The following is a 94,862-nucleotide window of genomic DNA, read 5'->3' as shown; positions in this document are numbered from 1 at the left end:
AAGTTTTTCGTTCCGACTGCGCCGGAAGTGGGGCGAATTATAGAGAGATTAAATCGTGCGTCAAGGGCTAATTTGAAACTTTATCAAATCAGCCCTCGCCACCCTCTATATAGATAGGAGAGGGCGCCTACAGCACGCCCGCGCCACGCAGGCGTTGCACCTCGTCACCCTTCAGCCCCAGTACCTGCATCAGCACCTGTTCGGTATGCTCCCCCAGCAGCGGCGGTGCATTGCGGTACTCCACCGGCGTCTCGGACAAACGAATAGGGCTGGCTACCTGCGGCACGCTGCCGGCCAACGGGTGAGGAATCTCTATGGCCAGGCCACGCGCCTGCACCTGAGGGTCCTGGAACATCTGCGCCAGGTCGTTGATCGGCCCGCACGGTACACCCGCCTGCTCCAGCTGGCTGACCCACTCGGCGGTAGTCTTGAACACCGTGGCCTGGCGAATCAGCGGGATCAGCTCGGCGCGGTTGGCAACACGCAGTTTATTAGTGGCAAACCGCGGGTCATCCGCCCACTGCGGCTGGCCGGCCACCTCGGCGAACTTGCGAAACTGCCCGTCGTTACCCACGGTCAGGATGAAGTCGCCATCGGCGGTAGGAAAATCCTGGTAAGGCACGATGTTCGGGTGCGCATTACCCAGGCGACGCGGCGCAACACCCGTGGTCAGGTAGTTCATCGCCTGGTTGGCCAGGCAAGCCACCTGCACATCCAGCAACGCCATGTCGATGTGTTGCCCGCCGCCATCGTGATCCCGGTGGGCGAGGGCGGCCAATATCGCCACCGTCGAATACAGCCCGGTGAGAATATCGGTCAACGCCACCCCGACCTTCACCGGCCCCGCACCGTCCTCACCCTCCGGGCGGCCGGTAAGGCTCATCAGGCCACCCAGGCCCTGGATCATGAAGTCATAACCAGCGCGCTTGGCGTAGGGTCCGGTCTGGCCGAAGCCGGTGATCGAACAATAGATAAGCCGCGGGTTGATCGCCCGCAGGCTTTCGTAGTCCAGCCCGTAGGCCGCCAGCCCGCCAACCTTGAAGTTCTCGATCAGGATGTCGGACTTGGCCGCCAGCTCGCGTACCAGTTGCTGGCCTTCGGGCTGGGTGAAGTCGATGGTGACCGACTGCTTGTTGCGGTTGGCCGAAAGGTAGTAGGCCGCCTCACTGGTGTTCTCGCCATAGGCGTCCTTGAGAAACGGCGGGCCCCAGGCGCGCGTGTCGTCGCCCGCCCCGGGACGCTCGACCTTGATCACCTCGGCCCCCAGGTCCGCGAGGATCTGTCCGGACCACGGTCCGGCCAGCACTCGCGACAGATCCAGCACCCGCAGATGAGATAGCGCGCCCATGGGCTGGCTCCTTATTAATAGAAAGCCTGCAGACCGGTTTGCGCACGCCCCAGAATCAGCGCATGCACGTCATGGGTACCTTCATAGGTGTTGACCACCTCGAGGTTGACCAGGTGGCGGGCCACGCCGAACTCGTCGGAGATACCATTGCCGCCCAGCATGTCGCGGGCCAGGCGGGCGATGTCCAGCGCCTTGCCGCAGGAGTTGCGCTTCATGATCGAGGTGATCTCGACCGCAGCAGTGCCTTCATCCTTCATGCGGCCCAGGCGCAGGCAACCTTGCAGGGCCAAGGTGATCTCGGTCTGCATGTCGGCCAGCTTCTTCTGGATCAGCTGGTTGGCGGCCAACGGGCGGCCGAACTGCTGACGGTCCAGGGTGTATTGGCGCGCGGTGTGCCAGCAGGCTTCCGCTGCACCCAGGGCGCCCCAGGAGATGCCGTAGCGCGCCGAGTTGAGGCAGGTGAACGGGCCCTTCAGGCCACGTACATCCGGGAAGATGTTTTCTTCAGGCACGAACACGTTGTCCATCACGATCTCGCCGGTGATCGAGGCACGCAGGCCGACCTTGCCGTGAATCGCCGGGGCACTCAGGCCTTCCCAGCCTTTCTCCAGCACGAAGCCGCGAATGTCGCCCGCATCGTCCTTGGCCCACACCACGAACACGTCAGCGATCGGGCTGTTGGTGATCCACATCTTGCTGCCGCTCAGGCGATAGCCACCGTCGACGCTCCTGGCGCGGGTGATCATCGAGCCCGGGTCGGAGCCATGGTTGGGCTCGGTGAGACCGAAGCAGCCGATCCACTCGCCGCTGGCCAGCTTGGGCAGGTACTTCTGCTTCTGCGCCTCGGTACCGAATTCGTTGATCGGCACCATCACCAGCGAAGACTGCACACTCATCATCGAGCGATAGCCGGAGTCGATACGCTCCACTTCACGGGCAATCAGGCCGTAGCACACATAGTTGAGGCCGCTGCCACCGTACTGCTCGGGGATGGTCGCACCCAGCAGGCCAACCTCGCCCATTTCACGGAAGATCGCCGGGTCGGTCTGCTCATGGCGGAAGGCTTCGAGCACACGCGGGGCGAGCTTGTCCTGGGCGAAGTGGAACGCGCTGTCACGCACCATGCGCTCTTCTTCGGTGAGCTGCTGATCGAGCAGCAGCGGGTCGATCCAGTTGAAGCTTGCCTTGCCAGCCATGTGCGAATCCTCGGAAACGTTTTGTCGTGGGTTGATCCTAGGCCGTAACGGGCGTGGCGACAAACGAGGATTGCGCATAGTCTTGTGATAATTTCTCACTTCGTAACGGCACCAACGGCCATTTTTACGACTGATTAGTGAGGTTGACGTATATGCGGCGCAAGATCCCCAGCACCACGGCCCTGGTGTGCTTCGAGGCTGCAGCCCGCCACGAAAGCTTTACCAAGGCGGCCCAGGAGCTCTCCCTGACCCAGGGCGCGGTGTGCCGACAGGTGGGCGGGCTGGAGGAGTTTCTGAATGTGGAGCTGTTTCGACGCTCGCGCCGTGGCGTGAAGCTCACCGAAGCCGGCCTGTCCTATAGCCGCCGCGTCGCCACCCAGCTGGACGCGGTGGAGCGCGATACCCTGTCGGTGATGGGCCAGCAGGGCGCCAACGTGATCGAACTGGCCCTGGTACCGACCTTCGGCACGCAATGGCTGCTGCCGCGACTGAAGGACTTTCAGCGCCTGCACCCCGAAGTCACCGTCAACCTGACCAACCGCACCCGTCCGTTCCTTTTCGCCGACACCCACTTCGACGCCGCCATCTATTTTGGCGACGCCGACTGGTCGGGTACCCAGTCCCACCGCCTGATGGGCGAGAACCCCGTGCCGGTGTGCAGCCCGGCCTTGCTGGCAGGGCAGGCTAGCCTTAGCGCCGAGGACCTCGCGCAACTGCCGCTGCTGCAGCAGACCACCCGACCCTATGCCTGGCGCCAGTGGTTCAACAGCCTGGAAATGAACGTGGCCCGCGACATGACCGGCCCGCGCTATGAGCTATTCTCGATGTTGGCCCAGGCCGCCATGCACGAGATGGGCGTGGCGTTGATCCCGCCCTTTCTCATCCAGCATGAACTGGGGGAGGGCAGGCTGGTGATTGCCAACCCGCATGCGCTGTCGAGCATCAAGGCGTATTACCTGATGATCCCGGAGCGCAAGGTGGAATCCGCCTCACTGCGTGCTTTTCGCGACTGGCTGGTAGCCGAGGCCCAGCGCTATACCGCGCAGCACAAGGATCAGAGCGGTTTGTTGACCCCGTAGTCAGCAAATATCGAGCCCTACAGATATACGAAAATGTCGCAAATGAGCAGACTGTTCCGGTGCACGCCAAAACACCCCTTAACCCTGCTGTTTACGGGGCCTTCGCGACATAAAGCCTGTGCACAAATGCGCTTTCGCGAAATTTGTCTGAAAAAATTTCAAATTTTGCGTAATGTCCCTGAAGCCCACGGTTCGCGGGCTTCAGGCCGTTTATTGCGACATTCGGTCACAGGGTGACTTGTAGTTTATCGTTCGTCACCCTTCAGAACCGGTTGAAGCGATTCAGGATCGCCTGCAAAATGCCGCGCCCCGCCCGGATTCAGGGCGGGATCGTGCTGATCGGCCGCCCCAGACGCACCATCCGCAGTGCGCTGGTTTACCAACAAAAGATCACGCAGGAGAAATTGACGTGCACATTGGTGTTCCTCTCGAAACGCAGACGGGCGAGACACGTGTCGCTGCCACCCCCGAAACCATCAAGAAACTGATCGGCCAGGGTCATCAGGTCACTGTGCAACGTGGCGCGGGCGTCAATGCCAGCGTGCCCGACAGTGCCTATGAAGCAGCAGGCGCGACCATCGGCAGCGCTGCCGATGCGTTTGGCGCACAGCTTGTACTCAAGGTTGTGGCGCCCAACGAAAGCGAACTGGGCCAGATCAACAGCGGCACCGTTCTGGTGGGCATGCTCAACCCGTTCAACAATGACGTGATTGCCAGGATGGCCGAACGCGGGATCACCGCCTTCGCTCTCGAAGCCGCGCCGCGCACCTCCCGCGCGCAGAGCCTCGACGTGCTGTCATCGCAGGCCAACATCGCCGGCTACAAGGCCGTGCTGCTGGCCGCGCATCACTACCCACGCTTCATGCCGATGCTGATGACTGCCGCAGGCACCGTGAAGGCTGCCCGCGTGCTCATCCTGGGCGCCGGTGTGGCCGGCCTGCAGGCCATCGCCACGGCCAAGCGCCTGGGTGCGGTGATCGAGGCCTCGGACGTGCGCCCGGCGGTAAAGGAGCAGATCGAATCGCTCGGCGCCAAGTTTATCGACGTGCCGTATGAAACCGATGAGGAACGCGAGTGCGCCGAAGGCGTCGGCGGCTACGCGCGGCCCATGCCCGCCAGCTGGATGCAGCGTCAGGCCCAGGCCGTGCACGAACGCGCCAGACAGGCCGACATCGTCATCACCACGGCGCTGATCCCCGGGCGCAAGGCACCGACCCTGCTCAGCGCCGAAACCGTCGCGCAGATGAAGCCGGGCTCGGTGGTCATCGACCTCGCCGCCGCGCAGGGCGGCAACTGCCCGCTGACCGTGGCCGACCAGGTGGTGATCGAGAACGGCGTGACCATCGTCGGCCCCACCAACCTGCCAGCCCAGGTCGGTGCGGACGCCTCGGCCCTGTATGCACGCAACCTGCTCGACTTCATGAAGCTGCTGTTCGACAAGGACGGCGCCCTCACGATCAACCTCGAAGACGACATCGTCGCCGCGTGCCTGATGTGCCGCGACGGCCAGGTCATCCGCAAGAACGGATAAGGAGCCAGACAATGGAAGACATGCTGATCTCTCACGGCGTCTACAACCTGATCATCTTCGTGCTGGCCATCTATGTGGGCTACCACGTGGTATGGAACGTGACCCCGGCGCTGCACACCCCGCTGATGGCGGTCACCAACGCCATCTCCGCCATCGTCATCGTCGGCGCCATGCTGGCCGCCGCGCTGACCGTGACCCCGCTCGGCAAGACCATGGGCACCCTCGCGGTGGCCCTGGCAGCGGTCAACGTGTTCGGCGGTTTCCTCGTCACCCGGCGCATGCTGGAGATGTTCAAGAAAAAGGCCGCGAAGGCTGAGGGGAAGAAGTAAACATGAGCATGAACCTGGTAACCCTGCTCTACCTTGTCGCCTCGGTGTGCTTCATCCAGGCGCTCAAGGGCCTGTCGCACCCGACCACCTCGCGGCGCGGCAACCTGTTCGGCATGCTCGGCATGGCCCTGGCGGTAATCACCACCGTCGGCCTGATCTACAAACTGGGCGCGCAGCTGGCCACCGACGGCATCGGCTACGTGATCGTCGGCCTGCTGGTGGGCGGCACTGCCGGCTCGATCATGGCCAAACGCGTCGAAATGACCAAGATGCCGGAACTGGTCGCCTTCATGCACAGCATGATCGGCCTGGCGGCCGTGTTCATCGCCATCGCTGCCGTGGTCGAACCACAGTCGCTGGGCATCGTGGCCAGCATCAGCGACCCGATTCCGGTCGGCAACCGCCTGGAGCTGTTCCTTGGCGCCGCCATTGGTGCGATCACCTTTTCGGGTTCGGTCATCGCCTTCGGCAAGCTGTCGGGCAAGTACAAGTTCCGCCTGTTCCAGGGCGCGCCGGTACAGTTCAGCGGCCAGCACAAGCTAAACCTGGTGCTGGGCCTGGCCACCATCGCCCTGGGCCTGATCTTCACCTTCACCGGCAACCTGACCGCCTTCGCCCTGATGCTGGCCCTGGCCTTCGTGATGGGTGTGCTGATCATCATCCCGATCGGCGGCGCCGATATGCCGGTGGTGGTCTCGATGCTCAACAGCTATTCGGGCTGGGCAGCGGCGGGCATCGGCTTCTCGCTGAACAACTCGATGCTGATCATTGCCGGTTCGCTGGTGGGTTCGAGCGGCGCGATCCTCTCGTACATCATGTGCAAGGCGATGAACCGTTCGTTCTTCAACGTGATCCTCGGCGGTTTCGGCGGCGCCGCAGAAGCGGCCGGCCCGGCCGGTGCCAAGGAGGCGCGCCCGGTGAAATCCGGTTCGGCCGACGACGCCACCTTCCTGCTGAGCAACGCCGACACCGTGATCATCGTGCCCGGCTACGGCCTGGCGGTGGCCCGTGCCCAGCATGCGCTCAAGGAACTGACCGAAAAGCTCACCCACAACGGCGTGACCGTGAAGTACGCGATCCACCCGGTGGCGGGGCGCATGCCCGGGCACATGAACGTGCTGCTGGCCGAGGCCGAAGTGCCCTACGACCAGGTGTTCGAGATGGACGACATCAACTCCGAGTTCGGCCAGGCCGACGTGGTACTGGTGCTCGGTGCCAACGACGTGGTCAACCCGGCGGCCAAGAACGATCCCAAGTCGCCGATTGCCGGCATGCCGATCCTCGAAGCCTTCAAGGCCAAGACCATCATCGTCAACAAGCGCTCCATGGCCAGCGGCTATGCCGGCCTGGACAACGAGCTGTTCTACCTGGACAAGACCATGATGGTGTTCGGCGATGCCAAGAAGGTCATCGAAGACATGGTCAAAGCCGTGGAATAAGCCCTTGAAAAGGCTGTGACAAATAGCCCCAGCGCGGTACCGGCTGGGGCTTTTTAATGCCCGCCCAGCCGACAGAAGGCTCTACTTCAGGCCTTCGCATTCGACCTTGGTCGCGGGACGCCGACAGGCGAAATCAATAGACTGCGCATCTAGCTTTAGTAGCCCGAGATAATAATCCATGTACCGTGATCGTATTCGCTTGTCCTCTTTGCACAGCAAGGTAATGAGTGCGGCCGATGCCGCAGGTTTGATCGAGGACGGCATGACCGTCGGCATGAGCGGTTTCACCCGTGCCGGCGAAGCCAAGGCCGTGCCCCACGCACTGGCCGAGCGAGCCAAGCTGTCGCCGCTGAAAATCAGCCTGATGACCGGCGCCAGCCTGGGCAACGACCTCGACAAGCAGCTGACCGAAGCCGGTGTGCTGGCCCGTCGCATGCCGTTCCAGGTCGACAGCACCCTGCGCAAGGCCATCAACGACGGCAAGGTGATGTTCATCGACCAGCACCTGTCGGAAACCGTCGAGCAACTGCGCAACCAGCAGCTCAAGCTGCCGGACATCGCGGTCATCGAAGCGGTCGCGATCACCGAAGACGGCCACATCGTGCCGACCACCTCCGTGGGCAACTCGGCCAGCTTCGCCATTTTCGCCAAGCAGGTCATCGTCGAGATCAACATGGCGCACAACGCCAACCTCGAAGGCCTGCATGACATCTATATCCCGACCTACCGGCCGACCCGCACGCCGATCCCGCTGGTGAAAGTCGATGACCGCATCGGCAGCACCGCGATCCCGATCGACCCGGCCAAGATCGTCGGCATCGTCATCACCGAGCAGGCGGACTCGCCGTCCACCGTATTGCCGCCGGACGACGAAACCCAGGGTATCGCCAACCACCTGATCAACTTCCTCAAGCAGGAAGTCGACGCCGGGCGCATGACCAACAAGCTCGGCCCACTGCAGGCCGGCATCGGCAGCATCGCCAACGCGGTGATGTGCGGTCTGATCGACTCGCCGTTCGAAGACCTGACCATGTACTCCGAAGTGCTGCAGGACTCGACCTTCGATCTGATCGACGCCGGCAAGCTGAGCTTTGCCTCGGGCAGTTCCATCACCCTGTCGACCCGTCGCAACGCCGACGTGTTCGGCAACCTGGAGCGCTACAAGGACAAGCTGGTGCTGCGTCCGCAGGAAATCTCCAACCACCCTGAAGTGGTACGGCGCCTGGGCATCATCGGCATCAACACCGCACTGGAGTTCGACCTGTACGGCAACGTCAACTCCACCCACGTGTGCGGCACGCGCATGATGAACGGCATCGGTGGCTCGGGCGACTTCGCGCGCAACGCGCACCTGGCCATCTTCGTCACCAAGTCCATCGCCAAGGGCGGCACGATCTCCAGCGTAGTACCGATGGTCAGCCATGTGGACCACACCGAGCACGACGTGGACATCCTCGTCACCGAGCAGGGCCTGGCCGACCTGCGTGGCCTGGCGCCGCGCGAGCGCGCCCGGGTGATCATCGACAACTGCGTGCACCCGGACTACCGCGACGCACTGAACGACTACTTTACCCGCGCCTGCGAAAAGGGTGGGCACACCCCGCACATCCTGCGCGAAGCCCTGCAGTGGCATGAAAACCTGGAAGAAACCGGGCGCATGCTGGCCAGCTGAAGCCGTCCCTGTACAGCCGGTGGCGCGCAATGCGCACCGGCTGTACAGTTGCCCCGTCCAACCGTTACACAAACTGTTCTACTGTACCGGTGTTTTGACGGTACCTTCCTACGCAAAATCCCCTCATTGACCCTAAATTGCACCATTTCAGTGCGGACCGGTACAGTTGCGTCCAATACGAGTGCAACAGTCTGCATAAACAGTTAACTGGCCCATCACAATGCAGGTGAACTGTATCTACTGTTATGGACGACACAGGAGGATCATTGGCATCAGTTAAATCACTACCTAATGCCGCCACAAGCGGAAGGATGACACCATGGAACGTACACTCAGTTCCGATCTGGCTTTTGAAAACAACGCTCAACAATCCCAGGGTTCGCTGCCACTGCGCCTGCTGGCCAACCTGATGCTGTGGCAACGCCGCATCGCCAGCCGCCACCAACTGGCTCGCCTGGACTCGCGTCTGCTGGCTGATGCCGGTATCAGCGAAGCACAACGTTACGAAGAGCTGAGCAAGCCTTTCTGGCGTTGATGCAGGGCCCGCCGGCCAACGCCGGCACCCCCGAATTCAAAAACCCGTCGCAGGTGACTGCTGACGGGTTTTTTGTTTGAAAGGCCCGCGCCAGAGCATTCGAACCCAATACCAGTACAGTTTTTATAAACCAAAATATCACCAGTACAATCGTACAGTTGCGCTGCACGAGCCGGCGAAGCAGACGCCGCTGCACCACCTGCTGCATAATAGCCAGGCCCATATTCAGGAGATCGACCATGTCCCGTACCCGCCTGCTTGGCGCCGCAATGCTGCTGGCCCTGGCCTCCACTGCCCACGCATCCAGCTTCGTGGTCACCACCGATACCGTGGTGCGTGGCGTTGCCGCCTCCACCAACGCGACCTCCGATGCCTCCTCATCGCTGCGCGATGACAAGATCGTGCGCGCCGCCCGTGACGACGCCGCCAGCTTCGTCGCCAGCCAGGGCGCCATCCGCGGTGTGAAACTGGAAAGCGCCTTCGCCCACATCCGCCAGCAGGCCCCGACCCTGCAGGCTTCCGACGCCCAACTGGCCCAGGCGATCCTGGCCATCTGAACCGCGCAAGGGCCCGGTACACGTAACAACGTGTAAAAGCCGGGTACCCTGCGCTGGTCCCCACCCGCGCATTGGGATAGCCTTGCCGCCTGATTTCACAGCCAACCAGACCTCATGCGTTATTTGCTACCGCTGCTGCTCGCACTCTGCGCGTCGACTGCCGCCCAGGCCTTCGACCTGACCACTCAAAGCCTTGTGATTGCGGGCTACGCCACCAGCAAGGTGACCACCGCCCCGTTCGATCGCAAGCTGATCCTGGCCGCCCACGACGATGCCGCCGCCTTCGTCGCCAGCGACGGCGCCCTGCGTGGCGCACAGCTGGAAGCCGCCCTGAACGCACTGCGCCAGCACACCCCCGAACTTCATGCCAGCGACCTTGAACTGGCGCAGGCAATTCTCGTCCAATGATCACAACCGATTTTCCGGAGATGCTCCATGCGTAAACCGCTGATTGCCGCCACCCTCGGCCTGATGCTGCTGGCCGACGTGGTCCAGGCACAAACCCTGGTGGCCACCAGCAATATCATCGTGCGTGCCTTTGGCCGCTCGATCGACTTCACCTCCGACACCACCACCTCGATCCGCGACTCCAAGGTCGTGCGCGAGGCCCGTGACGATGCCGCCAGCTTCGTCGCCAGCCGTGGCGATATCCGTGGCGCGCAACTGGAAGCTGCCTTCGATACCCTGCGCCAGCGCGTTCCCGAAGCACGCGACGCCAGCGACCAGGTGCTGGCCGAAGCCATCCTGTCGCTGTGAAACCCCTTGCCTGGCTGTTGGGCAGCGTACTGACGCTGCTCGGCGCCCCTGCGCTGGCCGACCTGCAACTGCACCTGCAGGCAGACGGCCTCGACCCGCAACAGCAGCGGGCCAGCCAGGCACTGCTCGACGAAGCCCTGCAGGCCCTGCCGCCACGCTTGAAGGCTGAGCTGGACCGCCGCGTCGACGTCTCCTGGACCACCCGCATGCCCGAAGACGCCTATGGCCAGGCGTCGCTGGTATCGAGCCTGGAGCTCAACCGGCGCCTGCTGCCGGGCCTCACCGATGGCAGCGCTGCCACCGCGCAGACCGGCCGGCCGCATGGCACGGTGCGCCAGGAGCTGCTGGCCACCGTTCTCCACGAGCTCACTCACCTGTATGACCGCGCCCGCCTGTGGCCAGCGCCCGAGCGCCGGCTGATCAGCCGCTGCGTGCGCCAGAACACCAGCCTGGGGAAGGTGGGGCTGCCCGATGAATGCCGCGGCCAGACCGAACGCCGCTTCACCCTCAGCGACGACCCGCGCCTGCTCGACCTCGCCGGCTGGCCGCAGTACGTGGGCCGGCGTGGCGAGCGCGAACAGCACAACCGCCAGATCGCGCGCACCCCGGACAGCTACGAGCTGAGCAGCCCCAAGGAATTCATCGCGGTCAACATGGAGTACTTCCTCCTCGACCCGAGCTACGCCTGTCGCCGCCCGGCCCTCTACAAGTACCTGCGCGAGCATTTCGACTGGGCGCCTGCCGCTGCCGAGTGCGCGCCGGGGCTGCCGTTCCTCAACGCCGGCAACGACTTCGACAAGCAGCCGCTGGGCCAGGTCGACCCCGAACGCGTGTACGCCGTGGACTTCCTGCTGGCCGAAGCCAACCAGAACTGGGTCAGCCGCTGGGGCCACAGCATGCTGCGCCTGGTGATCTGCGCGCCGGGGCGCCCACGCGGTCCGGACTGCCGCCTGGACCTGGACCAGCACCTGGTGCTCTCGTACCGCGCCTTCGTCAACGACGTGCAGCTATCGAGCTGGGACGGCCTGACCGGCGCCTACCCCTCGCGCCTGTTCGTGCTGCCACTGGCACAGGTGATCGACGAGTACACCAAGACCGAACTGCGCAGCCTGGCTTCGATCCCGCTCAAGCTCGACCGGGACGAAATCGAAGACCTGGTGCGCCAGGCCGCCGAGATGCACTGGAACTACGACGGCCACTATTACTTCCTGTCCAACAACTGCGCGGTCGAAACCCTCAAGCTGCTGCGCAGCGGCACCGGCAACCCGCGCCTGGCCGGGCTCGACAGCATCATGCCCAATGGCCTGCTCGAGGTGCTGCAGGGTCGTGGCCTGGCCGACATGAGCGTGCTCGACGACCCGCGCGAAGCCTTGCGCCTGGGCTACCGCTTCGACTCCTACCGCGACCGCTACCAGGCCATGTTCCAGGTGCTCAAGCAGCACCTGCCGGTGCCGCAGGCCAGCGTGGAGGCCTGGCTCGAACAGCCACCCGCCCAGCGCCAGCAATGGTTCGCCCAGGCCGACCTGCGCACCAGCGCGGCCTTGTTGCTGCTGGAACAGGCCGGCCTGCGCCGCCAGCTGCTACTGGCCCAGGACGAGGTCAAGCAGCGCTACCTCAGCGGTCGCGAGCTCAACGACACCAACGTGGCCCAGGCCAACAGCACCCTGCAGCAGATCCTCGCCAACAGCGGCTTTCTCAGCAAACCGGCCGAACTGCTGAGCGGCAGCGGCTACGGGCTGCCCCAGGCCAGCGAACGCCAGCAGCTGGAGCAGGCCAGCAGCCAGCGCCAACAGCAACTGCAGCGCCTGACCGGCGACCTGGACAAGGAAGTACGCGCCTTGCTCGGCCCCGAGCGCGCCGCCGAAATCGCCGCCGTCGAAGCCAACCTCAAGCAGCTCGGCGAACACCTGCGCGCATTGCACAAGGCCGCGGGCGGGCTGCAATTGCCCTGAGTCGGTAGTTGACTTTGTAACTGCCTGTGCCACTATTTCGCCGCTTGAAAAATGGCATTTGGCTGCCATTGCGCCCCGCCGAAAGGCGCCGGGACATTTCGCAGAACCTCTTTCTTTCGACGTGACGGCCTGACCTCAAGCAGGCACTGCCGCGCACGGACGACCGTTGGCATGGTGGGATTATATGGACGTAGTCGGAGACGACCGCGAGTACGAGTGGTCGCTGGATGGGCAACGCTGGTTGCAGGATGCCCATGGCAGGTTCTCCCTGACCCACGTCGCCGGCAAGGCGCTGGAAGACGCGCAGCCCGACCTGGACTTTCTCGTCGGTGCGCAGCAGGCGCCCGGTGCGCAGGGCTGGCTGCCGGCCAGCTTCCGCCATTGCCCGCAGACCGGTACAGCCCTCACGCCCGTGCGCTTCGACCGCCAACAACGCTGGTTGCCGCCCTATGGCAACGGTAGCGGACGCCGGGTGGTGGAGGGCAGTTGCCGGCTCGACGGTGCCGAACACACCCTCGCCGCGTTGTACCGCAAGCTGGACGGCGCCACCCCGCGCAGCCTGAACACCGCGCACAAGTACGACCAGCTGCCACGCAAGAACGGCTTGAATTTTCTCGTCGCCAACCTGGGCGGTCATCGCGAGGCGCTGTTTGCGCTGGCCCGCGACGGCAGCCTGTTCCGCTGGCAGCGCCAGGCCCAGGAGTGGGCGGCGCTGTTGCCGCACAGCACCCCGATCGGCCGTTGCAGCCTGCCCAGCTGGGCGTGGGGCGTGAGCCTGCGCGAGGTGGGCGAACAGCAACGCCTGCTGCTGGCCTGTGACGAGGGTGCCACCGAGGTGCGCGTCGACCCGCTCGATGGCCGCTACCATGTCGACCGCTGCCCGGGCCGTGCCATCGCCGCCCCCGGCGATCTCGACGACTTGGTACTGATCCCGCAGCAGATGCCCGACGGCAGCTTCAGCCTGGTGGCACGCCACAATGAACAATGGACCCTGCACCCCATCGCCCACGCCAACCCGGCGCACCTGCAGGGCCTGTCCGCGCCACTGCGCGACCCGGCCTCGCGGCGCCTGCTGTGGATCGGCGCCCACGGCTACCTCAGCGTCAAGCTCGGCGCACAGCTGGACGCCCAGTGGCTGAGCTGGCCCGCCGGTGCCCAGGCCCGCCCCGAATACGGCCCGCCGTTCGTCAACGGCTACGGCATCTGGCAGCAACTGTTCGAGGGCAGCGAGCAGTACTGCCTGCGCCTGGACTCGGACGAACGCAAGGAAGTCAAAGGCTCGCGCCTGAGCACCGGGCACCTGAACTACATGTTCAACGTGCGCCTGGATGCGCCCTGGGGCGAGCACGACGTCGACAACACCCCCACCCGGCGCGAAGTGGTCTACCCCTTCATCGAGTTCATCGACAGCCAGTACCTGCTGTCGGTGCGCGTCGAGTGGCCGTCGAGCCTGCAACAGTTCTTCGGCAACGACCAGGCCATCGACAGCCAGTTCTGCCTGGAACGCGTGGGCCAGCCGCCCTTGAGCATCACCCTCAAAGTGGCCCAACCCTGGAACGCCCAGTGGTTCTTCCACGACAACGCCCTGTGGCTGTACATCGATTCGACTGGAGCGCTCTACCGATGGAACGCATGAACCGCCTGCTGCGCCGTGGCCTGCTGCTGGCCCTGAGCCTGGTGTGCCTGAGCGCCCAGGCGCAACCGCTGCGCCAGGTGTTTCTGGTACAGAACTCCGGCTGGATGGAGCCGTTCTACCTCGACCCGGCTTCGGGCTTCAAACCGCTGATCACGCAACTGGCCGCCACCGCCGCCGGCAACGGCGAAGTGGTGATCGGCGCCTTCAACCAGGCCGACAGCAGCCACCCCTCGCCGCAATGGACCTACCGCGGCCCCGGCACCCACGCCAAGCTCGGTGACAGCGTCAATGCCCTGGCCCTGGCACGCAAGGCCAGTGGCGCCTATGCCGACACCGACTTCAAGGAAGCCCTGCTGGCCGCGATCAAGACCGGCCTGGAAGGGCGCGAAGGCATCATCTGGATCGTCACCAACAACAAGAACAGCCCCAATAACAGCAGCGAGACCCAGCTCAAGAACCGCGAGTTCTACGACCTGCTGCACAAGGAAGACGTGATCAGCCGCATCGCCGCCTTCCCGCAGAAGATGCCGGTCAAGAGCAGCAACTTCGAAGCCAACGGCCTGATGATCTACGCCCTGGCCTACGGCGCCAATGCCGGTGCCGCGCTGGAACAGGTGCTGGCCCAGCCGGCCCTGGCCAAACTGCTGAACGACGCGCGTGTACGCCTCAAGCCGCTGACCCAGGCCGCCGTGCGCTTCATCCCGACCGGCGTCAAGGACACCCCCGACGTCAGTGCAGAGCTGGCCCCCGACCAGCAGACCGTGGTGCTCAACATCAACGTCGACGGCTCGCCCAAGACCGCGGTGTTGCTGGGCCGCTTCGAGAACCAGTTCAACCCCTACCAGATCCACTCGGCCAAAGTCGCGATGAGCCTGGACATGCCCGGCGAAGCCCTGCAGTCGGCGATCTCGATGGACCGCATCGAGAACCTCGAACCCGGCGCCCGCTCCGACGAGCTGTCGATCAGCCTGCAACTGCCGCCGCTGCCGTCGCAGTGGTCCAGCGAAGTGCTGCTGTCCAGCGGCTACCAGCGTGCCGGGGCCATCGAAGTGCGCCTGAGCGAGCAGCAACTGCAGATTTCCCAGCAGTTCATCGAGCGCATGAACGAGCTGTTCCCCAACGATGCACTGCCCGATGTGTTCCTGCCGTCCAGCGAAGCCAGCGCTTCGGCCACCCGCCTGCCGATCGTGCTGCAGATCAGCTACCCGCTGGGCCCGGTGCTGTTGCTGCTGGCCCTGCTGGTGCTGGCGTTGATCGGCCTGTTGCTGGCCAAGGCCCTGATCGGCGGCAAGAAGCCGGTCACGGTGATGGTCGAAGGCATCGCCCAGCAATACCCGCTCAAGCCGTTCAGCAGCGCCAGCGTCTATGACGCCCGGCAGAACAAGGTCGCGACCGTAAAGCGCGGCCTGTTCGGCGCCACCCTCGAAAAACTCGCCGCCGACGTCGCCGTGCGCCTCAAATAACCCAGGACCCCGATCATGACCCAGACCAGCTCCCTGCCAGCCCCCGTAGAAAACGACGCCGCACCGGCCACCACCACCTCCACCCTGAGCGTTCCGGCGCCGCTGATGGACCTGGGCCCGAAAAAGGTCGACAGCCGTGACGCCCTGATCGGCGTGGCCGTGCTGGTAGTACTGGCGCTGATCTTCTTCGTGATCAAGAACGCCTACGCCAACTGGCGCGTGCGCGAGCGCGTGGCCCCCAGCCGCGCCAACGCCTCGGGCTGGTTCCTGTTCCTGGGCCTGCTGCTGGTGTCGGCCATGGCCGTGCTGGCGGTGATCAACTCCGGTCAGTTCCTCACCCCGCTGTACCTTGCGCCACTGGCTGGCGTGGCCGGCATTTCGCTGGTGGCCTGGCTGATGACCTTCTCGGCCAAGCGCTGAGCCCGGCCTGCACTGCCCGCGTCAGGCCTGGCCTGACGCTTCAATTTGATCCACGGATTTAGCCCGCCGACCCGACTCGGCCAGCCCAGCCAGGGCTCATGGAGTTTCAGATGAACGAGAATGCACAACCTTCCGGCCCGGCAGCGCTGAACATGGTCAGCGAGAAGATCCACCCGACGCTGTTCATCGCCCTGGGCGGTACCGGCATGAAGGTCAACATTCGCCTGCGCCGGCGCATTCTCAATGCCATCTGGGGCGGCAACAACCAGGTGCAGCAGATTGCCGACTTCCCCCTGGTGCAGTTCATCAACTTCGACCTGGATGCTGGCGAAGTCACCCAGGACGGCAAGTCGATCAAGACCGACGTGCTGGCCGAACAAGTGGCCTTTACCTCCGAAGAGAAGATCATCGAGCCGCTCAACCTGAGCAAGTACACCCACTCGATGGACGAGCTCAACCGCCACCGTGAAGTGGCCGAATGGTTCCCGCTGACCCCGGACAAGATCCGCGCCCTGGGCATCGACCCCTCCAAGGGCGCCGGGCAGATCCGTGCGCTGTCGCGCCTGTACTTCTACGACAAGTACCCGGTGATCCGCGACAAGCTGCGCGACAAGGTCGGGCGCCTGCTGGCCAACATCGGCGGCAACGCCGACAAGCTCAAGAAGCTCGGCCTGGAAATCGACCCCGGCAAGATCCGCATCGTCATCAGCGGCTCGGCGGCCGGCGGCACCGGGTCCGGTTCGTTCCTGGACATGGGCTACCTGGCCAAGGCGATCCTCAAGGAACACAACATCGCCGGCAAGGTCGACCTGTTCTTCGTGTTGCCCGGCGGCTTCCATGCCTACAACACCGAGCGCGTGCAGGCCAACGGCTACGCGGCGCTGATGGAGCTGGAAACCAGCATGCGCGGCAACCGCCTGGTCAAGCACTGGGACGCCACCGACAACCTGTTCATCGACAACCGCCCGTACGATGACGTCTACATCATCGACAACAGCAACGTCGCCCAGGCCAAGACCAGCGACCAGGAAGACGTCTACGAGATGCTCTCGGACGTGCTGTTCACCGACTTCACCTCGCAGGACTTCGCCAACAAGAAGCGTTCGATCGCGGTCAACCAGAACCAGCACAAGATCCGCTCCTACACTGTGCGCCTGCCCCAGGACTACGGCGACGACACCGAGCTGCGCTTCCCGTGCTCGTACTCATCGCTCGGCCAGGCCGTGCTCGACACCCAGATCGATGCGCGTCAGAACGTGCGCCTGAGCCGTCAGGTACAGCAGATGCTCAAGGCGTTCTTCGGCATCGCCAACGCCTCGGCCAACGACAACCGTCCTACCGACCGCGAGCGTGACGACTTCCTGCGCGAGCAGCTGAACGTCACCCCGCGTACCTTCACCGAACTGCCGGACTTCCTGTCCAAGGTCGAGCTGACCCTGGCCACCGGCGAGTTCACCCACTACCAGATCGCCGACGACCTGCTGCTGGTGGAAGGCGACAACAGCATCACCGCCCAGATCGAGCAGAAGGTCGAAGCGTTGTTCGAACGCCTGCACAGCGGCGGCGCCGACAAGGACCAATGGCTGACCCATGTGCGCGAGATCCAGCAGCAGCTGGAACGCGACACCAAGGGCAGCAACATCGACAGTGCCGAGCGCAACCACGAGGTACGCATCAAGGAAAACCGCCAGCGCCGCCTGGCCGAGCTGGTGCGCGAAGACGCCCTGCCGGAAAAACTCTTCCGTCGCCTGGACGACGATGAGCGCGGTGGCCTGGACTACACCCTGGCCCTGGTCGAGATGCTCAAGGACCGCCTGGAAAACGAAGGCAGCGGCATCATCCCGGCGCTGGAAAAGAACGCCGCACGCTTCAAGGAACTGGCCGAGAAGCTGGAGTCCTCGGAGCTGGCCCGCGAATTCGAGCGCCTCAAGGAAACCACCGGCGGCGGCCTGATGGCCCGCCTCAGCGGCAAGGACAAGCAGGCCGAGACCGTGCTCACCCAGGTCAAGGACACCCTGCGCGACAGCCTGTTGTTCTACGTGCGCCATGTAGCCGCGCGCGAGGCGGCCCAGTTGCTGCGCGAGCTGTCCGACTGGCTGGGCCGCAAGGAGTCGGTGGACCAGAGCGGTCGCGCGGTGTGGAACGGCTTCGTCGGTCGCCTGCAGGACGGGCGCAACGCAGTCGACCAGCTGCTGCGCCGGATCGAGACCGACATCAGCAAGATCGACGCCAGCATCAAGGAAAAACACGCCACGCTGATCCCCCTGGCGCTGGTGCAGAACAGCGAAGAGCAACCGGTGGACGGCGCCCAGGTGCGCGAGTGGGCCAAGGACGCATTCAAGGACTTCGGCGGCTCCAAGACCCTGTTCGGCAAGCTGCAGGACGAGGAGGGCCAGGAAGAGCTGCTGTCCAAGCTGCGCGCCAAGGCCGTACAGCAACTGCCGCGCCAGACCCAGGGCACCGACCCGCTGCTCAGTGCGCTGGCCGCGCTGACCCCGGACGAGCAGCGCGAGAAGTTCCGCCAGCTGCTGCAACGTGCCATGCCGTGGACCCCGCTCAACCTCACCGGCGGCTTCGGCATCGGCAAGGACCGCTACACCTGCCTGGTCGGCGTGCAGGACGCCAATGAGTTCAAGCGCACCTATGGCGCCATGCTCGGCCAGTGCCTGCCACAGGGCACCGGCATGACCGCCGGGCAGATCCAGTTCGTCGAGTCGGGCACCCCGGGCAAGCTGATCTGCTTTACCGAGCTCAGCGGCTTCCCTCTGCCGGCGCTGACCCCGCTGCCGACCTACCTGGCCAGCTACCGCAAGGAAAGCACCACCATCCCGCTGCACAGCCACAAGCGCATCAGCCAGTTCGTGCAGCCGATCCAGTTCACCCAGGAGCAGTACCGCCAGTTCGCCGAGGACTTCAAGCTGTACCTGCACGCGGTCGTGATGGGGGTACTGCGCCGCAACCCGTCGGAACGCTACGAACTGATGATCGACCAGGACTACTTCAGCGTCGGTGACGAGTTCGCGATCCGCCAGAACGGCCTGAACCAGCTACAGCGCAAGGACATCGAAGACCAGCTGCGCCAACGCTACGAGCAACTGCGCAGCCCGCAGCAACTGGCAGCCATGGTCGCGCTGTTCGAAGACCTGCGCCGCGGCGCCTACAAGCCGCAGATGCGCCAGGACGAAATCGGCGTGTCGTCGCTGTACCAGACCTTCCCGTACAAGATCGCCGAGCTGCTGAAAAACGAGTACGACAACCGCCTCAAGCGCCAGGCCCCGGACAACGCCGAGCGCCTTGTCGAGCAGGCGCGCGCGTTGCTGCAGCAGTTCACCGAGCCGGTCAGCGGCTCGCGCGCCGATGTGTACCGCGACGAAGTGCACGACGAGCACAGCGAGAAGCGCACCCTGCTCAAGGACTTCTTCACCAGCGGCTGGCTCGACAGCCTGTTCCAGCCGGCCGCCAGCACAGCGCCAGTTGCCGCCCCCATGCCGGGCATGGCTCCACCGCCGCCACCAGGTGCAGCCGGCATGGTGCCGCCGCCGGTGGCCGCACCGCAGTACAGCTACCACCTGAGCGTGGCCGGCACCAACTATGGCCCGTACACCACCAGCCAGTTGCAGCAGTACGTGCAGACCGGCCAGGTGACCCGCGACAGCCTGTTGTGGCGCGAAGGCATGGCCGCCTGGCTGGGCGCCGGGCAGATCGCCGAGCTGGCCCACCTGTTCGCCCCGACGCCCGCCGCAGCGCCGCCTGTCGGTACCCCACCGCCCGTTGCGCCGATGGCGCCACCGCCTGTGAACTGAGGAAGGCCCCATGTCCGCATCCGCGAAAAATCCGGCCTTCCCGCTCAACTGCGCCAGCAGCGCGTGCAACCAGCCCCTGAGCGGCCCGGTGGCGTTCTGTCCGTACTGCGGCGCCAGCAGCCAGGTTGTGGCCGCTGCACCCGCCGCGCCGGCGCCGGTGGTCGTGGTGAGCGCGGCCCCGCCCCCCATGCCCGCAGCGGCGCCCGCGCCGGTGATCGAATCGGTGCACACGCTGGCCCCGGCAGGCATCGTGAGCACACCGGTGGTGACGCCGCCGCCCGTACCGCCGGTAGTGCAGGGGGCGCCGGTGGCCAAGTCGCGCAACCTTAGGCGCAAGCTTGCCCTGGCCGCCGGTGTGGTTGTGGCGGTACTCGGCTACGGTGCCTACCAGGCCAGCCAACGCCAGTCGCTGCAGCAGTTCGAAGCCGAACTGGCCGCCGGCCAGGCGTGCCTGCGCAGCAGCCAGTTCGACTGTGCGCTGGAAAAAGCCGAAAGCGCGCTGCGCATCGAGAGCAAGGACCCGCGCGCCATCAGCCTGCTGCAACGTGCCCAGGCCGGGCTCGAGGGCCAGCAGCGCGACCAGCAGGCCAAGGCCCAGGCGGCAGCCGCCGCGGCCAGTGCGGCAACCGCTCGTCAGGCTGCGGCCGAACGGGCGCAACGCGAGCAGCAGGCCCGTGAACTGGCCACCAAGGAGCAGCAGCTACGCGACGAGCAAACCCAGCTCGCCAAGCGCCAGCAACAGCTGGAACAACAGGCTCGCGTCGTGCAGCCGGCGCAGCAGCGTCCGCTCACCACCCCGCGCCCGCCCGTACAACGCCCTGCCAGCGCAGCCAATGCCGGGCTGGTGGGCCAGCAACTGAGCCAGGCACGCAGCGCCCTGGCCCGTCGTGACGGTGCCACCGCCCGTTCGCTGGCCAACAGCGTGCTCAGCCAGGACCCTGGCAACCGCCAGGCGCAGATCATCCTGCGCCAGGCCGAGCAGCTGCGCGCTCAGTCGTTCAACACGCCAAAGGGCCTGGGCGGGGTGATCATCGAGTAGCCCGCGCTATAGCGTCTCGCCGGGTTCGCCCGGCAGCTGCTCGTCCAGGTGCACCCAGGGCAGCCGGCTGTCGGTCCAGATATGCCGGCGCGGCTGCACCTGCTCCGGTGCGTCCAGGGTGGTGATGGTGATATCGATGCTTTCGGGGCTCAGGTCGGTGGTCAGCGCCATGTGCGCGCCACAGCGGCTGCAGAAGTAGCGCACGCAGCTGGCCGACGAGTCGTAGCGCTGCGGCGTGCCCAGCAGCCACTGGAAGTCCTCGCAGCGCACCGTCGCCCAGGTCACCAGCAACCCGCCGGTCACGCGCCGGCACACCGAACAATGGCAGTGCGCGACATCCTCCAGCGCACCCGCCACCCGATACCGCACGGCGCCGCAATGGCAGCCGCCTTCATGCACTTCGCCCATCCTCGTCGCTCCTGCAGACCCGCACTGGTTGATGAAACCTTCTGTCGCCTTTGTGCCGCCGAAAGCTGGCTGAAAGCTTGGGCACTTAGCATCGCCTCACCTCCGGCAAAAGACCGGTCAGCCAGGGCTCTGACTTTACTGCAGTGCCCGGCCCAATCAACAACAACAATGGTGATACTGATGTCCTTCCACGCCCGCGTTCTGCCTGCCCTCCCGCCGTCACTCCCAGCACCGCGCACCTTGCGCTGATCCGTTCGTCCCTTTCTCGACGCGCCTCGCCTGGAGTAACTGCCCCATGCTGACCTTCCTCGGCTTCGCCATGGTCATCACCTTCATGTACCTGATCATGACCAAGCGCCTGTCGGCCTTGATCGCGCTGATTCTGGTACCGATCATTTTCGCCCTGTTCGGCGGCTTCTCGGGCGAGATCGGCCCGATGATGCTGCAGGGCATCAGCAAGCTGGCACCCACCGGCGTGATGCTGATGTTCGCCATTCTGTACTTCGCCCTGATGATCGACTCCGGCCTGTTCGACCCGGCCGTGCGCAAGATCCTCAAGCTGGTCAAGGGTGACCCGCTGAAAGTCTCGGTGGGCACCGCCGCGCTGGCCCTGGTGGTATCGCTGGACGGTGACGGCGCCACCACCTACATGATCTGCGTGGCCGCCATGCTGCCGCTGTACAGCCGCCTGGGCATGAGCCCGCGGATCATGGCCGGCCTGATCATCCTGGCCGGCGGGGTGATGAACATGACCCCTTGGGGCGGCCCCACCGCCCGCGCCGCCAGCGCGCTGCACGTCGATCCGTCGGACATCTTCGTGCCGATGATCCCGGCCATGGCCTTCGGCGTGTTCGCCATCCTGGCCATCGCCTATATGTACGGCAAGCGCGAACGTGCCCGCCTGGGCGAACTGCACCTGCCGGGCGATGAAATCGACCACAGTGAAATCAGCGTATCGCAATATCCCGACGCGCGCCGGCCCAAACTGCTGTGGTTCAACGGCGCATTGACCCTGGCCCTGATGGTCGCGCTGATCGCCGGCCTGCTGCCGCTGCCGGTGCTGTTCATGATCGCCTTCAGCATCGCCATGGTGGTCAACTACCCGTGCCTGCAACAGCAGAAGGACCGCGTCGCGGCCCACGCCGGCAGCGTGCTGGCGGTGGTGGGGCTGATCTTCGCGGCGGGCATCTTCACCGGCATCCTGTCCGGCACCGGCATGGTCGAGGCCATGTCCAAGAGCCTGCTGGCGGTGATCCCCGAAGCGATGGGCCCGTACCTGGCGGTAATCACCGCGATCGTGAGCATGCCGTTCACCTTCTTCATGTCCAACGACGCCTTCTACTACGGCGTGCTGCCGGTGCTGGCCGAAGCTGCCAGCCACTACGGCATCAGCCCGGTGGAGATGGCCCGTGCCTCGATCGTCGGGCAACCGGTCCACCTGCTCAGCCCGCTGGTACCCTCGACCTACTTGCTGGTAGCCCTGGCCGGTATAGAATTCGGCGATCACCAGCGCTTCACCCTCAAATGGGCGGTGCTGGTGTGCCTGTGCATCATGTTCGCGGCGCTGCTGATGGGAATTTTCCCGCTGTTCAGCAGCCTATAATTCATCCGTTTCATCCCAACGCTTGCGCGTCGACCCCTGCGGCGCGCAACGCCCCACACGCTCGAAGGAACACACATGGAATGGCTGACCAACCCGGAAATCTGGGTTGCCTTTTTTACCCTGACGGCTCTCGAGATCGTCCTGGGCATCGACAACATCATCATGATCTCGATCCTGGTCAGCCGCATGCCCAAGCACATGCAGCAGCGCACCCGGATCTTCGGCCTGGCGCTGGCGATGGTCACGCGCATCCTGCTGCTGCTGTCGATCGCCTGGGTCATGCGCCTGACCGCCGACCTGTTCCATGTGTTCGGCCAGGGCATTTCCGGGCGTGACCTGATCCTGTTCTTCGGCGGCCTGTTCCTGTTGTGGAAGAGCTCCCAGGAGATCTACCACGGCCTCGAAGGCGAGGACGAAACCCACGACGAGCCGTCTTCCGGCAAGGCCGGTGGCAAGTTCCTGTACACCATCATCCAGATCGCGATCATCGACATCGTGTTCTCGCTGGACTCGGTGATCACCGCAGTGGGCATGGTGTCCCACGTGCCGGTGATGGTGGCGGCGATCATCGTCGCGGTGCTGGTGATGATGCTGTGCGCCAGGACCATCAGCGAGTTCATCGACAAGCACCCGTCGCTGAAGATGCTCGCGCTGTCGTTCCTGATCGTGGTCGGCACCGTGCTGATTGCAGAAGCCTTCGACGTGCACGTACCCAAGGGCTACGTCTACTTCGCCATGGCCTTCTCGCTGGCGGTGGAGGCGATCAACATCAAGATGCGCACCGCGGCGGCGAAAAAGAAACAGCAGAGCGACCCGGTGAAACTTCGCAAGGACATTCCGGGTCAGTAACACTGGCTGCGTTGAACAACAGGCCCCGAATGGGGCCTTTTGTCTTTTGGGACGGCAACGCGCCAGCGAAGTTGCCCGAACCGGCGCGCGAGGTTTCAAAGCCTGTGCATGCATGCCATGCTGGCGCCACGGCCCTTGGCCGACTACAGCTTAAGTGAGCACTGGAAAAAACCGCCGGTCACCAGGCCAGGCTCACCGCGTCATCCACTTGCCCCACTGGGGCGCCTTAACAGGGGGCCGTAAGTATGCTGACCCTGCTCAACCTGCTCTCGGCCGTGGCCCTGCTGATCTGGGGCACACATATCGTACGTACCGGCATCCTGCGGGTGTACGGTTCCAACCTGCGCCGATTGCTGAGCCAGAACATGGCCAAGCGGCCCCTGGCGTTCATCGCCGGCATCCTGGTCACGGCCATGGTGCAGAGCAGCAACGCCACCGCGATGCTGGTGACCTCGTTCGTCGGCCAGGGCCTGATGACCCTCACCCCGGCCCTGGCCATCATGCTCGGCGCCGACGTGGGGACCGCGCTGATGGCGCGGGTGCTGACCCTGGACCTGTCGTGGCTGTCGCCGCTGCTGATCTTCCTCGGGGTGATCTTCTTCCTCTCGCGCAAGCAGACCCGCGCCGGGCAACTGGGGCGCGTAGGCATCGGCCTGGGCCTGATCATCCTGGCCCTGCAACTGATCGTGGAGGCCGCTGCACCGATTACCCAGGCCCAGGGCGTCAAGGTGCTGTTTGCCTCGCTGACCGGCGACATCCTGCTCGACGCCCTGGTGGGCGCGCTGTTCGCCCTGATCTCGTATTCCAGCCTGGCCGCGGTGCTGCTCACCGCCACCCTGGCCGGCGCCGAAATGATCAGCCTGCCGGTGGCCATCGGCCTGGTGATCGGCGCCAACATCGGCAGCGGCCTGCTGGCGTTCCTGAGCACCAGCATGCAGAACGCCGCCGGGCGCCAGGTGGCGCTGGGCAGCCTGCTGTACAAGCTGATCGGCCTGCTGGTGGTCATCCCGGTGCTCGACCCGCTGGTGCACTGGATGGACAGCCTGACCTTCAGCCCGCAAGAGCTGGTGATCGGCTTCCACCTCATCTACAACACCCTGCGCTGCCTGGCCCTGCTGCCCACCGCGACGCCAATGGGGCGCCTGTGCCGCTGGCTGCTGCCCGAGCGCGAGGAAACCAACGGCCACGCCAAGCCCCGCCACCTGGACCCTGCCGCGCTGGACACCCCGAGCCTGGCACTGGCCAACGCGGTGCGCGAGACCCTGCGCCTGGGCGACCTGGTCGACAGCATGCTCGATGCCATGCTCAACGTGCTGCGCGGCAGCCAGACCGCCCTGACCCAGCAGGTGCGCACCCTCAGCGACGACGTCGAGGGCCTGTACAACGCCATCAAGCTGTACCTGGCGCAGATGCCCCGCGAAGACCTCGGCGAGCACGACAGCCAGCGCTGGGCCGAGATCATCGAGCTGGCGATCAACCTCAAGCTGGCCAGCGACCTGATCGAGCGCATGCTGCGCAAGGTGCAGCAGCAGAAGACGTCGCAGCGCCGCGAGTTCTCCCAGGTGGGCCTGGAGGAGCTGACCGTGCTGCAGACCCAGCTGCTGTCCAACCTGCGCCTGGGCCTGTCGGTGTTCCTCAGTGGCGACCCGCACAGCGCACGCCAGCTGCTGCGCGAGAAGCGTCGCTTCCGCGCCCAGGAGCGGCGCCTGGCCCATGCCCACGTCAGCCGCCTGCAGCGCAAGGTGGTGCAGAGCATCGAGACCAGCTCGCTGCACCTGGAACTGATCGCCGACATGAAACGTCTCAACTCGCTGTTCTGCAGCAGTGCCTATGCGGTACTGGGCGGCAGCGATACCGGCGCCCTGATGATCGACAGCGTACCGGACGATGCCCATTCGCCTTGACCCGGCGCTGCCCCGAACCCGTGCAAGGAAGCCTGTGATGCGTTGCCTGATGTTCATCTGCCTGTTGCTGGGCGCCTCTTCAAGCTTTGCCCTCGACCGCACCCAGGTCGAGGGCTACCTGTTGCCCAACGGCCTGCAGGTGCTGCTCAAGCCCGGCTACGAGCGCGACCATGTGTCGATCCGACTGGTGGTGGGCATCGGCTTCGACGACTTCCCGTGCGCGCGCCAGGAACTGCCGCACCTGCTCGAACACCTGTTGTTCAGCGGTATCGACGACACGGGCGAAGGCGGGCTGGAAGAACGTATGCAGGCCCTGGGCGGTGAATGGAACGCCTACACCAGCAGCGCCGACACCACCTTCGTCATCGAGGCCCCGGCGCGCAACCAGCGCAAGGTGCTCGACTTGCTGCTGGCCGTGCTCCAGGACACACGTATCGATGCCGACGCCTTGCAGGTGTCGAAGAGCATCGTCGAGCGTGAAGACGGCGGGCACTACACCCACCTGCAGCGCTGGCTAGACCGCCAGGACCTCGGCCATCGCGCCAGCGACCAGCTGGCGGTGGAGCTGGGGCTCAAGTGTGCCGAGCGCTCCTCGGTGCAGGACATGACCCTGGAAGAAGTGAATGAACTGCGCCAGCACTGGTACGCCCCCAACAACATGAGCCTGATCGTGGTCGGCGGCCTGGACCGCGTGCTGCCCGCCTACCTGGAGCGCACCTGGGGCCAGCTGGAGCCGGTGGAACCGGGCGAGCGCCGGGTACTCGATGGCGTGACCCACAAGGCCCAGGCACGCCGCGAGCTGATCCGCGGCTGGCTGGGCGACAGTGCGCGGTTGCACTGGATGTTCCTGGAGCCGGTACTGGATGAAAACCACGACGCCACCTACGACCTGCTGCAGCGCTACCTGGACTGGGCGCTGTATCGCGAATTGCGCCTGCAGCACAGCCTGTCGTACGGGCCGTCGGCGCAGCGCGAGCGTTTTGGCGACACCGGCCTGTTGAGCCTGAATGCCGACCTGGACAGCGATCAGGTCGAGCCGGCCGAGCAGATCCTGGGGCAGATGATCGAGCGCCTGCGCAAGGACGGCCTGGACCGCGCCACGTTCGAGCGCATCAAGGCCGCGGCAATCGCCCGCGAAGCGTGGACCAGCCAGGGCAACAGCGCGCTGGCCGACTACTACTGGGGAGCGTTGAACGACTATGCCGACGGTCGGGTCGGCGAGGCGAAGACCCGGTTGCGCGAGGTCAGCCTGGAGGATGCGGATGCGGCGCTGCAGGCGCTGTTCGCCGAGCCTGGGTATGTGCGGGTAGAGAAGCCGTTGCTGGGGTATGACCAGCTGTATGGGTTGGGGGCACTGGGGCTAGGGCTGGTGTTCGCGGCCTTGCTGCTGTGGCGTCGACGCCGCGGCTGACGCAATCGCGGGTCAAGCCCGCTCCCACAATGATCACGTGCACCCTGTGGGAGCGGGCTTGACCCGCGACAGGGCCATTACTGACACCCGAAAGCAGCGTATCCTGTAACAGATTTTTACCTCACCCAGCGAACGCCCCACCATGCCCGCACTTCTCCTGCGCCTGATCGACCTGATAAAGCGCTACCCGGGGGTCATCGCCCTCGGCGGTTTCATTTCCGGTATCGGCAGTTTCATCCTGGTAGACCGTCAGGAAGGCCTGGCCAGCTGGGTCGCCATCCTGCTGCTGGTGAGCTGGCTGTGGCTGATGTTCGAGAACACCTTCACCCAGCTGTTCACCCGCCTGTTCAAGCGCGAGATCCCGCAGCCGCTGCTACGCTACGCCACGCAGATGATCCACCAGGAAAGCCTGTTCTTCGTGCTGCCGTTCTTCTTCGTCACCACCACCTGGAACAGCGGCCAGCTGGTGTTCACCGGCCTGCTGGCCGGCGCCGGGCTGGTGTCGATCGTCGACCCGCTGTACTACCGCTGGCTGGCGCCGCGCCGCTGGCTGTTCCTGGCCCTGCACACCCTGACCCTGTTCGCCGCGCTGCTCACGGCGCTGCCGATCATCCTGCACCTGACCACGTCGCAGAGCTTCAAGCTGGCGCTGGGCATCGCCATGCTGCTGTCGTTCCCGAGCCTGGCCAGCAGCTTCCCGATCAATCACTGGCGCCGTGCCGCCATGCTGGTGCTGGTCACCCTGGCCGTTGGCGGCAGCGGCTGGCTGCTGCGCTCGTGGGTGCCGCCGGCGACCCTGTGGATGACCGAAGTGGCCATCAGCACCCAGCTGCAGAACCGCACCCCCGGCGACAGCCTGGAGCAGGTCAGCGCCAGCCAGATCCGCAGCGCCGGGCTCTATGCCTATACCGCGATCAAGGCCCCGCGCGGCCTCAACGAACGCATCTACCACGTATGGAAACAGGACGGCAAAGAGGTCGATCGCATTGCCCTGAACATCAATGGCGGGCGCAAGGAAGGCTACCGCGCCTGGACCCACAAGCAGGTGTTCCCCAGCAACCCGGTCGGGCACTGGCAGGTGCGCGTGCTCACCGAAGACGGCCAGGTGATCGGCGTGCTGCGCTTCGAGGTGGTTGATGACGGTCAAGCATCCGTCGCCAAGTGACGCTATGCTCTGACCCGGCGCACTGGAGCGCCTGCCGGACTGTCTGGAGCCTATGACCACCACCGTCACCCCCGCCAGCGCCACCCTCGATACCACGCGCAGCCCGGCCTGCCTGCGCATCGCCGGCGACTGGACCCTGGCCAACTACACGCCGCTCAAGCGCAGCACCGAGGCCCTGCACGGCCAGTACGATGCCAGCGCCCAGGTCGACCTCGCCCAGCTGGGCAAGCTGGACACCGCCGGCGCCTCGCTGCTGGTCGAACTGCTGGGTGCCGAGCGCCTGGGGCAACTGGCCGATGACCACGCCAGCCCGCTGTCGGCCGCCGACCGCGCCTTGCTGCACACCGTGTACTGCTCGCTACAGGACTACTGCCTGCCAGAGCGCCAGCCGGAAACGTCCGTGCTGACCCAACTGCTGTGCCGCATCGGCCGGGCAGTCGACGTGCTGTGGCAAGACACCCGGCAACTGCTCGGCTTCATCGGCCTGATCATCGCCACCCTGGCCCGGCGCCTGCTGCAACCCAGGCGCTGGCGTATGACCGCCGTGGTCGCGCACATCGAACAGACCGGCCTGGACGCGGCGCCCATCGTCGCGCTGCTGACCTTTCTGGTGGGTGCGGTGGTGGCATTTCTCGGCGCCACGGTGCTGGCCAGTTTCGGCGCGAGCATCTTCACCGTCGACCTGGTGGCGTTCTCGTTCCTGCGTGAATTCGGCGTGCTGCTTACCGCCATCCTGATGGCAGGACGCACCGCCAGCGCCTTCACCGCGCAGATCGGCTCGATGAAGGCCAACGAGGAAATCGATGCGATCCGCACCCTGGGCCTGGACCCGGTCGAGCTGCTGGTGGTGCCGCGGGTGCTGTCGCTGCTGATCGCGCTGCCATTGCTGACCTTCGTCGCGATGCTGTGCGGCATCATCGGCGGCGCCGTGGTGTGCGCGGTGTCGCTGGACATCTCGCCGGCGATGTTCCTGTCGCTGCTGGAAAGCGACATCGGCGTGCAGCACTTCCTGGTGGGCCTGGCCAAGGCGCCGTTCTTCGCCTTCCTGATCGCGGCCATCGGTTGCCTGGAAGGTTTCAAGGTGACCGGCAGCGCCGAATCGGTCGGCGCCCACACCACCTCGGCGGTGGTCCAGTCGATCTTCGTGGTGATCGTGCTGGATGCGGTGTTCGCGCTGTTCTTCATGGAGATGAGCTGGTGAGTGAGGCAAGCCGCGAGAAGGTCATCGAGGTGCGGGGCCTGTGCAACCGCTTCGGCACCCAGAGCGTGCACGAACAGCTCGACCTGGACCTGTACCGCGGCGAGATCCTCGCCGTGGTCGGCGGCTCGGGCAGTGGCAAGTCGGTGCTGCTGCGCAGCATCGTCGGCCTGCGCCGGCCCAACGAGGGCACGGTGAGGATCTTCGGCCAGGACCTCAGCCAGGCCAGCGACCAGCAGCGCTCGCAGGTGGAGCGTCGCTTCGGCGTGCTGTACCAGAAGGGCGCGCTGTTCTCGTCGTTGACCGTCACCGAGAACGTCGCACTGCCGCTGATCGAACATGCCGGCCTGAGCCGCGCCGACGCCGAGCACCTGGCCGGGGTCAAGCTGGCCCTGGCCGGGCTGCCGCTGTCGGCGGCCGACAAATACCCCGCGTCGCTGTCGGGCGGCATGATCAAGCGCGCCGCCCTGGCCCGCGCCCTGGCGCTGGACCCGGACATCCTGTTTCTCGACGAGCCCACCGCCGGGCTCGACCCGATCGGCGCGGCCGCCTTCGACCAGTTGATCCTGACCCTGCGCGATGCGCTGGGCCTGAGCGTGTTCCTGATTACCCACGACCTGGACACCCTCTACACCATCACCGACCGCGTGGCCGTGCTGGCGCAGAAGAAGGTGCTGGTGGCCGGCCCCATCGACCAGGTCTCGGAAACCGACGACGCGTGGATTCACGACTATTTTCATGGCCCGCGCGGCCGTGCGGCCTACCAGGCCGCCACAGCGCTCAAGGAGAACTGAAATGGAAACCCGCGCGCACCATGTGTTGATCGGGCTGGTCACCGTGCTGGTAGTGGCCGGCGCCATGCTGTTCGGCCTGTGGCTGGCCAAGTCGAGCGTCGACAGCACCTTCAAGGACTACGAGGTGGTGTTCAACGAGGCCGTCACCGGGCTGTCCAAGGGCAGTGCGGTGCAGTACAGCGGGATCAAGGTGGGCGATGTGATCAGCCTGCGCCTGGACCCCAACGACCCCCGCCGGGTGCTGGCGCAGATCCGCCTGAGCGCCGAGACCCCGATCAAGCAGGACACGCAGGCCAAGCTGACCCTGACCGGCGTCACCGGCACCTCGCTGATCCAGCTCAGCGGCGGCACCCCGCAGAGCCCGCCGCTGGAAGGCAAGGGCGGCCGGCTGCCGGTGATCGTCGCCTCGCCATCGCCGATTGCGCGCCTGCTCAACAACAGCAGCGACCTGGTGACCAACATCAACCTGCTGCTGCACAACGCCAACCGGCTGTTCTCCGAAGAGAACGCCACCCGCCTGGGCGCCACCCTGGCCAACCTGGAGCAGACCACCGGCGCGATCGCCGGGCAGCGCGACGACATCCGCCTGGCCATCCAGCAGATGGCCCAGGTGGGCAAGCAGGCCGGCGCGGCGCTGGAGCAGACCAGCCAGCTGATGCGCAACGCCAACAGCCTGCTCGGCAGCGACGGCAAGCAGATCGTCAACAGTGCCGACCAGGCCATGCAGTCGCTGGCGCGCAGCACCGCCACCATCGACGCGTTGCTCACCGACAACCGCGAGGCGATCACCAACGGCGCCCAGGGCTTCAACGAACTGGCCCCGGCGATTCGCGAACTGCGCGATACCCTGACTGCCTTGAAGGGCATCTCCCAGCGCCTGGAGGCCAACCCCAGCGGGTACCTGCTGGGCCGCGACAAAAACAAGGAGTTCACCCCATGAGCCGCCCCTGCCGCACCCTCGCCCTGGCCGCGCTGCTGAGCCTGAGCAGCGCCTGCTCGATCCTGCCCAAGGCGGAGCCGGCCGACGTGTACCGCCTGCCGGCGGCGCAACCGGTGCGCAGCAACTCCGCACCCGTGGCCTGGACCCTGCGTATCAACAAGCCGCTGGCCAGCGAGATCCTCGGCACACCGCGCATTGCCGTGGTGCCGGCAGGCAACCTGATCAGCAGCTACAAGGGCGCACGCTGGGCCGACCCGGTGCCGGCACTGCTGCGCAACCGCATGCTCGACGCCTTCCAGCGCGACGGCCGGGTACAGCGGGTAAGTGCCGACGACGCCAACCTGCAGGCCGACTACGAGATCGTCGGCGAACTGCAGGCGTTCCAGAGCGAGTACAGCGATGCCGGGCTGGCAGTAGTGGTGCGCCTGGATGCGCGACTGGTGCAGGGGCGTACCCAGCGCGTGCTGGCCAGCCACAGCTTCGAGGTGCGCCAGCCGGTGGCGCAGACCCAGGTACCGGCGGTGGTCGGCGGCTTCGGCCAGGCCACCGACCGGCTGATGGCGCAACTGGTGGACTGGACCGTGGCTCAGGCGAAGAACCAGTAGCACACCGCGATGGCCGCCAGCACCCCGGCCAGCTCGGCCAGCAGCGCGCAGCCCACGGCGTGGCGTGCGCGCTGGATACCCACGGCGCCGAAATACACCGCCAGTACGTAGAAGGTGGTTTCGGTGCTGCCCTGGATGGTCGCGGCCACCAGTGCCGGGAAGCTGTCCACCCCGTGGGTCTGCATGGTCTCGATCAGCATGGCCCGCGCCGCGCTGCCGGAGAACGGCTTGACCAGCGCGGTGGGCAGGGCATCGACGAAACGCGTGTCCCAGCCCAGCCATTCGATGACATGACGAATGCCGTCCAGGCCGAACTCCAGCGCCCCCGAGGCGCGCAGCACGCCGACCGCGCACAGCATCGCCACCAGGTAGGGCAGCAGGCTCTTGGCCACGTCGAACCCTTCCTTGGCACCTTCGACGAAGGTTTCGTACACCGGCACCCGCTTGAATGCGCCGATCAGCAGAAACAGCATGATCAGGCCGAACAGCGTGAGGTTGCCCAGGATCGACGACAGGGTGGCCAGCGCGGTGGCCGACAGGCCCGCCAGCAGCGCCATGAAGCCGCCCAGCAGCAGCGCGCCGGGCACCATGTAGGCGAGCACCACCGGGTCCCACAGGCGCAGGCGCTGCATCACCGCCACCGACAGCAGGCCCACCAGGGTCGAGGCGCTGGTGGCCAGCAGGATCGGCAGGAACACCAGGGTCGGGTCCATAGCGCCTTGCTGGGCGCGGTACATGAAGATGGTCACCGGCAGCAGGGTCAGTGACGAGGCATTGAGCACCAGGAACAGGATCTGCGCGTTGCTTGCCGTGGTGGAGCTGGGGTTGAGCTCCTGCAGGGCGCGCATGGCCTTGAGGCCGATAGGCGTGGCGGCGTTGTCCAGGCCCAGGCCGTTGGCGGCGAAGTTCAGGGTGATCAGGCCCAGCGCCGGGTGGCCGGGCGGTACCTCGGGCATCAGGCGACGGAACAGCGGGCCGAGTACCTTGGCCAGCCAGTCGACGATACCGGCCTTTTCGGCGATCTTCAGAAAGCCCAGCCACAGGGTCAGGGTACCGAACAGCAGCACCATGACTTCGACCGAAAGCTTGGCCATGGCGAAGATACTCTCGACCATGGCGGCGAAGATGCCCGCGTTGCCACCCACCAGCCACTGCACCAGTGCGGAGAGGGCGGCCACCACGAAAAAGCCGAGCCAGAGGCCGTTGAGCATTGGTCGTTTCCCTTGCAAGTTGGAGCGCATGATAGCGGGGTGGGTAGGCAGACGCCATAAACGGCGGCGGCCCATTCGCCGGCAAGGCCGGCTCCTACAGGTTCGGCGTCGTCTGTAGCAGCCGGCCTTGCCGGCGAAGCTTCTGGCAGGCAACAAAAAGCCCCGACGGGTCGGGGCTCTTGTGTTTCAGGCCGTCAGCAGCTTAGTGCTGAGCGGTCTCGCCAGCCGGCGCCGGGGTCTTGCTGCGCCAGTGCGGCAGCGAGTTCCAGTACGCCTGGCCCTTGGCATCGTCATACATGCCTTCCCAACGCGAGATGACCAGCACCGCCAGGGCGTTGCCGATCACGTTCAGGGCGGTACGCGCCATGTCCATGATGCGGTCGACACCGGCGATGAACGCCAGGCCTTCGAGCGGGATGCCCACGCTGCCCAGGGTCGCCAGCAGCACCACGAACGATACGCCCGGCACACCGGCAATGCCTTTGGAGGTGACCATCAGGGTCAGCACCAGCAGCAGTTGCTGGCTGATCGACAGGTCGATGCCGTACAGCTGCGCGATGAAGATCGCCGCGATGCTCTGGTACAGGGTCGAACCGTCCAGGTTGAACGAGTAGCCGGTCGGCACCACGAAGCTGCAGATGGCCTTGGGCGAGCCGTAGGCTTCCATCTTCTGGATCACGCGCGGCAGTACGGTCTCGGAGCTGGCGGTGGAATAGGCCAGGATCAGCTCGTCCTTGAAGATGCGCATCAGCTTCAGGATCGAGAAACCGAACAGGCGGGCGATCAGGCCCAGCACCATGAAGGCGAAGAAGGCGATGGCGAAGTACACCAGCAGCACCAGCTTGGCCAGCGGCAGCAGCGAGGCGAAACCGAAGTTGGCCACGGTCACCGCAATCAGGGCGAACACGCCGATCGGGGCGTAGTTCATGATCATGTGGGTGACCTTGAACATGGCTTCCGACACACCCTGGAAGGTTTTCACCAGCGGGTCGCGGATGTCTGCCTGCAGGCTCGACAGGCCCAGGCCGAACAGCACCGAGAAGAAGATGATCGGCAGCATCTCGCCACGCATCAGCGCTGCAAAGATGTTCGACGGGATCAGGTTGAGGATGGTCTCGATGAACGCATGCTCATGCTGCACCTCGGCGGCGGTGGCCTGGTACTTGGAGATATCCACGGTGCCCAGGGTGCTCATGTCGATGCCGGCGCCCGGGTGGAACAGGTTGGCCAACACCAGGCCGACCACGATCGCGATGGTGGTCACCACCTCGAAATAGATGATGGTCTTGAGGCCGATACTGCCAAGTTTCTTCGCATCGCCAACCCCGGCGATACCCACGACCAGCGACGAAATCACGATCGGGATGACGATCATCTTGATCAGGCGAATGAAGATGTCACCTGCCGGTTGCAGGACGTTACTGATCCACCATGCCTTTTCTGCACTGAAATGGTTCAGCAGCGCCCCGATGGCGATCCCCAATACCAGACCGATGAGGATTTGCCAGGCGAGGCTTAGTTTTGCCTTCTTCATGTCGTTACCCTTTGTTCAAGTGGACACGGTCACTGCCTTGAAACCTGCATTCTAGAGCCGCTGAAAGCGATTCCCTGGAGTTTTCATGGTGCAGGCAATGCGCCGTAGAAGGTCACCGCAAGTGAGCGCAAGGGGCGCTCGGACCAGCGAAAAAGGCGCAACTATTCCGATGCAGGCGCACTGAGTCTAATGCCGTAAATGACTACCCTATGCCGAATCGGCATGATCTTTTTGGCATGAAACGGACGTCCCAGCGGCAGAAAACCTACCCGTTCGGAATCCCGAATAAGGCCAAAGCGCCATGATTAGGCCGATACAGCGGTATCCACAAACCGGCAAAACAGCGTTGTTCGACAATCCGAATGCGTGAAAAACGTCATTTGGCAGGTCAAAGAAGTCAGGAATTTTTTTGATGGGTGGTCAGCCGTCTGGCCGATCTGTCACTTTCAAGCGGGGAAATGCATCAGGCTTGCGCCGGGTGCACAAGTCTGACCGGGGGCTGCCTGGCGGCATGCGACCCCGGTCCACGACTGTGTTGCCGTTTACCACCCTGACCCGGCCCATGAAGGAGGTACTCCCTGTACCCCTAGGCCCCTCCGATCCTGTAGCAATCAGAGCAGCCCGGCCCCCTGGTCATGCGTCCGCTCTCCTCGAGCGGGCGCAGCATAGAAACTGGAACAGGCAAAAGGTTCAGCTTCCATGGTGATACTGATGCGTCCGGCGACACTCAGTAGTAGTTCGGGTCTTTCTTCAGCTGCTCTTCGAGCATCTGTTTCATGCCGTCATTCGGCTCGCCCAACCAACGCTTGTCGGTGTGACGGCTGGGTGACTTGTCGGCAGGCAGGCCGGCGGGTACCTGAACCCACAGCGCGTATGCCTCATCCTTGTCCCAGCTGAAGGCCACGATAAGACGGCTGCTGTCGCAGCTCTGCTCGGTCTCGCACAAGGGGCCGACCAGATACTTGTCGCCGTCTTCCTCGATCGCCGTCATCTGCTCGGTGGAAGCACCACTGAGGTTGATGACCCAATCGGGCAGCCGCTCCTGCTTTTTGACCACTTTCTGCCAGGTTTCCCGGTACTCGGGGTCCGAACCAAGCAGTTGGCTGGTCCGGACCTGGCCGTCATTGGCCGCCATCGCCGCTGTACAGGCCCCCACCATCAGGGCGCCTGCCAGGGCTCTGTAGAGCGTCCCTTTCATAGTCAACCTCTACCGCGACGACCGAAGAAGAAGGAAGCGACGAACAGTACCAGGAAGACAATGAAGAGAATCTTCGCGATACCGGTAGCGGCGCCGGCGATACCACCGAAGCCCAGTACGGCAGCGACAATGGCGATGATCAGGAAGGTGATGGCCCAACTTAACATGGTGTTTCTCCTTACCGTTTTTGAAAGCGGTTGTGTCAGATGTGGGGCATTGCTCGGTCAGAACACCCAGCGTTCCTGCGGCACGACGGTTTCCACGGTGGCCGCATCGACCGAGTGGGTACGTGGCGCGGTCCTGGCTTCCAGCATCGAAGCACGCGTGGCCTGCACATGGGCCACGTGATAAGCCTGTACGGACATCTGGTTGGCGATCTGCTTGGACTGCCAGATGCTGTACATCTGCCCTGCAACCAGGGTCAGAAGCGCCGCCAGGCAGAGAAACAGCAACTGGCGTACGTGAAGCGGGGAAATCTGCACTAGGGCGGCGGTTAACAGGTTCATGCCGGGCTCCTCTGCTGCATCGTTGTTATTGACTGATAGAGTCATTGCAGCCTGCATGCCAGCTTTTTAAATCAAATAAAACGCTTATAAATCAATATCTTAGGTATGTACCGAGGGCAGCTGCAGGACGCATCCTGCACGATGCCCCCCAGGGCCTCGTGCGATTTGCACGATCAGCCCTCCACCTTGATCGCCACCTTGAGCATGTCGGCGTCCACCCCGCGCACGCCGCGGATCTGGCGGGCAATCTCCTGGGCGATGGTCTTCTGCTCGTTGCTCATGACTTCCCCGGACAGGCGCACCACCCCCTCCTGTGTCGCCACCTTGATGTTGGGCCCGTCCAGGTTGCGGCTATATAAGAAGCTGGTCTGCACCTTGTCGTTGATCCACGCGTCGCTCTGCACCTCGGCCGCTGCCGCAGCGGCCTGCTCGCGGGCCTGGGCCGGGTCGCTCACGCCCAGGCTGATCAGGTTGTTGACCAGGTACACGCCATCGGTAGAGGCCGCCACGCTGCCGGCCATCTGCTTGGCCTCGGCGCTGGTCACCCGGCCACGCAGGGTGACCACCCCGGCCCGGCTGTCGACTTCGATGGGCAGGCCCTGGGTCTGGCTGCTCCACAGCAGGCGGGCGCGGATAACCGCCCCCAGGGTGGCGTCCTCCAGGCGCTGGGCATAGGCGCGCCGTTGCAGGGTTTCATCCACCAGCTCGGGGTTGACCTGCAACTGGTTGTCGACCTGCTCGATGCCGGCGGTGGCCAGTGCCACCTGCGCCGCCAGCTCGCGCTCCACCTCGTTCTCCACCTCGCCCTGCAGGCGGGCGGTCTGACCCTGGATGGCCACTTCGATCTTGAACGGGTTGAGCAGTCGGTTGAGCGCCAGGGCGGTCTGCAAGGCGCCTTCCTGACGGGCCTGCTGCAGGCCGGGTTCGGCCGCCGAGGCGCTGGTGACACCCAGCGGGGTGAGCAGAAGTGCGGCAGTCAGAACTGCCAACGGGCGTATTGCACGCATGATGAAGCCTCCTGTTGGTCAGAAGGAACATCATCGCAATCGTTGTGCCAGTGCTCAAAAAATAAACAAACTCATTATTTTCAATGAGTTAGTCATATTCGCAGCAGGGAGCTAGCATGCAGGGCGCGGAATCAATCAGAATCGACCATGCAACTTGCCCGATTTTTCCGAGACTAACCAAGAACATTCTTAAAGGAGCGTAGGAAAATGGAATCTGCCACGGAACATCAGGGCCGCATTCTGCTGGTAGACGACGAGTCCGCAATCCTGCGTACCTTCCGCTATTGCCTGGAAGATGAAGGCTACAGCGTGGCCACGGCCAACAGCGCCGCCCAGGCCGAAACCCTGTTGCAGCGCCAGGTGTTCGACCTGTGCTTTCTGGACCTGCGCCTGGGCGAGGACAACGGCCTGGACGTACTGGCGCAGATGCGTATCCAGGCGCCGTGGATGCGCGTGGTCATAGTGACCGCGCATTCGGCGGTCGACACCGCTGTCGATGCAATCCAGGCCGGCGCCGCCGATTACCTGGTCAAACCGTGCAGCCCTGACCAGCTGCGCCTGGCCACTGCCAAACAACTGGAGGTGCGCCAGCTCTCGGCGCGTCTGGAGGCCCTGGAAGGGGAAGTGCGCAAACCCAAGGACGGCCTGGATTCCCACAGCCCGGCCATGATGGTGGTACTCGAAACCGCGCGCCAGGTGGCCAACACCGACGCCAACATTCTGATCCTTGGCGAGTCCGGTACCGGTAAAGGCGAGCTGGCACGTGCCATTCATGGCTGGAGCAAACGCTCGCGCAAGGCCTGCGTGACCATCAACTGCCCTTCGCTGACGGCCGAACTGATGGAAAGCGAGCTGTTCGGCCATAGTCGCGGGGCATTTACCGGGGCCAGCGAAAGCACCCTGGGCCGGGTCAACCAGGCCGACGGCGGCACGCTGTTTCTCGACGAGATCGGCGACTTCCCGCTGACCCTGCAACCCAAGCTGCTGCGCTTCATCCAGGACAAGGAATACGAGCGGGTCGGCGACCCGGTCACGCGCCGCGCCGACGTGCGGATTCTGGCAGCCACCAACCTCAACCTGGAGGACATGGTGCGCGACGGGCGTTTTCGCGAAGACCTGCTGTACCGTCTGAACGTGATTACCCTGCACCTGCCGCCGCTGCGCGAACGCAGCGAAGACATCCTGACCCTGGCCGACCGCTTCCTGGCGCGCTTCGTCAAGGAATACGCGCGCCCCGCACGCGGTTTCAGCGACGAGGCCCGCGCCGCGCTGCTCAACTACCGCTGGCCGGGCAACATTCGCGAGCTGCGCAACGTGATCGAACGGGCGAGCATCATCTGCCCGCAGGAGCGGGTCGAGGTCAGCCACCTGGGCATGGCCGAACAACCCACCAGCAACGCGCCGCGGGTGGGGGCTGCATTGAGCCTCGACGAGCTGGAGCGCGCGCACATCGGTGCGGTGCTGGCCACCAGCGACACCCTTGACCAGGCCGCCAAGACACTGGGCATCGATGCCTCGACGCTGTACCGCAAGCGCAAGCAGTACAACCTGTGAAGCTGGCGATGAAGCTGCGCACGCGGCTTTTTCTCAGCATCTCGGCGCTGATCACCGTGGCCCTGCTGGGCCTGATTCTGGGCCTGGTCAGCGTGCAGCAGATGGCCAGCTCGCAGCAGAAGCTGATCAGCGACAACTCCTACATCCTCGACCTGGGCCTGAAGCTGCGTCAGAACCTGGGTGAACAGCTGTCCCTGCTGCTGGACCCGGACAGCGAGGTGCAGGCGCTGCAACCGCTGCAGGACAAGTTTCAGCAACTGCTCGACGAGGGCCTGAGCCATGAACGCCAGGCCGAGGGGTTTGCGGGTTTCAGTACCGCCAACCGTGATTACCAGGCCTTCCTCAAGGCCTTTCGCGACAGCCCCGAGCCCAGCCGCAACCTGGGCCCGGACCAACCCCTGGGCGAAGCCTTCAACCAGTTGCGCACCGACCTGATCGACTCGCACAAGCAGGCCCTGGCGCATATCAACCACAGTGAACAGAAGGCCCGCGAACGTGCCCTGCTGGTCTCCAGCATGCTGGGCCTGCTCGGGCTTGCCGTGCTGGTGCTGGGTTTCATCACTGCCCACGGCATCGCACGCCGCTTCGGCCAGCCGATCGAGGCGCTGGCCAAGGCCGCCGACCAGATCGGCCAGGGCAACTTCGAGGTCACCCTGCCGGTAACCCCGGCCGTGGAGATCAACCAGCTCACCCGCCGTTTCGGGCTGATGGCCGAGGCACTGCGCAAGCATCAGGCCACCAATGTCGACGAACTGCTGGCCGGCCAGCAGCGCCTGCAGGCGGTGCTCGACAGCATCGACGACGGCCTGCTGATCATCGACCGCGAAGGCCATCTGGAACACCTCAACCCGGTGGCCCAGCGCCAGCTGGGCTGGGACGCCAGCCGCCTGGGCCAGGGCCTGGGCAAGGCGCTGCAACGCCCGGAGCTGGACGATCAGCTGCGCCTGATATTGCGTGGCGGCAGCCTGGACCGCGTGCCGGACGACCTGAGCCTGGAAATAGATGAAGAAACCCGCTTGCTGGCCTACAGCCTGACCCCGGTGTGCCATCCGCAGGGGCAGATCCTGGGCGCGGTGATGGTGTTGCACGACGTCACCGAGCAGCGCGCCTTCGAACGGGTGCGCAGCGAGTTCGTGCTGCGCGCCTCCCACGAGTTGCGCACCCCGGTGACCGGCATGCACATGGCCTTCGGCCTGTTGCGCGAGCGCCTGACGTTTCCAGCCGAGAGCCGCGAGGCGGACCTGTTCGACACCATTGGCGAGGAGATGCAGCGGCTGACCCAGCTGATCAACGACCTGCTCAACTTTTCGCGCTACCAGAGCGGCTTGCAGAAGCTCGAACTGCAACCCTGCGCGATCGACGAGTTGCTGTCGCGGGCCCGCGAGCGCTTCGCAACGGCGCTGGCCGACAAGCAGATCGAGTTGCGCGTGGAGCTTGCCGCGCCACTGCCGCGCATCCAGGCCGACCCGGCGCAACTGGACCGGGTGCTGGACAACCTGCTGGACAATGCCATCCGTCATACGCCGGTGGCGGGCAGTATCCGCCTCAATGCCCGGCGGCATGCCGAACGGGTGATCATCAGTATCGAGGACAATGGCGAAGGCATTGCCTATGGCCAGCAGGGGCGGATTTTCGAGCCCTTCGTGCAGGTTGGACGCAAGAAAGGCGGTGCCGGGCTGGGCCTGGCACTGTGCAAGGAGATCGTGCAGTTGCATGGCGGGCGCATGGGCGTGTACTCACGGCCAGGGCAGGGCACGCAGTTCTACATGGCGCTGCCGGTGTAACCGCCTTCGCCTGCAGGCGCCAGCCTTGCTGGCGAAGGGGCGCTACGCCTCGTCATCGATCCGCCGCGGCCCCAGCCGCCGCCCCCGGGTCACCAGCTCGACGAACTGGCGCGCACTGAGCGGGTGCGCGAACAACCAGCCCTGGCCATAGTTGACCCCCTCGCTGTTGAGCAGCAACGCCTGGTCCTCGTACTCGATACCCTCGGCGATCACCCGCAACTGCAGGGCGTGGGCCATGCGGATGATGTGCGGGGCCACGCCGCTGCTGGCCGCGTCGTGCCCCAGGGCATCGATGAACGCCTTGTCGATCTTCAGGCAGTCCACCGGCAAGGTCTGCAGGTAGGCCAGGCTGCAATAGCCGGTACCGAAGTCGTCGATCAGCACCTGGTGCCCCACCGCCCGCAAGGCCTGCAGGTTGTCCCGCGCCACCACCACGTCGATCAGCCCGCGCTCGGTGACCTCGAAGGCGATCTGGCTGGCCGACACATGGTGCAAGGCCAGCAGGCGCGCCGCCACCCGGCCGATGCGCGGCACCATCACATCGCACGCCGCCAGGTTCACCGAGATATACAACTGGCGGTTGGCGCGCAGCAGCTGGCCCAGCTGTTCGAGCACACGCTGCAGCACGAAGTCGGTGATCTGGCGGATCTGCCCGGTGTTCTCCGCCAGCGGGATGAACAGGTCGGGGCTGGTCAGCGTGCCGTCGGGGCGACGCCAGCGCACCAGGGCCTCGGCGCCCACGCAGCGCCGGCTGGCCAGCTCGAAGATCGGCTGATACAGCACCTGCATTTCGCCACGGCGCAGCGCGCCCTGCAGCTCCGAGCTCATCGAACGGCTCTGGCGCACCAGCTGCAGCACCAGCCAGCCGATGCACCAGGCCAGCAGCAGGCTGCCGGGGAACAGCAGCCAGAGCACGCCGTTCATCTTCAGCGAAAGGCTTTCGCGCGGGGTGATCAGCACCAGCTGGTAGTCAGGCGATTTGGTGGGCATGCGGTATACCAGGCGATCGGGCAGTTCCATCAGGTCCACCCTGGGCGGTGGCGGCCACTGGTCGCCGGGCGGCCACGGCTGCTCCGGGCCCAGGACCGGCACGGCACGCGCGCCGTGGTCGAGCACCACCAGCAGGCTGCCACCGGGCGGCAGGTCGACCACGTCGGTCAGGTGCCCGCGCGACGTCGACACGCGAAAGTGCCCACGCCCCAGCACCAGTGCGGCGCGGTTGTCGTCGGGTTCGGTGGTGGTATTGAGCCAGTAGCTGTAGGTGGGGCCCTGGATGTCCGGTGCCCGCAGCGGGTCGAAGTTGCTGCTGCCCAGCCGGTTGGAGCACGACTGCGTGCCGTCGAGGTAAGTGGCCTCGAACACGAAGCGGTTGTCGAAGGTCACCTGCTGCAAGGCTGCCTGCATCGCACTGCTGCACCCGCGCAGGGGCTGTGCCTGAAGGGCGTCGACGCTTTCGCGCAGTTGGCCGAAGATCTGCTCCAGGCGTTCGAGAAAGCGCTCGCCCTTGGCGTTCATCTGCGCGCTTTCGCGCTGCTGCACCTGGTGCATGGCCACGCCGAGGCTGGCCAGCAGCAACAGGGTTGCACTCGCCGTGGCCGCAAGCGTGGCCAGCAGCCAGGGTCGATAGAGGAGGCGACGCAACGTGGCAAGGGCAGGCGACATCAAGAATCATCCCGTTGAATACCATGAGGTATAGCAACTGCCGGACGAATCAGCCTGCCCGTTGGGCGGTACCGCTCAGCGCTGGCTGTTCAGCACCTGCAGAATCGCGGCAGTCTGGGCATCCGGCTGGCCGTCGAACAGCTGTGGCCGAAAGCGCATCTGGAACGCTGCCAGTACATGCCGGGTGCTCACGTCCAGCTCGCCGGTCTGCTCGATGGCGTAGCCAAAGCGCGCCAGTTGCTGCTGGTACCAGGTGATGCTTGGCGGGTTGACGTCAAAGCGCGCGCGCTGCTGCGCCACCGCCTGAGCGTTGGGCCAGACGCCAAGGCCGGCGTCGGCCAGGCGTTTCCAGGGGAACATCGGGCCCGGGTCGAGCTTGCGCAGGGGCGCGATGTCGCTGTGGCCGATGATGTGTCGTGGCTGGATGCCGTTGCGCTGCACGATGTCCTTGAGCAGTACGATCAGCGCCTGGATCTGCGCCTCGCTGTAGGGGTGCCACACGCGCCCGGTGGGGGTGTCGGTGAAGCCCGGGTTGACGATCTCGATGCCGATGGAAGTGGAGTTGAGCCAGGTCCGGCCCTCCCACTGGCTGTCGCCGGCATGCCAGGCGCGACGACTTTCATCCACCAGCTGATAGATGGTTGCCGGGTTGTCGCCGATCAGGTAATGGCTGCTGACCTCACCGTGGGTCAGCAGGGCCAGCGAGCGCTCGAGGTTGGCATTGGTGTAATGCAGCACCACGAACTGGATGCGGTTGTCCTGGTTGACCGAGGGGTGGCTACGGTCGATCTTCAGGCCGGTGGCGCAACCGGCCAATGTCAGCATCACAAGCGCGGTAAGGAAGGCTTTCATGGAAATGGGGCAGGGCCTGGGCAGTCGGTAATGCAATAGCATAACGTATCCTGCGCAAACCCGTTCACCCCTGTTCGACGCGGTTGCGACCCAGGTGCTTGGCGCGGTACAGCGCCTCGTCGGCGCGCTTGAGCACTGCGTCGCTGCGCTCGCCGGAGCGGAACGCGGTGATGCCGATGGACAGGGTGATGGTCACCCGTTCGCCCTTGAAGTGGAACGGGCAGGCTTCGATGGCGCCGCGCAGCGTCTCGGCCAGCTCGATACCGCTACCCAGCGCGGTCTGCGGCACCAGCAGGACGAACTCCTCGCCGCCGAAGCGGGCGATGAAATCGCGGCTGCGCAGACGCTTGCGCAGCTCGTTGGCAACGATCTTGAGCACCTTGTCGCCGGCCTGGTGGCCGTAGCTGTCGTTGATGCGCTTGAAGTGGTCGAGGTCGAGCATGGCCATCAGCAGGTGGCCGCCGTTTTCCTGCCAGGCGAGCATTTCCTGCTCCAGGCGCTCGGCCCAGGCGGCGCGGTTGGGCAAGCCGGTGAGCGGGTCGATCAGGGCCTTCTGGCGCTGTTCTTCAAGGTGCTCGCGGTAGCCCAGGGCTTCCTGCTCCATGCTCGCGACCCGCTCGGCCAGGCCTTGCAGGCGGCTGGCCAGTTCCTGCTCGCGCAGGTCACGCTGATGCTGGTGCTCGTCCATGGTGCCGAGCAGGCCCTCGAGGCGGTTCTCGAGGATGTGCTTGAGACTGTCGAGGTCGGCAGCGCCCTGCACGCTGCTTTGCAGGCCATCGACCTGTTCGCGCAGCTGGGTATTGAGGTCGCGGGCGACGGAGCTGTTGTCGGCATGCCCTTCGCTGGCCTCCTGCAGGTGGCTCTGGAACGTCTCGAGGCGCTCGTTGAGCTGTTGCAGGTAGGCTTCGAATTCATGCTGGCCGCTGTCGGTGATGGCCAGCATCAGTACCGCCAGGTCATCCAGAACCGGCAGCAGCTCGTACCAGTTCAGCCCGTGCTCCAGGCGCTGACGCACCGCCAGGGCCTGGGGCTTGTGGCGTTCGGGCAGGGTCAGGTCGTCGAGCAAACCGAGCAGGGTCTGCTCGATATGGGTGGCGACGGAGCTATAGGAAGGCTCGGTGCCGTCCGGGAGGGCGTAGAGGAGTTCTTCGGGGGTGGGTTCGGGTGCCCCATCGACTTCGACAGCGTCCGCGTGCTCGGTCAGCACCGGGGCAGGCGTGGGTGGCGGTGTGAGCGCTGGGGCCTCTTCGCCAGCAAGGCTGGCGCCTACAGTGTAGGAGCCGGCATTGCCGGCGATGGGCTGCGCAGCAGCCTCGGCGTCCTCTGTGTCGACCAAGGCTTGGGGCTCGGGCAACGGCTGCAGTTCATCCACATCCGCCGCAGCCGGCACAGGCTGCTCATGCACGGGTTCGACCGCTGCTTGCGCCACCGGCTCCAGGGCCTGCGCCTCGGGTTGAGCGACCTGCGTCTCTTCTTCACGCCCGCCAAACAAGCGTTGCAGAAACCCCGGCTTGCTCGCCTCTTCTGGGTGCTCCAGCACCGCCAGCGCCTTGCCCTGCAAGCCACTGAGCTCGCTCAGCAGCAACGGCATCTCGCGTGACTGGCTGGCCCGCGCATCCAGCTGCTTGGCAAATTTCTTCAGCGGTCGGCTGACCTCGCTGGGCAACGGCAGCTTCTGCAACTGGGCCACCAGCGCGTTGAGCGCGGTGCCTACCTGGGCGATCCGGGTTTCACGGCGCTGCTCGGAATCGAGCACGGCCTTTTCCAGACGCGGGATCAACCCGGCCAGGGCGGCGTCCATGTTGTCGGTACGGATGACCTCGCGCATTTCCTTCATGCACTGGTCTACCGCGCGGTCGCTGCCTTCGGCCGCCAGGGTGCTGCGCACCAGGCCGCGGCGCAGCAGGTCGAGACGGGCGTCCCACCGGCGTTCGAGCTTTTCCTGCTGCTCGATGCTCTTGAGGTATTTTTCTTTCCAGCGTTGAGCTTCGTCGGTCATGCCAAGGTCCGCAGATAAGGGGACTAACGCAAGGCCGGAAGGGTATCGACAGTCAGGGCATCAGGCAAACGAATCTCGACCGCCACGGGGAGATGGTCGGAAATCGGCTGGGACAGCACCTCGACCCGTTCCAGGGTGAGGCTCGGGCTGAGCAGAATATGATCAAGGCAACGCTGTGGTCGCCAACTGGGGAAGGTCGCTTCGACCTGCGGCGCAATCAGGCCCAGGTCGCGCAGCGGGGAGTGCTGCAACAGGTCGGTGGCATGGGTGTTCATGTCGCCCATCAGCACCTGGTGACGATAGCCGCCGATCAGCTCGCGGATGTAGCCCAGTTGCAGGGCGCGGGTTCGCGCGCCAAGCGCCAGGTGCATCATCACCACCACCAGCGCATCCTCGCCTTCACCGAACCGCACCAGGATCGCACCGCGGCCGGCCGGGCCGGGCAGCGGGTGGTCTTCGAGCAGTTGCGGCTTGAGGCGGCTGAGCACGCCGTTGCTGTGCTGGCCCAGGCGCCCGAGGTTGCGGTTGAGCTGCTGGTACCAGTAGGGGAAAGCACCCAGTTGCGCCAGGTGTTCAACCTGGTTGACGTAGCCCGAGCGCAGGCTGCCGCCGTCGGCTTCCTGCAGGGCCACCAGGTCGAAGTCGCCCAGCAGGTTGCCGATCTTCTGCAGGTTGCCGGCACGCCCCATGTGCGGCAGCAGGTGCTGCCAGCTGCGGGTCAGGTAGTGCCGGTAACGCTCGGTGCTGATGCCTACCTGGATATTGAAGCTGAGCAGACGCAAGCGACCGTCGGACGGTAGACCACTTGCATCGATATGGTGCTCGTTGACCTGCGGTTCGTGCAGGCCGACGAGGCGCTCGGATTTCCAGCGGCGCATAGTTTCGCCTCTTATTTGGCGGCGCGTTCCTTGGCAATCAGTTGGTCAGCAACGTTCAGTACGCCGTTCGGGCCACCTGCGGTGCCCAGGTCGAAGGTGTACTTGCCGTTGACGACCATGCTCGGAACGCCCTTGATGTTGTACTGCTTGGCAAGTTCCTTGGCCTGGTTGACCTGTCCCTTGATGGCGAACGAGTTGAAGGTGGCCAGGAATTTGTCCTTGTCCACACCCTGGGTGGCCAGGAAGTCGGCCATCTCTTCAGGCTTGGTCAGGTGCTTGCGCTGGTTCTGGATGGCATCGAACACGGCCGCATGCACCTTGTGCTCCACGCCCATGGCTTCCAGGGTCAGGAACATCTGCCCGTGGGCGTCCCATGGGCCGCCGAACATGGCGGGAATACGCTTGAAGTTCACGTCGTCGGGCAGCTTTTCGACCCACGGGTTGATCGTCGGTTCAAAGCTGTAGCAATGCGGGCAGCCATACCAGAACAGCTCGACCACTTCGATCTTGCCAGGCTGGGACACCGGTACCGGGTTGCTCAGCTCGACATATTCCTTGCCGGCGATCACAGGGTCTGCGGCCTGGACCGTCATACCGAAGGCGCTGGCGGCGACCAGCGCGGCGCCGAGAATCAGATTACGCATGCGTTACTCCTGAGCAGTGATGTGTCGCCTCGTCGCGACCTGGGTTCAGACAGGCCGGGGCAGGCCCGAGTTCGTTAGTGTAACGGCAGCGGGCACAAAAAAGGGTGGCCCGGGCCACCCTTTTCATTTTTGCGCCGCTGTATTAACCCAGCGTTAAACCGGGGCTCAGTGCAGGCCCTGGATGTAGCTGGACAACGCGTCGATGTCCTTGTTGCTCAGCTTGCTGGCGATGGTGCGCATGGTGGTGGCATCGCCATCGTTGGTGCGGTTGCCTTCACGGAAGTCCGTCAGCTGCTTGGCCACGTAGCTTGCGTGCTGACCACCCAGGTGCGGGAAGCCGGCGGCGGCAATGCCTGCGCCGTTGGGCGAGTGGCAACCGGTGCAGGCCGGCAGGCCTTTTTCCAGATCACCGCCGTTGAACAGTGCGCGACCACGCTCGACCAGCGCCGGGTCGGCGGCGCCCACGCTGCCTTTCTGGCTGGCGAAATAGGCCGCGATATCGGCCAGGTCCTGATCGTTGAACGCGGCCAGCATGCCGGTCATTTCCAGCACGGTACGTTTGCCCGACTTGATGTCGTGCAGTTGCTTCTCCAGGTATTTCTCGCCCTGGCCGGCCAGTTTCGGGAAATTCGGCGCCATGCTGTTGCCGTCGGGGTTGTGACACGCGCCACATACAGCGGTTTTTGCCTGACCGGCAGCAGCATCCCCAACGATATTGCCGGCAGCGTTGGCAGCCCCGGTGATGCCTAAGGTCAACAGCAGACTCACGAATAGTTTGTTCATCAGCTAATCCAACTACGGCTAAGGGTGAAAGAGTTATGTATCGAGGCAACCTGTCTTGTTGACTCACCCGGTCAGGGTGGCCTGATCGTCCTCGTTACTGCAGTCCATGCACAAACCACGCGGCGGCATAGCCTTGAAACCCTGGGGAGCTGCTTCGACAGCCTCTGCGGTCCCTTATGTCAGGCGTGACTTCCACGCTGTAGGGATCCTGTGTAGCCTGAGCGCCGAATACGACCCTTTCAGGGTTGGGGCTGCACTGCGTCTACTGCGCAAGCTTGGTCAAGCAGCTCCCGTGCACATCCTCCTACGCTGGGATAATGCGCACACAAAAACTGGGGCATTATATACTCCCGTGCCTGAAACGGAAACGACACCGCTTGCCGAGACCCCCTCGAGCAACGCCCAATCGGAAATACCATGCAAGTCAAAAACCCCATCCTCGGACTCTGCCAGCAGGCCAAATTCGCCCTCAGTGCCGCCAAAGTCGACCAGTGCCCGGACGACGAAGGTTTCGAAGTGGCCTTTGCCGGCCGCTCCAACGCCGGCAAGTCCAGCGCCCTCAACACCCTGACCCACGCGAGCCTGGCGCGCACCTCGAAAACCCCGGGGCGTACCCAGCTGTTGAATTTCTTCAGTCTGGACGACGATCGGCGTCTGGTCGACCTGCCGGGCTACGGTTATGCAAAGGTGCCGATCCCGCTCAAGCAGCACTGGCAGCGCCACCTGGAGGCCTACCTGGGCAGCCGGGAGAGCCTCAAGGGCCTGATCCTGATGATGGACGTGCGCCATCCCATGACCGACTTCGACAAGATGATGCTCGACTGGGCCGTGGCCAGCGGCATGCCGATGCACATCCTGCTGACCAAGGCCGACAAGCTGACCTTCGGCGCGGCCAAGGGCACGCTGCTCAAGGTACAGGCCGAAATCCGCAAGGGTTGGGGCGACAGCGTGACCATCCAGCTGTTCTCGGCGCCCAAGCGCCAGGGGCTGGAAGAGGCCTACACGGTACTGGCTCGCTGGCTGCAACTGCCGGACAAGCCCGCAGAATAAGGGCTGCCCGGCAAATGCCGGGCAAAAAAAACCCCGGACTTCGTATGGGGAGGGGGAAGTTCGGGGTTCAAGTTCCGGACCGCTAGGGCGGGGTCCAGATATCTGCCAACACTTAACACAACATAGGAGCATCGAAGGGCTTCACCAGCCATTCAGTTACTCTGAGTCGTGGTTCACCGGTTTAGTTCCTCGGCGCGGGAAACTATTTTCCATAGGCCGAAAATGCAGAAATTGCCGCGACCTTATGCCGCAGCAAATTTCTGTTTTTGGTAGGCGCCAAGCACGCTTTTCAGTGCGCCTCGTCCCAGTTCGCCCCCACGCCCACATCCACCACCAGCGGTACATCCAGCTGCGCGGCACCGCTCATGTGCACGCGAATCTCCTGCGCCACCTGTTCCACCAGGTCCTCGCGCACTTCCAGCACCAGTTCGTCGTGCACCTGCAGGATCACCCGGGCATCCAGCGCAGTGCTCGCCAGCCAGTTGTCCACCGTGACCATGGCGCGCTTGATGATGTCAGCTGCGGTGCCCTGCATCGGCGCGTTGATCGCGGTACGCTCCGCGCCAGCGCGCTCCTGCGGACGGTTGGAGTGAATGGTCGGCAGGTACAGGCGCCGCCCGAACAGCGTTTCCACGTAGCCCTGGTCGGCCGCCTGCTTGCGGGTGCGCTCCATGTAGTCGCGCACGCCCGGGTAGCGGGCAAAGTACACGTCGATGTAGGCCTTGGCCGTCTTGCTGTCGACGCCGATGTCCTTGCCCAGCTTCTTTGCGCCCATGCCGTAGATCAGGCCGAAGTTGATCGCCTTGGCGCTGCGCCGCTGGTCGGAGGTCACGTCGCCAAGCTCCACCTTGAACACTTCGGCCGCGGTGGCAGTGTGCACGTCCAGGCCGTTGCGGAAGGCGCTGAGCAGGCCCTCGTCCTTGGCCAGGTGGGCCATGATGCGCAGCTCGATCTGCGAGTAGTCCGCCGCCAGCAATTTGTAGCCGGGCGCCGCGATGAAGGCCTGGCGAATGCGCCGGCCCTCGGCGGTACGCACCGGGATGTTCTGCAGGTTCGGGTCGCTGGACGACAGGCGGCCGGTGGCAGCCACCGCCTGCTGGTAGGAAGTGTGGATACGCCCGGTACGCGGGTTGATCTGCTCGGGCAGGCGGTCGGTGTAGGTGCTCTTGAGCTTGCTCATGGAGCGGTACTGCATCAGCACCTTGGGCAGCGGGAAACCTTCCTCGGCCAGCGCCTCGAGGGCTTCTTCAGCCGTCGACGGCTGGCCCTTGGGGGTCTTCTTCAGTACCGGCAGGCCGAACTTGTCATAAAGGATGGCGCCCAGCTGCCTGGGCGAACCCAGGTTGAACGGCTCGCCCGCCAGCTCGATGGCTTCGCGCTCCAGCGCGTCCATCTTGTCGCCCAGCTCGCCGCTCTGGATCCTGAGCAGGTCGGCATCCACCAGCGCGCCCTCGCGCTCGATACGCGCCAGCACCGGCACCAGCGGCATCTCGATATCGCTCAGCACGCTGGCCAGGCTTGGCAGCGCCGCCAGCTCGGCGTGCAGCTTGTGGTGCAGGCGCAGGGTGATGTCGGCATCTTCGGCGGCGTAGGGGCCGGCCTTGTCCAGGTGGATCTGGTTGAAGGTCAGCTGCTTGGCACCCTTGCCGGCAATGTCGGTGAAGCCGATGGTGGTGTGGTCCAGGTACTTCTTGGCCAGGCTGTCCATGTCGTGGCGGGTGGCCGTGGAATTCAGCACATAGGATTCGAGCATGGTGTCGAAGGCCACCCCACGCACGGTGATGCCCGCGCAGTTGGCCAGGATGTTGATGTCGTACTTGGCGTGCTGCCCGACCTTGGCCTTGTTCGGGTCTTCCAGCAGCGGCTTGAGCGCGTTCAGCACCAGCTCGCGGTCCAGCTGCTGCGGGGCGCCTTCGTAGTCGTGTGCCAGCGGGATGTAGGCGGCCTCATGGGGCTTGACCGCAAACGACAGGCCGACCAGCTGGGCCTGCTGTGCATCGACCCCGGTGGTTTCGGTATCGAATGCGAACAGCTCGGCGTCCTTGAGCTTTTGCAGCCACACGTCGAAACGTGCCTTGTCCAGAATGGTTTCATAGGCGGCCTCGACAGGGGCTACCGGCTCGGCAACGGCCACCGGGGGCGCCTCGGCGTCGGGTGTGGCGGCAGGGGGCGGGGCGAGCTCCAGGCGCTTGTTCTCGCGCTGAACTTCGTCGATCCAGCCCTTGAACTCGAGTTCGGTGTACAGCTGCAGCAGCGTTTCGCGGTCAGGTTCGCCCAGGTGCAGGTCGTCCAGCCCGACCTCCAGCGGCACGTCGACCTTGATCGTGGCCAGCTGGTACGACAGGAACGCCAGCTCCTTGTGCTCCAGCAGCTTGGCCGGCAGGGTCTTGGCCCCGCGGATCGGCAGGCTCGGCACCAGGTCGAGATTCTCGTACAGCTCCTTGATACCGCCATTGACGCCCACCAGCAGGCCGACGGCGGTCTTCTCGCCCACGCCCTTGACCCCGGGGATGTTGTCGGATGAGTCGCCCATCAGCGCCAGCAGGTCGATGATCTGCTCGGGTGCGACGCCGAACTTCTCCTTCACGCCCTCGATGTCCATCGACGAGCCCGACATGGTATTGACCAGGGTAATGTGCGCATCCACCAGCTGGGCCATGTCCTTGTCACCGGTGGAGATCACCACCGGGCGGGTCGCCGCGGCGCTGCTGCGGGCCAGGGTGCCGATCACGTCGTCGGCCTCGACCCCCTCCACGCACAGCAGCGGGAAGCCCAGCGCCTTGACGCTGGCGTGCAGCGGCTCGATCTGCACACGCATGTCGTCGGGCATGCTCGGCCGGTTGGCCTTGTACTCGGCGTACATCTCGTCGCGAAAGGTGCCGCCCTTGGCGTCGAACACCACCGCGAAGGGGCTGTCCGGGTACTGCTTGCGCAGGCTCCTGAGCATGTTCAGCACACCCTTCACCGCGCCGGTGGGCATGCCCTTGGAGTTGGTCAGCGGTGGCAGCGCGTGGAACGCGCGGTACAGGTAGGACGAACCGTCCACCAGGACGAGGGGAGCTTGGCTCATGAGCAGAATCAACCTTTTCAACGGGCCCGGCGCTAGAATGTCCGGAACATTGACGACAAAGGGACAAGGTTATCATGCGTAGACTAAATCGCCTGTTGCTGCTCGGTGTGTTGGCTGCCGCTCCACTGGTAGCCAATGCGGCGGATGAAGCGCCTTCGGCCGATCCGGATGTAACCATTCGCACGGAAGGCGACAAGACCATCCAGGAATACCGCCAGAACGGTTTCCTGTATGCCATCAAGGTCACCCCCAAAGGGGGCAAGCCTTACTTTCTGGTGCGCGCAGACGGCTCGGAAGGCAACTTCATCCGTTCCGACCAACCCGACATGCTGATTCCTTCCTGGAAAATCTTCGAGTGGTAATGCGGGCCCCTACCATCCACCTGGCACTTCCTGCGGGAAGTGCCCGAATGAGCAGTTTTTGACCATGTCTGTCTTCACCCCACTGACCCGGCCCGAGCTGGAAACCTTTCTGGCGCCCTATGGACTGGGTCGCCTGCGGGACTTCCAGGGAATTGCCGCCGGCACCGAGAACAGCAACTTCTTCGTCAGCCTCGAACAGGGTGAGTTCGTGCTGACACTGGTCGAACGCGGGCCGATCCAGGACCTGCCGTTCTTCATCGAACTGCTCGACGTGCTGCACGAGGCCGACCTGCCGGTGCCCTATGCGCTGCGCACCCGCGACGGCGTGGCCCTGCGCGAGCTGGCCGGCAAGCCGGCGCTGCTGCAGCCGCGCCTGCCGGGCAAGCACATCAAGGTGGCGAACAACCAGCATTGCGTACAGGTGGGCGAACTGCTGGGCCACCTGCACACCGCGACCCAGCACAAGGTGCTGGAGCGCAAGACCGACCGTGGCCTGGACTGGATGCTGGCCACCGGCGCCGAACTGATGCCGCGCCTGAACCCGACGCAACAGGCGCTGCTGCAGGGCTGCCTGGACGAGATCGTCGCGCACCAGGGCCAGATCATGGCGCTGCCGCGGGCCAACCTGCACGCCGACCTGTTCCGCGACAACGCCTTGTTCGAAGGCACCCACCTGACCGGGCTGATCGATTTCTACAATGCGTGCTCCGGGCCGATGCTGTATGACCTGGCGATTACCCTGAACGACTGGTGCTGCGACGATGCCGGGCAGATCGACCCGCCGCGGGCGCGGGCGTTGCTCGGTGCATATGCGGCGCTGCGCCCGTTCACCGCAGCCGAGGCACACCTGTGGCCGGTGATGTTGCGGGTGGCCTGCGTGCGGTTCTGGCTGTCGCGGCTGATTGCGGCCGAGTCGTTTGCCGGGATGGACGTGCTGATTCACGACCCGGCGGATTTCGAGGTGCGCCTGGCGGCGCGTCAGCAGGTGGACATCGCCCTGCCGTTCGCGTTGTAACTGAGCCACTCCAGGTAGGAGCCGGCCTTGCCGGCGGAGCCGTTGGGCTGCAGCGCAGCCCTTCGCCGGCCGGCTCCTACAGATCGGTGGGTCAGAGCTTTTCCAGGCACCCCGCCAATCCATTGCCCAGGTTCTCTAGCAACCGCTCATAGCCATTGGCATCCGCTGGCATCGTGCCGCCCAGCGCATCCAGCTCGGCCAGCGTCACCGGCAACCCCGCTGTCAGCGTCTCGGCCAGCCGCGGGCGTAGCGGCGGCTCGCTGAATACACAGGTCTTGCCCACTTCCTGCAGGCGCTTGCGCATCGCGGCCACGTGCTGCGCGCCCGGCTGCACCTCCGCCGCCACGCTGAACACGCCGGTGTGCTTGAGCCCGTAGGCCGCCTCGAAGTAATCGAAGGCTTCATGAAAGACAAAGTACGGCTTGCCCGCAACAGCGCTCACCCGCGCCTTGAGCCGCGCATCCAAGGCATCCAGGCGCTCGCCGAATGCCTTGGCGTTGGCGGTGTAGCGCGCCTGGTTCTGCGGATCGGCCGCGCCCAGGTCCGCCGCCATCTTCGCCGCAATCACCCGCGCGTTCACCGACGACAACCACAGGTGCGCATCCAGGCTGCCTGGGCGGTGGTCATGGTCGTGCTCGTCGGCGTCTTGCGCGTGGGAATGGCTGTCCTCGCCGAAATGGCGCAAGGTCAGGCCCGGCAGGCTCTGCACCGCCACCGTCGGCTTGCTGCGGCTACCCAGCACACGGGGCAGAAAACCCTCCATGTCCGGGCCGATCCAGTACAGCAAGTCCACCTGGCCCACCTTGCGCACATCGGAAGGGCGCAAGGCGTAATGGTGCGGCGAAGCGCCCGGTGGCAGCAGCACATCCGGCGTACCGACACCGTCCTGCACCGCGGCGGCGATCAGCTGCAGCGGCTTGATGCTGGTCAGCACCTGAACCTCGGCCTGCGCCGGGGTCATCAACAGGCTGCTTGTGACAAAAGCGACAAAAAGGGCAAAAAATCGGGACACGATAGGCACTCATCGGGGCAGGAACGGGTAACATAATAACGTCTCTCAACAGAACCGTCGCTGCCCATGCCCAATACCCCGCTGGCCAACCGTCCCCACGACCACTCCCACTGCGTGCACAGCGCGCTGGCCGAGGCCGATGCGCTGTGCGCGCGTCAGGGCCTGCGCCTGACCGCCCTGCGCCGCCGCGTGCTGGAGCTGGTATGGCAAAGCCACAAGCCGCTGGGCGCCTACGACATCCTTGCCGTGCTCAGCGAGCAGGACGGCCGCCGCGCCGCACCGCCCACCGTGTACCGCGCACTGGATTTCCTGCTGGAAAACAGCCTGGTGCACCGCATCGCGTCGCTCAATGCCTTCATGGGCTGCAGCCACCCCGAGCATGCCCACCAGGGCCAGTTCCTGATCTGCCGCCAATGCCACGTGGCAATCGAACTGGAGCAAGCCTCCATCAGCGACGCTATCGTGGCCAGCGCCAATGATGTGGGTTTCAGTGTCGAGACCCAGACCGTCGAAGTGGTCGGTCTGTGCGGCACCTGCCGGAGCGCCTGATGAGCAACGCGTTGATCCGCCTCGAGCAGGTGGGCGTCACCTTCGGCGGCCAGGCCGTGCTCGACAGCATCGACCTGTGCGTGGAGCCCGGGCAGATCGTGACCCTGATCGGCCCCAACGGCGCCGGCAAGACCACCCTGGTGCGCGCCGTACTCGGCCTGCTGGCGCCGCATACCGGCAGCGTATGGCGCAAGCCGCGACTGCGCATCGGCTACATGCCGCAGAAGATCCAGGTGGACGCCACCTTGCCGCTCTCGGTACTGCGCTTTCTGCGCCTGGTGCCGGGCGTGGACCGCAAGACAGCACTGGCGGCCCTCAACGAAGTGGGCGCCGAACACGTCATCGACAGCCCCATCCAGACCGTGTCCGGCGGCGAGATGCAGCGGGTGCTGCTGGCCCGCGCGCTGCTGCGCAAGCCAGAACTGCTGGTGCTCGACGAGCCGGTACAGGGCGTCGACGTGGCCGGTCAGGCCGAGCTCTACAGCCTGATCACGCGCCTGCGCGACCGCTACGGCTGCGGCGTGCTGATGGTTTCCCACGACCTGCACCTGGTGATGAGCACCACCGATCAGGTGGTGTGCCTCAACCGCCACGTGTGCTGCTCGGGCCACCCGGAGCAGGTCAGCGGCGACCCGGCCTTCGTCGAGCTGTTCGGCAACAACGCGCCAAGCCTGGCGATCTACCACCATCATCACGACCACGCCCACGACCTGCACGGGTCGGTGGTCACCCCGGCCCCTGGCGGGCATGTGCACGGAGACCACTGCAAGCATGGCTGATTTTCTGTTGTATGCCCTGCTTGCAGGCCTGGCCCTGGCGCTGGTGGCGGGCCCGCTGGGCTCGTTCGTGGTGTGGCGGCGCATGGCGTATTTCGGCGACACGCTGTCCCACGCGGCGCTGCTGGGCGTGGCCCTGGGCTTCGTGCTGGACGTCAGCCCGACGCTGGCGGTGACCGTCGGCTGCCTGTTGCTGGCGCTGTTGCTGGTGACCCTGCAGCAGCGCCAGCCGCTGGCCTCCGACACCCTGCTGGGGATTCTCGCGCCGAGCACGCTGTCGCTGGGCCTGGTGGTGCTGAGCTTCATGCACGATGTGCGCATCGACCTGATGGCCTACCTGTTCGGCGACCTGCTGGCGATCAGCCCGGGCGACCTGGCGTGGATCCTGGGCGGCAGTGCGCTGGTCCTGTTGCTGATCGTGGCGCTGTGGCGCCCGCTGCTGGCGGTGACCGTGCACGAGGAACTGGCCCGGGTCGAAGGCCTGCCGGTGGCTGCGCTGCGCCTGGCGCTGATGCTGCTGATCGCGGTGGTGATCGCGGTGGCGATGAAGATCGTCGGCGTGCTGCTGATCACCTCGCTGCTGATCATCCCCGCCGCAGCCGCACAGCGGCATGCGCGCTCGCCGGAACAGATGGCCCTGGGCGCCAGCCTGATCGGCGTAGTGGCGGTGTGTGGCGGGCTGGCCCTGTCGTGGTTCAAGGACACCCCGGCCGGCCCATCCATCGTGGTGTGTGCGGCAGTGCTATTCTTGGTGAGCCTGGCGCTGCCCCGGCGCTGAGCGCGCAGCCCCATGGGCAGGGTGCGGCCGACAGGGTCGCGCCCTGCGACATTTTAATCGCCGCTACATCCTGAAGAGTTATTTTCGCGCCAGCGCGCTGGGTGTAGACTTGCTCGCTTTTTGCGCAAATAGAGAGTCGCAGGAATGAAGCCGTTCGCCTCCCGTTATCTGCTCCTTGCCGCGTTTTCCGTGCTGCTGGCCGCCTGTTCCAGCGCGCCGGTCGACCCGCCGCCGCCCGCGCAGCCCGATGCCTGGCAGCTGCTGGAGCAGAACATCGCCAGCAGCGAGCTGGCCACCGCCGAAGACCAGCTGGCCACCTTGCAGGCCCAGTCGCCAGACGATGCACGCCTCGAACCCATGCAGCGCCAGCTGGCCGAAGCCTACCTGCAACGCAGCCAGATCGTGCTGCAGAAGGGCGATGTGAATGCCGCAGCCACCGCGCTGGCACGTGCCCGTGCGCTGATGCCCAAGGCCCCGGCGCTGACCGGCGGCGTGAATGGTGCCATCACCCAGGCGCGCAAGGCCGAGCTGGACAAGGCCGAGGCCGCGCTCAAGGCGGCGGAAGCCAAGCCGCCGGCAAAAGTCATCGACCCTACGGCGCCAAGCACCGTAGTGGCGTTGAAAATCACGAAAATAGAAGAACTGCGCCGACAACTGGATGACATCGCCACCGATGTGGTGAATTACCAGTGTGACGTGGTGTTCCAGGTGCCGCGCCGTGATGACGCGCCGTGGCTACAGACCTTGCTGGCCAAGCGGGTAAGCAAGCGCGATGCGAGCTTCGCCTTGCAGCAGGCCCACGAGATTCATCGCAACCAGCCAGCGCAGGTGGTGCTTACGCCGCGGCGCGCCGAGTGATGTCGGCGGTGCCTTCTTCGCCGGCAAGGCCGGCTCCTGCAGGAGCCGGCCTTTTTGACTACGCCGGAATGGCCTTGGCGGCCGCTTCCCGCGACCACACCCGGTGCTTGGCAATCGCCGCGATCAACGCCTTGTAGGCCTTCTGATCGCTGCCCACCACCATGCCTTCATCCGCCTTGAGGCCCAGCTTGTCGAGCACGGCCTTGGCATCGCTGTCGGTACCCAGCGGCTTGAGGTGCTTGTAGGCCTCCAGCACGAAGTGCAGCGCCACGCCATCGCCGCTCAGGGCCTGCAGGCTGGCCTTGCCACCGGCGATCCATACCGCATCGAACACCACCGACGGCATGCCTTCCATCGAGGCATCCACCGCCAGGGTCTTGCCGGCAGCGGTCTTCACCGGTGCCGAGGTCGGCCCCAGCAGCACGCCCTGGGCGCTCTCGGCCTGCAACGCCTTCACCAGCGGGTCCACAAGCGTGGCATCCACGCCATCGGCCACCAGAATCGCCACCTTGCGCCCCTTGATGCCTTCGCCCAGCAGGTTCATCTGGCTCAGCGCCGGCGAAGCCTTGAGCGACTGTGGCTTGACGTCCACGGTGCCGGTCTTGGGCGCCGGCAGGCCAAGGTTCTGCGCTACCCGCGCCGCCAGCTTGAGGTCGATGTTGGCGAGAATCTCGTTCACCTCGCGGGCACGGATATGCTCGCGCTCCACCTTGCCCAGCTCGAAGCTGTAGGCACTGATGATGTGCTCCTGCTCGGTCGGGCTCATGCTCTGGAAGAACAGCCGCGCCTGGGAGAAGTGATCGCCGAACGAGGGGCTGCGCTGGCGCACCTTGTGCGCCTCGATGCGCTCGGGGTAGGTCTCGAAGCCGCCATCCTGCGCCGCCGGCGGGGTTTCCTTCGGCCAGCCGCCATCGATGGAGTTGGGCTCGTAGGACGCCCGGCCCTTGTGCACGGTGGTACGGTGCTGGGCATCGCGCTGGCCGTTGTGGTTGGGTGCCACGGGCCGGTTGATCGGGATCTCGTGGAAGTTCGGGCCACCCAGGCGGCTGATCTGCGTGTCGGTGTAGGAGAACAGCCGGCCCTGCAGCAGCGGGTCGTTGGAAAAGTCGATGCCCGGCACGATATGACCGGGGCAGAACGCCACCTGCTCGATTTCGGCAAAGAAGTTGTCCGGGTTGCGGTTGAGCACCATCTTGCCAAGCGGCGTCACCGGTACCAGCTCTTCGGGGATGATCTTGGTCGGGTCGAGCAGGTCGAACTCGAACTTATGCTCGTCGGCCTCGGGCACGATCTGCACGCCCAGTTCCCATTCCGGGTAGTTGCCGGTCTCGATCGCTTCCCACAGGTCGCGGCGGTGATAGTCAGTGTCCTTGCCCGCCAGCTTCTGCGCCTCGTCCCACAGCAGCGAATGCACACCCTGCTTGGGCTTCCAGTGGAACTTGACGAAACTGGCCACGCCTTCGGCGTTGATCAGGCGGAAGGTGTGCACGCCAAAGCCCTGCATGGTGCGCAGGCTTTTCGGTATCGCGCGGTCGGACATCGCCCAGATCACCATGTGCGCCGACTCGGGCACCAGCGAGACGAAGTCCCAGAAGGTGTCGTGGGCCGAACCGCCGGTGGGGATCTCGTTGTGCGGTTCGGGTTTGACCGCATGCACGAAGTCGGGAAACTTGATTGCGTCCTGAATGAAGAACACCGGCATGTTGTTGCCAACCAGGTCGAAGTTGCCCTCATCGGTAAAGAACTTGACGGCAAAGCCGCGCACGTCGCGCACCGTGTCACCCGAGCCACGCGGCCCCTGCACGGTGGAGAAGCGCACGAACACCGGGGTGATCTTGTCCGGGTCCTGCAAGAAGCCGGCCTTGGTCAGTGCGGCATGCGACTCGTAAGCCTGGAAGTAGCCATGCGCGCCGGTGCCGCGGGCATGCACGATGCGCTCGGGAATGCGCTCATGGTCGAAATGCGTGATCTTCTCGCGCATGATGAAGTCTTCAAGCAGCGAGGGGCCGCGGTCACCGGCCTTGAGGGTGTTCTGGTTGTCGGCAACCTTGACCCCCTGGTTGGTGCGCAGCGCCTGGCCGGTGGCATCGCTGCGAAACGGCTCCAGGCTCTGCAGCTTGGCGTTGGTGTTGGCCTTGTCGGGCGTCTGGGCGCCGGCGAGTTGACTTTCCTGGGGCGCATTCTTCTTGCTGGGCATGGGTCTGCAACTCCTCATCATCGTACGCGGGGCCCCTGGATGGGGCTCTTCAGGTAGTGACTGACAGGAGTGCCGGGCGTTCCTTTCGAATGACCAGCGAGCAACCACTGATCGCGTTATTCCTCAAGCGTTGGTCAAACACGAAATAAATGCTAAGAACCTATATACGAACAGGCTAAAATGCGCCCCCCGGCTAACAGCTGACCCTATTTCATGCGCCCCACAAGGTTCGCTACGTGATCGAGTTTCAACAAGTCCATAAAACCTACCGCGTCGCCGGTAGGGACATCCCCGCACTGCACCCGACCAGCCTGCGCGTCGAAGACGGCCAGGTGTTCGGTCTGATCGGCCATTCCGGTGCCGGCAAAAGTACCCTGCTGCGCCTGATCAACCGTCTCGAGGCTCCCAGCGGCGGCAAGATCATCGTCGACGGCGAAGACGTCACGGCGTTCAACGCCAACGACCTGCGCCGCTTCCGCCAGCAGGTCGGGATGATCTTCCAGCACTTCAACCTGCTGGCCTCCAAGACCGTGGCCGACAACGTGGCGCTGCCGCTGACCCTGGCCGGGCGCATGTCGCGCGCCGAGATCGACCAGCGCGTCGGCGAGCTGCTGGCCCGGGTAGGGCTGAGCGAGCATGCCAGGAAATACCCGGCACAGCTGTCCGGCGGCCAGAAGCAGCGCGTCGGCATCGCCCGCGCCCTGGCCACCAAGCCCAAGATCCTGCTGTGCGACGAAGCCACCAGCGCCCTGGACCCGCAAACCACCGCCTCGGTGCTGCAATTGCTGGCCGAGATCAACCGCGAGCTGAAGCTGACCATCGTGCTCATCACCCACGAGATGGACGTGATCCGCCGCGTGTGCGACCAGGTGGCAGTGATGGACGCCGGGCAGATCGTCGAACAGGGCCCGGTGGCGCAGGTGTTCCTGCACCCCAAGCACCCGACCACCAAGCGTTTCGTGCAGGAAGACGAGCAGGTCGACGAAAGCGAACAGCGCGACGATTTTGCCCATGTACCGGGGCGCATCGTGCGCCTGACCTTCCAGGGCGACGCCACCTATGCGCCGCTGCTGGGCACCGTGGCCCGTGAAACCGGGGTGGACTACAGCATCCTCGCCGGGCGTATCGACCGCATCAAGGACACCCCCTACGGTCAACTGACCCTGGCCATCACCGGTGGCGACATCGAGGCGGCATTTGCCCGCTTCATTGCGGCAGATGTTCATATGGAGGTACTGCGCTGATGGACGCCCTGAGTTTCTTTGCCAACATCGACTGGGCCGAAATCTGGCTGGCCACGATCGATACCATGATCATGCTGTTCGGCTCGCTGCTGTTCACCGTACTGCTGGGCCTGCCACTGGGCGTGCTGCTGTTTCTGTGCGGCCCGCGCCAGCTGTTCGAAGAAAAGCGCGTGTATGCGCTGCTGTCGCTGGTGGTCAACGTGCTGCGTTCGCTGCCGTTCATCATCCTGCTGATCGTGATGATCCCGTTCACCGTGCTCATCACCGGCACCTCGCTGGGCGTGGCCGGGGCCATCCCGCCACTGGTGGTCGGTGCCACGCCGTTCTTCGCACGACTGGTGGAAACCGCCCTGCGCGAGGTCGACCGCGGCATCATCGAGGCCACCCAGTCGATGGGGGCCACCACGCGCCAGATCATCATGAACGCCCTGCTGCCCGAAGCGCGGCCGGGCATCTTCGCAGCCATCACCGTGACGGCCATCACCCTGGTGTCGTACACCGCGATGGCGGGTGTGGTGGGTGCCGGCGGGCTGGGTGACCTGGCCATCCGCTTCGGCTACCAGCGCTTTCAGACCGACGTGATGGTAGTCACCGTGGTACTGCTGCTGGTGCTGGTTCAAGTTCTGCAGAGTGTCGGCGACAAACTGGTTGTGCATTTTTCCCGTAAGTAACCAAGGGTCGGCCACGCCGACGCGCCGGGGGCCGGAACGGCCCTCACAAGGAGCGATTAGATGAAAAGACTGCTTGCTGCTGTTGCCGCCGTCGCGGCCTTCTCTGCCCACGCGGCCGAGACCCTGACTGTTGCCGCCACCCCGGTACCGCACGCCGAGATCCTCGAGTTCGTCAAACCGGCGCTGGCCAAGGAAGGCGTGGACCTGAAGGTGAAGGTGTTCACCGACTACGTCCAGCCCAACGTGCAGGTGGCCGAGAAGCGCCTGGATGCCAACTTCTTCCAGCACCAGCCGTACCTGGACGAGTTCAACAAGGCCAAGGGCACTCACCTGGTCAGCGTTGCCGGCGTGCACCTGGAGCCGCTGGGCGCCTATTCGAACAAGCTCAAGAAGCTCGACGAACTGCCATCGGGCGCCACCGTGGTCATCCCCAACGACGCCACCAACGGCGGCCGTGCCTTGCTGCTGCTGGACAAGGCTGGCGTGATCAAGCTCAAGGACAACACCAACATCCTGTCGACCGTGAAGGACATCACCGGCAACGACAAGGGCCTGAAATTCCGTGAGCTGGAAGCTGCCACCATTCCGCGCGTGCTGACCCAGGTCGACCTGGCGCTGATCAACACCAACTATGCGCTGGAAGCCAAGCTCAACCCTGAAAAGGACGCCCTGGTCATCGAAGGCAGCGATTCGCCTTATGTGAACATCCTGGTGACCCGCGAGGACAACAAGGATTCGGACGCGGTGAAGAAGCTGGTAGCAGTACTGCACACGCCTGAAGTGAAGAAGTTCATCGAAGAGAAGTACAAGGGCGCGGTCAAGCCAGCGTTCTGATTCAGAAATGCCAAGGGCTGCTACGCAGCCCATCGCGGGTCAAGCCCGCTCCCACAAGTTCTCCACCGCCCTTGAAACCAGGGTTGTACCTGTGGGAGCGGGCTTGACCCGCGAAGCTTTCAGTCGCGCTTGACCAGCCCCGGCAACTGCGCCACCAGCTTCTGGTTGTTGAACGGCGCCCGAATGAACCCGCGCTGGGTACCATCCGGCCCGAGCAGCGCCAGGTTGCCACTGTGATCGACCGTGTAGTTCGGCTTGCTGGTATCGGCCGGAATGAACGGGATGCTCACCGCATTGGCCAGCTTCTGCGTATCCTCCAGCGACCCCGTCACCCCGCGAAAATCCTTGTCGAAGTAGCCCAGGTACGTCTTCAACTGCGCCGGTGTATCCCGGTTCGGGTCGACGCTCACCAGCACCACCTGCAAACGGTCCACCGCCTCCTTGGGCAGCTCGCTCTTGACCTGCCGCAGTTGCGCCAGCGTGGTCGGGCAGATGTCCGGGCAGAAGGTGTAGCCGAAGAACAGCAGCGACCACTTGCCCTTGAGCTGGTCCAGCACCACCGGCTGGCCGTTCTCGTCGGTCATCTGCAGCGCCGGCACCTGGCGGCTCTGCGGCAGCAGGATGATCCCGGCATCGATCAGCGCCGTGGGGTCGCCCTGGCTGCGATTGCTCAGCACCTTGTTGATGGTAAGCCCGAGAATCAGTGCGACCAGGGCAACGAGGATGAAAACGGTTTTCTGGGTTCGAGTCATAGGTTCAACAGTAGGTAATGGTCAACAAGCAGCGCGATGAACAGCAGGAACAGGTACGCGATAGAGTACTTGAAGGTCCTGATCGCCGCGTGCGGCCGACTGCCACGGTACAACACCCAGGCCCAGTGCAGGAAGCGCCCGCCCAGCACCACGGCGCAGGCCAGGTACAGCGGCCCGCTCATGTGGATCACGTAAGGCAACAGGCTCACCGCCAGCAGGGCGGCGGTGTACAGCAGAATGTGCAGCTTGGTGTAGTGCTCGCCGTGGGTCACCGGCAGCATCGGGATATCGGCCTTGGCGTACTCCTCCTTGCGATGGATGGCCAGGGCCCAGAAGTGCGGCGGGGTCCAGGCGAAAATGATCAGCACCAGCAACAGGGGCTCGGCGCCCACATGCCCGGTCACCGCCACCCAGCCCAGCAGCGGCGGCGCCGCCCCGGCCAGCCCGCCGATCACGATGTTCTGCGGCGTGGCCCGCTTGAGAAAGCCGGTGTAGAGCACCGCATAGCCCAGCAGCGAGGCCAGGGTCAGCCAGGCGGTCAGTGCGTTGGTGAAGCTCAGCAGCAGCACCATGCCCAGCACCGCCAGCAGCAAGGCGAACGCCAGCGCCGCCAGCGGTGCGACGCGCCCCTCGGCCAGCGGCCGCTTGTGGGTGCGCGCCATCAGTGCGTCGATGCGCCGGTCCACCACATGGTTGACCGCCGCCGCGGCACCCGCACACAGGCCGATGCCCAGGTTGCCGAACACCAGCACCGTCCATGGCACGCCCGCGCGGGTGGCCAGGAACATCCCCACCAGCGAGGTGATGAGCATCAGCACCACCACCTTGGGCTTGGTCAGCTCCAGGTAGTCGCGCCACAGCGCCTGCTGGCGCGCGGGGTTCAGAAGCGTTGCCATGGGTTCTCTCCCAGATAATGCACCACGCCCACCGGGCGCAGCGGCGTCAGGCGCCAGCCCTGGCTGACCCTGCGCGCCTTGGGCTGCGTGGCCAGGCGCGTGCGGTAGTTGACCAGCACCAGCGTCAGCAGCAGCGCCGCGCCACCGGCGTTGTGCGCCACCGCCACCGCCAGCGGCAGCCCGAACGCCACATTGCTGATGCCCAGCCCCACCTGCACCGCCAGCGCCAGCAGCACCAGCCTGGCCAGGCGCCGCAGACCGATAGCGTGCAGCTGCCAGGCCAGGGTCAGCAACACCAGCGTGACCAGCAGCGCCCCCAGGCGGTGGGTGATATGGATGGCGGTACGCGCCTCGCTGTCGAGCTGTCCGCCCAGGTAGTTGGGGCCGATGTGCTGGGTGAGGTGAAAGCCGTTGGCAAAATCCGCCTCGGGCCACCACTGGCCGTGACAGGTCGGCAGGTCGACGCAGGCCACCGCGGCATAGTTGGCGCTCACCCAGCCGCCCAGGGCGACTTGCCCGATCACCAGCAGCAACGCCAGTGCCGCCAGGCGCCTTAGCCGCAGCGGCAGGCCGGGCAGGGGCATGAACGCGCGCGACAGGCGCAGGCTCAGCAGAAACAGCAGGCTCAGGGTGGCAAAGCCGCCCAGCAAGTGCGCCGTGACCACCTGCGGCCACAGCTTGAGGGTGACCGTCCACATGCCGAACGCGGCCTGGAAGAACACCACCGCCAACAGCAGCAGCGGCAGGCGGTACGGCTGGCCGTTGTGCCCATGCCGACGCAGCGCCTGCACCGCCAGCATGGCGATCACCAGCGCCAGGGTGCCGGCAAAATAACGGTGCACCATCTCGTTGCGGCCCTTGTGGGCCTCGACCGGCGTGTCCGGGTAGTGGCGTTCGGCATGTGCCAGTTGCGCCTCGGTCTTGGGCACGCTGATGAAGCCGTAGCAGCCCGGCCAGTCGGGGCAGCCCAGGCCGGCGTGGGTCAGGCGGGTATAGGCCCCCAGCAGCACCACCACCAGCGCGAGGAAGGTGGCGAACACGGCGAGGCGGTATCCGGGTCTGGCCATGGTGCGTGCCTCCTAGCCGATGTTGGACAGCTTGAGCAGATGGCGCAGGTCGTTGAGCAGGTCCTTGCCCTTGACCCGTGCGTCGTAGCGCAACACCAGGTTGCCGTGGGGGTCGACGATCCACAGCTGCGCGCCCTTCAGGCCCCCGGCGGCCCTGCTGTACTGCGCCAGCTCCAGCGCATAGCGCTGCAGTTGCGGGTACTCGCGCGCAAGCCTGGCCTGATACGCCTCGCTCAACGGTTGCCCGGCGGCCAGCGCGTGGCTGGCACGGGCGGCGTCGCGGCCAAGGCCGATCTGTACCTGGCGCGCCAGGTACACCAGTTGCTGGCAGTCTGCGTCACAGTCACCAGGGGTGCTGACCAGCAGCTGCCAGCGCGCCTCGTCGGTCGCGACCCCCAGCTCGGCGCGGCCCTGGCCGTTGCCGATCAGTTCGCCGTGGTAGCTGCGGCTTTCCGGCACCCAGAACTGCAGCTTGTACATGCCGGTGGCGAGCATCATCGGCCCCACCACCACCAGCAGGATCAGAATCAGCTGCAACCGCCCGCGCCAACGACGGCGCGGCACTTCAGACGTGCCGGATGGATGCATGACGGCGCCCATGGTGGTTCTCCTTGTCGTTGTGCCAGCCGAAATAGAGGTACAGCGCAACCAGCGCCGCGGCCAGGGCAAACCATTGCACGGCGTAGCCCAGGTGTTTCTCCGGGCCCATCGCTACCACTGGCCAGTCCAGCCGGTAGCTGGCCGGGCCCGGTTCCAGGCGCAGTTCATGGGCAAAGCCCTCGCGGCCCAGCTGCGGCCACAGCTGCGCGGCATCCACCGCCGTGAGCAGGTGCGGCCAGCGGCCCCCTTGCGGGTCGGCGTGCAACTGGAAGGTGCTGCCCGGCGCCACATATACCCAGGCCTGCAGGGCAAGCGGTGTCTCGGGGGTGCTGAACTGCACCGCCACACGCCGGTCGGGCCAGGGCAGCCAGCCGCGATTGACCAGCAGCCACAGGCCGCTGGCCTGGTCGTGAAAGGGTTGCAGCAGCTCGACCCCGGCCTGGCCGTCGCGCAGGCGGTTGTCGAGCAGCACACTGTGGGTGCGGTCGAAACGGCCATACAGGTGCACCCGGCGATAGGCCGGGTCGCTCGCCTGCGCCAGCTGCTCGCTGGCCAGGGGCGCTGCCACCCGGCGCTCTGCATAGGTGGCCAGCAACTCGCGCTTTTCGGCGGCGCGCCCCAACTGCCAGCAGCCCAGCGCAATCAGCCCCGGCAGCAGCAACATCACCACCAGGGTCGGCACCCGGCCGGGGCGGAACGGCCTCATCGGGGCCCCGCAACGGCTGTCGCTATACTTGTTGTAGTCATCGCATCCCCCGGAGTACCGCCATGCTCAAAGCCGCGATTGTCCTGATGCTGCTGGCGACCGTGATCAGCCTGTTCAGCGGCCTGTTCTTTCTGGTCAAGGACGATGACAACTCGACCCGCCTGCTCACCGCCCTGAAAATCCGTGTCAGCCTGGCCGCCATCACCCTGGCGCTGGTCGCCTGGGGTTTCTACAGCGGCCAACTGGTGTCCCACGCGCCGTTCTAGGCGCGGCTACAGCACATACACGAAGATGAACAACCCCACCCACACCACATCCACGAAGTGCCAGTACCAGCTGGCCGCCTCGAAGCCGAAGTGCTTGTCTGCGCTGAAATGCCCGCGCAGGATGCGCATCAGCATCACGAACAGGATGATCGTGCCCATAGTCACGTGGGCCCCGTGGAACCCGGTGAGCATGAAGAAGGTGGCGCCGTAGATCCCCGAATGCAGGGTCAGGCCCAGTTCGGTGTAGGCCTCGTGGTACTCGTAGGCCTGCAGGATGAGAAACGCCAAGCCCAGCACGATGGTCAGCGCCAGCCAGAATTTCAGCGCACCGCGGTGATCCTTGCGCAGGGCATGGTGGGCGATGGTGATGGTCACGCTGGAGCTGACCAGCAGAATGGTGTTGATCAGCGGCAGGTGCCACGGGTCGATCACATCGCTGGGCGGTGGGAACAGCTTGGGGTCGGGGGTATGCAGCAGCGGCCAGGCGAACTGGAAGTTCGGCCACAGCATGTGCGCCACGCCCTTGGCACCTTCCCCACCCAGCGCCGGGCCTGCCAGGTGGCGCACGTAGAACAGCGCACCGAAGAAGGCCACGAAGAACATCACCTCCGAAAAGATGAACCACGACATGCCCCAGCGGAACGAGCGGTCCAGCTGCGGGCTGTAGAGCCCGGCGCGGCTTTCCTTGATCACCGCGCCGAACCAGCCGAACAGCATGTAGGCCAGGCACAGTGCGCCGACGAAGAAGATCAGCGGGCCATGGGAGTCCTCGTGGCCGGCCTTCATGTCGTTGAACCAGGTGCCCAGGCCGAACACCGTGATCAGCATGCCGAGGGTGGCGATGATCGGCCACTTGCTCTGCGCCGGTACGTAGTAGTGCTGATGAGCAGCCATGGATCGTTCTCCTTATCGGGCGCTCTGTACGGTCTGGGTGGCCACGTGGGCCACCGGCGGCTGGCGAGCGGTGATATCGAACAGCGTGTAGGCAAGCGTCAGGTGTTTCACATCCTTGGGCAGGTCGCGGTCGACGATGAAGCGCACCGGCATCTCGATGCGCTCACCCGGCTGCAGCACCTGCTGGCTGAAGCAGAAGCATTCGGTCTTGTGAAAGTACGCGGCCGCCTCCGCCGGGCTGATGCTGGGGATGGCCTGGGCGGTCATCGGCTTGTCGGTGGGGTTGCGCGCCACGAAGATCATCTGGTTCACCGCGCCCGGGTTGACGTCGATCTGGTCGGCGGTGGAGTAGAAGTCCCAGACCATGTCGCTGGCATTGGTCGACAGGAACTGCACCTTCACCGAGCGCGTGGGGTCGCTGACCTGGCTGCCTGCGTACTGCCCGCCGGTCTTGCCGTTGATGCCGAAGGCCTTGCACATCACGTCGTAGATCGGCACCAGGGCAAAGCCGAAGGCGAACATCACCACGGTCAGCAGCATCAGCCGCGTCACCAGTCGCCGCAGCGACGTGCGCTCGTTCATGGCAGCACCCTCATTTCACTTCCGGCGGGGTCTGGAAGGTGTGGTAGGGCGCGGGCGAGGGCACCGACCATTCCAGCCCTTCGGCGCCATCCCATGGCTTGGCCGGGGCCGGCTTGCCGCCACGGATGCACTTGATCACGATGAACAGGAAGAAGATCTGCGTGACGCCGAAGGTGAACGCGCCGATCGACGACACCATGTTGAAGTCGGCGAACTGCAGGTTGTAGTCCGGCACCCGGCGCGGCATGCCCGCCAGGCCGACGAAGTGCATCGGGAAGAACGCCATGTTCATGCCGATGAACGACAGCCAGAAGTGCAGCTTGCCGAGGGTTTCGTCGTACATGTGCCCGGTCCACTTGGGCAGCCAGTAGTAGGCGGAGGCGAAGATGCCGAAGATCGCCCCCGGCACCAGCACGTAGTGGAAGTGCGCCACCACGAAGTAGGTGTCGTGGTACTGGAAGTCGGCCGGGGCGATGGCCAGCATCAACCCCGAAAAACCGCCGATGGTGAACAGGATGACGAAGGCGATGGCGAACAACATCGGCGTCTCGAAGGTCAGCGAACCTTCCCACATGGTGCTCACCCAGTTGAACACCTTCACCCCGGTGGGCACCGCGATGAGCATGGTGGCGTACATGAAGAACAGCTCGCCCACCACCGGGATGCCGACCACGAACATGTGGTGCGCCCACACGATGAACGACAGGAAGGCGATGGCCCCGGTGGCGTAGACCATCGAGGTGTAGCCGAACAGCGGCTTGCGCGAGAACGCCGGGATGATCGAGCTGACCGCGCCGAACGCCGGCAGGATCATGATGTACACCTCGGGGTGACCGAAGAACCAGAACACGTGCTGGAACAGTACCGGGTCGCCACCACCGGCGGCGCTGAAGAAGCTGGTGCCGAAATGGATGTCCATCAGCATCATGGTCACCACCCCGGCCAGCACCGGCATCACCGCGATCAGCAGGAACGCGGTGATCAGCCAGGTCCAGACGAACAGCGGCATCTTCATCAGGGTCATGCCGGGGGCGCGCAGGTTGAGGATGGTGGCGATCACGTTGATCGCGCCCATGATCGAGCTGATGCCCATCAGGTGGATGGCGAAGATGAAGAAGGTCACGCTGGCCGGTGCGTAGGTGGTCGACAGCGGGGCATAGAAGGTCCAGCCGAAATTCGGCCCGCCGCCGGGGCTGAACAGGGTCGATACCAGCAGCAGGAACGCTGCCGGCAGCAGCCAGAAGCTGAAGTTGTTCATGCGCGGCAGGGCCATGTCCGGCGCGCCGATCATCAGCGGGATCATCCAGTTGGCCAGGCCGACGAAGGCCGGCATCACCGCACCGAACACCATGATCAGGCCGTGCATGGTGGTCATCTGGTTGAAGAATGCCGGCTCCACGATCTGCAGGCCGGGCTGGAACAGCTCGGCGCGGATCACCATGGCGAACGAGCCGCCGAGCAGGAACATGGCGAAGGCGAACCACAGGTACATCGTGCCGATGTCCTTGTGGTTGGTGGTCAGCACCCAGCGCATCAGGCCCTTGGCCGGGCCGTGGGCGTGGTCATGGGCGGCATGACCGTGGTCGTCGATGACTGTACTCATGTCCTGTCTCCCCGGTTCATTGGCTGTCGGCCTGCTTGAGCGCCAGCACATCCTTCGGCGTGACCATGTCGCCCTTATTGTTGCCCCAGGCGTTGCGCTCGTAGGTGATCACGGCAGCGATATCCACTTCCGAGAGCTGCTTGCCGAACGCCGCCATGGCCGTGCCGGCCTTGCCGTGGAAGACGATGTTCAGGTGATCCTTGATCGGGCCGGTGGCGATCTTCGAACCCTTGAGCGCCGGGAACATCGGCGGCAGGCCCTGGCCTTCGGCCTGGTGACAGGCCACGCAGGTGGTGTGGTAGACCTTGTCGCCGCGCTCGCTGAGCTCCTGCAGGGTCCACTCCTTGCTGGTCAGCTCCTTGAGCTTGGCCGACTCGGCCTTGCGTTCGGCCAGCCAGGTGTCGTAGTCGGCCCTGGACTTGACCTCCACCACCACCGGCATGAAGCCGTGGTCCTTGCCGCACAGTTCGGTGCACTGGCCGCGGTAGATGCCCGGCTTCTCGACACGGGTCCAGGCCTCGTTGACGAAACCGGGGATGGCATCGCGCTTGACCGCGAACGCCGGCACCCACCAGGAATGGATGACGTCGGCGGCAGTCACCAGAAAGCGCACCTTGGCACCCACCGGGATCACCAGCGGCTGATCGACCTCCAGCAGGTAGTGCTCGTCCTTGGGTGCCTTGTTGTGGATCTGATCGGCGGGGGTGGCCAGGTTGCTGAAGAACTCCACGTCCTGGCCCAGGTACTTGTAGTGCCACTTCCACTGGTAGCCGGTGACCTGGATATCCACGTCCGACTCGCTGGCATCGTAGATGTCCACCAGGGTCTTGGTGGCGGGGATGGCCATGGCCACCAGGATCAGGAACGGCACCACCGTCCACATGATCTCGACCCAGGTGTGCTCATGAAAATGCGCCGGCTGCTGGCCGGTGGAGCGTCGGTGCACCATCATCGACCAGAACATCGCGCCGAACACCACGATGCCGATCACCACGCAGATCCAGAAGATGGTCATGTGCAGGTCGAACACGGCGTTGCTGACTTCAGTCGCCCCCGGCGCCATATTCACGGTCCAGGCGGCGTGTGCCGGCGTGAACAGTGACCACAACAGCAGGCCCATCCAGGCATGTGGATGTCGCATCATTGCGGGTTCCCCTTATGATTCTTGTTATCCCGGAGGCAGGGCCTACGGCTAAGGGTACGGCGTCAAGACGGCGAACTTCGACGGCGAGCCCCTGCTGGACAGCAGGCGGGCCTCATCAACCAATCACTTTCAAAGCGGAGTATAGACAGCCGCCCGGACCGCGCAAAAAATCGCCGAGAGGGGGTTGATGGCCATTTGATATGCCTTACAGCGACATAAACGCACATCGTTTATGACAAATCCGTCTTAACTCTTTTTCGAACCGAGCTACCTTATGTCATCCGTGTGTTTCCCTTGTCCCTGGAGTTGTCATGAACATCGCCGCTTTGCGCGAGCAGATCACCCGTGCCCGTCAACATGAGGTCCAAACCGGCCAGTTGAAAAAGCAACTTGAAGTGCAACTGCCCCACCTGCATCCCTCGATCAACCTGCCTGAGCAAGACCCGCATGCGGCGCTTGTGGGGTTTGTCGACGCGTACATCGACCAGGTACCCGAACTGCTGGAGGCCGCCAATGCGGTGGCGCGCGAGGCGGGCATCGAGTCGCAGATCAAACCGGTACTGAAAATTGCCGAAGCCTATTTCCTGCAGCCGCCGGCGATCATGCAAGGCCAGGTCGGCCTGGGCTGCCTGCTGGATGAGGCCTACCTGGCGCACCGCCTGGTGGAGGAAGTGAACGACCTGTACATCAAGCATTTCAAGCAGCCACTGATCCCGCTGGATACCACCGTGGCCAACCTGATCGCGCATCAGCTGATCGGCGAGGCATTCGCCAACCAGCTGGATGAGGTGGTGCACCACTCGGTGGACGAAATGCTCAACGACGAAAGCTTCGCGCTTGAATCGGTGGAGGCCTACCGAGACAAGCTGAGCAGCCCGGACACCGGCGCGGCGTGGAAGCGCTGGCCGTGCCTGTCGCGCCAGCTGGGCGTGGGGCTGGAGCTGGATCAGTCGGCCTGATCGGCTCGGCGGCGCAGCCTTCGCCAGCAATGCTGGCTCCTACAGGATTACACCCCGTGTAGGAGCCAGCCTTGCTGGCGAATCGTTCACGCGCCAAGCCCTGCCGCCATGCGCGCCCGCCCCTCGGTGCGCCGCTTCAACCCGCGCGGCTCGATCACCAGCACCGATCCATTGCCCGCATTCGCCCGGCCCCAGTCCTCCAGCAGCTCGAGACACGCGTGGTCGATGTAGCTGAGCTGGGCCAGCGGTACATGCAACGTGGTACATACCGGTACGTTATCCAGCGCCCGAGCGAGTGCCGGGACCTTGAGAAACGTCGCCGCACCGCTCAAGCGAAGCTCCAGGTGCCCCGGCGTATCCAGGTGGCTGACGCTGATCTTCAACCGCGCCGCCTTCAGCGCAAGCTTGAGCAAAGTCAGGGCGAAACCCAGCAGTACGCCGGTCAACAGGTCGGTGAAGATGATCGCCAGTGCGGTCGCCGCGTAGGTGAACATCGGCATGCGCCCATAGCGCCCCAACCCGCGGAACGCCTTGAAGTCCACCAGCTTGAAGCCGGTGTACACCAGTACACCTGCCAGGCTCGCCACCGGGATCTGCTGCAGCACACTGCTCAGCACCACCACGAACGCCAGCAACCATGCCCCATGCAGAATAGCCGACAGCCGCGTCTGCGCACCGGCCTGCACGTTGGCCGAACTGCGTACGATCACCCCGGTCATCGGCAACGCCCCCAGCACGCCACAGAGCATGTTGCCCACCCCCTGGGCCGACAGTTCACGGTCGAAGTCCGAACGCTGGCCACTGTGCATGCGGTCCACCGCCGCCGCCGACAGCAGCGTCTCGGCACTGGCGATGAATGCCAGGGCGAGCGCCGCCACCAGCAGGTGCGGGTTGGCCAGTTGCAGCAGGTCGGCGGGGCGCAGCCAGTCGATGGCCTCGGCCAGGTTGGCGGGCACCACCACGCGGTTCACCGGCAACGCCAGCCACAGGCTCAGCAGGGTCATCAGCGCCACCCCGAGCAAGGCCCCCGGCACGAAGCGCAGACGCTGCGGGCGCAGGCGCTCCCAGCCCCACATGATCGCGATGGTGCCCAGGCCCAACGCACCCGCCTGCCAGGCATTGCCGGGGCCTTCCGGGGTCAGCGCCTGCAGTAAGGTCTGTGGGAACGCCGTCAGGTTGGCCAGCCCGGAAGGCTGCGGGCTGGCGTCGAACATCACATGCGCCTGCGACAGTACGATCAGCACGCCGATACCGGCGAGCATGCCGTACACCACCGCCGGCGCCGTGACCCGGAACCAGCAGCCCAGGCGCAGGCGCCCTGCCAGCAGTTGCAGCAGGCCCGCCAGCAGCAGGATCGGCCCGAGCATGGCCATGCCATGCTGGCGTACCAGCTCGAACACCAGCACCGCCAGGCCCGCCGCCGGGCCGCTGACCTGCAATGGCGAGCCGGCGATGAACCCCACCACCAGGCCACCGACGATGCCGCTGATCAGACCCTTGGCCGGGGGCATGCCGGAAGCGATGGCAATGCCCATGCACAGCGGCAGCGCCACCAGAAACACCACCACCGAAGCCAGCAGTTCACGCGGCAGGGCCGCTTTCAATTGCGTCATGTTCACCTTGATTCTCCCTCTATCGATCACGCCGGGCCATTCCGCTGGCCCGCACGCCGCAGTAACGCCGCCACGCGGGCAGCCGCAAGCCGCCGGCAGGCCGGCAAGGCATTCATGGAAATTCAAGGCAGCCGACTACCTGGGCTGCACGCGAACGTGCAGCCTTCAGTCACCCTGTTGCGAATGAGGTGTGGCTAGTAGCGCCCGCGCGGGGTGGCGCAGGGAATCGGCTGGCCGCTCTGCAGGGGCAGGAAGCGGTCGCTTACCGCGTCATAGGCGGTGATTTCGCTGGTTTCGATGTCGTAGATCCAGCCGTGGATATACAACTGGCCGGCCGCCAGGCGCGAGGCGACCGAAGGGTGGGTACGCAGGTGCTGCAACTGGGCGATGACGTTTTCCTTGGTCAGCACCTGCATGCTTTCGTGTTCGTTGTGGCAATGGCAATTGTCTTCGACCACCGTGCGCGCCACCTCGGCATGCCGCAACCAGGCCTTGACCGTGGGCATCTTCTCCAGGCTCTGCGGGTTGAGCACGGCACGCATGGCCCCGCAATCGGAATGCCCGCACACGATGATGTGCTGCACACCCAGGGCCATCACCGCGTATTCGATGGCCGTGGATACACCACCGTTCATCTGCCCGTAGGGCGGCACCACGTTACCCACATTGCGGGTCACGAACAGGTCGCCAGGGGAGCTGTGGGTAATCAGTTCGGGCACGATGCGCGAGTCGGCGCAGGTAATGAACATCGCCCGCGGCTTCTGCGCAGTGGCGAGTTTCTTGAAGAGCTCTTCCTGTTGCGGGAAGACTTCATGATGAAAATGCAAAAAGCCGTCGACGATATGCTTCAGTGCGGCATCGGCGCTTTCGGCTTGATCAGCCGGGCCGTTTTGAGAGGGGTCCTGGTCTTTCATTGTTGATCCTCTTTGACGGTTTGAAGGTAAGTCCATTTTACCGGTTCAAGATTCAGACAACGCAATGAAGCTTGGATGTCGCTCACGCTCAATAAAGCACAGTGCGGCTGCCTGGCGTTTCACGCTACGCGGAAAAACTTAACTCAAACTGAATTTGGAGGCTCTAGAACGGGCGTTCCAGAACAAAAGGGCGGGCCTCGGATACTAGCAAAAAAGCATTAATGGCAACTACCCATTAATGCATTACAGCAGCGACAACTGCCCACCGGGCGGGCAGAACGCGCTGCAATCGAGCGCATGGCCTTCACGCCGGTTCAGTCCCAGGCGGCGCATGGCCTTGTCGAAACGCTGCGCCAGCAAGTCGGCAAACACGCCTTCGCCCCGCATGCGTGCGCCAAAACGGCTGTCGTACAGCTCGCCGCCACGGCTCTGACGGATCAGGCTCAGCACATGGGTCGCACGTTGCGGGTAATGATCCTGCAGCCATTGCTCGAACAGCGGCGCCACCTCCAGCGGCAGGCGCAGCAGCATGTAGGCCGCGTGCAGCGCGCCGGCCTGCTTGGCCGCCTCCAGCAGGTGCTCCAGTTCGCTGTCGTTGATCATCGGGATCATCGGCGAACACAGCACACCTACCGGCACACCCGCCTCGCGCATCACCCGAATCGCCCGCAACCGCGCCTTGGGCGCGGCGGCACGCGGTTCCAGGGTGCGCTTGAGCTCGTCGTCGAGGGTGGTCAGGCTGATCATCACCGACACCAGGCGCTGCTGTGCCAGTTCAGCCAGCAGGTCGAGGTCGCGCAGGATCAGCGAGCCCTTGGTCACGATGGTGACCGGGTGACGGTAGCGCAGCAGCACTTCAAGCAGGCGCCGGGTCAGCTGCTGTTCGCGCTCGATGGGCTGGTACGGGTCGGTGTTGGACCCCAGGTTGATCGGGGCGCACACGTAGCCTTTCTTCGACAGCTGTTGTTCCAGCACCGCCGCCGCGTTGGTCTTGGCGATCAGCTTGGTCTCGAAATCGAGCCCCGGCGACAGGTCCCAGTAGGCGTGGCTGGGGCGGGCATAGCAATAGATGCAACCATGCTCGCAACCTCGGTAGGGGTTGATCGAGCGGTCGAAGGGCAGGTCGGGCGAGGTGTTACGGGTGATGATGGTTTTGGCCGTCTCGATGCGGACTTCGGTGCCCTGGGTCAGCGGCACCTCCTGGTACCAGCCATCATCCTCGGCCACAGAGCGGGCAGGGGCGAAGCGGTTGTGCGGGTTGTGCGCGGTACCGCGACCACGCACAGGCGCTGGAGTGAACATGGCGAGCCCCTGTACTGTTTTTATATACAGTACTGCATCGCCACCAGGACCTCCAGCACCGCTCGGCGCCCGACGTGGCTACGGGTTAAGGCCATGCCACTGCAGAAACGGCAGGGGGCTCACGTCATGCCCGCGAAACACCTTGAACCCTGCCGTGATCGAGCGCCCGGCCCCCGGGGCAACAATGGCCTCGAGCAGGGCACGCCCGGTGGCCGGGTTGAGCACGCCTTCGGCTTCGAACCGGGCGAAGGCATCGATCGCGTAGACCCGCGACCACAGGTAGCTGTAATAGCCCGCCTCGTAGCCGCTGGCCAGGTGATCGAAGGCCTGGGCCGGGCGCTCGAAATCGCCCAGCGGCCAGGGCAGCACTGCGTCGAACTGTTCCACCACCTGCTGCTGCAGACTTTGCGCAGCAGCCGGGTAGGTCTCGCCATGCAGGTGCAGGTCCAGGCGCGCCATTGCCAGGTCTCGGGCAAACGTGAGCCCTTGCTGCTGTTTCTGCTGGTCGAGAAACGCCTGCACCGTGGACTGCGGCAGTGCCTTGCCTGTCTGGTAGTGATGGGAGATACCGGCCAGGTACTCGGCCGACCAGCACCAGCGCTCCAGCAGCTCACTGAAGAACTCGATCCCGTCCGGCCCCAGGCTGTCGATATCGGACAGGCGGTAATCGGTGGTGGCCACCAGCAGCTGGTGCAGGCAGTGACCGAACTCGTGGTACAGCTTGCGCAGGTCCAGGTGGGTCAGCAACGGTGGGGCAACCCCGTCACCACGCTCGACTGCGCAGAACAGCGCCGCCGCGCCCTTGTGAAAACGACCCTCGGCATCCACGTGGCGGTTCCATACCCGCAGGCTCCAGGCGTAGTCCTCCTTGCCCGGGCGGGTGATCGCATCCATGTACAGGTACCCCACCAGCGCATGGCCCTGGGTCACCTCGAAGCACCGCACATCCGCATGCCAGGCCTGCAACGTGCTGGACGGTGTGATCTGCACGCCGAACAGGGTATCGGCCAGCTGCGTCATGGCCAGCACCACCTGCTCCAGCGGGAAGTAGCCACGCATTTCCTCGCCAGACAGCGCCAGCGGGTGCCGATGCGCGCGCTGCGCGTAAAAGGCGATGTCCCAGGGTTGCAGGCCACCCAGGCGCGCCTGCTGGTCGAAGGCCCGCAACCGCGCGGTTTCGGCGCTACGCCAGGCGGCGCTGTGGGTGCTCAGGTCCTGCAGAAACCGCGTGACCTGTTGCGTCGATTCTGCCGTCTTGGTCTGCAGGCTGAGTTCGGCAAAGCTGGCAAACCCCAGCAGTTGCGCCTGCTCATGGCGCAGTCGTCGCAACTCCAGCAGCACCGGGCCGTTGTCGGGGCCTGCGTCCAGCTCCGACGCGCGGCCATGGTAGGCCCGATACACGGTTTCACGCAGGCTGCGGTCTGTGGCCTGCTGCAGGATGGCCAGGCACGGGGCCTCTTCCAAGGTCACCAGCCAGCCCTCGAGGCCCTTGGCCTGGGCCTTGCGCGCCATGGCGGCGGTCTCCAGCGCGTCGACCCCCTGCAGGCGCCGGGCATCGGTGATGTGCAGGGTCCAGGCGCCGGTGGCGTGTGCCAGGTTGTCGAGGAACAGGTTGCGCTGGGCACTGATGCTGGTTTGCAGGGCCATCAGGCGGGCACGCTCGGTTTCACCGAGCTCGGCGCCGCTCAGGCGAAAGGCCTTGATCGACTGCTGCAGCGACATCCTGCGTTCGTGACTGAACAGCGCACCGTGGGCGCTGTCGGCCAGACGCTGATAGAGCGCCAGCAACGTGGCGTTCTGCAGCTTTGCCTGATGATAGGCCTGGGTCTTGAGCCAGCACTCGTCCACGGCGGCCTTCCAGGCCTCGCCGCGGGTGTACAGGGGCACGATCAGGCGAACGGCGTTGTTGAGGCGTGCATCCAGTGCATCGATGGCCATCACCAGGTCGTCCCAGGTGGGCAGGCCACGCTGGGCCAGGATGATGCGGGCCAGAGCGTTGTGGTTGTCGAGGATGATCTGGTCGATGCCCGCCGTCAGGTGTTCCAGGCGGATGTCGGCGTAGGCTGGCGGATCGAGGGGGGCGAGCAGGGGATTGCTGGTCATGGGCAGCTCCTTGAGTGACGGGAAGGTCCCGTCACTTTCAAGGGTTGCCGGTGCGCCAGGGGCTAACTATGTATGCCCCTGCACCAGCCACACGGCCCGCTAGGGCTTCTTCAGCTTCGGATTGGGGAAGAACTGCACCGTCTGCACTGCAGGCTGGGGCGCCTTGGCCTCGGCCTGGTTGACGCGGGTGCCCAGTTCCTTGGGCACCGACAGGCCCTGTTCGTTGAGCGTGTCGGAGAACCCGCAGGCCACGCACTCGCGGTGTGGCACGCCGTCTTCGCTCCACATCATCAGCTTGTCCGGCTCGCTGCACGCCGGGCATACGGCCCCGGCAATGAAGCGTTTCTTGGTCTTGCTCATGCCGCCAGGTCCTCGCTCAGGCCACTGTGGCGCAACAGCGCATCGATCGACGGCTCACGGCCACGGAAGTCGACGAACAGGCGCATCGGCGCCTGCGAGCCGCCACGGGCCAGAATCGCCTCGCGGAAGGCGCGACCGGTTTCGGCGTTGAGCACACCCTCTTCCTCGAAGCGCGAGAAGGCATCGGCCGACAGCACTTCAGCCCACTTGTAGCTGTAGTAACCGGCCGCGTAGCCGCCGGCGAAGATGTGTGCAAAGCTGTTGGGGAAGCGGTTGTACGCCGGCGGGCGCATCACCGAAACCTCGTCGCGCACCCCTTCGAGCACCTCCAGCACGCTGCGGCCATCGCCGTGGCTGGCGTGCAGTTCGAAGTCGAACAGCGAGAACTCCAGCTGGCGCACCATCATCAGGCCCGACTGGAAGTTCTTCGCCGCCAGCATCTTCTCCAGCAGGTCCTGCGGCAGGGCAGCGCCACTTTCGTAATGACCGGAGATCAACGCCAGGCCTTCGGGCTCCCAGCACCAGTTCTCCATGAACTGGCTCGGCAGCTCGACCGCGTCCCAGGCCACGCCATTGATGCCGGATACCCCGGCATGCTCGATGCGGGTCAGCAGGTGATGCAGGCCGTGGCCAAACTCGTGGAACAGGGTGGTGACTTCATCGTGGGTCAGCAGCGCCGGCTTGCCCGGGGCGGCCGGGGTGAAGTTGCACACCAGATTGGCCACCGGGCTCTGCAGGCTGCCATCGGCCGTGCGGCGACGGTCGCGGGCACCGTCCATCCAGGCACCGCCGCGCTTGTTGGCGCGGGCGTACAGGTCGAAGAAGAAGCGCCCCACGTGCTGGCCGTTCTCCTTGATCTCGAACAGGCGCACGTCCGGGTGCCAGGTATCGAAGCCTTTCACCTCGGCGATCTCGATGCCGTACAGGCGCTGCACGATGGTGAACAGGCCCGACAGCACCTTGTCGATCGGGAAGTAGGCACGCAGGGCTTCCTGCGACACGCTGTAACGCTGTTCGCGCAGCTTCTCACCATAGAAACCGCTGTCCCAGCTCTGCAGGTCCGGGCAGCCCTGCTCGGCGGCGTAGGCCTTGAGCTGGGCCAGGTCCTGGGCGGCGAAGGGTTTGCTGCGCTTGGCCAGGTCACGCAGGAAGCTCAGCACCTGGTCGCTGGACTCGGCCATCTTGGTGGCCAGGCTCAGCTCGGCGAAGTTGGCATAACCCAGCAGCTCGGCCAGCTCCTGACGCAGGTCGAGGATCTCGCGCATCACCGGGCCGTTGTCGAACTGGCCGGCATTGGGGCCCTGGTCCGAGGCGCGGGTGCAGTAGGCCGCGTACAGTTCTTCGCGCAGGGCACGGTCGTGGGCGTAGGTCATCACGGCGTAGTAGCTGGGGAATTCCAGGCTGATCAGCCAGCCATCCAGGCCCTTGGCCTGCGCGGCGGCCGCCATCTGCGCCTTGGCCGATTCGGTCAGGCCGGCCAGTGCGGCCTCGTCGGTGACGTGCTTGGTCCAGGCCTGGGTGGCGTCGAGCAGCTGGTTGGAGAAACGGCTGCCCAGTTCCGAAAGCTTGCTCTGCACCTCGGCATATCGCTTCTGCTGGTCGGCTGGCAGGTCGATACCCGACAGGCGGAAGTCACGCAGGGCATGTTCGAGGATGGTTTTCTGCGCCACATCGAAGCCGGCGGCTTCGGGGCTGGCGATCAACGCTTCATAGGCCTGGAACAGCTCGCGGTTCTGGCCCATTTCGGTGGCGTAGGCGCTCAGGGCCGGCAGGCAGGCCTCGTAGGCCTCGCGCAGCTCGGCGCTGTTGCACACCGCGTTGAGGTGGCTGACCGGGCTCCAGGCGGCACCCAGTCGGTCGTTGAGTTCGTCCATGGCCAGCACCAGGCCGGCCCAGGTGGGGTTCTGGCCCTGGGTTTTCAGGATCGAGGCGATGGCGCTGCGGTTGTCGGCCAGGATCTGTTCGATCGCCGGCAGCACATGCTCGGCACGGATCGCCGAGAAGGGCGGCAGGTCATAAGACTGCAGAAGCGGGTTGTTCGCACTCACGGTTAAACACCTTGGCAGAAGAAACACCGCTCCATCTTAATTACAATCGACGCTGACCGCAGCTATCAGCCTTACAGAGAGACACTATTCATGGCCATCCGCAGCTTCCAGCAACACATTCCGCGTCTCGGCGCCCGCGCCTTCGTCGACCGCAGCGCAGTGGTGCTGGGTGATGTCGAGATCGGCGAGGACAGCTCGGTATGGCCTCTGACGGTGATCCGCGGCGACATGCACCGCATCCGCATCGGCGCGCGCACCAGCGTGCAGGACGCCAGCGTGCTGCACATCACCCATGCCGGCCCGTTCAATCCCGACGGCTACCCGCTGCTGATCGGCGATGACGTGACCATTGGCCACAAGGTCATGCTGCATGGCTGCACCCTGGGCAACCGCATTCTGGTCGGCATGGGCAGCACCATCATGGACGGCGCGGTGGTCGAGGACGAGGTGATCATCGGTGCCGGCAGCCTGGTACCGCCGGGCAAGACGCTGGAGAGCGGCTTCCTGTACGTGGGCAGCCCGGTGAAGCAGGCACGGGCGCTGACCGACAAGGAACGCGCGTTCTTCCCCTACAGCGCCGCCAACTACGTGAAGCTCAAGGACCTGCACCTGGCCGAAGGCTACGACCAGCCCGAGTGAGTTATCCACAGCCCCCTTTTTTCGAGACTGTCATGCACCAGCAAACCATTCTGTTCGACCTCGACGGTACACTCACCGACCCCCGTGAAGGCATCACGCGCTCCATCCAGTACGCCCTGGCCAAGCTGGACATCGACGAGCCGGACCTGGCCCGCCTGGAACACTTCATCGGCCCGCCCTTGCTGCAGGCGTTCATGCAGTTCTACGGCTTCGACGAGGCCAAGGCATGGCAGGCGGTGAACTTCTACCGTGAGCGCTTCAAGGTCACCGGGTTGTACGAGAACCGCGTGTTCGAGGGCGTGAGCGAGTTGCTCGAAGGGCTGCAGGCGCAGGGGCGCACGCTGTACATCGCCACCTCCAAGCCCTGGGAGTTCGCCCGCGAGATTGCCCGGCACTTCGATTTTGCCCGGCATTTCAAGGTCATCTACGGCAGCGAGCTGGACGGTACGCGCACCAACAAGGTGGAGCTGATTGCGCACCTGCTGGCCGAAGAAAACCTGGACCCGGCGCAGACGCTGATGATCGGCGACCGCAAGCACGACCTGATCGGCGCGCGCAGCAACGGGCTGGAAGCAGTGGCGGTGGGCTACGGGTTTGGCAGCCGCGAGGAATTGACCGCAGAGCAGCCGGCTTATCATTTCGACACGCTGGGCGAGCTGCATCGGGCCTTCATGCGGTCCTGAGGGCCTTTTCGCCGGCAATGCCGGCTCCTACAGGGGGTGCGAAGCGTTGTAGGAGCCGGCCTTGCCGGCGGAGCTTTCCAGGGCCTGCTGGCGCTGCTCGAACGGCAACCGCCCCCAGGCCTCGACCCGCTGGTAGAACACCGCCCAATCTCCGCCAACCTCCCGGAACAACGCTGCAAACGCAGGCACCCACTGGTCATACAGCCCGAACGGCAGCAGCTTGGCGTTGTTCATCGGCGCGTTGATCCACGCGTCATAGCGCTTGTCGCCCTGCCACCTTGTATCGCGCAGCACCCGGTACTCGCTGCGCAGGCGCTCGAACTCGGCCTGCTTGCCCGCGCGCATCGCTGCCTCGTCCAGCGGCTGTGCATACAACGTCTTGAGCCGCTCGCGGCTGGCCAGCACCAGCCCCACGAACTCGTCACGCTGGCGCGCTCCACCCTGCGGCAAGGGCGCCAGCCCGCGGGCCGCGCGCCACTGGCGCGAACCTTCCTGCTCCACAAAGGTGGCAAACGACTCGTTGAACGCCGTGTCGTCCTTCACGTACACGCGCTGGTGCGCAAGTTCGTGGAAGATCACCGTGGCCAGGCGCTCGTCGCCCCAGCCCAGCATCGAATTGAGAATCGGGTCGTCGAACCAGCCCAGGGTCGAATAGGCCTCCACCCCGCCCACATACACATCCTGCCCCTGCGCCTTCTGCAACGCCGCCGCCCCGCGCGCCGCACCCTGGCTGTAGTAGCCGCGATAGGCCACGCAACCGGCGATGGGAAAGCAGTAGGTATGCGGTTCCAGCGAAAACTCCGGGGTGGCGAACACGTTCCACACCACGAACGGGCGCCCGATATCGGCGTACACCCGGTAGCTGCGGTTGTCCGGCAGCTTAAGGTGGCTGCTGGCAAAAGCGCGTGCCTGCTGCGCTTTCGCCAGGTGCTGGCGCAGGGCAGGGGGGGTGGCCGGGTCGGCCACCAGCACCGCCACCGGCTCGCGCGCGCGCAGCAGCTGCCATTGCCCGCTGGCCAGCTGGCTGTAGTAGCCGAGGCTGGTGCAACCGTTGAGCAGCCCGAGCAGCAGCACGGGAACCAACCCGAGGAAAACGCGGTCGAGTGCCCCGGGGCTTGAGCGCAACCAGAAAAAAATTCGAACCATGTGCAGGGATGTCTCGCTCAAGTGCTCATCGGCCCAAGACTATCCTGCCTGCCCGGAGTTTTGCCATGCGTACGATGCTTGCCGCCAGCGCTGTGCTGGCCCTGACCGGCTGCGCCGGCCTGCCCGCCGCCGACCCGAACCAGGCCTGGGTCGACCTCCAGCCCGCTGCCGACGACACCCTGCACGCGCTGGAGGTGGACGAGCGCAGCTGGGCCGACACCCGCTACTTCGAAGTCACGCCGGGCAGTCACGAGCTGACGGTGCGCTATCAGTTCGCGGTAGCGCCCGGCAATATCGGGCCGGTGGACGAACCGCTGTGGCGCGATTGCCAGCTGAACGTGAAATTCAAGGATTTCAATGCCGGCCAGCGCTATCAGTTGCAGGCCGGCAGCATCGGCTTCAGGCCCTGGGCCAAGCTCTACGACGAGCAGCGCAAACTGGTCGGCACCGGTTTGCCTGCCGGATGCCAGCGTACCTGAACAGACTAATGGCGCTATGCTTGTAGCTTGTAGCCCGCCAGCGGAGATTGCCATGCGCCAGCCCATGATGCTGCTTGCCATCAGTACCTTGGGGGCCTGTGCCAGTCCCCTGCCACCGGTCGACAGCAAGCAGGCCTGGATCGACCTGTATACCGTCACGCCGGGCAAGGTGCTCATGGCCGACCGCCTGGATGGTCAGCGCCTGAACGACGGCCGTTTCTTCCAGGTCACGCCGGGCAAACACGAACTGGTGGTGCGCTTTGATTTCGAGGTGTATTCAGGCGGTTTCAGCACCGACCCCACCGAACGCACCTGCTACCTGAAGATTCGCTACGACGACTTCCAGGCCGGCCAGCGCTACCGCATCGAAGCCCGCGCCCCGGCCATGCAGCCCAGTGCCTATCTGTACGACGCGCAGCGCAAGCTGGTCGCCGAAGAACAGAACGACATCTTCTGCATCCCGTGACGGCTAGCGATCGTTTTTCTGGTAGATGATCTTCTTGGTGCCGTTCTCACAGCTGCCCACCACCATGTTCTGGTCGTGGACTTCATCGTTGGTCACGATTTCCAGGGTGTAGGAAGAGACATTGTTGGCCTGGATCTTGGCTTCGATCTCGGCCTTGAGCTCGGCGCAGTCCTTGGGCGCGGCCAGCGCACTGGTGGCCAGCAACGAGGTCAGCACAGCGAATGCAATACGAGTCATCAGAACAGCTCCTTGTGGCGGCAGACCATCTGCCGACAGCCATTTGACCACAAGAAGCCGTGCGTCGTTCTGATCTGCGCCGGCGTCAGTCCACCAGGGTGGCGTCCAGGCTGATCTGGGCCTTGAGCACCTTGGATACCGGACATCCCGCCTTGGCCTTGTTGGCCAGCTCCTCGAATTTCGCCTTGTCGGCACCGGGCACCTTGGCCTTGAGGATCAGGTGCACGGCGGTGATGGCAAAACCATCGGGCTGCTTGTCCAGGGTCACTTCGGCGATGGTGTCGATACGCTCGGCGGTCAGGCCGGCTTCGCCGAGGATCATCGAAAAGGCCATGGAGAAGCAGCCTGCATGGGCAGCGCCGATCAGTTCTTCAGGGTTGGTACCAGGCTGGCCTTCGAACCGGGTGTTGAAGCCATAGGGGTTGGCCTTCAAGGCGCCACTCTCGGTGGAGAGCTGTCCCTTGCCGGTTTTCAGGTCGCCTTGCCAGATTGCCGATGCTGTCTTTTTTATCGAACTCATAAAGCCTCCTGAGTGCCTGAGAGCGCGGGGGATCGCGCCTGGCGTTCAATTCAGAGGGCGTCACCACGGGCAAGTTCAGCCCGATTGCAGGGGCAGGCATTGAATACCTGTGATCTGCCCATACAGAGTCAGAAAGGTCGCGGCATGCTGTCGGCCTAACCATTCAGGAGGCGTACACGCCATGACGCGACTCGCGGACATCAAATACTCCACCCTCGACCTGGTACCGGTACGCCAGGACAGCGGCCCGGCCCAGTCGCTGCGCAACTCGCTGGACCTGGCGCAACACGTGGAGAAATTCGGCTACAACCGCTTCTGGGTGGCCGAGCACCACAACATGGACGGCATTGCCAGCTCCGCCACCTCGGTGCTGCTGGGGTACCTGGCCGGTGGTACCTCGACGATCCGCGTGGGTGCAGGCGGGGTGATGCTGCCCAACCACGCGCCGCTGGTGATTGCCGAGCAGTTCGGCACCCTGGCCAGCCTGTACCCGGGCCGTATCGACCTGGGCCTGGGACGTGCGCCGGGCTCCGACCAGATGACCGCCCGCGCCCTGCGCCGCGAGCGCTCGGGCAGCGCCGACGACTTCCCGGACGATGTAGAGGAACTGGTGCGCTACCTGGGCCCGCGCACGCCCGACCAGAAAGTGATTGCCGTGCCGGGGTATGGCACCGAGGTGCCGATCTGGCTGTTGGGCTCGAGCCTGTTCAGTGCACAGCTGGCGGGGATGCGCGGCTTGCCGTATGCGTTTGCCTCGCACTTTGCGCCGCGCATGATGCATGAAGCGATCCGCGTGTACCGCAACCACTTCAAGCCCTCGACAGTGCTCGACAAGCCCTACGTGATGTTGGGTGTACCGCTGGTGGCGGCCGATACCGACGAGCAGGCCGAGTACCTGGCCACCTCGGTGTATCAGCGAATTCTGGCGTTGATGCGTGGGCAGAGCCTGGTGCAGCGCCCGCCCGTCGATAGCATGGACGGCCTGTGGCAGCCCCATGAGCGGGAGGCAGTGGGAAGTTTCCTGGGCCTGGCGATGGTGGGCGGGCCAGAGAAGATCCGCGCCAAACTGGACGTGCTGCTGGAGCAGACCGGTGCTGATGAGCTGATCTTTACCTGCGACCTGTACGAGCATGCGGACCGGATCCGGTCCTACGAGATTCTGTCTCAGGTCATCAAGGGCAACTGAAGGCCCTTTCGCCAGCAAGGCTGGCTCCTACGTAGGAGCCAGCCTTGCTGGCGAAAGACTCACCGATCAACCGCGCTTGTACACGATTTCCTTGGTACCGCCTTCACACGACCCCACCACCTTGCCATCGGTCGCAGCGCCCTTGTCGACGATCTCCAGCGAATAGTGCGGTACGCCATTGGCGTCGATCTTCGCGGCAATCTCGCTCTTCAATTCTTCACACGGCTTGCCCGCCGCCAGCGCAGTCCCGGCCAGGGTCATCAAGCCAAACGCCAATACCAACTTCTTCATCGATCGCATTCCTTGTTCAGATCAAAAAGGGTTCAGGGCCAGCCGGCCGCCATCAGCTGTTGGCGATACGGAAGCCCACCTTGATGGTTACCTGAAAATGCGCCGCCTTGCCATCCTTGATATGGCCCCGGGTCTCGGTCACTTCGAACCACTCCAGGTGCTTGATGCTCTTGGCCGCTTCGGCCAGGGCATTGTTGATCGCGTCCTCGATGCTGCTGGGCGAGGAGCCGACCAGTTCGACCTTCTTGTACGTGTGGTGATCAGACATGACTACTCTCCATCAATGGTGTGCATTGAGCCTAGCAGCGCCAGGCAGGTTTACCTGTGTGGGTAAAAACCTGGCAAAAGTTCGATTGCTCTGCACTTTCGCGGCACTGCGCAGTCCCATTCTTCACATGCCACTCAAACCCTGAAGGAGAGCCACCATGGCCAATAGCTCGCTACGTAAAGCCTCGTTGCAAAGCATGGAAGCGGAAATCGAAAGTCTCCTCAAATCCCTGGAAAACCTCAAAGACGATGCTTCGGACGAGTCGCGCAAGACCCTGAAGAGCCTCAAGGGCAATGCCGAAAATGCCCTGCGTCACTCGCGCAGCCTGCTCACCGATGCCTATGAAGAGGTCAAGACCAAGACCCGCGAAACCGGCATCGCCACCCGTGACTATGCCCAGCAACACCCCTGGACCACCGCCGGCGTGGCCGTGGGCGCACTGGGCCTGCTGGCCGCCTACCTGCTGTGCAAGCGCGGCGACTAAAGCGCCTGCCGCCCCAGTTCGGCGCGCAACCAGTGCGCCAGCTGCTCGGCGCGCCCGTCCGCGGCGCGCCGGGGCACCCACAGGGCCAATGACGCCCGCGTAGGACCAAAGCCCCACGGTGCCGCCAGCCTGCCGGCACGCAGGTCATCGGCCACCAGCGGCTGCGGGGCGATCGCCACCCCCAGGCCGGCCACAGCTGCCTCCAGCAAGTAATACAGATGCTCGAACCCTTGCCCGTAGCGCATTGCCTGCGGGTCGATGTGCTGTTGGCGGGCCCAGTCGGGCCAGGCCTGGGGCCGCGAGGTGGTGTGTAGCAGGGTTTCCCCCAGCAAGGCGCTGGCTGGCGCCTGACGCAGGCGGTCGAACCCTGGAAAGTGCGGGCTGAGCACCGGCCCGATGCATTCCTGTGCCAGCACGTGCACCTGCATGTCGGCCGGCCACGGCGGCTCGGCGAATACCAGCAGCGCATCCAGCCCCGGCCGGCGCGGGTCCAGGTCGCCTTCGCCCGCCGACAGGTGCAGACGCAGCTCTGGCAGGTCGGCCTGCAGGCGCCCAAGGCGCGGAATGAACCAGCGCGCCAGCAGGCTGCCTGAACAACCCAGCACGAACGGTGCGTCGGCGCGGTCCTGGCCCAGCTCGGCGCACACGCTGCGCAGGCGCTCGAAGGCGTCGCTGCTGGCGTCGCGCAGGCGCACACCGGCATCTGTGAGTTTAATGCCGCGCCCTTCCTTGACGAACAGGCTTACGCCCAGGTGCTCTTCGAGCACCTTCAACTGCCGGCTCACCGCACCGTGGGTCACGTGCAGTTGCTCGGCAGCCTGGCTGACGCTGTTGAGCCGGGCGGTGGCTTCAAAGGCCCGAAGGGCATTGAGCGGGGGCAGTTCTCTGGCCATTGACGTGTGAGTTTTCCTGACAGGTTGTGGCGATCTTATCGGTTTTCAGCGGCGCGTGTCGTGGGTAGAGTAGGCCCATTGCGACCTCATACCCACGCCCTGGAGCGACCCATGACCCAGACCAACTTCCGCAGCGGCCCCGATGCCAACGGCCTGTTTGGCGCATTCGGTGGCCGCTACGTGGCCGAAACCCTGATGCCGCTGGTGCTCGACCTGGCCCGTGAATACGAAGCGGCCAAGGCCGACCCCGAGTTCAACGAGCAACTGGCGTACTTCCAGCGCGACTACATCGGCCGTCCTAACCCGCTGTACTTCGCCGAGCGCCTCACCGAACACTGCGGCGGGGCGAAGATCTTCTTCAAGCGCGAAGAGCTCAACCACACCGGCGCGCACAAGGTGAACAACTGCATCGGCCAGGTGCTGCTGGCCAAGCGCATGGGCAAGAAGCGCCTGATCGCCGAAACCGGCGCCGGCATGCACGGGGTGGCCACCGCCACCGTGGCCGCACGTTTCGGCCTGCCCTGCGTGATCTACATGGGCGCCACCGACATCGAGCGCCAGCAGGCCAACGTGTTCCGCATGAAACTGCTGGGCGCCGAGATCGTGCCGGTCACCGCCGGCACCGGCACCCTCAAGGACGCCATGAACGAAGCGCTGCGCGACTGGGTGACCAACGTCGACGACACCTTCTACCTGATCGGCACCGTGGCCGGCCCGCACCCGTACCCGGCGATGGTGCGCGACTTCCAGTCGATCATCGGCAAGGAAACCCGCGAGCAGTTGCAGGCCAAGGAAGGGCGCCTGCCCGACAGCCTGATCGCCTGCGTGGGTGGCGGCTCCAACGCCATGGGCCTGTTCCATGATTTCCTCGATGACGCCAGTGTGCAGATCATCGGCGTCGAGGCCGGCGGCCACGGGGTCGACACCGACAAGCACGCAGCGAGCCTCAACGGCGGCGTGCCCGGCGTGCTGCACGGCAACCGCACCTACCTGCTGCAGGACGCCGATGGCCAGATCACCGACGCCCACTCGATTTCCGCCGGCCTGGACTACCCCGGCATCGGCCCGGAGCACGCCTACCTGCACGAAGTGAAGCGCGTCGAGTACGTGAGCATCACCGACGACGAGGCGCTGGATGCGTTCCACGCCACCTGCCGCCTGGAAGGCATCATCCCGGCGCTGGAAACCTCCCACGCGCTGGCCGAAGCCATCAAGCGTGCGCCCACCCTGCCCAGGGACCACCTGATGGTGGTGTGCCTGTCGGGGCGTGGCGACAAGGACATGCAAACCGTAATGAGCCATATGGCCGCGCAGGAGAAGCAGGCATGAGCCGTCTTGAACAACGTTTTGCCGACCTCAAGCGCGAGGGCCGCGCTGCCCTGGTGACCTTCGTGACCGCCGGTGACCCGGGCTACGACGCCTCGCTGGCGATCCTCAAGGGCCTGCCGGCTGCGGGTGCCGACGTGATCGAACTAGGCATGCCGTTCACCGACCCGATGGCCGATGGCGTGGCCATCCAGCTGGCCACCCTGCGTGCGCTGGAGGCCGGGCAGACCCTGGCCAAAACCCTGCAGATGGTGCGCGAGTTCCGCACCGGCAATGCCACCACGCCGATCGTGCTGATGGGTTACTACAACCCGATCCACCGCTTCGGCGTGGAGAAGTTCGTGGCCGAGGCCAGGGATGCGGGCGTGGACGGCCTGATCATCGTCGACCTGCCGCCGGAGCACGACGCCGAGCTGGCCACCCCGGCCCAGGCCGCGGGCATCGACTTCATCCGCCTGACCACCCCGACCACCGATGACGCGCGCCTGCCTCGCGTGCTGGAGCGCAGTTCGGGCTTTGTGTACTACGTGTCGGTAGCCGGCGTGACCGGCGCAGGCTCGGCGACCAGCGATCAGGTAAGCGGCGCCATCGAGCGCCTGCGTCGCCACACCGACCTGCCGATCAGCGTGGGCTTCGGCATTCGCACGCCTGAACAGGCGGCAGCCATTGCGCGGCTGGCCGATGGTGTGGTCGTGGGTTCGGCGCTGGTGGACAAGGTGGCCAACGCCAGTACGGGCGAGCAGGCGGTAAGCGATGTGCTGGCGCTGTGTTCGGCGCTGGCCGAAGGTGTGCGCGGCGCGCGCAAAGGCTGATACCGCGTCGCCTCTTTCGCCGGCAAGGCCGGCTCCTACAGACACCGCAGTCCTGTAGGAGCCGACCTTGCCGGCGAAAGCCTCACCGCCGCTTCAGGCCCCTTCGAACATCGAAAGATCCAGCGGCCGCACGGCCCCCATCCAGATCGCATGGTCCCGATGATCGGCCAGCTCATCGCCGGTCAGCGGATGCAGAAATACCACCAGCCCCTTGCGGTACAACGCCAGCCACGGCAGCACCACGCCCACCATCTCCGGCCCGAATGCCAGCTGGCAGCTCCAGTCCGGGTGCGGCCCCACCGGTTTCTGATGCATGCGCCCCATGCTCACGCCAAACAGCGTGGCGGCTTCCTCGCACAGCGCCCGCGCCTGCTCCATCGTACCGGCGTCGTAATACACATGGGCGTGATACCCCTTTATCCGTTGCACGCTGCCTCCTGAATTCGACCGAACCCCCAGGTGCTCCCGCAGGTCCAAAGGCCATCAGGATACCCCCGGAGCGCTATCGTGAAAAACGCCGAAACACCTGTCTTCAAACTGATCCTGCTCGGCGGCCAGTGCACCCTGGGTGATGCGCTGGTAAGCGAACTGCTGCAGCGCCAGCACGAGGTGACCCTGATCCTCGACGACCTCAACCAGCCCCAGGCGCGCCCCGGCCTGCACGTCAAGAACGGCGGCCTGGCCAGCGCAGACCAGGCCGAACAGAGCATCGCCGGCGGCTCGGCCGTGGTGTGCCTGCTCGACGGCCTGGCGCCCGGCGACTTCTCGCGGCAGGGGCTGATGACCCAGGCCCTGCTCGCGGGCATGGCCCGCACGCCCCTGCGTCGCATCGTGCTGGTGGGCCAGTTTGGCGGCGGCGCGGCGCCGCTGGCGGAGTTGTTGCAGGCCGGTGGCCTGCGCTGGACGTTGGTCAACACGCCACTGAGCGAGCACCCGGACAGCCTGGCAGGCATCGCTGCGGGCATTGCCGACCTGCTGGACCTGAACCTGCATGTTGGCGAACAGGTGAATTTCATCGAGGCCCCCTGACTTGCACCGGGCCGCCATAGCCTGCACCCTGAGCCTTCACCGCACTGCATAGAGAGCTTCATGGCCTGGCTAGAGCGCCACCGTCTGTTTCCCTTTCTCGCCTGGTTGCCTCGGCAAACCCGTGCCAGCGTGCGGCGCGACCTGCTGGTGGGGCTCAGCGGGGCGATCCTGGCCCTGCCGCAGTCGATCGTCTATGCGCTGATCGCCGGCCTGCCCGCCGAGTACGGCCTGTACGCGGCCATCGTGCCGGTGCTGATCGCGTGCCTGTGGGGCTCGTCGTGGCACCTGATCTGCGGGCCCACCGCTGCCATCTCCATCGTGCTCTACGCCAGCATCAGCCCCGTGGCGGTGCCCGGCAGCGACGACTACATCCGCCTGATCCTGCTGCTGACCTTCCTGGCCGGGGTGTTCCAGTGGCTGCTGGGCATGCTGCGCTTCGGCGCGCTGGTGAATTTCGTCTCGCACTCGGTGGTGCTCGGCTTCACCCTCGGCGCTGCAGTGGTGATCGCCCTGGGCCAGGTGCCGAACCTGCTGGGGCTCGACCTCGCCAGCCAGGCCACCGCCCTCAGAACCCTGCAAGGCCTGCTGCAGCATGCCGGCGACATCGACTGGCCATCGCTGCTGCTGGGGCTGGGCACCTTGCTGCTGGGGCTGTCGATCAAGCTCGCACGGCCGCGCTGGCCGGCGCTGTTGATCAGCCTTGCCGGCGCCAGCCTGCTGGTGTGGCTGTGGCCGGCACTGTTCGGCCATGTGGCGCTGGTGCCGGCGTTCATTGGCCGGCTGCCACCGCTGAGCCCGCTGCCGCTGCTGGACCTGGAGCTGATCCTGCGCCTGCTGCCCAGTGCCGTGGCGGTGGGCATGCTGGGGCTGGTCACCAGCCTGTCGATTGCGCGCTCGCTGTCGATCCGCTCCGAACAGCTGATCGACGCCAACCAGGAGATCCGCGCCCAGGGCCTGTCCAACCTGGGCGGTGCGTGGTTCTCCGGCTACCTGTCGTCGGGCTCGTTCACCCGTTCCGGGCTCAGCTATGAGGCCGGGGCGCAGTCACCGCTGGCGGGGGTGTTCTCGGCCCTGTGGGTGGCGCTGTTCGCCGTGGCGGGCGCCAGCCTGATCGCGCACATCCCGATCCCGGCGATGGCCGGCAGCATCCTGCTGATCTGCTGGGGGCTGGTGGATTACCGTGCGATTCGGGCGCTGTACCGGGTCAGCAGGCCGGAGTTTCTGGTGATGCTGCTGACCTGCGTCGCTACCTTGCTGCTGGAACTGCAGACGGCGATTTATGCCGGGGTGCTGGCATCGCTGTTCTTCTACCTCAAGCGCACTTCGCAACCACGGGTACAGCAGTCGCGCGAAGGCGAGGCGGATGTGCTGCGGGTGTTCGGCTCGATCTTCTTCGGCGCCAGCCATTATCTGCAGGTGCGCCTGCAGCGGTGCCAGGCACCTGTGGTGGTGATCGATGCGCGGCAGATCAACTTCATCGATTACTCGGGGGTGGAGATGCTGCACCAGGAGGCGCGGCGGCTGCGCCGGCAGGGCCGTCAGCTGGTGCTGCGGCGAGCGAGGGGGCAGGTGGTGGAGGAGTTGCAGAAGCTGGAAGGGGCGGCTGATTGCCCGGTCCAGTTTGAGGATTGAGTTGCGCCCTTCGCCGGCAAGGCCGGCGCCTACAGGGGCCGGCCTTGCCGGCGAAGGCAGCGCGCGTTCTAGCCCCGCGCCAGCTGCCGGCGCAGCTCATCGAGCACCGGCCCGGTGTCCGGGCGCACCCCGCGCCAGATGAAGAACGCCTCCGCCGCCTGCTCAGCCAGCATTCCCAGCCCGTCCAGCACCTTGGCCGCCCCGTGCTCGGTGGCCCAGCGACAGAACGGCGTGGGCTCCTTGGCGTACATCATGTCGTAGCACACGGTCACGCCCGGTTCGATCAGGCTCGCGGCAATCGGCGGCATCTCGCCGGCCAGGCTCGCCGAGGTGGCGTTGATGATCAGGTCCACCGGCTCTTCCAGCCAGCTGAAGCCGCTGGCGGCCACCGGCCCCAGGTCGTCGAACTCGCGGGCCAGCTGCTCGGCCTTTTCTACCGTACGGTTGGCAATCACCAGCGACGCAGGCTCATGCGCCAGCAACGGCTCGAGCACCCCGCGCACCGCGCCGCCGGCCCCCAGCAGCAGGATGCGCTTGCCCTTGAGCTCGACCCCGGCATTCACCGTGAGGTCGCGCACCAGGCCGGCACCGTCGGTGTTGTCGCCCTGCAGGCTACCGTCGGGCAGCCGGGTCAGCGTGTTCACCGCCCCGGCTCGCCAGGCGCGTGCGGTCAGGCCGTCACCCACCAGGCGGTAGGCTTCCTCCTTGAAGGGCACGGTGACGTTGGCGCCGCTGCCCTGCTTGAAGAAGCCCAGCGCGCACATGCTGAAGTCGTCCAGCGGCGCCAGCAGGGTGTAGTACTCCAGCTGCTGGCCGGTCTGGTCGGCGAACAGCCGGTGAATCAGCGGCGACTTGCTGTGGCCGATCGGGTTGCCGAATACAACGTACTGGTCCATGACGCGTTTCCTGAGTCCGCCCGGCGAATCGGGCACGTTATCCACAATGGGTTCAGTGACCGGCCTTGTCCAGGCCCAGCCAGTCGCGGTCCTGCAGGAAGTACTCGGTCAGGCGTGCTTCTTCGCTGCCCGGCGCAGCCTTCCAGTCATAGCCCCAGCGCACCTGCGGCGGCAGCGACATCAGGATCGACTCGGTACGGCCGCCCGATTGCAGGCCGAAAAGGGTGCCACGGTCGTACACCAGGTTGAATTCCACGTAGCGCCCGCGGCGGAACTCCTGGAATTCACGCTGCTGGGCGGTGTACGGCTGCGCCTTGCGCCGTTGCACGATGGGCAGGTAGGCCTCGACGTAGGCATCGCCGATGGCGCGGATGAAGGCGAAGCAGGTGTCGAAGTCCCACTCGTTCAGGTCGTCGAAGAACAAGCCGCCGATGCCCCGCGGCTCGCCCCGGTGCTTGAGGTGGAAGTAGCGGTCGCACCAGGCCTTGTAGCGCGGGTACACATCGGCGCCGAACGGTGCGCAGGCCTGCTCGGCCACGCGGTGCCAGTGGATGCAGTCTTCTTCGTGGGCGTAGTAGGGCGTGAGGTCGAAGCCGCCGCCGAACCACCATACCGCCTCTTCGCCTTCCTTCTCGGCAATGAAGAAGCGCACGTTGGCGTGGGAGGTCGGCACATGGGGGTTGTGCGGATGGATCACCAGCGACACCCCCAGCGCCTCGAAACCACGGCCAGCAAGTTCGGGGCGGTGCGCGCTGGCAGACGGCGGCAGGCCGCTGCCGAACACGTGCGAGAAGTTGACCCCGCCTTTTTCGATGACGTTGCCTTCGCCGATCACCCGCGTGCGCCCACCGCCACCGGCTTCGCGTACCCAGGCGTCCTCGACGAAGCGGGCGCCGCCGTCTTCGCTTTCCAGGGCGGCGCAAATCCGGTCTTGCAGGTCGAGCAGGTAGGCCTTCACGGCCTCGGTGCGGGTAGTCATCAGGTCACCTTGGAAACGGGCTAGGGCCGGGCCAGGCGGGGGCCGGCGCTGAATTCGGCGCGTAGCATACCACCGGCGGCAGGCCACCCGCAGTTGACGGCGATCAAGCAAAGGCGTCCGATAGGGGTTTTCCCGGATCCAGCAGGAGAGTGCAGATGGCCAAGCGTATCCAGTTCAGCCAGCATGGCGGCCCCGAGGTATTGACCCTGGTCGACTTCGAACCCGCCGCGCCCGGCCCGCAACAGGTCCGCGTGCGCAACCACGCCATTGGTCTGAACTTCATCGACACCTATTTCCGCAGCGGGCTGTACGCGCCGCCGGCACTGCCCTCGGGCCTGGGCACCGAAGCTGCCGGCATGGTCGAGGCGGTGGGCGAGGGCGTGACGCGGATCAAGGTGGGCGATCGGGTGGCCTACGCTGGCGGTCCGCTGGGTGCCTACAGCGAGGTGCACACGCTGCCTGAAGCAAACCTGGTGAAGCTGCCCGAGAGCATCAGCTTCGAGCAGGCCGCCGCGGTGATGCTCAAGGGCCTGACCGTGCAGTACCTGCTGCGCCAGACCTACGCGCTGCAGGCCGGCCAGACGGTGCTGTTCCATGCCGCCGCCGGTGGGGTGGGTTCGCTGGCCTGCCAGTGGGCCAAGGCCCTGGGTGTGAAGCTGATCGGTACCGTGAGCTCGCCGGAGAAGGCGGCGCGGGCCAAGGCCCTGGGTGCATGGGAAACCATCGACTACAGCCGTGAAGACGTGGCGCAACGCGTGCTGGAGCTGACCGGCGGCAAGAAGTGCCCGGTGGTGTACGACGGCGTGGGCCAGGACACCTGGCTGACCTCGCTGGACTGCCTGGCGCCGCGCGGGCTGATGGTGAGCTTCGGCAATGCGTCGGGCGCGGTGAGCGGAGTCAACCTGGGGATCCTGGCGCAGAAGGGCTCGCTGTATGTGACCCGGCCGACGCTGGCCAGCTATGCCAACAATGCCGAGAACACCCAGGCGATGGCCGACGAGCTGTTCGAAATGATCGCCAGCGGCAAGCTGGCTGTGGATATCCAGCAGCGCTATCCGCTGGCCGAGGCGGCCAAGGCTCAGGCAGAGCTGTCGGCGCGGCGGACGGTGGGGTCTACGGTGTTGTTGCCTTGATTCAGCAGTGACGCCATCGCGGGTCAAGCCCGCTCCCACAAGGTTATCCACAACGCCTGTGGGAGCGGGCTTGACCCGCGAAAAAGGCCCGAAGGGCCTTCAACCCGCTCTGACGACCTGCCCCGTGGCCAGGTCGCGAATCACGCTCGGGTTGCGCCGCCCGCCCAGGCTGCCGCCCAGGATCACATCCAGCTGCCCGTGGAAGTACTGTTCCACGCGCAGGCGCGAGCGCGCTGCCGGCCGGCCCTGCGGGTTGGCCGAGGTCGACACCAGCGGGCCCACCAGCGAACACAG

92 protein-coding genes and 1 pseudogene (1 of these 93 only partly in view) are annotated in these 94,862 nt (G+C 65.1%); 49 read left to right on the top strand and 44 right to left on the bottom strand.

The window, feature by feature from the left end; genetic code table 11:
- Window positions 1-127: 127 nt before the first annotated feature.
- Together FW760_RS08100 and FW760_RS08095 are read right to left on the bottom strand one after the other, a co-directional pair.
- On the bottom strand, window positions 128-1,348 hold the full coding sequence (locus FW760_RS08100; protein ID WP_043862337.1) for a CaiB/BaiF CoA transferase family protein: 1,221 nt from the start codon (window positions 1,346-1,348) through the stop codon (window positions 128-130).
- Window positions 1,349-1,362: 14 nt separating this feature from the next.
- Window positions 1,363-2,544: an acyl-CoA dehydrogenase gene (locus FW760_RS08095; RefSeq protein WP_054916007.1), complete on the bottom strand. Its 1,182-nt coding sequence runs from the start codon at window positions 2,542-2,544 to the stop codon at window positions 1,363-1,365.
- Between the two features lie 152 nt (window positions 2,545-2,696).
- Between FW760_RS08095 and FW760_RS08090 the strand changes: the two genes are divergently transcribed.
- The 15 genes from FW760_RS08090 (at window position 2,697) to FW760_RS08020 (ending at window position 20,755) form a co-directional block, all read left to right on the top strand.
- A complete protein-coding gene (locus tag FW760_RS08090; protein ID WP_104571727.1) occupies window positions 2,697-3,623 on the top strand; it encodes a LysR family transcriptional regulator in 927 nt (308 codons plus the stop codon).
- A 409-nt stretch (window positions 3,624-4,032) separates the two neighbouring features.
- Complete coding sequence (locus FW760_RS08085) at window positions 4,033-5,154, top strand: Re/Si-specific NAD(P)(+) transhydrogenase subunit alpha (protein WP_043862334.1); 1,122 nt, start codon at window positions 4,033-4,035, stop codon at window positions 5,152-5,154.
- Window positions 5,155-5,165: 11 nt separating this feature from the next.
- Window positions 5,166-5,483, top strand: coding sequence for an NAD(P) transhydrogenase subunit alpha (locus FW760_RS08080; protein WP_043862333.1), 318 nt, complete (start codon window positions 5,166-5,168; stop codon window positions 5,481-5,483).
- Window positions 5,484-5,485: 2 nt separating this feature from the next.
- A complete protein-coding gene (locus tag FW760_RS08075; RefSeq protein WP_043862332.1) occupies window positions 5,486-6,922 on the top strand; it encodes an NAD(P)(+) transhydrogenase (Re/Si-specific) subunit beta in 1,437 nt (478 codons plus the stop codon).
- 178 nt (window positions 6,923-7,100) lie between these two features.
- On the top strand, window positions 7,101-8,594 hold the full coding sequence (locus FW760_RS08070) for an acetyl-CoA hydrolase/transferase family protein (RefSeq protein WP_116052465.1): 1,494 nt from the start codon (window positions 7,101-7,103) through the stop codon (window positions 8,592-8,594).
- A gap of 319 nt (window positions 8,595-8,913) precedes the next feature.
- A complete protein-coding gene (locus FW760_RS08065; protein ID WP_043862330.1) occupies window positions 8,914-9,129 on the top strand; it encodes a DUF1127 domain-containing protein in 216 nt (71 codons plus the stop codon).
- Between the two features lie 239 nt (window positions 9,130-9,368).
- A complete protein-coding gene (locus tag FW760_RS08060; protein WP_043862329.1) occupies window positions 9,369-9,686 on the top strand; it encodes a DUF2388 domain-containing protein in 318 nt (105 codons plus the stop codon).
- Window positions 9,687-9,800: 114 nt separating this feature from the next.
- Window positions 9,801-10,094 carry a DUF2388 domain-containing protein gene (locus FW760_RS08055; protein ID WP_054916009.1) on the top strand — a complete coding sequence of 98 codons (294 nt, stop codon included), beginning with the start codon at window positions 9,801-9,803 and terminating at the stop codon, window positions 10,092-10,094.
- 27 nt (window positions 10,095-10,121) lie between these two features.
- Window positions 10,122-10,442: a DUF2388 domain-containing protein gene (locus tag FW760_RS08050; RefSeq protein WP_043862327.1), complete on the top strand. Its 321-nt coding sequence runs from the start codon at window positions 10,122-10,124 to the stop codon at window positions 10,440-10,442.
- Entirely contained in the window at window positions 10,439-12,394 is a 1,956-nt protein-coding gene (locus tag FW760_RS08045) for a DUF7844 domain-containing protein (protein WP_078481905.1), read from the top strand. Before FW760_RS08050 ends, FW760_RS08045 begins: the two co-directional genes overlap by 4 nt.
- A 184-nt stretch (window positions 12,395-12,578) precedes the next feature.
- The gene (locus FW760_RS08040) at window positions 12,579-14,030 is read left to right on the top strand and encodes a hypothetical protein (RefSeq protein ID WP_116052464.1); all 1,452 of its coding nucleotides are present in this window, start codon (window positions 12,579-12,581) and stop codon (window positions 14,028-14,030) included.
- Window positions 14,018-15,493 (top strand): hypothetical protein, encoded by a 1,476-nt coding sequence (locus FW760_RS08035; protein ID WP_043862324.1) that lies wholly within the window; start codon window positions 14,018-14,020, stop codon window positions 15,491-15,493. The genes FW760_RS08040 and FW760_RS08035 overlap by 13 nt, the downstream gene beginning before the upstream one ends.
- 15 nt (window positions 15,494-15,508) lie before the next feature.
- On the top strand, window positions 15,509-15,913 hold the full coding sequence (locus FW760_RS08030; RefSeq protein ID WP_054916013.1) for a hypothetical protein: 405 nt from the start codon (window positions 15,509-15,511) through the stop codon (window positions 15,911-15,913).
- A gap of 110 nt (window positions 15,914-16,023) precedes the next feature.
- The gene (locus FW760_RS08025; RefSeq protein ID WP_054916014.1) at window positions 16,024-19,716 is read left to right on the top strand and encodes a tubulin-like doman-containing protein; all 3,693 of its coding nucleotides are present in this window, start codon (window positions 16,024-16,026) and stop codon (window positions 19,714-19,716) included.
- A gap of 10 nt (window positions 19,717-19,726) precedes the next feature.
- Complete coding sequence (locus FW760_RS08020) at window positions 19,727-20,755, top strand: hypothetical protein (RefSeq protein WP_116052462.1); 1,029 nt, start codon at window positions 19,727-19,729, stop codon at window positions 20,753-20,755.
- Between the two features lie 6 nt (window positions 20,756-20,761).
- Here FW760_RS08020 and FW760_RS08015 read toward each other — a convergent pair whose 3' ends face one another.
- A complete protein-coding gene (locus tag FW760_RS08015; protein ID WP_043862321.1) occupies window positions 20,762-21,163 on the bottom strand; it encodes a GFA family protein in 402 nt (133 codons plus the stop codon).
- A gap of 295 nt (window positions 21,164-21,458) precedes the next feature.
- Here FW760_RS08015 and FW760_RS08010 point away from each other — a divergent pair, with 295 nt between their 5' ends.
- From FW760_RS08010 to FW760_RS07970, 9 genes are all read left to right on the top strand, one after another.
- Window positions 21,459-22,766: a CitMHS family transporter gene (locus FW760_RS08010; RefSeq protein WP_043862320.1), complete on the top strand. Its 1,308-nt coding sequence runs from the start codon at window positions 21,459-21,461 to the stop codon at window positions 22,764-22,766.
- Between the two features lie 75 nt (window positions 22,767-22,841).
- The gene (locus tag FW760_RS08005) at window positions 22,842-23,615 is read left to right on the top strand and encodes a TerC family protein (protein ID WP_043862319.1); all 774 of its coding nucleotides are present in this window, start codon (window positions 22,842-22,844) and stop codon (window positions 23,613-23,615) included.
- 245 nt (window positions 23,616-23,860) lie between these two features.
- Window positions 23,861-25,519 (top strand): Na/Pi cotransporter family protein, encoded by a 1,659-nt coding sequence (locus FW760_RS08000; protein WP_043862318.1) that lies wholly within the window; start codon window positions 23,861-23,863, stop codon window positions 25,517-25,519.
- 37 nt (window positions 25,520-25,556) lie between these two features.
- Window positions 25,557-26,930 (top strand): M16 family metallopeptidase, encoded by a 1,374-nt coding sequence (locus FW760_RS07995; protein WP_116052461.1) that lies wholly within the window; start codon window positions 25,557-25,559, stop codon window positions 26,928-26,930.
- Window positions 26,931-27,072: 142 nt separating this feature from the next.
- A complete protein-coding gene (locus FW760_RS07990) occupies window positions 27,073-28,095 on the top strand; it encodes a DUF5924 family protein (protein WP_054916017.1) in 1,023 nt (340 codons plus the stop codon).
- Between the two features lie 43 nt (window positions 28,096-28,138).
- Entirely contained in the window at window positions 28,139-29,296 is a 1,158-nt protein-coding gene (locus FW760_RS07985) for an ABC transporter permease (protein WP_173925070.1), read from the top strand.
- Window positions 29,293-30,087, top strand: coding sequence for an ABC transporter ATP-binding protein (locus tag FW760_RS07980; RefSeq protein ID WP_043862314.1), 795 nt, complete (start codon window positions 29,293-29,295; stop codon window positions 30,085-30,087). The genes FW760_RS07985 and FW760_RS07980 overlap by 4 nt, the downstream gene beginning before the upstream one ends.
- Before the next feature lies 1 nt (window position 30,088).
- Entirely contained in the window at window positions 30,089-31,027 is a 939-nt protein-coding gene (locus FW760_RS07975) for an MlaD family protein (protein WP_116052460.1), read from the top strand.
- Window positions 31,024-31,632 (top strand): ABC-type transport auxiliary lipoprotein family protein, encoded by a 609-nt coding sequence (locus tag FW760_RS07970; RefSeq protein WP_116052459.1) that lies wholly within the window; start codon window positions 31,024-31,026, stop codon window positions 31,630-31,632. The genes FW760_RS07975 and FW760_RS07970 overlap by 4 nt, the downstream gene beginning before the upstream one ends.
- Here the strand turns inward: FW760_RS07970 and FW760_RS07965 are convergent.
- The 6 genes from FW760_RS07965 to FW760_RS07940 form a co-directional block, all read right to left on the bottom strand.
- Window positions 31,614-32,843 carry a nucleoside recognition domain-containing protein gene (locus tag FW760_RS07965; RefSeq protein ID WP_043862311.1) on the bottom strand — a complete coding sequence of 410 codons (1,230 nt, stop codon included), beginning with the start codon at window positions 32,841-32,843 and terminating at the stop codon, window positions 31,614-31,616. The genes FW760_RS07970 and FW760_RS07965 overlap by 19 nt on opposite strands.
- A 202-nt stretch (window positions 32,844-33,045) precedes the next feature.
- Window positions 33,046-34,377, bottom strand: a complete 1,332-nt coding sequence (gene gltP / locus FW760_RS07960; protein ID WP_054916020.1) for a glutamate/aspartate:proton symporter GltP — start codon at window positions 34,375-34,377, stop codon at window positions 33,046-33,048.
- 727 nt (window positions 34,378-35,104) lie between these two features.
- Window positions 35,105-35,575: an inhibitor of vertebrate lysozyme family protein gene (locus tag FW760_RS07955; protein ID WP_058542001.1), complete on the bottom strand. Its 471-nt coding sequence runs from the start codon at window positions 35,573-35,575 to the stop codon at window positions 35,105-35,107.
- 2 nt (window positions 35,576-35,577) lie between these two features.
- Window positions 35,578-35,742, bottom strand: coding sequence for a DUF1328 domain-containing protein (locus tag FW760_RS07950; protein ID WP_009401691.1), 165 nt, complete (start codon window positions 35,740-35,742; stop codon window positions 35,578-35,580).
- A 57-nt stretch (window positions 35,743-35,799) separates the two neighbouring features.
- The gene (locus FW760_RS07945; protein WP_043862308.1) at window positions 35,800-36,081 is read right to left on the bottom strand and encodes a hypothetical protein; all 282 of its coding nucleotides are present in this window, start codon (window positions 36,079-36,081) and stop codon (window positions 35,800-35,802) included.
- Window positions 36,082-36,254: 173 nt separating this feature from the next.
- Window positions 36,255-37,088: a BON domain-containing protein gene (locus FW760_RS07940; protein WP_043862307.1), complete on the bottom strand. Its 834-nt coding sequence runs from the start codon at window positions 37,086-37,088 to the stop codon at window positions 36,255-36,257.
- A gap of 207 nt (window positions 37,089-37,295) precedes the next feature.
- On the opposite strand from FW760_RS07940, the gene algB reads away from it, so the two are divergent.
- Together algB and FW760_RS07930 are read left to right on the top strand one after the other, a co-directional pair.
- Window positions 37,296-38,642 carry a sigma-54-dependent response regulator transcription factor AlgB gene (algB, locus tag FW760_RS07935; RefSeq protein WP_043862306.1) on the top strand — a complete coding sequence of 449 codons (1,347 nt, stop codon included), beginning with the start codon at window positions 37,296-37,298 and terminating at the stop codon, window positions 38,640-38,642.
- 8 nt (window positions 38,643-38,650) lie between these two features.
- Window positions 38,651-40,426: a KinB sensor domain-containing domain gene (locus FW760_RS07930; RefSeq protein WP_173925029.1), complete on the top strand. Its 1,776-nt coding sequence runs from the start codon at window positions 38,651-38,653 to the stop codon at window positions 40,424-40,426.
- Between the two features lie 42 nt (window positions 40,427-40,468).
- Here the strand turns inward: FW760_RS07930 and FW760_RS07925 are convergent, their stop codons facing one another.
- The 7 genes and pseudogenes from FW760_RS07925 to FW760_RS07895 all read right to left on the bottom strand — a co-directional run.
- Complete coding sequence (locus FW760_RS07925; RefSeq protein WP_043862304.1) at window positions 40,469-42,088, bottom strand: EAL domain-containing protein; 1,620 nt, start codon at window positions 42,086-42,088, stop codon at window positions 40,469-40,471.
- 75 nt (window positions 42,089-42,163) lie between these two features.
- Entirely contained in the window at window positions 42,164-42,940 is a 777-nt protein-coding gene (locus FW760_RS07920) for an N-acetylmuramoyl-L-alanine amidase (protein ID WP_043862303.1), read from the bottom strand.
- Between the two features lie 64 nt (window positions 42,941-43,004).
- A complete protein-coding gene (locus FW760_RS07915) occupies window positions 43,005-44,939 on the bottom strand; it encodes a diguanylate cyclase (protein WP_116052458.1) in 1,935 nt (644 codons plus the stop codon).
- 23 nt (window positions 44,940-44,962) lie between these two features.
- Window positions 44,963-45,817 (bottom strand): endonuclease/exonuclease/phosphatase family protein, encoded by an 855-nt coding sequence (locus tag FW760_RS07910; protein ID WP_043862301.1) that lies wholly within the window; start codon window positions 45,815-45,817, stop codon window positions 44,963-44,965.
- Between the two features lie 11 nt (window positions 45,818-45,828).
- Window positions 45,829-46,461, bottom strand: coding sequence for a thiol:disulfide interchange protein DsbA (gene dsbA, locus FW760_RS07905; RefSeq protein ID WP_043862300.1), 633 nt, complete (start codon window positions 46,459-46,461; stop codon window positions 45,829-45,831).
- A 165-nt stretch (window positions 46,462-46,626) separates the two neighbouring features.
- Window positions 46,627-47,244, bottom strand: a complete 618-nt coding sequence (locus FW760_RS07900; RefSeq protein WP_043862299.1) for a c-type cytochrome — start codon at window positions 47,242-47,244, stop codon at window positions 46,627-46,629.
- A gap of 63 nt (window positions 47,245-47,307) precedes the next feature.
- Window positions 47,308-47,394, bottom strand: a pseudogene (locus FW760_RS07895) (cytochrome C); the annotation flags it as partial.
- Between the two features lie 267 nt (window positions 47,395-47,661).
- Between FW760_RS07895 and yihA the strand changes: the two are divergent.
- The gene (yihA, locus tag FW760_RS07890) at window positions 47,662-48,294 is read left to right on the top strand and encodes a ribosome biogenesis GTP-binding protein YihA/YsxC (RefSeq protein WP_054916024.1); all 633 of its coding nucleotides are present in this window, start codon (window positions 47,662-47,664) and stop codon (window positions 48,292-48,294) included.
- 289 nt (window positions 48,295-48,583) lie between these two features.
- Here the strand turns inward: yihA and polA are convergent, their stop codons facing one another.
- On the bottom strand, window positions 48,584-51,364 hold the full coding sequence (gene polA, locus FW760_RS07885) for a DNA polymerase I (protein ID WP_100634941.1): 2,781 nt from the start codon (window positions 51,362-51,364) through the stop codon (window positions 48,584-48,586).
- A gap of 74 nt (window positions 51,365-51,438) precedes the next feature.
- Here polA and FW760_RS07880 point away from each other — a divergent pair, with 74 nt between their 5' ends.
- Window positions 51,439-51,726 carry a DUF2782 domain-containing protein gene (locus tag FW760_RS07880; protein WP_043862296.1) on the top strand — a complete coding sequence of 96 codons (288 nt, stop codon included), beginning with the start codon at window positions 51,439-51,441 and terminating at the stop codon, window positions 51,724-51,726.
- Window positions 51,727-51,790: 64 nt separating this feature from the next.
- Complete coding sequence (locus FW760_RS07875; protein WP_043862339.1) at window positions 51,791-52,741, top strand: homoserine kinase; 951 nt, start codon at window positions 51,791-51,793, stop codon at window positions 52,739-52,741.
- 91 nt (window positions 52,742-52,832) lie between these two features.
- On the opposite strand, the gene FW760_RS07870 is transcribed toward FW760_RS07875, so the two are convergent.
- The gene (locus FW760_RS07870) at window positions 52,833-53,753 is read right to left on the bottom strand and encodes a zinc ABC transporter substrate-binding protein (protein ID WP_088514213.1); all 921 of its coding nucleotides are present in this window, start codon (window positions 53,751-53,753) and stop codon (window positions 52,833-52,835) included.
- 66 nt (window positions 53,754-53,819) lie between these two features.
- Here FW760_RS07870 and zur point away from each other — a divergent pair, with 66 nt between their 5' ends.
- The 4 genes from zur (at window position 53,820) to FW760_RS07850 (ending at window position 56,714) form a co-directional block, all read left to right on the top strand.
- Entirely contained in the window at window positions 53,820-54,302 is a 483-nt protein-coding gene (gene zur, locus FW760_RS07865; protein WP_043862294.1) for a zinc uptake transcriptional repressor Zur, read from the top strand.
- Window positions 54,302-55,081: a zinc ABC transporter ATP-binding protein ZnuC gene (gene znuC, locus FW760_RS07860; RefSeq protein ID WP_043862293.1), complete on the top strand. Its 780-nt coding sequence runs from the start codon at window positions 54,302-54,304 to the stop codon at window positions 55,079-55,081. The genes zur and znuC overlap by 1 nt, the downstream gene beginning before the upstream one ends.
- Window positions 55,074-55,856, top strand: a complete 783-nt coding sequence (gene znuB, locus FW760_RS07855) for a zinc ABC transporter permease subunit ZnuB (RefSeq protein ID WP_043862292.1) — start codon at window positions 55,074-55,076, stop codon at window positions 55,854-55,856. Before znuC ends, znuB begins: the two co-directional genes overlap by 8 nt.
- Before the next feature lie 144 nt (window positions 55,857-56,000).
- Window positions 56,001-56,714, top strand: a complete 714-nt coding sequence (locus tag FW760_RS07850; RefSeq protein ID WP_043862291.1) for a PA5502 family lipoprotein — start codon at window positions 56,001-56,003, stop codon at window positions 56,712-56,714.
- A gap of 58 nt (window positions 56,715-56,772) precedes the next feature.
- Here the strand turns inward: FW760_RS07850 and katE are convergent, their stop codons facing one another.
- On the bottom strand, window positions 56,773-58,929 hold the full coding sequence (gene katE / locus FW760_RS07845; RefSeq protein ID WP_116055263.1) for a catalase HPII: 2,157 nt from the start codon (window positions 58,927-58,929) through the stop codon (window positions 56,773-56,775).
- A gap of 218 nt (window positions 58,930-59,147) precedes the next feature.
- Here katE and FW760_RS07840 point away from each other — a divergent pair, with 218 nt between their 5' ends.
- Genes FW760_RS07840 through FW760_RS07830 form a run of 3 tightly spaced genes read left to right on the top strand, consistent with a single transcriptional unit; the run spans window position 59,148 to window position 61,660 of the window.
- Window positions 59,148-60,155, top strand: a complete 1,008-nt coding sequence (locus tag FW760_RS07840) for a methionine ABC transporter ATP-binding protein (RefSeq protein WP_054916029.1) — start codon at window positions 59,148-59,150, stop codon at window positions 60,153-60,155.
- Entirely contained in the window at window positions 60,155-60,826 is a 672-nt protein-coding gene (locus tag FW760_RS07835) for a methionine ABC transporter permease (RefSeq protein WP_043862288.1), read from the top strand. The genes FW760_RS07840 and FW760_RS07835 overlap by 1 nt, the downstream gene beginning before the upstream one ends.
- Before the next feature lie 60 nt (window positions 60,827-60,886).
- A complete protein-coding gene (locus tag FW760_RS07830) occupies window positions 60,887-61,660 on the top strand; it encodes a MetQ/NlpA family ABC transporter substrate-binding protein (RefSeq protein ID WP_116052456.1) in 774 nt (257 codons plus the stop codon).
- 119 nt (window positions 61,661-61,779) lie between these two features.
- Here FW760_RS07830 and FW760_RS07825 read toward each other — a convergent pair whose 3' ends face one another.
- From FW760_RS07825 to FW760_RS07805, 5 genes are read right to left on the bottom strand one after another with little or no spacing between them, the layout of a single operon-like run.
- Window positions 61,780-62,412, bottom strand: coding sequence for an SCO family protein (locus FW760_RS07825; RefSeq protein ID WP_043862286.1), 633 nt, complete (start codon window positions 62,410-62,412; stop codon window positions 61,780-61,782).
- Window positions 62,409-63,308 (bottom strand): heme o synthase, encoded by a 900-nt coding sequence (gene cyoE, locus FW760_RS07820; protein WP_043862285.1) that lies wholly within the window; start codon window positions 63,306-63,308, stop codon window positions 62,409-62,411. The genes FW760_RS07825 and cyoE overlap by 4 nt, the downstream gene beginning before the upstream one ends.
- On the bottom strand, window positions 63,293-64,375 hold the full coding sequence (locus FW760_RS07815; RefSeq protein WP_054916030.1) for a COX15/CtaA family protein: 1,083 nt from the start codon (window positions 64,373-64,375) through the stop codon (window positions 63,293-63,295). Before FW760_RS07815 ends, cyoE begins: the two co-directional genes overlap by 16 nt.
- Before the next feature lie 12 nt (window positions 64,376-64,387).
- On the bottom strand, window positions 64,388-64,975 hold the full coding sequence (locus FW760_RS07810) for a hypothetical protein (protein ID WP_058541993.1): 588 nt from the start codon (window positions 64,973-64,975) through the stop codon (window positions 64,388-64,390).
- Window positions 64,941-65,681 carry an SURF1 family protein gene (locus FW760_RS07805; RefSeq protein WP_054916032.1) on the bottom strand — a complete coding sequence of 247 codons (741 nt, stop codon included), beginning with the start codon at window positions 65,679-65,681 and terminating at the stop codon, window positions 64,941-64,943. The genes FW760_RS07810 and FW760_RS07805 overlap by 35 nt, the downstream gene beginning before the upstream one ends.
- Before the next feature lie 62 nt (window positions 65,682-65,743).
- Between FW760_RS07805 and FW760_RS07800 the strand changes: the two genes are divergently transcribed.
- A complete protein-coding gene (locus FW760_RS07800; protein ID WP_043862281.1) occupies window positions 65,744-65,947 on the top strand; it encodes a twin transmembrane helix small protein in 204 nt (67 codons plus the stop codon).
- 6 nt (window positions 65,948-65,953) lie between these two features.
- Here the strand turns inward: FW760_RS07800 and FW760_RS07795 are convergent, their stop codons facing one another.
- The 4 genes from FW760_RS07795 to coxB are packed head-to-tail and all read right to left on the bottom strand — an operon-like array spanning window position 65,954 to window position 70,170.
- Complete coding sequence (locus tag FW760_RS07795) at window positions 65,954-66,841, bottom strand: cytochrome c oxidase subunit 3 (RefSeq protein ID WP_116052455.1); 888 nt, start codon at window positions 66,839-66,841, stop codon at window positions 65,954-65,956.
- A 12-nt stretch (window positions 66,842-66,853) separates the two neighbouring features.
- Complete coding sequence (locus FW760_RS07790; RefSeq protein ID WP_043862279.1) at window positions 66,854-67,423, bottom strand: cytochrome c oxidase assembly protein; 570 nt, start codon at window positions 67,421-67,423, stop codon at window positions 66,854-66,856.
- A 10-nt stretch (window positions 67,424-67,433) separates the two neighbouring features.
- A complete protein-coding gene (gene ctaD, locus FW760_RS07785) occupies window positions 67,434-69,026 on the bottom strand; it encodes a cytochrome c oxidase subunit I (RefSeq protein ID WP_054916033.1) in 1,593 nt (530 codons plus the stop codon).
- Window positions 69,027-69,042: 16 nt separating this feature from the next.
- Window positions 69,043-70,170 carry a cytochrome c oxidase subunit II gene (coxB, locus tag FW760_RS07780; RefSeq protein ID WP_043862277.1) on the bottom strand — a complete coding sequence of 376 codons (1,128 nt, stop codon included), beginning with the start codon at window positions 70,168-70,170 and terminating at the stop codon, window positions 69,043-69,045.
- 311 nt (window positions 70,171-70,481) lie between these two features.
- On the opposite strand from coxB, the gene FW760_RS07775 reads away from it, so the two are divergent.
- A complete protein-coding gene (locus tag FW760_RS07775) occupies window positions 70,482-71,129 on the top strand; it encodes a hypothetical protein (RefSeq protein ID WP_054916034.1) in 648 nt (215 codons plus the stop codon).
- Window positions 71,130-71,215: 86 nt separating this feature from the next.
- Here FW760_RS07775 and FW760_RS07770 read toward each other — a convergent pair whose 3' ends face one another.
- The 6 genes from FW760_RS07770 to prlC all read right to left on the bottom strand — a co-directional run bounded on the left by FW760_RS07770 (window position 71,216) and on the right by prlC (window position 79,469).
- Window positions 71,216-72,742: a SulP family inorganic anion transporter gene (locus FW760_RS07770; protein ID WP_178083057.1), complete on the bottom strand. Its 1,527-nt coding sequence runs from the start codon at window positions 72,740-72,742 to the stop codon at window positions 71,216-71,218.
- Window positions 72,743-72,936: 194 nt separating this feature from the next.
- Window positions 72,937-73,656, bottom strand: a complete 720-nt coding sequence (locus tag FW760_RS07765) for a carbonic anhydrase (RefSeq protein ID WP_043862274.1) — start codon at window positions 73,654-73,656, stop codon at window positions 72,937-72,939.
- 243 nt (window positions 73,657-73,899) lie between these two features.
- Complete coding sequence (locus FW760_RS07760) at window positions 73,900-74,958, bottom strand: PA0069 family radical SAM protein (protein ID WP_043862273.1); 1,059 nt, start codon at window positions 74,956-74,958, stop codon at window positions 73,900-73,902.
- Window positions 74,959-75,036: 78 nt separating this feature from the next.
- Window positions 75,037-77,061 carry a M3 family metallopeptidase gene (locus FW760_RS07755; RefSeq protein ID WP_446443716.1) on the bottom strand — a complete coding sequence of 675 codons (2,025 nt, stop codon included), beginning with the start codon at window positions 77,059-77,061 and terminating at the stop codon, window positions 75,037-75,039.
- Window positions 77,062-77,160: 99 nt separating this feature from the next.
- Window positions 77,161-77,421, bottom strand: coding sequence for a YheV family putative zinc ribbon protein (locus FW760_RS07750; protein ID WP_043862271.1), 261 nt, complete (start codon window positions 77,419-77,421; stop codon window positions 77,161-77,163).
- Window positions 77,418-79,469 (bottom strand): oligopeptidase A, encoded by a 2,052-nt coding sequence (prlC, locus tag FW760_RS07745; RefSeq protein ID WP_043862270.1) that lies wholly within the window; start codon window positions 79,467-79,469, stop codon window positions 77,418-77,420. Before prlC ends, FW760_RS07750 begins: the two co-directional genes overlap by 4 nt.
- A gap of 90 nt (window positions 79,470-79,559) precedes the next feature.
- On the opposite strand from prlC, the gene FW760_RS07740 reads away from it, so the two are divergent.
- On the top strand, window positions 79,560-80,108 hold the full coding sequence (locus tag FW760_RS07740; RefSeq protein WP_116052452.1) for a gamma carbonic anhydrase family protein: 549 nt from the start codon (window positions 79,560-79,562) through the stop codon (window positions 80,106-80,108).
- 32 nt (window positions 80,109-80,140) lie between these two features.
- On the top strand, window positions 80,141-80,791 hold the full coding sequence (locus FW760_RS07735; protein WP_054916038.1) for an HAD family hydrolase: 651 nt from the start codon (window positions 80,141-80,143) through the stop codon (window positions 80,789-80,791).
- 27 nt (window positions 80,792-80,818) lie between these two features.
- On the opposite strand, the gene FW760_RS07730 is transcribed toward FW760_RS07735, so the two are convergent.
- Window positions 80,819-81,937 (bottom strand): aminopeptidase, encoded by a 1,119-nt coding sequence (locus tag FW760_RS07730; protein ID WP_116052451.1) that lies wholly within the window; start codon window positions 81,935-81,937, stop codon window positions 80,819-80,821.
- 65 nt (window positions 81,938-82,002) lie between these two features.
- Here FW760_RS07730 and FW760_RS07725 point away from each other — a divergent pair, with 65 nt between their 5' ends.
- The gene (locus tag FW760_RS07725; RefSeq protein WP_054916040.1) at window positions 82,003-82,416 is read left to right on the top strand and encodes a PA0061/PA0062 family lipoprotein; all 414 of its coding nucleotides are present in this window, start codon (window positions 82,003-82,005) and stop codon (window positions 82,414-82,416) included.
- Window positions 82,417-82,468: 52 nt separating this feature from the next.
- Complete coding sequence (locus tag FW760_RS07720) at window positions 82,469-82,882, top strand: PA0061/PA0062 family lipoprotein (protein ID WP_043862265.1); 414 nt, start codon at window positions 82,469-82,471, stop codon at window positions 82,880-82,882.
- A gap of 3 nt (window positions 82,883-82,885) precedes the next feature.
- Here FW760_RS07720 and FW760_RS07715 read toward each other — a convergent pair whose 3' ends face one another.
- Both FW760_RS07715 and FW760_RS07710 read right to left on the bottom strand, forming a co-directional pair.
- A complete protein-coding gene (locus FW760_RS07715; RefSeq protein WP_043862264.1) occupies window positions 82,886-83,119 on the bottom strand; it encodes a DUF1161 domain-containing protein in 234 nt (77 codons plus the stop codon).
- 85 nt (window positions 83,120-83,204) lie between these two features.
- Window positions 83,205-83,639 carry an OsmC family protein gene (locus FW760_RS07710; protein WP_088514205.1) on the bottom strand — a complete coding sequence of 145 codons (435 nt, stop codon included), beginning with the start codon at window positions 83,637-83,639 and terminating at the stop codon, window positions 83,205-83,207.
- Window positions 83,640-83,820: 181 nt separating this feature from the next.
- Here FW760_RS07710 and FW760_RS07705 point away from each other — a divergent pair, with 181 nt between their 5' ends.
- Window positions 83,821-84,825, top strand: a complete 1,005-nt coding sequence (locus tag FW760_RS07705) for an LLM class flavin-dependent oxidoreductase (protein ID WP_043862263.1) — start codon at window positions 83,821-83,823, stop codon at window positions 84,823-84,825.
- 66 nt (window positions 84,826-84,891) lie between these two features.
- On the opposite strand, the gene FW760_RS07700 is transcribed toward FW760_RS07705, so the two are convergent.
- Entirely contained in the window at window positions 84,892-85,116 is a 225-nt protein-coding gene (locus tag FW760_RS07700) for a DUF1161 domain-containing protein (RefSeq protein ID WP_054916042.1), read from the bottom strand.
- A gap of 52 nt (window positions 85,117-85,168) precedes the next feature.
- On the bottom strand, window positions 85,169-85,384 hold the full coding sequence (locus FW760_RS07695) for a dodecin (protein WP_043862261.1): 216 nt from the start codon (window positions 85,382-85,384) through the stop codon (window positions 85,169-85,171).
- 157 nt (window positions 85,385-85,541) lie between these two features.
- On the opposite strand from FW760_RS07695, the gene FW760_RS07690 reads away from it, so the two are divergent.
- Window positions 85,542-85,868: a DUF883 family protein gene (locus tag FW760_RS07690; RefSeq protein ID WP_043862260.1), complete on the top strand. Its 327-nt coding sequence runs from the start codon at window positions 85,542-85,544 to the stop codon at window positions 85,866-85,868.
- On the opposite strand, the gene FW760_RS07685 is transcribed toward FW760_RS07690, so the two are convergent.
- The gene (locus FW760_RS07685) at window positions 85,865-86,761 is read right to left on the bottom strand and encodes a LysR family transcriptional regulator (protein ID WP_043862259.1); all 897 of its coding nucleotides are present in this window, start codon (window positions 86,759-86,761) and stop codon (window positions 85,865-85,867) included. The two genes, FW760_RS07690 and FW760_RS07685, sit on opposite strands and share 4 nt — an antisense overlap.
- 111 nt (window positions 86,762-86,872) lie before the next feature.
- On the opposite strand from FW760_RS07685, the gene trpB reads away from it, so the two are divergent.
- Both trpB and trpA read left to right on the top strand, forming a co-directional pair.
- The gene (gene trpB, locus FW760_RS07680; protein WP_043862258.1) at window positions 86,873-88,090 is read left to right on the top strand and encodes a tryptophan synthase subunit beta; all 1,218 of its coding nucleotides are present in this window, start codon (window positions 86,873-86,875) and stop codon (window positions 88,088-88,090) included.
- Window positions 88,087-88,899: a tryptophan synthase subunit alpha gene (gene trpA, locus FW760_RS07675; RefSeq protein WP_043862257.1), complete on the top strand. Its 813-nt coding sequence runs from the start codon at window positions 88,087-88,089 to the stop codon at window positions 88,897-88,899. The genes trpB and trpA overlap by 4 nt, the downstream gene beginning before the upstream one ends.
- 93 nt (window positions 88,900-88,992) lie before the next feature.
- Here trpA and FW760_RS07670 read toward each other — a convergent pair whose 3' ends face one another.
- Window positions 88,993-89,328, bottom strand: coding sequence for a DOPA 4,5-dioxygenase family protein (locus FW760_RS07670; RefSeq protein ID WP_043862256.1), 336 nt, complete (start codon window positions 89,326-89,328; stop codon window positions 88,993-88,995).
- A gap of 78 nt (window positions 89,329-89,406) precedes the next feature.
- Between FW760_RS07670 and FW760_RS07665 the strand changes: the two genes are divergently transcribed.
- Both FW760_RS07665 and FW760_RS07660 read left to right on the top strand, forming a co-directional pair.
- On the top strand, window positions 89,407-89,928 hold the full coding sequence (locus FW760_RS07665; RefSeq protein WP_058541986.1) for an NAD(P)H-binding protein: 522 nt from the start codon (window positions 89,407-89,409) through the stop codon (window positions 89,926-89,928).
- A gap of 60 nt (window positions 89,929-89,988) precedes the next feature.
- Window positions 89,989-91,560 carry a SulP family inorganic anion transporter gene (locus FW760_RS07660; protein ID WP_116052450.1) on the top strand — a complete coding sequence of 524 codons (1,572 nt, stop codon included), beginning with the start codon at window positions 89,989-89,991 and terminating at the stop codon, window positions 91,558-91,560.
- 68 nt (window positions 91,561-91,628) lie between these two features.
- Here FW760_RS07660 and aroE read toward each other — a convergent pair whose 3' ends face one another.
- Together aroE and hemF are read right to left on the bottom strand one after the other, a co-directional pair.
- On the bottom strand, window positions 91,629-92,456 hold the full coding sequence (gene aroE / locus FW760_RS07655) for a shikimate dehydrogenase (RefSeq protein ID WP_116052449.1): 828 nt from the start codon (window positions 92,454-92,456) through the stop codon (window positions 91,629-91,631).
- A gap of 52 nt (window positions 92,457-92,508) precedes the next feature.
- A complete protein-coding gene (hemF, locus tag FW760_RS07650; RefSeq protein ID WP_058541984.1) occupies window positions 92,509-93,435 on the bottom strand; it encodes an oxygen-dependent coproporphyrinogen oxidase in 927 nt (308 codons plus the stop codon).
- Between the two features lie 155 nt (window positions 93,436-93,590).
- On the opposite strand from hemF, the gene FW760_RS07645 reads away from it, so the two are divergent.
- On the top strand, window positions 93,591-94,568 hold the full coding sequence (locus FW760_RS07645; protein ID WP_116052448.1) for an NADPH:quinone reductase: 978 nt from the start codon (window positions 93,591-93,593) through the stop codon (window positions 94,566-94,568).
- Between the two features lie 99 nt (window positions 94,569-94,667).
- On the opposite strand, the gene FW760_RS07640 is transcribed toward FW760_RS07645, so the two are convergent.
- On the bottom strand, window positions 94,668-94,862 hold the 3' end of the coding sequence (locus FW760_RS07640; RefSeq protein ID WP_043862251.1) for an L-threonylcarbamoyladenylate synthase. Its footprint extends 363 nt past the window's final position; only the last 195 of its 558 coding nucleotides appear in the window; its start codon lies off the right edge, out of view; its stop codon occupies window positions 94,668-94,670.

This window comes from Pseudomonas sp. 1176_21, from assembly GCF_052850635.1.
Note: the sequence above shows the minus strand (reverse complement) of the source record. Positions and strands in the feature narration are given on the sequence as shown.

Bases quoted from the DNA above. Each gene is read 5' to 3' on its own strand.
- FW760_RS08100 (WP_043862337.1), bottom strand. From the start codon at position 1,348: ATGGGCGCGCTATCTCATCTGCGGGTGCTGGATCTGTCGCGAGTGCTG.
- FW760_RS08095 (WP_054916007.1), bottom strand. From the start codon at position 2,544: ATGGCTGGCAAGGCAAGCTTCAACTGGATCGACCCGCTGCTGCTCGAT.
- FW760_RS08090 (WP_104571727.1), top strand. From the start codon at position 2,697: ATGCGGCGCAAGATCCCCAGCACCACGGCCCTGGTGTGCTTCGAGGCT.
- FW760_RS08080 (WP_043862333.1), top strand. From the start codon at position 5,166: ATGGAAGACATGCTGATCTCTCACGGCGTCTACAACCTGATCATCTTC.
- FW760_RS08075 (WP_043862332.1), top strand. From the start codon at position 5,486: ATGAGCATGAACCTGGTAACCCTGCTCTACCTTGTCGCCTCGGTGTGC.
- FW760_RS08070 (WP_116052465.1), top strand. From the start codon at position 7,101: ATGTACCGTGATCGTATTCGCTTGTCCTCTTTGCACAGCAAGGTAATG.
- FW760_RS08065 (WP_043862330.1), top strand. From the start codon at position 8,914: ATGGAACGTACACTCAGTTCCGATCTGGCTTTTGAAAACAACGCTCAA.
- FW760_RS08060 (WP_043862329.1), top strand. From the start codon at position 9,369: ATGTCCCGTACCCGCCTGCTTGGCGCCGCAATGCTGCTGGCCCTGGCC.
- FW760_RS08055 (WP_054916009.1), top strand. From the start codon at position 9,801: ATGCGTTATTTGCTACCGCTGCTGCTCGCACTCTGCGCGTCGACTGCC.
- FW760_RS08050 (WP_043862327.1), top strand. From the start codon at position 10,122: ATGCGTAAACCGCTGATTGCCGCCACCCTCGGCCTGATGCTGCTGGCC.
- FW760_RS08040 (WP_116052464.1), top strand. From the start codon at position 12,579: ATGGACGTAGTCGGAGACGACCGCGAGTACGAGTGGTCGCTGGATGGG.
- FW760_RS08035 (WP_043862324.1), top strand. From the start codon at position 14,018: ATGGAACGCATGAACCGCCTGCTGCGCCGTGGCCTGCTGCTGGCCCTG.
- FW760_RS08030 (WP_054916013.1), top strand. From the start codon at position 15,509: ATGACCCAGACCAGCTCCCTGCCAGCCCCCGTAGAAAACGACGCCGCA.
- FW760_RS08025 (WP_054916014.1), top strand. From the start codon at position 16,024: ATGAACGAGAATGCACAACCTTCCGGCCCGGCAGCGCTGAACATGGTC.
- FW760_RS08020 (WP_116052462.1), top strand. From the start codon at position 19,727: ATGTCCGCATCCGCGAAAAATCCGGCCTTCCCGCTCAACTGCGCCAGC.
- FW760_RS08015 (WP_043862321.1), bottom strand. From the start codon at position 21,163: ATGGGCGAAGTGCATGAAGGCGGCTGCCATTGCGGCGCCGTGCGGTAT.
- FW760_RS08010 (WP_043862320.1), top strand. From the start codon at position 21,459: ATGCTGACCTTCCTCGGCTTCGCCATGGTCATCACCTTCATGTACCTG.
- FW760_RS08005 (WP_043862319.1), top strand. From the start codon at position 22,842: ATGGAATGGCTGACCAACCCGGAAATCTGGGTTGCCTTTTTTACCCTG.
- FW760_RS08000 (WP_043862318.1), top strand. From the start codon at position 23,861: ATGCTGACCCTGCTCAACCTGCTCTCGGCCGTGGCCCTGCTGATCTGG.
- FW760_RS07995 (WP_116052461.1), top strand. From the start codon at position 25,557: ATGCGTTGCCTGATGTTCATCTGCCTGTTGCTGGGCGCCTCTTCAAGC.
- FW760_RS07990 (WP_054916017.1), top strand. From the start codon at position 27,073: ATGCCCGCACTTCTCCTGCGCCTGATCGACCTGATAAAGCGCTACCCG.
- FW760_RS07975 (WP_116052460.1), top strand. From the start codon at position 30,089: ATGGAAACCCGCGCGCACCATGTGTTGATCGGGCTGGTCACCGTGCTG.
- FW760_RS07970 (WP_116052459.1), top strand. From the start codon at position 31,024: ATGAGCCGCCCCTGCCGCACCCTCGCCCTGGCCGCGCTGCTGAGCCTG.
- FW760_RS07965 (WP_043862311.1), bottom strand. From the start codon at position 32,843: ATGCTCAACGGCCTCTGGCTCGGCTTTTTCGTGGTGGCCGCCCTCTCC.
- gltP (WP_054916020.1), bottom strand. From the start codon at position 34,377: ATGAAGAAGGCAAAACTAAGCCTCGCCTGGCAAATCCTCATCGGTCTG.
- FW760_RS07955 (WP_058542001.1), bottom strand. From the start codon at position 35,575: ATGAAAGGGACGCTCTACAGAGCCCTGGCAGGCGCCCTGATGGTGGGG.
- FW760_RS07950 (WP_009401691.1), bottom strand. From the start codon at position 35,742: ATGTTAAGTTGGGCCATCACCTTCCTGATCATCGCCATTGTCGCTGCC.
- FW760_RS07945 (WP_043862308.1), bottom strand. From the start codon at position 36,081: ATGAACCTGTTAACCGCCGCCCTAGTGCAGATTTCCCCGCTTCACGTA.
- FW760_RS07940 (WP_043862307.1), bottom strand. From the start codon at position 37,088: ATGCGTGCAATACGCCCGTTGGCAGTTCTGACTGCCGCACTTCTGCTC.
- algB (WP_043862306.1), top strand. From the start codon at position 37,296: ATGGAATCTGCCACGGAACATCAGGGCCGCATTCTGCTGGTAGACGAC.
- FW760_RS07930 (WP_173925029.1), top strand. From the start codon at position 38,651: ATGAAGCTGCGCACGCGGCTTTTTCTCAGCATCTCGGCGCTGATCACC.
- FW760_RS07925 (WP_043862304.1), bottom strand. From the start codon at position 42,088: ATGTCGCCTGCCCTTGCCACGTTGCGTCGCCTCCTCTATCGACCCTGG.
- FW760_RS07920 (WP_043862303.1), bottom strand. From the start codon at position 42,940: ATGAAAGCCTTCCTTACCGCGCTTGTGATGCTGACATTGGCCGGTTGC.
- FW760_RS07915 (WP_116052458.1), bottom strand. From the start codon at position 44,939: ATGACCGACGAAGCTCAACGCTGGAAAGAAAAATACCTCAAGAGCATC.
- FW760_RS07910 (WP_043862301.1), bottom strand. From the start codon at position 45,817: ATGCGCCGCTGGAAATCCGAGCGCCTCGTCGGCCTGCACGAACCGCAG.
- dsbA (WP_043862300.1), bottom strand. From the start codon at position 46,461: ATGCGTAATCTGATTCTCGGCGCCGCGCTGGTCGCCGCCAGCGCCTTC.
- FW760_RS07900 (WP_043862299.1), bottom strand. From the start codon at position 47,244: ATGAACAAACTATTCGTGAGTCTGCTGTTGACCTTAGGCATCACCGGG.
- yihA (WP_054916024.1), top strand. From the start codon at position 47,662: ATGCAAGTCAAAAACCCCATCCTCGGACTCTGCCAGCAGGCCAAATTC.
- polA (WP_100634941.1), bottom strand. From the start codon at position 51,364: ATGAGCCAAGCTCCCCTCGTCCTGGTGGACGGTTCGTCCTACCTGTAC.
- FW760_RS07880 (WP_043862296.1), top strand. From the start codon at position 51,439: ATGCGTAGACTAAATCGCCTGTTGCTGCTCGGTGTGTTGGCTGCCGCT.
- FW760_RS07875 (WP_043862339.1), top strand. From the start codon at position 51,791: ATGTCTGTCTTCACCCCACTGACCCGGCCCGAGCTGGAAACCTTTCTG.
- zur (WP_043862294.1), top strand. From the start codon at position 53,820: ATGCCCAATACCCCGCTGGCCAACCGTCCCCACGACCACTCCCACTGC.
- znuC (WP_043862293.1), top strand. From the start codon at position 54,302: ATGAGCAACGCGTTGATCCGCCTCGAGCAGGTGGGCGTCACCTTCGGC.
- znuB (WP_043862292.1), top strand. From the start codon at position 55,074: ATGGCTGATTTTCTGTTGTATGCCCTGCTTGCAGGCCTGGCCCTGGCG.
- FW760_RS07850 (WP_043862291.1), top strand. From the start codon at position 56,001: ATGAAGCCGTTCGCCTCCCGTTATCTGCTCCTTGCCGCGTTTTCCGTG.
- katE (WP_116055263.1), bottom strand. From the start codon at position 58,929: ATGAGGAGTTGCAGACCCATGCCCAGCAAGAAGAATGCGCCCCAGGAA.
- FW760_RS07835 (WP_043862288.1), top strand. From the start codon at position 60,155: ATGGACGCCCTGAGTTTCTTTGCCAACATCGACTGGGCCGAAATCTGG.
- FW760_RS07830 (WP_116052456.1), top strand. From the start codon at position 60,887: ATGAAAAGACTGCTTGCTGCTGTTGCCGCCGTCGCGGCCTTCTCTGCC.
- FW760_RS07825 (WP_043862286.1), bottom strand. From the start codon at position 62,412: ATGACTCGAACCCAGAAAACCGTTTTCATCCTCGTTGCCCTGGTCGCA.
- cyoE (WP_043862285.1), bottom strand. From the start codon at position 63,308: ATGGCAACGCTTCTGAACCCCGCGCGCCAGCAGGCGCTGTGGCGCGAC.
- FW760_RS07815 (WP_054916030.1), bottom strand. From the start codon at position 64,375: ATGGCCAGACCCGGATACCGCCTCGCCGTGTTCGCCACCTTCCTCGCG.
- FW760_RS07810 (WP_058541993.1), bottom strand. From the start codon at position 64,975: ATGGGCGCCGTCATGCATCCATCCGGCACGTCTGAAGTGCCGCGCCGT.
- FW760_RS07805 (WP_054916032.1), bottom strand. From the start codon at position 65,681: ATGAGGCCGTTCCGCCCCGGCCGGGTGCCGACCCTGGTGGTGATGTTG.
- FW760_RS07800 (WP_043862281.1), top strand. From the start codon at position 65,744: ATGCTCAAAGCCGCGATTGTCCTGATGCTGCTGGCGACCGTGATCAGC.
- FW760_RS07795 (WP_116052455.1), bottom strand. From the start codon at position 66,841: ATGGCTGCTCATCAGCACTACTACGTACCGGCGCAGAGCAAGTGGCCG.
- FW760_RS07790 (WP_043862279.1), bottom strand. From the start codon at position 67,423: ATGAACGAGCGCACGTCGCTGCGGCGACTGGTGACGCGGCTGATGCTG.
- ctaD (WP_054916033.1), bottom strand. From the start codon at position 69,026: ATGAGTACAGTCATCGACGACCACGGTCATGCCGCCCATGACCACGCC.
- coxB (WP_043862277.1), bottom strand. From the start codon at position 70,170: ATGATGCGACATCCACATGCCTGGATGGGCCTGCTGTTGTGGTCACTG.
- FW760_RS07775 (WP_054916034.1), top strand. From the start codon at position 70,482: ATGAACATCGCCGCTTTGCGCGAGCAGATCACCCGTGCCCGTCAACAT.
- FW760_RS07770 (WP_178083057.1), bottom strand. From the start codon at position 72,742: ATGACGCAATTGAAAGCGGCCCTGCCGCGTGAACTGCTGGCTTCGGTG.
- FW760_RS07765 (WP_043862274.1), bottom strand. From the start codon at position 73,656: ATGAAAGACCAGGACCCCTCTCAAAACGGCCCGGCTGATCAAGCCGAA.
- FW760_RS07760 (WP_043862273.1), bottom strand. From the start codon at position 74,958: ATGTTCACTCCAGCGCCTGTGCGTGGTCGCGGTACCGCGCACAACCCG.
- FW760_RS07755 (WP_446443716.1), bottom strand. From the start codon at position 77,061: ATGACCAGCAATCCCCTGCTCGCCCCCCTCGATCCGCCAGCCTACGCC.
- FW760_RS07750 (WP_043862271.1), bottom strand. From the start codon at position 77,421: ATGAGCAAGACCAAGAAACGCTTCATTGCCGGGGCCGTATGCCCGGCG.
- FW760_RS07740 (WP_116052452.1), top strand. From the start codon at position 79,560: ATGGCCATCCGCAGCTTCCAGCAACACATTCCGCGTCTCGGCGCCCGC.
- FW760_RS07735 (WP_054916038.1), top strand. From the start codon at position 80,141: ATGCACCAGCAAACCATTCTGTTCGACCTCGACGGTACACTCACCGAC.
- FW760_RS07730 (WP_116052451.1), bottom strand. From the start codon at position 81,937: ATGGTTCGAATTTTTTTCTGGTTGCGCTCAAGCCCCGGGGCACTCGAC.
- FW760_RS07725 (WP_054916040.1), top strand. From the start codon at position 82,003: ATGCGTACGATGCTTGCCGCCAGCGCTGTGCTGGCCCTGACCGGCTGC.
- FW760_RS07720 (WP_043862265.1), top strand. From the start codon at position 82,469: ATGCGCCAGCCCATGATGCTGCTTGCCATCAGTACCTTGGGGGCCTGT.
- FW760_RS07715 (WP_043862264.1), bottom strand. From the start codon at position 83,119: ATGACTCGTATTGCATTCGCTGTGCTGACCTCGTTGCTGGCCACCAGT.
- FW760_RS07710 (WP_088514205.1), bottom strand. From the start codon at position 83,639: ATGAGTTCGATAAAAAAGACAGCATCGGCAATCTGGCAAGGCGACCTG.
- FW760_RS07705 (WP_043862263.1), top strand. From the start codon at position 83,821: ATGACGCGACTCGCGGACATCAAATACTCCACCCTCGACCTGGTACCG.
- FW760_RS07700 (WP_054916042.1), bottom strand. From the start codon at position 85,116: ATGAAGAAGTTGGTATTGGCGTTTGGCTTGATGACCCTGGCCGGGACT.
- FW760_RS07695 (WP_043862261.1), bottom strand. From the start codon at position 85,384: ATGTCTGATCACCACACGTACAAGAAGGTCGAACTGGTCGGCTCCTCG.
- FW760_RS07690 (WP_043862260.1), top strand. From the start codon at position 85,542: ATGGCCAATAGCTCGCTACGTAAAGCCTCGTTGCAAAGCATGGAAGCG.
- FW760_RS07685 (WP_043862259.1), bottom strand. From the start codon at position 86,761: ATGGCCAGAGAACTGCCCCCGCTCAATGCCCTTCGGGCCTTTGAAGCC.
- trpB (WP_043862258.1), top strand. From the start codon at position 86,873: ATGACCCAGACCAACTTCCGCAGCGGCCCCGATGCCAACGGCCTGTTT.
- trpA (WP_043862257.1), top strand. From the start codon at position 88,087: ATGAGCCGTCTTGAACAACGTTTTGCCGACCTCAAGCGCGAGGGCCGC.
- FW760_RS07660 (WP_116052450.1), top strand. From the start codon at position 89,989: ATGGCCTGGCTAGAGCGCCACCGTCTGTTTCCCTTTCTCGCCTGGTTG.
- aroE (WP_116052449.1), bottom strand. From the start codon at position 92,456: ATGGACCAGTACGTTGTATTCGGCAACCCGATCGGCCACAGCAAGTCG.
- hemF (WP_058541984.1), bottom strand. From the start codon at position 93,435: ATGACTACCCGCACCGAGGCCGTGAAGGCCTACCTGCTCGACCTGCAA.
- FW760_RS07645 (WP_116052448.1), top strand. From the start codon at position 93,591: ATGGCCAAGCGTATCCAGTTCAGCCAGCATGGCGGCCCCGAGGTATTG.